This window comes from Pseudomonas sp. GZD-209 (genome assembly GCF_049310485.1).
Classification (GTDB): domain Bacteria; phylum Pseudomonadota; class Gammaproteobacteria; order Pseudomonadales; family Pseudomonadaceae; genus Aquipseudomonas; species Aquipseudomonas sichuanensis.
Map to the genome: position 1 here is coordinate 56,890 of NZ_JBMOWQ010000027.1, position 110,386 is coordinate 167,275.

Annotated in this window: 89 protein-coding genes and 1 pseudogene (1 of these 90 cut by a window edge); 38 read left to right on the top strand and 52 right to left on the bottom strand. The window is 64.1% G+C overall.

The genetic code is table 11. The annotated features are described in order from the left end of the window. The 3 genes in view from ACO6VM_RS05115 to ACO6VM_RS05125 are tightly spaced (at most 9 nt apart) and all read right to left on the bottom strand, a layout consistent with a single transcriptional unit that may run on beyond the window. A protein-coding gene (locus ACO6VM_RS05115; protein WP_422402859.1) for a hypothetical protein crosses the window boundary here: on the bottom strand, positions 1 to 881 show its 5' portion. Its footprint begins 748 nt before the window's first position; the window shows 881 of its 1,629 coding nt (coding positions 1-881); it begins with the start codon at positions 879 to 881; its stop codon lies beyond the left edge, outside the window. Next, positions 865 to 1,959 carry a caspase family protein gene (locus ACO6VM_RS05120; RefSeq protein ID WP_422402860.1) on the bottom strand — a complete coding sequence of 365 codons (1,095 nt, stop codon included), beginning with the start codon at positions 1,957 to 1,959 and terminating at the stop codon, positions 865 to 867. The genes ACO6VM_RS05115 and ACO6VM_RS05120 overlap by 17 nt, the downstream gene beginning before the upstream one ends. Before the next feature lie 9 nt (positions 1,960 to 1,968). Continuing rightward, entirely contained in the window at positions 1,969 to 3,528 is a 1,560-nt protein-coding gene (locus ACO6VM_RS05125) for a hypothetical protein (RefSeq protein WP_401057345.1), read from the bottom strand. Positions 3,529 to 3,937: 409 nt separating this feature from the next. Here ACO6VM_RS05125 and ACO6VM_RS05130 point away from each other — a divergent pair, with 409 nt between their 5' ends. The 3 genes from ACO6VM_RS05130 (at position 3,938) to ACO6VM_RS05140 (ending at position 7,341) form a co-directional block, all read left to right on the top strand. Beyond that, complete coding sequence (locus tag ACO6VM_RS05130; protein ID WP_422402861.1) at positions 3,938 to 5,008, top strand: enoyl-CoA hydratase/isomerase family protein; 1,071 nt, start codon at positions 3,938 to 3,940, stop codon at positions 5,006 to 5,008. Positions 5,009 to 5,024: 16 nt separating this feature from the next. Further along, the gene (locus ACO6VM_RS05135; protein WP_422402862.1) at positions 5,025 to 6,176 is read left to right on the top strand and encodes an acyl-CoA dehydrogenase family protein; all 1,152 of its coding nucleotides are present in this window, start codon (positions 5,025 to 5,027) and stop codon (positions 6,174 to 6,176) included. A gap of 274 nt (positions 6,177 to 6,450) precedes the next feature. Beyond that, positions 6,451 to 7,341 carry a universal stress protein gene (locus tag ACO6VM_RS05140; protein ID WP_401057347.1) on the top strand — a complete coding sequence of 297 codons (891 nt, stop codon included), beginning with the start codon at positions 6,451 to 6,453 and terminating at the stop codon, positions 7,339 to 7,341. 31 nt (positions 7,342 to 7,372) lie between these two features. Here ACO6VM_RS05140 and ACO6VM_RS05145 read toward each other — a convergent pair whose 3' ends face one another. From ACO6VM_RS05145 to ptrR, 4 genes are all read right to left on the bottom strand, one after another. Then, positions 7,373 to 7,894, bottom strand: a complete 522-nt coding sequence (locus ACO6VM_RS05145) for an acyloxyacyl hydrolase (protein WP_401057348.1) — start codon at positions 7,892 to 7,894, stop codon at positions 7,373 to 7,375. 199 nt (positions 7,895 to 8,093) lie between these two features. Continuing rightward, a complete protein-coding gene (locus tag ACO6VM_RS05150) occupies positions 8,094 to 8,825 on the bottom strand; it encodes a phytanoyl-CoA dioxygenase family protein (RefSeq protein ID WP_401057349.1) in 732 nt (243 codons plus the stop codon). A 45-nt stretch (positions 8,826 to 8,870) separates the two neighbouring features. Next, a complete protein-coding gene (locus ACO6VM_RS05155) occupies positions 8,871 to 9,314 on the bottom strand; it encodes a carboxypeptidase regulatory-like domain-containing protein (protein ID WP_390969274.1) in 444 nt (147 codons plus the stop codon). A gap of 280 nt (positions 9,315 to 9,594) precedes the next feature. Beyond that, a complete protein-coding gene (gene ptrR, locus ACO6VM_RS05160) occupies positions 9,595 to 10,473 on the bottom strand; it encodes a putrescine utilization regulator PtrR (RefSeq protein ID WP_125463967.1) in 879 nt (292 codons plus the stop codon). Positions 10,474 to 10,579: 106 nt separating this feature from the next. Between ptrR and ACO6VM_RS05165 the strand changes: the two genes are divergently transcribed. Both ACO6VM_RS05165 and panB read left to right on the top strand, forming a co-directional pair. Then, the gene (locus ACO6VM_RS05165) at positions 10,580 to 11,965 is read left to right on the top strand and encodes an aldehyde dehydrogenase family protein (protein ID WP_401057350.1); all 1,386 of its coding nucleotides are present in this window, start codon (positions 10,580 to 10,582) and stop codon (positions 11,963 to 11,965) included. Between the two features lie 155 nt (positions 11,966 to 12,120). Beyond that, positions 12,121 to 12,936: a 3-methyl-2-oxobutanoate hydroxymethyltransferase gene (gene panB / locus ACO6VM_RS05170; RefSeq protein WP_401057351.1), complete on the top strand. Its 816-nt coding sequence runs from the start codon at positions 12,121 to 12,123 to the stop codon at positions 12,934 to 12,936. Here the strand turns inward: panB and ACO6VM_RS05175 are convergent. Together ACO6VM_RS05175 and ACO6VM_RS05180 are read right to left on the bottom strand one after the other, a co-directional pair. Then, positions 12,924 to 14,321 (bottom strand): aminotransferase class I/II-fold pyridoxal phosphate-dependent enzyme, encoded by a 1,398-nt coding sequence (locus ACO6VM_RS05175; protein WP_401057352.1) that lies wholly within the window; start codon positions 14,319 to 14,321, stop codon positions 12,924 to 12,926. The two genes, panB and ACO6VM_RS05175, sit on opposite strands and share 13 nt — an antisense overlap. A gap of 124 nt (positions 14,322 to 14,445) precedes the next feature. Then, the gene (locus ACO6VM_RS05180) at positions 14,446 to 15,345 is read right to left on the bottom strand and encodes a helix-turn-helix domain-containing protein (protein WP_422402863.1); all 900 of its coding nucleotides are present in this window, start codon (positions 15,343 to 15,345) and stop codon (positions 14,446 to 14,448) included. Between the two features lie 163 nt (positions 15,346 to 15,508). Between ACO6VM_RS05180 and ACO6VM_RS05185 the strand changes: the two genes are divergently transcribed. From ACO6VM_RS05185 to ACO6VM_RS05195, 3 genes are all read left to right on the top strand, one after another. Then, positions 15,509 to 16,867 (top strand): glutamine synthetase family protein, encoded by a 1,359-nt coding sequence (locus ACO6VM_RS05185; RefSeq protein ID WP_125463961.1) that lies wholly within the window; start codon positions 15,509 to 15,511, stop codon positions 16,865 to 16,867. Between the two features lie 207 nt (positions 16,868 to 17,074). Continuing rightward, entirely contained in the window at positions 17,075 to 18,163 is a 1,089-nt protein-coding gene (locus ACO6VM_RS05190) for a polyamine ABC transporter substrate-binding protein (RefSeq protein ID WP_422402864.1), read from the top strand. Positions 18,164 to 18,176: 13 nt separating this feature from the next. Beyond that, positions 18,177 to 19,472, top strand: a complete 1,296-nt coding sequence (locus ACO6VM_RS05195; protein WP_401057355.1) for an NAD(P)/FAD-dependent oxidoreductase — start codon at positions 18,177 to 18,179, stop codon at positions 19,470 to 19,472. Positions 19,473 to 19,482: 10 nt separating this feature from the next. Here ACO6VM_RS05195 and ACO6VM_RS05200 read toward each other — a convergent pair whose 3' ends face one another. Together ACO6VM_RS05200 and ACO6VM_RS05205 are read right to left on the bottom strand one after the other, a co-directional pair. After that, positions 19,483 to 19,788 (bottom strand): helix-turn-helix domain-containing protein, encoded by a 306-nt coding sequence (locus ACO6VM_RS05200; protein WP_125463958.1) that lies wholly within the window; start codon positions 19,786 to 19,788, stop codon positions 19,483 to 19,485. Next, complete coding sequence (locus tag ACO6VM_RS05205) at positions 19,769 to 20,152, bottom strand: type II toxin-antitoxin system RelE/ParE family toxin (RefSeq protein WP_401057356.1); 384 nt, start codon at positions 20,150 to 20,152, stop codon at positions 19,769 to 19,771. The genes ACO6VM_RS05200 and ACO6VM_RS05205 overlap by 20 nt, the downstream gene beginning before the upstream one ends. Before the next feature lie 180 nt (positions 20,153 to 20,332). On the opposite strand from ACO6VM_RS05205, the gene ACO6VM_RS05210 reads away from it, so the two are divergent. From ACO6VM_RS05210 to ACO6VM_RS05220, 3 genes are all read left to right on the top strand, one after another. After that, positions 20,333 to 21,010, top strand: coding sequence for a DUF3313 domain-containing protein (locus tag ACO6VM_RS05210; protein ID WP_401057357.1), 678 nt, complete (start codon positions 20,333 to 20,335; stop codon positions 21,008 to 21,010). A 350-nt stretch (positions 21,011 to 21,360) separates the two neighbouring features. Then, a complete protein-coding gene (locus ACO6VM_RS05215) occupies positions 21,361 to 21,954 on the top strand; it encodes a DUF1842 domain-containing protein (protein ID WP_401057358.1) in 594 nt (197 codons plus the stop codon). 19 nt (positions 21,955 to 21,973) lie between these two features. Further along, positions 21,974 to 22,429, top strand: coding sequence for a DUF1842 domain-containing protein (locus ACO6VM_RS05220; protein WP_401057359.1), 456 nt, complete (start codon positions 21,974 to 21,976; stop codon positions 22,427 to 22,429). A gap of 64 nt (positions 22,430 to 22,493) precedes the next feature. Here the strand turns inward: ACO6VM_RS05220 and ACO6VM_RS05225 are convergent, their stop codons facing one another. Together ACO6VM_RS05225 and ACO6VM_RS05230 are read right to left on the bottom strand one after the other, a co-directional pair. Next, a complete protein-coding gene (locus ACO6VM_RS05225) occupies positions 22,494 to 23,801 on the bottom strand; it encodes a serine/threonine transporter (RefSeq protein ID WP_422402865.1) in 1,308 nt (435 codons plus the stop codon). Positions 23,802 to 24,037: 236 nt separating this feature from the next. Next, a complete protein-coding gene (locus ACO6VM_RS05230) occupies positions 24,038 to 25,414 on the bottom strand; it encodes an L-serine ammonia-lyase (RefSeq protein ID WP_401057361.1) in 1,377 nt (458 codons plus the stop codon). A gap of 146 nt (positions 25,415 to 25,560) precedes the next feature. Between ACO6VM_RS05230 and ACO6VM_RS05235 the strand changes: the two genes are divergently transcribed. The 3 genes from ACO6VM_RS05235 (at position 25,561) to ACO6VM_RS05245 (ending at position 27,857) form a co-directional block, all read left to right on the top strand. Continuing rightward, positions 25,561 to 26,508, top strand: coding sequence for a LysR substrate-binding domain-containing protein (locus ACO6VM_RS05235; protein ID WP_125463953.1), 948 nt, complete (start codon positions 25,561 to 25,563; stop codon positions 26,506 to 26,508). Positions 26,509 to 26,658: 150 nt separating this feature from the next. Further along, on the top strand, positions 26,659 to 26,904 hold the full coding sequence (locus tag ACO6VM_RS05240; protein ID WP_125463952.1) for a hypothetical protein: 246 nt from the start codon (positions 26,659 to 26,661) through the stop codon (positions 26,902 to 26,904). Positions 26,905 to 27,101: 197 nt separating this feature from the next. After that, a complete protein-coding gene (locus tag ACO6VM_RS05245) occupies positions 27,102 to 27,857 on the top strand; it encodes a hypothetical protein (protein ID WP_390969253.1) in 756 nt (251 codons plus the stop codon). Between the two features lie 31 nt (positions 27,858 to 27,888). On the opposite strand, the gene ACO6VM_RS05250 is transcribed toward ACO6VM_RS05245, so the two are convergent. The 14 genes and pseudogenes from ACO6VM_RS05250 to ACO6VM_RS05315 form a co-directional block, all read right to left on the bottom strand. Continuing rightward, the gene (locus ACO6VM_RS05250) at positions 27,889 to 28,641 is read right to left on the bottom strand and encodes a hypothetical protein (protein ID WP_422402866.1); all 753 of its coding nucleotides are present in this window, start codon (positions 28,639 to 28,641) and stop codon (positions 27,889 to 27,891) included. A gap of 209 nt (positions 28,642 to 28,850) precedes the next feature. Then, the gene (locus ACO6VM_RS05255) at positions 28,851 to 30,269 is read right to left on the bottom strand and encodes an undecaprenyl-phosphate glucose phosphotransferase (protein ID WP_125463950.1); all 1,419 of its coding nucleotides are present in this window, start codon (positions 30,267 to 30,269) and stop codon (positions 28,851 to 28,853) included. A 405-nt stretch (positions 30,270 to 30,674) separates the two neighbouring features. Beyond that, positions 30,675 to 31,448 (bottom strand): WecB/TagA/CpsF family glycosyltransferase, encoded by a 774-nt coding sequence (locus tag ACO6VM_RS05260; protein WP_422402867.1) that lies wholly within the window; start codon positions 31,446 to 31,448, stop codon positions 30,675 to 30,677. Then, entirely contained in the window at positions 31,448 to 32,635 is a 1,188-nt protein-coding gene (locus ACO6VM_RS05265; protein ID WP_422402868.1) for a glycosyltransferase family 2 protein, read from the bottom strand. The genes ACO6VM_RS05260 and ACO6VM_RS05265 overlap by 1 nt, the downstream gene beginning before the upstream one ends. Next, a complete protein-coding gene (locus ACO6VM_RS05270; RefSeq protein WP_422402869.1) occupies positions 32,632 to 33,834 on the bottom strand; it encodes a glycosyltransferase in 1,203 nt (400 codons plus the stop codon). Before ACO6VM_RS05270 ends, ACO6VM_RS05265 begins: the two co-directional genes overlap by 4 nt. A gap of 63 nt (positions 33,835 to 33,897) precedes the next feature. Further along, positions 33,898 to 35,580: a glycosyltransferase family 4 protein gene (locus ACO6VM_RS05275; protein WP_422402898.1), complete on the bottom strand. Its 1,683-nt coding sequence runs from the start codon at positions 35,578 to 35,580 to the stop codon at positions 33,898 to 33,900. A 381-nt stretch (positions 35,581 to 35,961) separates the two neighbouring features. Then, positions 35,962 to 36,870: pseudogene (locus ACO6VM_RS05280) on the bottom strand (VirK/YbjX family protein); the annotation flags it as partial. 7 nt (positions 36,871 to 36,877) lie between these two features. Then, positions 36,878 to 37,855, bottom strand: a complete 978-nt coding sequence (locus ACO6VM_RS05285; RefSeq protein WP_422402870.1) for a glycosyltransferase family 2 protein — start codon at positions 37,853 to 37,855, stop codon at positions 36,878 to 36,880. 37 nt (positions 37,856 to 37,892) lie between these two features. After that, positions 37,893 to 38,417: a serine O-acetyltransferase gene (locus tag ACO6VM_RS05290; protein ID WP_422402871.1), complete on the bottom strand. Its 525-nt coding sequence runs from the start codon at positions 38,415 to 38,417 to the stop codon at positions 37,893 to 37,895. An 8-nt stretch (positions 38,418 to 38,425) separates the two neighbouring features. Next, positions 38,426 to 39,382, bottom strand: a complete 957-nt coding sequence (locus ACO6VM_RS05295) for a glycosyltransferase family 2 protein (RefSeq protein WP_422402872.1) — start codon at positions 39,380 to 39,382, stop codon at positions 38,426 to 38,428. After that, positions 39,375 to 39,992, bottom strand: coding sequence for an acyltransferase (locus ACO6VM_RS05300; protein ID WP_422402873.1), 618 nt, complete (start codon positions 39,990 to 39,992; stop codon positions 39,375 to 39,377). Before ACO6VM_RS05300 ends, ACO6VM_RS05295 begins: the two co-directional genes overlap by 8 nt. 132 nt (positions 39,993 to 40,124) lie before the next feature. Beyond that, positions 40,125 to 41,591: an FAD-dependent oxidoreductase gene (locus tag ACO6VM_RS05305; protein WP_401057369.1), complete on the bottom strand. Its 1,467-nt coding sequence runs from the start codon at positions 41,589 to 41,591 to the stop codon at positions 40,125 to 40,127. After that, a complete protein-coding gene (locus ACO6VM_RS05310; RefSeq protein WP_401057370.1) occupies positions 41,588 to 41,926 on the bottom strand; it encodes a hypothetical protein in 339 nt (112 codons plus the stop codon). The genes ACO6VM_RS05305 and ACO6VM_RS05310 overlap by 4 nt, the downstream gene beginning before the upstream one ends. Further along, on the bottom strand, positions 41,892 to 43,268 hold the full coding sequence (locus tag ACO6VM_RS05315) for an oligosaccharide flippase family protein (RefSeq protein WP_422402874.1): 1,377 nt from the start codon (positions 43,266 to 43,268) through the stop codon (positions 41,892 to 41,894). The genes ACO6VM_RS05310 and ACO6VM_RS05315 overlap by 35 nt, the downstream gene beginning before the upstream one ends. Positions 43,269 to 43,363: 95 nt before the next feature. On the opposite strand from ACO6VM_RS05315, the gene ACO6VM_RS05320 reads away from it, so the two are divergent. The 3 genes from ACO6VM_RS05320 (at position 43,364) to galE (ending at position 48,552) form a co-directional block, all read left to right on the top strand. Beyond that, a complete protein-coding gene (locus tag ACO6VM_RS05320) occupies positions 43,364 to 44,890 on the top strand; it encodes an O-antigen ligase family protein (RefSeq protein WP_422402875.1) in 1,527 nt (508 codons plus the stop codon). Positions 44,891 to 44,895: 5 nt separating this feature from the next. Further along, positions 44,896 to 47,496, top strand: coding sequence for a glycosyl hydrolase family 5 (locus tag ACO6VM_RS05325; RefSeq protein WP_422402876.1), 2,601 nt, complete (start codon positions 44,896 to 44,898; stop codon positions 47,494 to 47,496). Between the two features lie 93 nt (positions 47,497 to 47,589). Beyond that, entirely contained in the window at positions 47,590 to 48,552 is a 963-nt protein-coding gene (galE, locus tag ACO6VM_RS05330; protein WP_401057374.1) for a UDP-glucose 4-epimerase GalE, read from the top strand. A 33-nt stretch (positions 48,553 to 48,585) separates the two neighbouring features. Here the strand turns inward: galE and ACO6VM_RS05335 are convergent, their stop codons facing one another. The 7 genes from ACO6VM_RS05335 to ACO6VM_RS05365 all read right to left on the bottom strand — a co-directional run bounded on the left by ACO6VM_RS05335 (position 48,586) and on the right by ACO6VM_RS05365 (position 55,913). Continuing rightward, a complete protein-coding gene (locus ACO6VM_RS05335; RefSeq protein ID WP_401057375.1) occupies positions 48,586 to 49,383 on the bottom strand; it encodes a CpsD/CapB family tyrosine-protein kinase in 798 nt (265 codons plus the stop codon). 11 nt (positions 49,384 to 49,394) lie between these two features. Continuing rightward, positions 49,395 to 50,960, bottom strand: coding sequence for a GumC family protein (locus tag ACO6VM_RS05340; protein ID WP_401057376.1), 1,566 nt, complete (start codon positions 50,958 to 50,960; stop codon positions 49,395 to 49,397). 19 nt (positions 50,961 to 50,979) lie between these two features. Next, positions 50,980 to 52,050, bottom strand: coding sequence for a hypothetical protein (locus ACO6VM_RS05345; RefSeq protein ID WP_401057446.1), 1,071 nt, complete (start codon positions 52,048 to 52,050; stop codon positions 50,980 to 50,982). 74 nt (positions 52,051 to 52,124) lie between these two features. Beyond that, entirely contained in the window at positions 52,125 to 52,682 is a 558-nt protein-coding gene (locus tag ACO6VM_RS05350) for a polysaccharide biosynthesis/export family protein (protein WP_125858487.1), read from the bottom strand. Between the two features lie 322 nt (positions 52,683 to 53,004). Further along, complete coding sequence (gene eppA / locus ACO6VM_RS05355) at positions 53,005 to 53,181, bottom strand: EPS-associated small membrane protein EppA (protein WP_178125794.1); 177 nt, start codon at positions 53,179 to 53,181, stop codon at positions 53,005 to 53,007. Positions 53,182 to 53,577: 396 nt separating this feature from the next. Continuing rightward, complete coding sequence (locus ACO6VM_RS05360; RefSeq protein WP_401057377.1) at positions 53,578 to 54,693, bottom strand: glycosyltransferase 61 family protein; 1,116 nt, start codon at positions 54,691 to 54,693, stop codon at positions 53,578 to 53,580. Between the two features lie 65 nt (positions 54,694 to 54,758). Next, positions 54,759 to 55,913 (bottom strand): hypothetical protein, encoded by a 1,155-nt coding sequence (locus ACO6VM_RS05365; protein WP_422402877.1) that lies wholly within the window; start codon positions 55,911 to 55,913, stop codon positions 54,759 to 54,761. A gap of 324 nt (positions 55,914 to 56,237) precedes the next feature. On the opposite strand from ACO6VM_RS05365, the gene ACO6VM_RS05370 reads away from it, so the two are divergent. Beyond that, complete coding sequence (locus ACO6VM_RS05370) at positions 56,238 to 60,077, top strand: dermonecrotic toxin domain-containing protein (protein WP_422402878.1); 3,840 nt, start codon at positions 56,238 to 56,240, stop codon at positions 60,075 to 60,077. Between the two features lie 21 nt (positions 60,078 to 60,098). Here ACO6VM_RS05370 and ACO6VM_RS05375 read toward each other — a convergent pair whose 3' ends face one another. Further along, positions 60,099 to 62,342 carry a putative bifunctional diguanylate cyclase/phosphodiesterase gene (locus ACO6VM_RS05375; protein WP_401057380.1) on the bottom strand — a complete coding sequence of 748 codons (2,244 nt, stop codon included), beginning with the start codon at positions 62,340 to 62,342 and terminating at the stop codon, positions 60,099 to 60,101. Between the two features lie 139 nt (positions 62,343 to 62,481). Between ACO6VM_RS05375 and ACO6VM_RS05380 the strand changes: the two genes are divergently transcribed. The 10 genes from ACO6VM_RS05380 to ACO6VM_RS05425 all read left to right on the top strand — a co-directional run bounded on the left by ACO6VM_RS05380 (position 62,482) and on the right by ACO6VM_RS05425 (position 73,849). Then, complete coding sequence (locus tag ACO6VM_RS05380) at positions 62,482 to 64,101, top strand: NADP-dependent glyceraldehyde-3-phosphate dehydrogenase (RefSeq protein WP_422402879.1); 1,620 nt, start codon at positions 62,482 to 62,484, stop codon at positions 64,099 to 64,101. Positions 64,102 to 64,262: 161 nt separating this feature from the next. Next, complete coding sequence (locus tag ACO6VM_RS05385; RefSeq protein WP_401057382.1) at positions 64,263 to 64,730, top strand: VOC family protein; 468 nt, start codon at positions 64,263 to 64,265, stop codon at positions 64,728 to 64,730. Between the two features lie 87 nt (positions 64,731 to 64,817). Continuing rightward, positions 64,818 to 66,014 (top strand): hypothetical protein, encoded by a 1,197-nt coding sequence (locus ACO6VM_RS05390; protein WP_401057383.1) that lies wholly within the window; start codon positions 64,818 to 64,820, stop codon positions 66,012 to 66,014. A 386-nt stretch (positions 66,015 to 66,400) separates the two neighbouring features. After that, the gene (locus tag ACO6VM_RS05395) at positions 66,401 to 67,732 is read left to right on the top strand and encodes a hypothetical protein (protein ID WP_401057384.1); all 1,332 of its coding nucleotides are present in this window, start codon (positions 66,401 to 66,403) and stop codon (positions 67,730 to 67,732) included. 20 nt (positions 67,733 to 67,752) lie between these two features. Continuing rightward, positions 67,753 to 69,993 carry an Ig-like domain-containing protein gene (locus ACO6VM_RS05400; RefSeq protein WP_401057385.1) on the top strand — a complete coding sequence of 747 codons (2,241 nt, stop codon included), beginning with the start codon at positions 67,753 to 67,755 and terminating at the stop codon, positions 69,991 to 69,993. A gap of 16 nt (positions 69,994 to 70,009) precedes the next feature. Further along, entirely contained in the window at positions 70,010 to 70,480 is a 471-nt protein-coding gene (locus tag ACO6VM_RS05405; protein ID WP_110992618.1) for a curlin, read from the top strand. Between the two features lie 28 nt (positions 70,481 to 70,508). Further along, positions 70,509 to 71,954, top strand: a complete 1,446-nt coding sequence (locus tag ACO6VM_RS05410) for a curlin (RefSeq protein ID WP_401057386.1) — start codon at positions 70,509 to 70,511, stop codon at positions 71,952 to 71,954. A 118-nt stretch (positions 71,955 to 72,072) separates the two neighbouring features. Further along, positions 72,073 to 72,717 (top strand): DNA oxidative demethylase AlkB, encoded by a 645-nt coding sequence (gene alkB, locus ACO6VM_RS05415; protein ID WP_401057387.1) that lies wholly within the window; start codon positions 72,073 to 72,075, stop codon positions 72,715 to 72,717. Between the two features lie 79 nt (positions 72,718 to 72,796). Further along, entirely contained in the window at positions 72,797 to 73,183 is a 387-nt protein-coding gene (locus ACO6VM_RS05420) for a VOC family protein (protein ID WP_401057388.1), read from the top strand. A gap of 96 nt (positions 73,184 to 73,279) precedes the next feature. Beyond that, a complete protein-coding gene (locus ACO6VM_RS05425; protein WP_401057389.1) occupies positions 73,280 to 73,849 on the top strand; it encodes a hypothetical protein in 570 nt (189 codons plus the stop codon). Between the two features lie 100 nt (positions 73,850 to 73,949). Here ACO6VM_RS05425 and ACO6VM_RS05430 read toward each other — a convergent pair whose 3' ends face one another. The 4 genes from ACO6VM_RS05430 to ACO6VM_RS05445 form a co-directional block, all read right to left on the bottom strand. Continuing rightward, a complete protein-coding gene (locus tag ACO6VM_RS05430; RefSeq protein WP_401057390.1) occupies positions 73,950 to 75,629 on the bottom strand; it encodes an MFS transporter in 1,680 nt (559 codons plus the stop codon). Between the two features lie 228 nt (positions 75,630 to 75,857). Beyond that, positions 75,858 to 76,637: an alpha/beta fold hydrolase gene (locus ACO6VM_RS05435; RefSeq protein ID WP_401057391.1), complete on the bottom strand. Its 780-nt coding sequence runs from the start codon at positions 76,635 to 76,637 to the stop codon at positions 75,858 to 75,860. 91 nt (positions 76,638 to 76,728) lie between these two features. Next, positions 76,729 to 77,151, bottom strand: a complete 423-nt coding sequence (locus tag ACO6VM_RS05440) for a VOC family protein (protein ID WP_401057392.1) — start codon at positions 77,149 to 77,151, stop codon at positions 76,729 to 76,731. Positions 77,152 to 77,199: 48 nt separating this feature from the next. Further along, a complete protein-coding gene (locus ACO6VM_RS05445) occupies positions 77,200 to 78,126 on the bottom strand; it encodes an alpha/beta fold hydrolase (protein ID WP_401057393.1) in 927 nt (308 codons plus the stop codon). A 406-nt stretch (positions 78,127 to 78,532) separates the two neighbouring features. Between ACO6VM_RS05445 and ACO6VM_RS05450 the strand changes: the two genes are divergently transcribed. Beyond that, positions 78,533 to 83,293: a dermonecrotic toxin domain-containing protein gene (locus ACO6VM_RS05450; RefSeq protein ID WP_422402880.1), complete on the top strand. Its 4,761-nt coding sequence runs from the start codon at positions 78,533 to 78,535 to the stop codon at positions 83,291 to 83,293. Positions 83,294 to 83,296: 3 nt separating this feature from the next. Here the strand turns inward: ACO6VM_RS05450 and ACO6VM_RS05455 are convergent, their stop codons facing one another. Next, positions 83,297 to 85,801 (bottom strand): UvrD-helicase domain-containing protein, encoded by a 2,505-nt coding sequence (locus ACO6VM_RS05455; RefSeq protein WP_401057395.1) that lies wholly within the window; start codon positions 85,799 to 85,801, stop codon positions 83,297 to 83,299. 187 nt (positions 85,802 to 85,988) lie between these two features. Here ACO6VM_RS05455 and ACO6VM_RS05460 point away from each other — a divergent pair, with 187 nt between their 5' ends. Then, entirely contained in the window at positions 85,989 to 86,687 is a 699-nt protein-coding gene (locus ACO6VM_RS05460) for a pirin family protein (RefSeq protein ID WP_422402881.1), read from the top strand. A gap of 46 nt (positions 86,688 to 86,733) precedes the next feature. On the opposite strand, the gene ACO6VM_RS05465 is transcribed toward ACO6VM_RS05460, so the two are convergent. From ACO6VM_RS05465 to hisN, 3 genes are all read right to left on the bottom strand, one after another. Further along, positions 86,734 to 87,690, bottom strand: a complete 957-nt coding sequence (locus tag ACO6VM_RS05465; RefSeq protein WP_422402882.1) for an AraC family transcriptional regulator — start codon at positions 87,688 to 87,690, stop codon at positions 86,734 to 86,736. A 238-nt stretch (positions 87,691 to 87,928) separates the two neighbouring features. Next, positions 87,929 to 88,663: a hypothetical protein gene (locus tag ACO6VM_RS05470; protein WP_422402883.1), complete on the bottom strand. Its 735-nt coding sequence runs from the start codon at positions 88,661 to 88,663 to the stop codon at positions 87,929 to 87,931. A 97-nt stretch (positions 88,664 to 88,760) separates the two neighbouring features. Then, the gene (gene hisN, locus ACO6VM_RS05475; protein ID WP_422402884.1) at positions 88,761 to 89,552 is read right to left on the bottom strand and encodes a histidinol-phosphatase; all 792 of its coding nucleotides are present in this window, start codon (positions 89,550 to 89,552) and stop codon (positions 88,761 to 88,763) included. A gap of 112 nt (positions 89,553 to 89,664) precedes the next feature. Here hisN and ACO6VM_RS05480 point away from each other — a divergent pair, with 112 nt between their 5' ends. After that, on the top strand, positions 89,665 to 90,720 hold the full coding sequence (locus tag ACO6VM_RS05480; RefSeq protein ID WP_422402885.1) for a tetratricopeptide repeat protein: 1,056 nt from the start codon (positions 89,665 to 89,667) through the stop codon (positions 90,718 to 90,720). A gap of 108 nt (positions 90,721 to 90,828) precedes the next feature. Then, positions 90,829 to 92,409 carry a response regulator gene (locus ACO6VM_RS05485; protein WP_422402886.1) on the top strand — a complete coding sequence of 527 codons (1,581 nt, stop codon included), beginning with the start codon at positions 90,829 to 90,831 and terminating at the stop codon, positions 92,407 to 92,409. A 6-nt stretch (positions 92,410 to 92,415) separates the two neighbouring features. On the opposite strand, the gene ACO6VM_RS05490 is transcribed toward ACO6VM_RS05485, so the two are convergent. Beyond that, positions 92,416 to 94,431: an ATP-binding protein gene (locus ACO6VM_RS05490; protein ID WP_422402887.1), complete on the bottom strand. Its 2,016-nt coding sequence runs from the start codon at positions 94,429 to 94,431 to the stop codon at positions 92,416 to 92,418. A gap of 25 nt (positions 94,432 to 94,456) precedes the next feature. Further along, positions 94,457 to 94,900, bottom strand: coding sequence for a nucleoside deaminase (locus ACO6VM_RS05495; protein ID WP_422402888.1), 444 nt, complete (start codon positions 94,898 to 94,900; stop codon positions 94,457 to 94,459). A 143-nt stretch (positions 94,901 to 95,043) separates the two neighbouring features. Here ACO6VM_RS05495 and ACO6VM_RS05500 point away from each other — a divergent pair, with 143 nt between their 5' ends. Then, positions 95,044 to 95,739, top strand: a complete 696-nt coding sequence (locus ACO6VM_RS05500) for a type 1 glutamine amidotransferase domain-containing protein (RefSeq protein WP_422402889.1) — start codon at positions 95,044 to 95,046, stop codon at positions 95,737 to 95,739. Between the two features lie 70 nt (positions 95,740 to 95,809). On the opposite strand, the gene hppD is transcribed toward ACO6VM_RS05500, so the two are convergent. Then, positions 95,810 to 96,886, bottom strand: a complete 1,077-nt coding sequence (hppD, locus tag ACO6VM_RS05505) for a 4-hydroxyphenylpyruvate dioxygenase (RefSeq protein ID WP_422402890.1) — start codon at positions 96,884 to 96,886, stop codon at positions 95,810 to 95,812. Between the two features lie 315 nt (positions 96,887 to 97,201). On the opposite strand from hppD, the gene ACO6VM_RS05510 reads away from it, so the two are divergent. Together ACO6VM_RS05510 and rarD are read left to right on the top strand one after the other, a co-directional pair. Then, entirely contained in the window at positions 97,202 to 98,788 is a 1,587-nt protein-coding gene (locus ACO6VM_RS05510) for an EAL domain-containing protein (RefSeq protein ID WP_422402891.1), read from the top strand. Between the two features lie 36 nt (positions 98,789 to 98,824). Further along, the gene (rarD, locus tag ACO6VM_RS05515) at positions 98,825 to 99,712 is read left to right on the top strand and encodes an EamA family transporter RarD (protein ID WP_401057406.1); all 888 of its coding nucleotides are present in this window, start codon (positions 98,825 to 98,827) and stop codon (positions 99,710 to 99,712) included. Here rarD and ACO6VM_RS05520 read toward each other — a convergent pair. Continuing rightward, positions 99,675 to 101,246: a TerC family protein gene (locus tag ACO6VM_RS05520; RefSeq protein WP_422402892.1), complete on the bottom strand. Its 1,572-nt coding sequence runs from the start codon at positions 101,244 to 101,246 to the stop codon at positions 99,675 to 99,677. The genes rarD and ACO6VM_RS05520 overlap by 38 nt on opposite strands. A 260-nt stretch (positions 101,247 to 101,506) precedes the next feature. On the opposite strand from ACO6VM_RS05520, the gene ACO6VM_RS05525 reads away from it, so the two are divergent. Next, complete coding sequence (locus tag ACO6VM_RS05525; protein ID WP_422402893.1) at positions 101,507 to 102,091, top strand: LysE family translocator; 585 nt, start codon at positions 101,507 to 101,509, stop codon at positions 102,089 to 102,091. Positions 102,092 to 102,210: 119 nt separating this feature from the next. Here ACO6VM_RS05525 and ACO6VM_RS05530 read toward each other — a convergent pair whose 3' ends face one another. Together ACO6VM_RS05530 and ACO6VM_RS05535 are read right to left on the bottom strand one after the other, a co-directional pair. Continuing rightward, entirely contained in the window at positions 102,211 to 102,990 is a 780-nt protein-coding gene (locus tag ACO6VM_RS05530; RefSeq protein ID WP_422402894.1) for an AraC family transcriptional regulator, read from the bottom strand. A gap of 10 nt (positions 102,991 to 103,000) precedes the next feature. Next, positions 103,001 to 103,543 (bottom strand): helix-turn-helix domain-containing protein, encoded by a 543-nt coding sequence (locus ACO6VM_RS05535; RefSeq protein WP_110992595.1) that lies wholly within the window; start codon positions 103,541 to 103,543, stop codon positions 103,001 to 103,003. Positions 103,544 to 103,697: 154 nt separating this feature from the next. Between ACO6VM_RS05535 and ACO6VM_RS05540 the strand changes: the two genes are divergently transcribed. Beyond that, on the top strand, positions 103,698 to 104,480 hold the full coding sequence (locus tag ACO6VM_RS05540) for an aldolase (RefSeq protein WP_422402895.1): 783 nt from the start codon (positions 103,698 to 103,700) through the stop codon (positions 104,478 to 104,480). Positions 104,481 to 104,513: 33 nt separating this feature from the next. After that, positions 104,514 to 105,407, top strand: coding sequence for a dihydrodipicolinate synthase family protein (locus tag ACO6VM_RS05545; protein WP_422402896.1), 894 nt, complete (start codon positions 104,514 to 104,516; stop codon positions 105,405 to 105,407). A gap of 72 nt (positions 105,408 to 105,479) precedes the next feature. On the opposite strand, the gene ACO6VM_RS05550 is transcribed toward ACO6VM_RS05545, so the two are convergent. The 3 genes from ACO6VM_RS05550 to ACO6VM_RS05560 all read right to left on the bottom strand — a co-directional run bounded on the left by ACO6VM_RS05550 (position 105,480) and on the right by ACO6VM_RS05560 (position 110,241). Next, positions 105,480 to 106,121 (bottom strand): hypothetical protein, encoded by a 642-nt coding sequence (locus ACO6VM_RS05550; protein ID WP_401057410.1) that lies wholly within the window; start codon positions 106,119 to 106,121, stop codon positions 105,480 to 105,482. Between the two features lie 320 nt (positions 106,122 to 106,441). Further along, on the bottom strand, positions 106,442 to 108,664 hold the full coding sequence (locus tag ACO6VM_RS05555; protein ID WP_422402773.1) for a TonB-dependent siderophore receptor: 2,223 nt from the start codon (positions 108,662 to 108,664) through the stop codon (positions 106,442 to 106,444). Between the two features lie 158 nt (positions 108,665 to 108,822). Beyond that, complete coding sequence (locus ACO6VM_RS05560) at positions 108,823 to 110,241, bottom strand: short-chain fatty acid transporter (RefSeq protein ID WP_125463894.1); 1,419 nt, start codon at positions 110,239 to 110,241, stop codon at positions 108,823 to 108,825. Positions 110,242 to 110,386 lie beyond the last annotated feature (145 nt).

The window sequence follows — 110,386 nt, forward strand, 5'->3', positions numbered from 1 at the left end:
GCACTATCAGGATAAGGCATCGGCGCGAGTTCTAAGTGTTTCACCCCGCCGCCCAATTGCGCATCAAGCAATGCCAACAGGGGGTTTTCAGGCTCATTTTCGTCAGTCCAACTGCTCCAGCCCGACAAGCGACGCCCTAGCCCCAATGTCTTTCGTGCCGCCTCGAGCCGACACAGGCTAGCCTCCACCGCCCCGACCCGTAGCCCAGGGCGCAGCAACGTCATACCAGCATGTTCGAGCTCCACTGGCAGCGGCTTGCCGCTGAGCTGATCGGTCAAAACCAGCAGATAGACCGATGTGACCCATCCCTCGATACACCACAGCGCCAGGCAGCGGCGCTCCCCAGTGGCCAAGCGCTGCACCAATTGATACGGGCCTGCCTCCAGGCAGCCGTGGGCAACGATGGCTTGTGCACTGCAACGCACAGTCAGTTGAACCTGCTCCCCGGTCTGGAAACGTTCGAGTTGCAATTGCTCGTATACCTGTTGAAGTTGCGCTTGCACATCACTGTTCGGTGACCACAGCAACAGCTGAAAGTTACGCCCGCCCTTGGCCACCAGATAACGCCCCAGACCGAGCTTGCGGCCCAATTGGGTGCCACGCAACGGCAACGGCGACGGGAACGAAATGGCCGGGTAAAGGAATTTCGTCTGCTGCATCGGGTTCTGAGATATCTGGATTGTATGAACCCTCTGTTCGTAGCCAACCCGCTGGCGCACGGTATAGCTGCCCGGTGGCAGACTGACCTTGAGCCTGCCTGCACCCTCGGCAATCAACACGGAGCCTTGGATGACCAAGTACAGCTCAGAGGCACCGTCCTCCACCGCAATCTCTATGTCGAACAGCGCTTGGTCAGGATCTGCCTCAAACTTCAATGACATGCTGTTCTCCGGGCGTAAAGGTGAGCGTTGTACCTTCCATCGTCAGCGTGAATTCATCGACGGGCAGACGTAGCTCGAACTGGCGCGAGGGTAGGTGTGCGCCGACCCATTCGCTGCGGTAGGCACGCGTAAGAAACTGGTCGTCCCACTTGATACCGTTGCCATCGACCGAGCCCATGACGTACTGAAACTCCGAGCGTATTCGAAAACGGCTACCGGGCACGCGTTCCTTACCCAGCCGGAACACCTGACTGACCAGGTGTCTGCCCGACTGAAACAGTAAGTCTTCTTCTTCGGGCATGACAAAGCGAGGTGTCGGTGGCGTCTGCTCGGGATACCAATCCGACCATGCATTGAGAATAAACTGCTTGAGCTGACTGGCCGCCACTTTACCGAGCAAGTCGCACTGAGCTTCGCGCAACGCCCTGAGCCAGGCGTTGGTCGCCAGACCAACCACCTTGCCGTTGGCATCCGCCAATTCACGCTCTTGCGCCCTGCCCCGCCGTGGTGCTGCGTAGATCGCCAGGACCTTGACTCCCTCGCTGTCGTCGTCCTCATTCTTGGGGAGCTGCGGAATGGCGTACTCCATCTCGCTCGCCACATCCCTGCAACAGTCCATGATCAGCACGATTTCGCGGAACAGCCCAGCACGTTTGGCGGCTTCGGCATACAAGCTGCCTGGCAGGTTTCTATGGTAGTCGTTGAAGCAGTCGGCGCCGTACAACGCTGCGCGAGTTGCTCTGTCGTCCTGCAGTGAAAAACCGTGCCCTGAGAAGTACAGATACAGGCGGCCATCGCGTCGGCGAAACTTACGCTCCTTATCGTACGCAATCGTGTCGAAGGCGTTGGCGAACTGGCTGTTGCTGGGTTGCCCCATCAGCGCGACCTCAGGTTCAGGCGTCATCAGGCTGGTATGGGTGACCAACTTTTGGATATTGAGTACCGGCAAGTTGTACCCTGGCGAGCGCAACCATTGGAACACCTGTTCCACGTCGTTGATCGGGCCCTCCAGCGGTGGATAGTGGTCAGCGTCCAGGTATCGGGAGATGCCAACCAGGATGGCATGATCGTCTGGCATCATGAACTCCTAGCCCTGGATGAAGGCTTGAACCGATTGCAGGGTTGAAGGGTCGTTGTCGAAATCGCCATGCTTGGCGGAATCGCTATTGAAGCCGACTTGTTGGCCAATGCTGGGCGACCAGACCGTACGGTGGGGGTCGTGGTTCAGGAAGGTGTGTACAGCTTTAACCGGCTCCAATCCGGTAAATCGTGTATCCATCAGGAAGCGCTCCATGCCGACCAAAGGCATGTCGATCACGCTGTCCCATCCGCCATCGACCGCATTACCTTCCAGAAGACCCGATACGAAATACAGCAAGCTGCGGGTATACAACGGTTTGAGCATCTGGTCCTGGCTCTCGCGGCTATCGCGCATGGCGAACATCCTGAACGTCTTGAGCCGATCAGAACCGTGGGCCTGGACCGCTTGAGCAAAGCGCGCGCAAGTGATCGCGGGTGCCAGGAACACCACGCGAATTGGCATTTTGAGCCCCAAGGCCTTGGCCTGATCAAGGAAATTACAGATGTAGATCGCACCGGTGCTGTGCCCCACTAGTGTCAGCTGCGGCAGCGATTGATTGGCATTCTGCGAGGTGATCAGTGCCTGGACCACGGCGCGGCCACATGCCTCAGCGCTGGGACCGAAGCTGTCCTGGGTATCCTTCTTCATCTGATTCCACACCGCCGCACCGATCAAGTCGCCACGTACCGCATGGCGCAGTACCTCTTCGACGACCGTGCAATAGAGGCCATGGTCACTTTTAGCCCGGTAACGTCGGATTACCGCGATCACTACCTTGGCGGCAAAGCGCGCCACCGTCAGCCAAGTGAGCATGCCCCGGGTTTTGATCTGCCCCGATGGCTGCGGCGCAGCGGGCTGGAACATCTCATCGATCGCCGCCTCGCTGAGGAACAGCACCTGTGCTTTAGCACGACTCTCGGCAGCTCCCTTGGTTGCCACCTGCGCTGGCGGGATAGATGCGTTGTAGGCCTCGGCCAATGCCTTCTTGAAGGCCGCATCGTTGGCCAACCCCTGGTTGATCTCCTGGGCCAGATTGCCCTCGCTTGGCAACGCCGCCTTGGTGGCCGGGCTTCCCGTCACATCGGGTTGTACGCTGCTCTGGTCTACTGGCGGGGCCTGATTATTGCCGTTGAACCATTGGTCATAGGCTTGACGGAAAGCATCCAGGCCACCTGGAAAACCGGTCTTGCCATCCGCCGAGAACTTCTTCAACACCCATTCCGAGACCTTTTTGATCAGCTCGCGCAATGCTGGGTCCTGCAACAGATCAGCCTTGTTGTTCCAGATTGCTTCCTTGAACCCCGACTCCCAAACGAAAAACAACGGGTAGGCCTTGCTGGCCTGGTAAACGCTGGTCAACGGCGCGACGATGTTGCTAAGGGCATAGTCACGTGAAACCAATCCACCATGAAAATGCAGTACCAGGCCATGCTTGGGCGCCTGTTTGAGCGCCTCTTGCAGAATGATCTGCACCTGTCCAGGCTCACTCAGTGGTGCGGTACCCAGCAGGCCGTTGGCAGAAATCAGGTAATGGGCCTTGTCAGGCACGGCGGTCGTAGCTCCCATTTCAGCTCCCCTCCCGTTCGAAAAGACGGCAAGAAAATCCTGTCGTCATCGCCTCAGTCTGGGTCGAAAAATTGGATCCGCAATGAATGGCCGCAGATTTTTAACCACATCCAGGCGCTTGTTTTCTGGCGCCGACTTACCACCGCCCGCCGCTCCGCAAACTCGATACTTACGGCGCAATCAAACGCCAAGGCGCAGGGCCAAGGCGCTTTTATCAAACGGCCTCGCACATCGGTTTGTCACAGCGCTAAAGTCACAAGACTCAGCTGGCCGGAGCCCAAGCAAAAATGCAGCCTGACCCTGCAGATTTGCCAATTGTGCAAGGCAAATTCGCATGACAGGATCCTGCGACCCGCCCGCGCATTCCAGGCTTCACTTGGAAAATCAATAACAAAGCAGGGAGAACGCGATGACCGCGCACGCTCACACCTCGGCAACGGATCATGTACTGGCCGAGGACCGTAACCATATCGGCCACCTCACCCTCAACCGCCCCGCCGGCCTCAATGCCCTAACCCTCGACATGGTCCGCAGCCTGCAAAAACACCTGCACCGCTGGGCCCAGGACGCCAACGTGCAGGCCGTGGTGCTGCGCGGCGAAGGGCCGAAGGGCTTCTGCGCCGGTGGCGATATCCGCTCACTGCATGACAGCTACAAGGCCGGCCAGCGCCTGCACCTGGACTTCTTCGAAGAGGAATACGCCCTCGACCTGTGCATCCACCGTTACCGCAAGCCGGTCATGGTGCTGATGGACGGCTTCACCCTGGGCGGAGGCATGGGCCTGGCCCAGGGCTGCGACCTGCGTATCGTCACCGAGCGCAGCCGCCTGGGGATGCCCGAGGTGGGCATCGGCTACTTCCCCGATGTCGGCGGCAGCTACTTCCTGCCGCGCGTGCCCGGCGAGCTGGGTATCTACCTGGGCGTCAGCGGCACCCAGATAAAGGCCGCCGACGCCTTGTACTGCGGCCTCGCCGACTGGTACCTGGACAGCGACAAACTGGCCGCACTGGATGAGGGGCTCGACCGCCTGGCATTCGGCGACCACCCGCTCAAGGACCTGCAAGGCCTGCTCGCACGGCTTGGCACCCAGACCCTGGGCGATGCACCGCTGGCCAAACTGCGCCCGGTGATCGACCACTTCTTCGCCCTGCCCGACCTGCCCAGCATCATCGAGCAACTGCGCGCGGTGCGCATCGGTGACAGCCACCAATGGGCGCTGGACACCGCCGACCTGCTGCAGACCCGCTCGCCGCTGGCCATGGCCGTGACCCTGGAGCTGTTGCGCCGTGGCCGCCACCTGGCGCTGGAAGACTGCTTCGCCATGGAGCTGCACATCGACCGCCAGTGGTTCGACCACGGCGACCTCATCGAGGGCGTGCGCGCCCTGATCATCGACAAGGACAAGCAACCGCGCTGGAACCCGCCGACCCTGGCGGCGCTCAATACCCAGCGGGTCGACCAATTCTTCGAAGGCCTGTAAGGCCGGGAGTACGCAGATGCAAGACCTGGAACTGAGCGAAGAACAGATCATGATCCGCGACATGGCGCGGGATTTCGCCCGTGGCGAGATCGCGCCCCGCGCCCAGGCCTGGGAAAAGGCCGGCTGGATCGATGACGAGGTGGTGCGCAAGATGGGCGAGCTGGGCCTGCTCGGCATGGTCGCACCGGAGCAGTTCGGCGGCAGCTACACCGACTACGTCGCCTATGCCCTGGCGGTGGAGGAAATCTCCGCCGGTGACGGCGCCATCGGGGCGCTGATGAGCATTCACAACTCGGTGGGCTGCGGCCCGCTGCTGGCCTACGGCAACCCTGAGCAACAACAGGCCTGGCTGCCAAAGCTGGCCAGCGGTGAAGTGATCGGCTGCTTCTGCCTGACCGAGCCCCAGGCGGGTTCCGAAGCCCACAACCTGCGCACCCGCGCCGAGCTGGTCGATGGCCAGTGGGTGATCAACGGTGCCAAGCAGTTCGTCAGCAACGCCCGCCGCGCCAAGCTGGCCATCGTGTTTGCGGTGACCGACCCGGAACTGGGCAAGAAAGGCCTGTCGGCGTTCCTGGTACCCACCGACAACCCGGGGTTCAAGGTCGACCGCAGCGAACACAAGATGGGGATCCGCGCCTCCGACACCTGCGCCGTGACCCTGGACAACTGCCGTATCCCTGCCGCCAACCTGCTGGGTGAGCGTGGCAAGGGGCTGGCGATCGCCCTGTCCAACCTCGAAGGCGGGCGCATCGGCATCGCCGCCCAGGCCCTGGGCATCGCCCGTGCGGCGTTCGAGGCGGCGCTGCTGTATTCCCGTGACCGCATCCAGTTCGGCAAGCCGATCAACGAGCACCAGAGCATCGCCAACCTGCTGGCCGACATGCAGGTGCAGATCAACGCTGCGCGCTTGCTGATCCTGCATGCCGCGCGGCTGCGCACGGCCGGCAAGCCGTGTTTGTCGGAGGCCTCCCAGGCCAAGTTGTTCGCCTCGGAAATGGCTGAGCGGGTGTGCTCGATGGCGATCCAGGTGCATGGTGGGTACGGCTACCTGGAGGACTACCCGGTAGAGAAGTACTACCGCGATGCGCGGATTACCCAGATCTACGAAGGGTCGAGCGAGATCCAGCGCATGCTGATTGCGCGGGAGTTGAAGCACTACCCGATTTGATGCCATTGCATCCAGGTTGAAGTCTCTGCCTTGTGTTGCTTGTTCTGGCCTCATCGCCGGCAAGCCGGCTCCCACAGGTACAGCGCATTCCTTGAGTTCATCGCTGTCACTGTGGGAGCCGGCTTGCCGGCGATAAGGCCGATACAAGCAGTGCCAGGCAGTTGCTCCCACCTGCTCATCAACACAACGGCTAGACTAAACGCACTACACCCGCACCGCAGCGCACGGTCCGGGCCAAACCTGAACGGGGGGCTGCCACACGTGGAGGTGTGCGATGAGCCAGTTCAAGCGTTTGTTCGTCATGCTCGGCCCGCAGATGCGCTACAGCCCTGCCCTGCAACGGGCCGCGGCACTGGCCGAGTCCAGCGGGGCCCTGCTGGACATCAATGTATTCGTCGACGACGTCGATACCTTCGGGCTGATGAGCGATGGCCGCGAGCGCGAACGGCTGCTCGCCGATAACCGGCAATGGCTGGCAGACGCGAAGGAACAACTGGCCGACAGCGGGCTGGATGTGTCGACCGAACTGCTGCTGACCCGCGACCCGCTGGGCAGTGCCATCGAACAGATCGAACGCCTGGGCTGCGACCTGCTGGTCAAGGACGTGCAGCACGAACCGGTGCTCAAGCGCCTGCTGGTCACGCCACTGGACTGGCAACTGCTCAAGGACAGCCCGGTGGCCGTGCACCTGGTCAGCGATGTCCGCCTGCCCCTGCCCCGCCAGATCGCCGCAGCGGTCGACCTCAACCTGCACGGCGCCGGCGAGCACCTGGACGATCAGGTGTTCCGCAGCGCCCATGCCCTGGCCCTGCAGTGCAACGCAGAGCTGCACCTGCTGCACGTGTGCGACGCGGCAAAAACCCATATCGCCGACTTCGGCGCCGGCACCGTGACCATGCCTGGCTTCGAGGGCAGCGTGCGCGCCGCTCAGCGCGCGGCTTTCAACCGCCTGGGCGATCACTATGAGATCGCCCTGGAGCGCAGGCATTTCCTCGAAGGGCCGGCGATCAAGGCCATCGCCCAGTACGTCAGCCACAGCCGCATCGACGTGATCGTCATGGGCACTCACCGGCATGATGCGCTGCACACCTTCCTCGGTGGGACGACGTCGCACGTGCTGGAGCACCCGCTGTGCAACGTGCTGGCAATCAAGGCGGTGCGCTGACCGGGGGCAAATTGGCTTGCCCCGCGGTGGTTCAGAAGCCCTTGCTGTAGAACAGCGAGTACGACTCGATGCCGTCGTTGGGCTGCTTGATGCCGGCATTGGAGTAATGCATGGCGCGGATGCCGATCTTCTGATCAGCCGGCAGTTTCAGGCCAAAGCCGATGCGGTCTTCGAAGTTGACCGCGGAGCCCAGGCGCTGGTCGCCGACTTCGGTCTTGGAGAACGCCGCCAGGCCGATGCCGGCCTCGATGAACGGGGTATAGGTGAAGCCGCTGAACTCATAGACGAACACCGGGCTGAATGACAGCGAGTGGGCGCCGCTGTAGTCGCCACCTTGCCAGTAGGTGTAGGCCGCATCCCAATAACCCGTCAGGTGGCCCGCACTGCTTTCCAGCCAACGCTTGTCCCAGTCGAACGACGCACCGATACGGTAGGTCATGTCGCCCTGGCTGGTGGCGCCGACTGCGCCGGACAGCTGTGCGGCCTGGGCCAGGTTGGCGCCGGCGAACGCCAGCACGAAAGCGGCCAGGGAACTGGCAAGACGGGTGTTCATCAATGACTACTCCTGGGGTCTTCACGAACAGGCCCGGCCTGACGTGCGCAGGCCTGCGGCAAATGGGGGCTTGGGCCCCTCGTTATGCACCTGTGAGCTGGCGCATCCAACCAGGTCACAAGTGGTAATAGTTTTCTCGATTATTGTCTGAAGACGCCACAAGTTGAAAGTACTTTGCCACTACTGGCCAACGCCTCGTTCAGTCATAGACCGATTCTTCATGCTCGCCCAGCAACCGCCGCTGCCGCGGCGTGGCCGCAGCGAGCACCTCGGGGTTGAAGCGCCAGGTGAGATAGGGCGAGAACTTCTGCGCCACCATGCGCCGGCCGTAATGCACCTGCAGCATGTCGCGCACCCGCTCGGCACTGCGATTGGCGCCGCCGCTGTGCCAGACATCACTGCGCATCACCAACGCGTCACCCGCCTGGCACAGCACCGGGCGCAGGCCCTGCCCTTGCCAGTTGTCCTCTCCCGCCTGGGGGGCGCGGCCGGCGCTGTGGCTACCGGGGATGATCAGGGTCGGCCCCACTTGCAGGTCGATATCGCACAGGTACAGCTGCGCGGTGAGAATCTGGGCGGGCAGGCGCAAGCGCCCGCGCAGCTCGGCCGGCAGTGCCATGGGCAGATGGTCCAGGTGCAGGCCCATGCCTGGGTAGCCTGGGTGGCTGCGCCAGGCGGTCTGGCCGATGACGTGGCAGTCGCTGCCCAGCACTGCTTCGGCCAATTCGATCAGGGGCGGCAGGTCGAGAAACGGCAACCAGAGCGGGTCACGGTTGAACACACACTTGTAGTGTTCGAGCAGGCCCTGATAGTCCCAATGCAGCGGTTGCAGGGCGTCGATGGCACCGCGCAGCAAAGCGACGCGCGCGGGGTCGAGCACACCGGGTATCAGGGCGAAGCCCTGCTCGTGGAGGGACTCAAGCGGGTTCATCAGTGTCCCTCCACGGGCCATGAGCACATTTGTACTCTTTACTGCTCAGCGCCAGTTCAGGTCCACCCGTGCCGGCGACTTGCCGTCGACATTGACCTGCTGCTGCACGCTCTGGCCGTCGGCATTGCCAGTCACCCGGTAGTGCCCCGGTGGCAGCTGCACGAAGATCAGTGGCCCGACGTCCTGCAAGGCCAGCACCGACTTGCCTTGGGCAGACTGGATGTCCAGCGCGGCGCCGCTCTGGAACTTGCCCTCGGCACCGGTGGACAGGGTGATGTGCAGGTCGTAGCCGGGGGTACGGCGCAAGGCGTTGGCCTCATCCTGGCCAATGCCGCCCTGCAGGTAGCGGATGCCGTTCTGCTCCTGCGGCTGCAGTTGCACGGCTTGTGGGTCGATGGGGGCGTTGAGGTCGGCGGCGGCAGCCAAGGTCCAGGGCATGGCCAGGCTTACCAGCAATGCCGCGCAAAGCCCGTAGTGATGAGTACGCATGGTGCATTCCTCCCTTGGAGGGATGGTCTACACAGTTTTGATGCCTGGCTGCAGCGCGCGTTCGCGTGGTTTCAGACCGTTAGTCTGGGTATGGGGGGCTGCTGCGCAGCCCATCGCGCCGAACTCAAGACGTGTAGGCTGCCTGTGGGAGCGGCGGTTCGCCGCTGCGGTTTACCCGCGAAGATGACACCTCGGTGTCTGGCACGGGCTATGCCCGTGTTCGCGGGTGAACCCGCTCCCACAGTGATCGCGCCAGGTAATTAACGTGTGAGCCATGCACTCAACCCGCCAGCGACTCGGCCCGGCGCTCCTCAAGCAATTTGATGAACATGCTCAGGCTGCGCGACACCGTGCCCCGGCGCCACACCAGCCAGGTCTTGAGGTAGCGGAAGTCCTCGGCCATCGGCCAGGCGCTGACAGTGCTGCAACCGGGCATGTTGTCGAGCATGCTGCGCGGCATCATCGCCAGGCCCGCGCCTGCGCTGACGCAGGCGAGCATGCCGTGGTAGGACTCCATTTCGTGGATCTTGCCCGGCACGGCCTGGTCGTGAACGAACCAGCTCTCGAAATGATGGCGGTACGAGCAGTTGGCGCGGAACGCGTAGATGCTCGCACCATTGACGTCGCGGGCGCGGGTGACCGGCGCATGGTGCAGCGGTGCGATGACCATCATCTCCTCCTCGAACACCGGCATGCCTTCCAGCGTGGGGTGCAGCACCGGGCCATCGACGAAGGCGGCCACCAGGCGCCCGGACAGCACGCCTTCGAGCATGGTGCCGGACGGGCCGGTGGACAGGTCGAGGTCCACCTTGGGATAGCGCTGGTTGTAGGCCGCCAGCAAGGCCGGGATGCGCACCGCCGCAGTACTCTCCAGCGAGCCCAGGGCGAAGGTGCCTTGCGGGTCCTCCCCCGCCACGGTCAGCCGCGCTTCGTGCACCAGGTCGAGGATGCGCCGGGTGTATTCGAGGAAGTTCCAGCCGGCCGGCGACAGGCGCAGGCGGCTCTTCTCGCGGATGAACAGCTCGACACCGAGGTCTTCTTCGAGCTGCTTGATACGGGTGGTCAGGTTCGACGGCACCCGGTGGATGTGCTGGGCGGCAGCGCTGATGCTGCCGTGCTCGGCCACCGCCTTGAAGATCTCCAGTTGCACCAGGTCCACAGGTCATTCTCCAAACGTGAATGTTTCGCTCATTATTATTCAGTTTTCATTAAAGCGCGCCACCACTAGTCTGGGCTCACCCCTTCAAAACAATGAGAGTCCTGCCATGAGCGAGATCAGCAGCCTGACCCACGCCATCTCCGTCGACCCCTACACCGGCGAGCAGATCGGCCACTATGCCTTCGACACCGACGCCGCACTGGAAGCGGCGCTGCAACGCGCCAAGGTTGGCTACAACCAGTGGCGCAAGGTGTCGCTGGGTCAGCGCAGCGAATACCTGATCGCCCTGGCCAACGCTCTGCAGGCCAACGCCGAAGCCTTCGCCCAGATGATCGCCCGCGAGATCGGCAAGCCGATCAGCCAGGCCCGTGGCGAAGTCGCCAAGTGCGTCGGCCTGTGCCAGTGGTACGCCGAACACGGCCCGGCCATGCTCGCCGCCGAACCGACCCAGGTCGAGAAAGCCCGCATCGAATACCGCCCGCTGGGCCCGATCCTCGCCGTGATGCCGTGGAACTTCCCGATCTGGCAGGTACTGCGTGGCGCCGTGCCCGCCCTGCTGGCCGGCAACACCTACGTGCTCAAGCACGCCCCCAACGTGATGGGCAGCGCCTACCTGCTGGCCGACCTGTTCAAGCGCGCCGGCTTGCCTGAAGGCGTGTTCGAAGTGCTCAACGTCACCCCTGAGGGCGTGACCCGCGCCATCAACGACCCGCGCATCGCCGCCATCACCCTCACCGGCAGCGTGCGCGCCGGCATGGCCATCGGTGCACAGGCCGGTGCCGCGCTGAAGAAGTGCGTGCTGGAGCTGGGCGGCTCGGACCCATTCATCGTGCTGGCCGACGCCGACCTGGACGCCGCCGTGAAGGCTGCCGTGATCGGTCGCTACCAGAACACCGGCCAGGTCTGCGCCGCGGCCAAGCGCCTGATCGTCGAAGAAAGCATCGTCGAGGCATTCACCGCCAAGTTCGTCGAGGCCACCCGTGCGCTCAAGGTAGGCAACCCGCTCCAGGACGACACCTACATCGGTCCAATGGCCCGTTATGACCTGCGCGACGAGCTCGACGGCCAAGTGCAGGCCACGCTGGCTGAAGGCGCCACCCTGCTGCTGGGCGGCCACAAGGTCGAAGGCGCGGCCAACTTCTACGCACCGACCGTGTTCGCCAACGTCACCCCGGACATGACCGCGTTCAAGCAGGAGCTGTTCGGCCCGGTAGCGGCAATCATCACTGCCCGTGACGCCGACCATGCAGTGGAACTGGCCAACGACAGCGACTTCGGCCTGGCCGCGACCATCTACACCGCCGACTACGCCCTGGCCGAGCGCATGACCACTGCGCTGGACACCGGCGGCGTGTTCATCAACGGCTACTGCGCTTCCGACCCCCGTGTGGCCTTCGGTGGCGTGAAGAAGAGTGGTTTCGGCCGCGAGCTGTCGCACTTTGGTGTGCGTGAGTTCACCAATGCCCAGACCGTGTGGCTGGATCGCAACTGACCTGACCACGCTGTTCGCCGGCAAGGCAGGCTCCTGTGGGGGTCGACCTTGCCGGCGAATACCTTCTGGGCTGCAAAATCGCCCGATCCTGTGCCTTGAATCAGCCTGCATCGGGTGAATAATCGATGACCTCCTGACCACCCCGGAGGTAACCGATGAGCACGCATATCCCCACCCGCCGCTTGACCATCCCCGACCTGGCCGCCATGAAAGGCCGACAGAAGATCGTCGCCCTGACCGCCTACAGCGCGCCTATCGCCCGCCTGATCGATCCCTTGGTGGATTTCATCCTGGTCGGCGACTCGACCGCCATGGTCGCCTACGGCCGCCGCTCCACCCTGGCCATGCGCCTGGAGGAGACCATCAGCCACACCCGCGCCGTGATGAACAGCACCGAACACGCCTGCGTGATCGCCGACATGCCCTTTGGCAGCTATCAGGCCTCACCTGAACAGGCTTTTCGCAGCTGCGCCCAAGTGCTGGCCGAGACCGGGTGCGACGCGGTGAAACTGGAGAGCAACCTTGCCCTGGCGCCGACCGTGGCGTTCCTGGTAGAGCGCGGGATCCCGGTGATGGCCCACGTTGGCTTGATGCCGCAGTTCGTCAATGTCATGGGCGGCTACAAGGCCCAGGGGCTGACCGAGACCAGCGCAGCAGCGATCGCCGAAGACGCCCGCGCCAACTTCGCCGCTGGCGCCTTTGGCCTGTTGCTCGAGGGCGTGGCCGAGCCGCTGGCACGGCGGATCAGCGAACAGAGCGCACAGCCGTGCATCGGCATTGGCGCCTCCCCCGCCTGCGACGGCCAGATCCTGGTTACCGAGGACCTGCTGGGCCTGGGCGGGCCGCGCAAGCCGCGCTTCGTCAAGCAGTACGCCGACCTGGCTGCGGTGATTCGGGTGGCCAGCGCACGCTACGCCAACGATGTGCGCCAGGGCGAATTCCCGGAGCTTGCGCATTGCTACGGCAGCTGAGGCGCCTGCCGAACGGCCTGGGCCAGGCGCACCAGTGCGCCTTCGATATCCTGGCGCCAATCGACGGTAACGCTCAGGCGCAGGTGGTCGCGCCAATGGCCGGCCTGGCTGAACAGCGAGCCGGGGGCGATGACAATGCCCTCGGCCAGCAGTTTTTCGCACACCGCGTCCATGTCCACCGGGCGCGTGGCGCGCAGCCAGAATGTGGCTCCGGCCTGGGGTATGGCGCCTTGCAGGCAGTCACCGGCATGTTGCTTCAATAGCGCGGCCATGCGCGCCGCGCTGGCGGCGAGTTGTCGACCCAGCAACGTCCGTTGTCGGTCGATGCGCGCGGAGCCGTACAGCCCGGCGATGGCCCGCTGGCGATAGGTTGGCAGGCGAAAGCCACGGGCGAAGAACGCTTCGGCCAGGGGCGCCGACGCGCTGCGGCATAACAGGTAGGCGAATGGGGCCTCGGCGCCGATGCATTTGTCGAAGCTGGCGAACACCAGCAGCCGCTGCGGGTCGGCGTGGTCCCGGTAGGCCGGAAGATCGGCGCACAAGCCTCCGTAGCTGTCATTCTCGAACAGCCATACCCGACGCCGGGCCAGCAAGTCGCACAGGCGGCGTTTGTCGGCTGCCGGCATCGCGTTGCCCTGTGGGGTGTTGACCCGGGATGACAACACCGCCAGGCGCACGGGCGTGGTCTCCAGCATCTGGGCCACGGCATCGAGGTCCATCCGGCCCTCCCCGTCCAGCGGCGCCTCGATGACCAGCAGGCCCGCCGCACGCAGCCGGCCCAGTATCAACCAGGAGCACGGCGACTCGACCAGCGCCACAGAACCTGCCGGGATCAACGCTTGCAGGGCGAGATCGAACACGCTACGCAGGTCCGGGCCGATGAACACCTGGTCGGCCTGCCACGGCTCGGATGAGGCCTGGCTGTAATCGCGCGCCAGCGCCGCCCGCAGCTGCGGCTCGCCCAGCGGCTGGAACGGCGGCAGTTCAGCCGGTGGTGTGCGGCGCAGCAGCTCGCGCTCGAGCAACAGCAGCGGGCCATCGAGGGCGCCCAGCATGGCCGGGGCATCGCTGCTCAAGGCCAGCATCCCCGGCTGCCGGGCGCTGGCGAAGACCCGATCGAGCAGGTTGGCCGTGGCTGGCAGCGGCGCCGTGGACGCCTGGACGACGCTGAAATAGCCGACCTTGGGGCGCGCCTGGATGCGGCCCTGGGACTCGAGCAGGGCAAAGCCTTGCTTGCAGCTGGACAGCGACACCTGCAACTGCCGGGCGACCTCGCGCAGCGATGGCAAGCGGTGCGCTTGCCCCGGCGCACGGGCGTCAAGCCAGCGGCTGAGGTAGCGGTGGACTTTCTGGTAGGTGAAACGCGGGGCTTGTTCGGTATCCATACCTGACCTGGACGAGGGCTGCCGTGGGCACCCCTGTAGGAGCGGCCTTGTGCCGCGAAAGGGCTGCGCAGCAGCCCCGACAATCTATGTGGTAACGCTGGGGCCGCTCCTACAGTTCCAAGCGCTAGGCGCCGCGCGCGCGCCTGAGTGTCTCGCTCGGCAACTCGCGAAACAGCTGCCGATAACTCTCGGAAAACCGCCCCAGGTGCCAGAACGACCAGCGCATGGCCACCTCGGCCACGGTCGCATCCCCCGCCAGAAGATCGCGCCGCGCCCCGTTGAGCCTGCGCAAGCGCAACCATTGCGCTGGCGGCAGGTTGGTAAAGCCCTTGAACGCCTGCTGCAACTGACGCACGGAAACCCCGGCAACCTTGGCCAACTGCACCAGGTTGAGGGTCTCGTCGGGGCAATCGGCCGCCCATTCACTGACCCGGCGCATGATCGCCCGCTCACCGTCGCGCCGCCCCAGGGCATCGCCCTGCAGACGCTGCCCGGCGTTGTCGAGAATGAACAGGCAGTCCTCCAGCAACTGCTCCGCCAGCGCCCTGCCCTCCAGCGGGCAATCGGCCTGGCCCAGGCGGGTCAGCGTGGCGCTCAGCCAGTTGCCGAACAAGGCATTCTGCTGACAGCTCAGCGGCACCATGAACAGCCCGCGCAAGCGCTCCACATCCAACCCGTGGCTGGCCAGGAACGGCTGCTCGAACACCACCGCCACCTCCTGGTAGTTCTCCGGGGTGATCCAGATGTTGCGGCTGTCTTCGTTGAGCAGGTACAGGCTGTTCTCGCTGCGGTCGAAACAGAACGCCAGGGCGCCGCTGGGGGCACGGAAGAACTGTTCGACACGGGTGTTCAGGCGCTCCTCGTAAACCTCCACGCCCTCAAGCCCCAGCCAGCGCAGCTGGCCGTTGAAATGCCCGGGGGACATCTGCCGGTACTGCTGCTGCCAGCCGGGGGTGGCGCGGGTCTGTTCGGTCACGTCGGTGGTGTGGAAATCCTGAACCTGCAAGGCGATTGGCGTTGTCACGCGCTGTCCTAGTTGCACTCTTTTGGTGCATTCATTGACGAAGAAAGTGGATAGATCAGCCCAGGGGGCTGCGCCCAAGATAGTCCTCAGCGTCACCTGTGGGAAGTGCCCTACGCGATGAACGCCATGCTTCCCACCACAACTACCCAACCAAGAGGTTTGTATGAACGCCCCCTTCGATCAGCTGTCCACCTGGCTGAAAGAACACCGGATCACCGAAGTCGAATGCGTGATCAGCGACCTGACCGGCATCGCCCGCGGCAAGATCGCCCCCACCGCCAAGTTCCTCCACGAGCGCGGCATGCGCCTGCCCGAGAGCGTGCTGCTGCAGACCGTGACCGGCGACTACGTCGACGATGACATCTACTACAGCCTGCTCGACGCCGCCGACATCGACATGGTCTGCCGCCCCGACCCCACCGCGGTGTACCAGATCCCGTGGGCCATCGAACCCACCGCGATCGTGATCCACGACACCTTCGACAAGCAGGGCAACCCCATCGAGCTGTCGCCGCGCAACGTGCTGAAGAAGGTGCTCAAGCTTTACGCCGACAAGGGCTGGCAACCAATCGTTGCGCCAGAGATGGAGTTCTACCTCACCCAGCGCTGTGAAGACCCGGACCTGCCACTGCAAGTGCCGCTGGGCCGCTCAGGCCGCGCCGAAAGTGGCCGGCAGTCGTTCTCCATCGACGCCGCCAACGAATTCGACCCGCTGTTCGAGGACGTCTACGACTGGTGCGAACTGCAAGGCCTGGACCTGGACACGCTGATCCACGAAGACGGCCCGGCGCAGATGGAGATCAACTTCCGCCATGGCGACGCACTGGATCTGGCCGACCAGATCACCGTGTTCAAACGCACCATGCGCGAGGCGGCGCTCAAGCACAACGTCACCGCCACCTTCATGGCCAAGCCGATCACCGACGAGCCGGGCAGCGCCATGCACCTGCACCAGAGCGTGGTCGACATCGCCACCGGCAAGCCGATCTTCGCCAACGAAGACGGCAGCATGAGCGAGCTGTTCCTGCACCATATCGGTGGCCTGCAGAAATACATCCCCAAGCTGCTGCCGATGTTCGCGCCCAACGTCAACTCGTTCCGCCGCTTCCTGCCCGACACCTCGGCGCCGGTGAACGTCGAGTGGGGTGAAGAAAACCGCACCGCCGGCCTGCGCGTACCGACCTCCAGCCCCGAGGCGATGCGCGTGGAAAACCGCCTGCCGGGCGCCGATGCCAACCCGTACCTGGCCATCGCCGCGAGCCTGCTGTGCGGCTATATCGGCATGGTCGAAAAACTCGAGCCGAGTGCGCCGGTGCAGGGCCGCGCTTACGAAAGGCGCAACTTGCGCCTGCCGATCACCATCGAGGACGCGTTGCAGCACATGGAAGACTGTGAAGTGGTGCAGCAGTACCTGGGCCAGCAGTTCGTCCAGGGCTACGTGGCGGTCAAGCGCGCCGAGCACGAGAACTTCAAGCGGGTGATCAGTTCGTGGGAGCGTGAGTTCCTGTTGCTCAGTGTCTGATCAATCACACATCTTGTGGGAGCGGGCTAGCCCCGCGACGAGGCCATCAGCCCAATCGCGGGGCAAGCCCGCTCCCACGATGCGGGGGCGTGCCCCCCCGGCGAAGACCCCCACAGCACAGCTGGTCGACACCCCCCCCCCCACGATGCCCCAACACCGAACCATCGTTAATACCACGACCAAGAACAAGACCAACGAGGTGTCGACATGCGTCATCCGCAAGCCCTGATCCCCGCAACCTTTGCCCTGCTGTTCGGCGCTGCCGTCCAGGCCCAACCGACGGTGAGCGTGTACAACTGGACCGATTACATCGGTGATACCACCCTGGCGGGCTTTCAGGCCAGCAGCGGGATCAAGGTGGTCTATGACGTGTTCGATTCCAACGAAACCCTGGAAGGCAAGCTGCTGGCCGGGCGCACCGGCTACGACGTGGTAGTGCCGTCCAACCATTTCCTCGCCCGCCAGGCCCAGGCCGGCGCGTTCCTGCCGCTGGACCGCAGCAAGCTGCCGAACTGGCAGCATCTGGACCCTAAGCTGCTCAAGCAGCTTGAGCAGAACGACCCGGGCAACCAGTACGCCGTGCCTTACCTGTGGGGCACCAACGGCATTGGCTACAACGTCGATAAAGTGAAGGCGGTGCTGGGCATCGACAGGATCGACTCCTGGGCCGTGCTGTTCGAGCCAGAGAACCTGAAGAAGCTCAAGCAGTGCGGCGTGGCGTTCATGGATTCGCCCGACGAACTGTTCCCGGCCATCCTCAACTACATGGGCATGAACCCGCGCAGCGAGAAGGCCGACGACTATAAAAAGGCCGAGGCACGCCTGCTGGAGCTGCGCCCCTACATCACCTACTTCCACTCCTCCAAGTACGTATCCGACCTGGCCAACGGCGATGTCTGCGTGGCCTTCGGTTACTCCGGCGATGTGTTCCAGGCCGCCCACCGTGCCGAGGAGGCCGGCAACGGCGTCAAGGTCGCCTACAGCATCCCCAAGGAAGGCAGCAACCTGTGGTTCGACCTGCTGGCCATCCCCAAGGATGCCAAGAACCCCGAACAAGCCCTGGCGTTCATCAACTACCTGCTCGACCCCAAGGTGATCGCCAAGGTCAGCGCCACGGTCGGCTATGCCAACGCCAACCCGGATGCCAAGGCCGACATGGACCCGGCACTGGTGAACAACCCCGAGATCTACCCGCCCCAGGAGGTGTTGGACAAACTGTATGTCTCCACCATGCCGAGCCCGGCGATCCTGCGGCAGATGACCCGCTCCTGGAGCAAGATCAAGTCCAACCGCTGAGTCGAGCACACCCATGCCTCACATGACTGAACACACCGCTTCCTACTACGCCGCCACGGCGCGCAAGGCAGCCCCCTACCCTGTGCTCGACCAGGACCTGCAAGCCGACGTGTGCGTGGTCGGCGGCGGCCTGACCGGGGTCAACGCCGCCCTGGAGCTGGCCGAGCGCGGCCTCACGGTAATCCTGCTGGAGGCCCGGCGCATCGGCTGGGGCGCCAGCGGGCGCAACGGCGGCCAGCTGATCCGCGGCATCGGCCATGACGTTTCGGGCTTTGCCCGGCACGTCGGCCAGGACGGCGTGCGTTACCTCAAGCAGGCCGGCATCGACTCGGTGGCGCTGGTGGCGCGGCGTATCGAGCAGTACGGCATCGACTGCGACCTGCGCTGGGGCTTCTGCGAGCTGGCCAACACCCCGGCGCAGTTCGCCGCCTTCGAAGACGAGCAGCGCGAACTTGCCGACCTTGGCTACCGCCACCAAACCCGGCTGGTTGGCGCCGACCGCATGCACGAAATCGTCGCCAGCGACCAGTACGCCGGTGGCCTGGTGGACATGGGCTCGGGCCACCTGCACCCGCTCGACCTGGTCCAGGGCGAAGCCCGCGCCGCCCATGGCCTGGGCGTGAAGATCTTCGAGCAAAGCCCGGTGCTGCGCATCGAACATGGCAGCACCGTGACCCTGCACACCGCGCGCGGCAAGGTCCGCGCCCAGAGCCTGGTGCTGGGCTGCAACGCCCACCTCGACGAACTGGAACCGCGCCTGAGCGGAAAAGTGTTGCCTGCCGGCAGCTATGTAGTGGCCAGCGAACCGCTGCCCGAACACCTCGCCCGGACGCTGATCCCGCAGAACATGGCGCTGTGCGACCAGAAAGTCGGCCTGGACTATTACCGCCTCACTGCCGACAACCGGCTGCTGTTCGGCGGCGCCTGCCACTACTCCGGGCGCGACCCGAAGGACATCGGCGCCTACATGCGGCCCAAGGTGCTCAAGGTGTTCCCGCAGTTGGCCGATGTGCGCCTGGACTATCAATGGGGCGGCATGATCGGCATCACCGCCAACCGCTTCCCGCAGGTCGGCAGGCTCAGCCAGCACCCCAATGTGTTCTATGCCCAGGGCTATTCCGGGCACGGCCTGAACACTACGCACTGGACGGCGAAACTGCTGGCCGAGGCCATTGCCACCCAGGCCAGTTACGGGTTTGACGTGTTCAGCTCGGTGCCCCACCTGACCTTCCCCGGCGGCAAGGCATTGCGCTCGCCGCTGCTGGCGCTGGGGATGTTGTGGTACCGGTTGCGTGAGGCGTTGGGCTGACGGGTTTTGCTCAAAGGATGGCTTGCAGGCCTTTGTCAGCGATGACATTGAGCAGTTTCAACGCAGGCCCCGCTGGACGTGTTTCGCCCTGCTCCCACTTGCGCACCGTGGAGGCGCTGGTATGCAGGTGCAGGGCGAACACCGGCTGGCTGAAGTTGAGGGTTTCACGCAGTTGCTTGATGTCCTGGGCGGTGAATGCCCGCACGGGCGCCGGGCAGATCGCTTCGAAATCGCGCAGCGTGACTTTGCCGACCGCGCCCGCCCGCTCCAGGGCACACAGGTCATCACGCAATGATTCAATGAGTTTGCTGGTCACAGTGGACCTCCATCAGTACACCGCAGCCCAGGGCCTTGGCCAACGCCTGCGGTGATAAATCCAGGAATACCTTTCCGGAGAACTGCAACGCTTTCTGCTCGTCGGGCGTTACATTCACCTGGTCGTTCTTTTTGAAGCCATGCAGAAACACATAGCGGCTGCCGATGCGAGCTGACAGCAACGTGCGGTAGCCGCCTCGCTTTCCGGCACCCTGTCCGGCGACGCGCTTTTTGAACAGCAGCCCGCCGAGGCTGGCATCCACCAGGCCGCACTGCATTTCCTCGACAGCCTTGCACAGCACACAATCCGGGAGGTTCTCGCTGAATTGCCAGCGAGCGAACGCCCTTCTTTTATAGACATCCATATCCAACGCTCCAAACCATACCCGTAAAGGGCATACTTTTCCAGCTTTCGTATCCAATGAAAAGTCGGCTGGTTCGGGCATGGATGTCCGAAACGGCTATGAGAATCAAGCGGGATGCTGGCCTTCCGCCAAGCACCTGCTAGCGTTGTTCTGGCCAATTCACTCATGGACACCGCCATCATGATGCAACTGTCTCGCAGCACCCTGTTGTGCGCAGCCCTGCTTGCCCTGGTTGCCTGCTCCAGCAACCGCGTCGACCCCAAGGATTACTCAGGCTTTCTCAAGGACTACAGCCGCCTGAAACCGGCTGAAAGCGTCTCTGGCGCGCCGGTGATGCGCTGGGTCGACCCGAACCTGAAAGCCAGCCAGTACACCAAGGTGTTCATCGAACCGAGCCAGTTCTACCCCAAACCACAACCCACCAACGTGATTTCGGCGCAGACACTTCAGGAGATCACCCGCTACTTCAACGAAGCCCTGCGTCGCGAGCTGGGCAGTGTGCTGACGCTGGTCAAGGAGCCTGGGCCGAACACCATCGTGGTGCGCCCGGCGATTACTGCGGTGGCCACCAGCAACGAAGGCCTCAAGCCCTACGAAGTCATCCCCATCGCCCTGGTGGCAGCAGCGGTCAACACCGCCGCCGGCGGGCGTGACCAGGACGTGGACATCGCGGTAGAGGCGGCCTTCCTCGATGGCGCCAGCCAGAAAGTGCTGGCCCAGGTGGTGCGCAAAGGCAGTGGCAAGGAGCTGGAAAACGACACCCAGAAACTCACCCTGGCCGACGTCAAGCCGGTAATCGATGGCTGGGCCAGCGACATGCGTCGTAGTTTCGTGGCGCTGCAGCACAAAACCAAGTGAGCTGAACAGGTCAAACCCCTTCGCGGCCAAGCCCTCTCCCACAGGTCTATGCATTGACCGTGGGAGTAGGCTCGTCGGCGCCGGCATTACCTAACAAGCCTGTACTGGCACCACTCGTCGGACATGCTGCAAAAAGGCCATCACTGCTGATTTTGCCTGCTTAACTCAAGCGGGCTGCCAGGCAGGCGGCACCGCACACCAGGGATGGCTGCACAAGACGGCTGCTAACAGCCGCTCGCACCGGGCACGCCAGTACTTCGCCCGTCTACCTGCCTTCCCCCCTTCTCCTCCGCCCGCCTGCGCAAGCTTTGGTAACGGTATTTCATTCATTGAATGCAACGGAGGCAATCATGTCTGTATCGCTGCCCGCACCGTCGGAAGGCCTGTTCCCGGTGTCTTACGTCATTGGTACCAATGCTCCGGGCGCCCAGCGTCTGCAGCTGGACCTGCTGGTCTACACCCCCGACAGAAGCCTGCGCGGTAACGCGCTGATCACCCAGACCACCAACCCGCCGCTTGAGCTGCACCTGGACACCTGGGGCACCTACAGCTACCTCACTGTGCAGCCGCCGAGCGAAGGCAAGATCCTGCTCACCCTGCGCGGCAACCAGGGCGGCCCACATGCCAACTCGCCGCTGCAGCTGGACCTGCGGGTGCTGCTCGACCTCGACTGGCAGCACGGGGTGGCCAATTACCGCTACTACAACGGCCAGCGCTGGCAGGAAGTGGACAACGTGCCGGTGGTGCTGCAAACCCAGCACATCCAGACCCTGGCCAATGTCGACCTGCAACGCGACCTGCACAACGCCACCCTGGACGCGGTCATCGCCACCCACGATGTCGCACAGCTCAAGCAGCTGGCCAGTGGTGCCGTGGGCAAGGCGCTGGACCAGGCCCTCGCATCGACCAAGAGCCCGGCCGCCAAGGCCGCCAAGAAAGCCTGAGCAGGCAAGGAGCATCAGCATGGCAATCGGACTTTTCCACACTCGCCTGAACGTCAGCAACGGCTTGCTCGGGGCACCTGTCCTGACCCTCGACCTGTTGGTCAATACCGTGCACAAAAAGGTCACCGGCACGGCGCGCACCTTCCAGGCGACCCATCCGGTGCAGGTGTTCAAGGCCGACGTCTGGGGCAGCTACAGCGAACTGCCGTTCGCCCCGGTCGGTAGCCCCTCGATCATCCTGCAACTGGACGGCAGCCCCAGCGGCCCGCTCAGCCAGATCGCCCAGACCTTCCATCTGCAAGGCCTGCTCGACCAAGGCTGGAACAGCGGCACCGCCAGTTACCGTTTCTACAGCAACGGTCATTGGGTCGACCAGCATGGCCGGGTGCGCAAGGCGCCAGAGATCACCCATCAGGACCAAGCGCAACCTGCGGAGCGCCTGAAGGCGGCGATCAGGCACCTGGAAAGCGCCTGACCTGAAGGCACCGCGGGGCACATTGCAACAGCGAATGCTGCGCCAATGTGCCCCGCGGTCGTTTTCAGGAAATGAAGCTGTAGACGATCGCCGACAGCGTGATCAAGCCAACCAACACGACGAACACATTCGACAGCTTGCCCGAGTACTGACGCAGCGCCGGCACCTTGTGCACCGCATACATCGGCATCAGGAACAGCAGGCAGGCAATCACCGGGCCCCCCAGGCCTTCGATCAGGCCAAGGATGCTCGGGTTGAGTGTGGCCACCGCCCAACAGGTCACCACCATGAACAGCGCCGTGGCACGCTCCAGGCGTTTGGCTGGCCAGGTTTTGCCACGCCCACGCAGGCTCTTGACGATCATGCCCTGGAAGCCTTCGCTGGCGCCGATGTAATGGCCCAGGAACGACTTGGTGATCGCCACCAGCGCGATCAGTGGTGCGACGAAGGCGATCACCGGGGTCTGGAAGTGGTTGGCCAGGTACGACAGGATCGAGATGTTCTGCGCTTTGGCCTCAGCCAGGTTCTCAGGGCTCAGGGCCAGCACGCAGCTGAAGCAGAAGAACATCACCGTCAGCACCATCATCACGTGGGCAGTGGCCAGGGTGCGGCCGCTCTTGCGGTCGGCGTCAACGCCGTAGCGATGTTTCTGGTCGACGGCAAAGGCCGAGATGATCGGTGAGTGGTTGAACGAGAACACCATCACCGGGATCGCCAACCACAGGGTGAGCATCAGGTTCGAGGCGCTGAGGCCTTCATTGGCCTGGGCGAAGAACGCGCCGTTCCAGTTCGGGATCAGGCTCAGCGCCAGCAACAGCAGCGATGCGACGAAGGGGTAGACCAGCAGGCTCATGGCCTTGACGATGAGTTGCTGGCCGCAGCGCACGATGATCATCAGGCCGCAAATCAGCAGCAGCGCCAGCAGTGCACGGGGCGGCGCGTTCAGGTGCAGCTGATGTTCGAAGAAGCTGGTGAGGGTGTTGGTCAGCGCCACGCTGTACACCAGCAGGATCGGGAAGATGGCGAAGAAATACAGCAGGGTGATCAGCTTGCCGGCGCCAACGCCGAAGTGCTCTTCCACCACCTCGGTGATGTCTTCGCTGCCGCCCTTGCGCCCAGATAGCACGAAGCGGGTCAGCGCGCGGTGGGCGAAGAAGGTCATGGGGAACGCCAGCAGCGCCAGGATCAGCAGCGGCCAGAAGCCGCCGACGCCAGCGTTGATCGGCAGGAACAGGGTGCCGGCACCAATGGCGGTGCCATACAGGCCCAGGGCCCAGGTGGTGTCGTGGCGGTTCCAGGTGGTCGAGCCCGAGGCCGTAGCCGGGGCAGCCGAATCCGCACGAAGGGTCGTGGTGTTTTGTACATCAGTCATGGGTATCGCCTTGTAGTTGTTTTTGTCGCAGGTACAGCGGGTGTTGCAGTGTGGAAGCCGGCTTGCCGGCCTCATGGGTTGCATGGCTTCTGTAGGAGCGGCCTGGTGCCGCGCGGGGTGGCACGGGCTTCGCCCGTGTTCGCGGGGCAAGCCCGCTCCCACAGGGATCGCGCTAGCTTCAGCAGTTGAGCTAGACAGTTGCTCCTACAGCGGTCAAGTGCATGCCTGGCGTTGTGTCAGCACTCGACGAACGCCACGGCCAGGCCGCCGCGCGAGGTTTCCTTGTAGTTGGCGTGCATGTCGGCACCGGTATCGCGCATGGTGCGGATCACCTGGTCGAGGGAAATGAAATGCTCACCGTCGCCACGCAAGGCCATCTGCACGGCATTGATCGCCTTGACCGCCGCAATCGCGTTGCGCTCGATGCACGGTACCTGGACCAGGCCACCGACCGGGTCGCAGGTCAGCCCGAGGTTATGTTCCAGGGCAATCTCGGCGGCATTTTCCAGCTGCGGCGGCGTGGCGCCCAACACTTCGGCCAGGCCGGCGGCGGCCATCGAACAGGCCGAACCGACCTCGCCCTGGCAGCCCACTTCGGCGCCGGAAATCGAGGCGTTCTTCTTGCACAGGATGCCCACCGCGGCCGCCGCCAGCAGGAAGGTCACCACGTCGTCGTCGCAGGCGCCGGGGTTGAATTTCATGTAGTAGTGCAGCACCGCCGGGATGATCCCGGCCGCGCCATTGGTGGGCGCGGTGACCATGCGTCCGCCGGCGGCGTTCTCTTCGTTGACCGCCAGGGCGAACAGGTTGACCCACTCCATGGCGCTGAGGGTCGAACCGATCACGTTGGGCTTGCCGATCTCCTGCAGGCTGCGGTGCAGGCGTGCGGCGCGGCGCTTGACCTTGAGCCCGCCAGGCAGGATGCCTTCATTGCGCAGGCCGTTGACCACGCACTCGCGCATGGCGGCCCAGATGTTCAGCAGGCCTTCGCGTATCTCGCCTTCCGAGCGCCAGGCGCGCTCGTTGGCCAGCATCAGCTGGCTGACACTCAGCCCATGCTGCTTGCACAGCGCCAGCAGCTCTTCTGCGCTGGAAAACTCATAGGGCAGCTCGACCTCGGCGCTGCCAACCTGGGGTGCGTCGATTTCGCTTTGCTCGACGATGAAGCCGCCACCCACCGAATAGTAGGTCTGGCTGAACAGGCTGCCCTGGGCGCCGAAGCTTTCCAAGGTCATGGCGTTGGGGTGATACGCCAGGCTCTCGTCGAGCAGGCGCATGTCACGGCTGTACTGGAACTCGATCGGATGGCTGGCATCGAGCATCAGGCACTGCTCCTGCATCAACTGGTCGATGCGTGGCTCGATGCTGTGCGGGTCGATGCGGTCCGGCCATTGGCCCATCAGGCCCAACAAGCAGGCACGGTCAGTGGCATGGCCAACCCCGGTGGCCGACAGCGAGCCGTACAGACGGACCTCGACCCGGCTCACCTGGGCCAGCAGGCCGCGCTCGCGCAGTGCCAGGGCGAAGGTTGCCGCGGCGCGCATGGGGCCGACGGTGTGGGAGCTCGATGGGCCGATGCCAATCTTGAAAAGGTCGAAAACACTGATAGCCATGCTAATGCCTGACCGTGGCAGCCGTACAACGCACACCACGGATCTCTGGAAAAATTGAACGGTATTACAAAGTTGGGCGATACTGACGCGCTCAGATCGGCATGACCAACGAAACTTCCTACACAAGCCTTTAGCAGGACTAAACAATGAAGGGGCCACTCAACGGCCAGGTATACGTCTGGCTGCATGTGTTTGCCTGCGCGGCGCGGCACCTGTCATTCACCCGCTGTGCCGAAGAGCTGCACATCACCCCCGGCGCCGTCAGCCAGCAGATGCGCCAACTGGAGGAGCGCCTGGGCTATCGCCTGTTCCTGCGGCGCGCCCGCGGCGTCGAGCTGTCGGCCGAGGGGCAGCGCCTGGCGCAGACCGTGGCCGAGGCCTACGGCAGCATCGAGGCCGAGCTGCTGCGCCTGGATGCCGGCGAGATCCGTGGCACCTTGCGCCTGCGCTCGATCCCGTCGTTCCTGGCCAAATGGCTCACGCCGCGCCTGCCACGCTTCCAGCAGCGCTACCCCGACATCGAGCTGCGCCTGGTGGCCGAGGACAGCAACCAGGCCCTGCACCCGGATGACTTCGACCTGGCCATCGACCTCAACGACGGCAGCTACCCGGGCATGCTGTCGACCCCGTTGCTGGATGAACAGATCTTCCCGGTCTGCTCCCCTGCACTGCTGCGCGGCCGCCCGCCGCTGCACGGGCCGACGGACCTTGTGCACTATCCGCTGCTGCACGACATCACCGCCTGGCGCGGCAGCTCGGAATATGCCGAATGGGAGTTTTACCTGGACGGTATCGGCGCCGGCGGGCTGGACGTGCGCCGTGGCCACACCTTCAACCGCAACCACCTGACCATCGAGGCGGCGATTGCCGGTGTCGGCGTGGCCATCGCCCGGCGCACCCTGCTCAACGATGAACTGGAGCGCGGCGCGCTGATCGTGCCGTTCGGCGTACCGATCGCCAACCACAAGCGCTACGTGCTGCACTACCCGCCCGGCGGGCTGACCCAGCCCGGCGCCCGGGCAGTGCATGACTGGCTGGTGGAAGAGGCGCAGGGGTTCAGGGCGTTGCACCCGTTGTCACTGCCTGGTGCGTAAGGCCACCCGGGGTATCCACCCTGGCGTTACGCCCTGTTACTTCGCCGCCTGCCTTGTAACTTAAGGCCCTGCCCACCTCGCGCCTACAGTGTGCCCCTCGGCCGGCGCGCCGCGCCGTGCCGAGGTTCAAACCACACAGGAGGTGTAACCATGCATTTCGTAACCGTCGAGAAAAACCAGGCCAGCGCGCCATCCGCGGAAGACCTCAAGAAAGCGATGATCCTGAGCAACGGCCAACCGGGCGAAGTCACAGGCAACAACAGCGCACGCACCTTGACGTTCACCGGCGAGATCAGCCACACGACCTACGAAAACAAGCTCATCGAAGTGGCCAAGGGTAAGCGCACCAGTTGGAACTTCACCTGGGCCGACGCCAACGTGAAAAGCACTGCCTGAGCCTTGCTTGCGTATCTGCACGAGCAACAAGGGCCGCATTGCGGCCCTTGTTCATTTGAGTGGGCGGCATGACAGCCGCTGCCTTGTAACACCGTGATACTTCGCCGGCCCGCCTGCCCCGCCTAGAGTGGACTGGTCGACACGCCGGCACAGGCCGGAACTCGGCAATCATCACTCAACAAGGACAGAGGGACACCATGAGCAATTCGAATGCCGCAAGCAAACAACAGCTCGCCGTCGCCCAGCAGCGCCAGGAACAGGTGCAAACCGCCGTCAAGGCCCTGCTCGGTGAAACCCGCGCCCTGAGCCACGAGCATTACGCCCGGTTGCTTGGCACCGTCACCGCCGCCGCGACCAAGTCAGTGACCATCCAGATTGCCGACGAAGACCTGCGTTCGCTGAAAAGCGCAGGCTACAAACTGTGCTTTGCCAAACGTGTCGGCGACGAAGCCTACAACGTCGTCTGGCAGTCGTATGTGCAGTACCTGAGCAACAACAACTTCAGCTGGACGCCGATGTACCAACTGTTCGGTACCAACACCTTCCAGGCCAACGTCCAGGTAACGGTGGACACCAACAAGGTCGATATCGGCCTTGGCCAGCAGTCGACTCTCGATCAGTCCGGCCTGCTCGGCCCGGTATCCACGGGAGGCCCGGAAACCGCCATCACCATGATCAACCAGTACGGCTCGATCCACCCAGGCGTCAACCAGCTGTCCACCGGTATCGATGGCAAGCAGGTGAGCACGCCGATCTACGTTGCCGCTAACCCTATCGTCCAAGGCAGCACCAACCTTACGCCCAAGGAAACCGTGCTGGTGTGGTTCGAGCAGAACGTGCAGACCAGCACCATGTTCAGCACCTCGCGCTCCAATGCCCAGGAGATCGACCTGACCTTCAGCAACAGCGCAACCTACCTGTATGCCAACCAGAAGTGGGTCATCCCTTCCTGAGCCGTTACCGCCGGGGTACGCCCCGGCGGTTTCAACCCTCTTTGCGGGTGAACTGCACGACCAGGCTGCGGCAGATGGCTTCGGCCAGCTCCTGCTCGGTGTCGATCATCAGCGGGCCGGCCCGGTCGAAGCGGGCCGACCAGAACAGGCTGCCTGCCCCCACATCCACCACCCGTACCGCCACCCGCACCCGGTTTGCCTCGGCCCTGACACTGCCCTCCAGCAAGTAGGTGGGCTCGCCCAAGGGGCCGCTCGCGACCGGCGCTCCACGCGGCAAGCGGACATGCACAGAGGCTCTGCCAAGCGCATGGAACAGCAAGTCGCACAACTCTTCACCCAGGCCCCTGGCAAACACTCCGCCCAGGCCCGTCAGGCAACTGAATGGCCGCACGTAGAGCACCGCCGGCCGGCCATCGGCCAAAGGCCTGCCCTGTTGCACGCAACACAGGCGGTAGCCGCCGGGCGGCACGCTGAGGCGCAGCGCTTCATGCTCCCCGAGGGTGGCGTAATAGGTAGCCAGCTTGCGCCGCAGGCGGCCGATCTGCACCCGCACCACCGGGTCGTCGCCAGTGCAGTACACCGCCGGGTCACGGCGAAACACCGCGATGCCGATATCGTATTCGCTGGGGCTGCCCTCGCCTTCCTGTTGGCTGTGCTGGGCCAGGTAGCTGAGCAGGCTGCCCAGGCGCCGCGACCTGACGAACAACGGGCTGGCCAGCAGCCCATCGACCGCACCCTGCAATTCACCGGCAAGCTTCGCCCGCTCACGCGCAGGGGTAGGCACGCAAGCCTTGCTCGTTCGCTTGATGACCATCGACCTGCGTCTCCTTGCAGGACACGGCCGATTCGCGCTGCAGATCGGCCGTGGTGGGGCTTTCCATCCTTGAAGGGGCGACCTGGCCAATGCAGGCAGGTCGCCATCACCGGGCAAGTGTAGTGCTGCATGCAGGGATGTGTGACCGGCCGTCGGCCCGCCGGTCAGCTCGACTGCATTCAGTAGGCGTGTTTGCCGGTGAACGCATTGAGCGTACGCACCAGAATCACGAAGTCGAGCCACAGCGACCAGTTGTTGATGTACTCGATATCGGAATTGACGCGTTGGACCATCTGCGCGATGTCCTTGGTTTCGCCCCTGAAGCCACGTACTTGGGCCAGGCCAGTCATACCGGGCTTGATGTTGTGACGGGCAAAGTAGTCGACGATGTCCTGGGAGTATTGCGTGTCGTGTTGCAGCGCATGGGGGCGTGGGCCCACCAGCGACATCTCCCCGGTCAGCACGTTGAACAGCTGGGGCAGCTCATCCAGGCTGGTACGGCGGATGAAGGCGCCCACCCGGGTCAACCGCGGGTCGTTCTTCTGGGCCTGCTGGAGCACGCCGGCTTCGGGCTGGTGCACATGCATGCTCCTGAACTTCCAGATACGGAACGATTCGCCGGTCCAGCCCATGCGCTCCTGGCGGAAGAACACCGGCCCAGGGCTATCGAGCTTGATGACCAGGGCGACAACCAGCAGCACCGGCGAAATGCACAGCAGGATCAGCGCCGCCAGCACCCTGTCCTCGACGTTCTTGAGGAACAGGCTCATGCCGGTCAAAGGGGTCTCGGACAAGGTCAATACCGGAATCCCGGCGATTTCGCGAACGCTGTGGTTGATCAGGCGCAGCGAAAAGATATCCGGCACCCAGTTCACGGCTATGCATTTTTCCAGCAGCTTCAAGTAGATATCGTTGATCACTTCGGAACCGCCGAGCGGCGTTACCAGGTACACCGTACGTATGGCGTGCTGCGCGACGATCTCGTCGAGCGCGGATATATGCCCAAGCACGGGCGGCCCCTGCTGCCCCTCGGCCCGCGGCACTGCGTCGGCTTCGTCGAACAACACACAACCCACTACCCGCTCGCCGAACCAGGGGTTGTTGCTGATCTTGCGATAAAGGAAATCGGCCAGTTCACCGTTGCCGATGATCAGCGCGTTTTCCATGCGGTACGCATGGGCCATGAAGCGCTTCTGCACTTCGCGCACGGCAATGTGCAGGAACAGCTGGACGAAATAGCCGATGACGAACAACTCCCCGACCAGCAACCGCGAATACGATTCGCTCTGTTTGGTGAGGAAGGCCATCACCACCAGGAAGCAGAACGTCGCCGACCAGGCCTTGAACAGCCTGAATGCCTTGACCGTCAAGCCGACGTTGGTGCGGTAGATGGCGTAGTGGTCGTAGATGACCGCCAACGCGCCGATCAGCAACAGCAGCATGATCACGTAGTCGGAAGTGATGTAGCCGAACTGTTCGTAGATCAGGTACCAGGCGACACCGGTCACCGCAATACCGTCAAGGCCCGCCTGCACCGCGTTGCTGACGTTGCTTCTGCGCTGGAGTACGGGACGACTGCTTCTGGGTTCCAAAACCATTGTCAGGCCTCATCAATGTGAGCGATCAATGTGAGCGTGGCGAACACCCTTCCATCAGGCTGAACACGATACTTAATCAACGGCTGCAATTGCCCGGGCCACCCAGGGCATCGGCATGGCCACTGGCGATAGCGCTCGCACCCCGGCAAGCCTGCCGGGGTTGTATTTCACTGCTGTGATTGAGGTGCCACGGATGGCGTGAACGCGAGCGCGCATTATCGATCCCTGCATGCGGCAAGACCCCCTGATTCAAAAGCTCGCCTGAGCGTCCGGCCACCAGGATGGCGTTCATTCAGGGGCTGATGCTGCATTTCGCCTGTTTATTGTTTTTGCTGTCTGGCGGCGACTGATATCACTGTAGCAGTACTGCGCCATCGCTGTGGCGCGCGCCAGTATTCAGACGGGTCAGGGCTCGCTGCCCGGCACACCAGAACCGGCTCTGCCACGCGCCTTGCCGCAGGCCAGGGTGCGCAACACAAACAAGGGGTTACCCAGCACATAACGGCCAAACAAACGCCTGGGCTCCTTCAGCAAGCGGTACAGCCACTCCATGCCCAGCCGTCGTACCCAGGCTGGGGCCCGTTCCACCCCTCCCCCCAGAAAGTCCAGGATTGCCCCGCCGCACACGATCAGGCATGGCCCGGCAACGGCCACCAGACGGGCTGCAACCAGCTCCTGCCTGGGCATGCCCATGCCCAGCACGATCAACTCGGGTTGCAGTTCGCGGGCCAGCCGCAGATAGGTCTCCACGTCGGCGAAGCCATCGTGCACCGACACCGGCCGCACCCCGAAGCGGGCTTCGCAGTGCTGCGCCGCCTGGGCCAGGGCAGGCTCCCGGGTGCCCCACAGGGCTACCCGTCGACCTTTGCAAGCCGCCAGCACTCGGGGGATGAAATCGGTGCCGTTCATGTTCAATCCTGGCGCAAGGCCCAGACGGCGGTACAGCAGCCCCATGCCCGAACCGTCGCGCAGCAACACGTCGGAGGCCATCAGCGCCGTGTAGAACTCAGCATTGCCCGCCATCAGGTTCATGGCGTGGGCATTGACGAAACCCAGCACGGTGGGTGCTTGCGGTGCCGACAAGGCGTCGAGCAGCCGTTGCTCATCAGCCGCGTCAGCCACCACCTGCAGTTTGTCGACGACAGTGGCCCAGCGCCGTTGCCATGTACGATCCGTCATCAGCTGCCATCCCGTTTCGAACGTACCCATTCCACCTGGCGTCGCACCAGAAACCCCAGGTACAGGGGGATTTTCTTCGCCGCGTAACAAGGCGCATACAACAACACCGAAAAGGGCATCTGCTCGCGGCAGAAGCGCAGCCAGGCCAGCAGCACCGCGCTACCCAGCAGGACCATGGCCAGCGTGGCCAGCAATGCCGGCAACAACATGCCCAGCAGCGCATACGCCAACCAGGTAATGCCCAGCAATGCCATCAATGTCAGCACCAGCAGGGCCAGCGGCGGTACCAGCAGATCCATGGCCATGGCCAGCAGGCGCCCGTTGCGCCGAGTCAACGCGCTCAGCAGCAGCCGAGGGGCGTCGGCAAGCAGTACGCCGAGGTGGCCGTGTTCCCAGCGAGTGCGCTGTATTGCCAGGCCTTCGTCACTGCTCGGAAACTGGCTGTAGACCTGCGCCTGCGGGCAGAACAGCGGTGGTTTGCCGTTGCGACACAGGTCCAGCCCCATCTTCAGGTCTTCGACGAGGTGGCCGTGGGCCAGGTCGATCAGTGCAAGGTCGCGCCACTGCAACGCCATGCCCGAGCCCATCATTTGGCAAGGCAGGCCCAACCACGCCCAACCGCGCGGGCGCACCAGGTTCTTCACCCGCCAGGCAAACTCGGCGATCTGTACCTTCAGCCCGGCACCTGCAGGCGCATGCATCAGGTAGAGGGCTTGCACGGGCCGCGCAGTCTCGCTGCAGCAACGCGTCAACCGCTCGATAGCGCCCGCGTCCGCCAGGCAGTCGGCGTCGATGATGATCAGCACCTGCGGTGGGTCGTCCGCCAGATGGCGCACACCGAAATCCAGTGCGTAGCCCTTGCCGCGCAATCGATCATCCTGGCGCTCGACCACTTGCGCGCCCGCCTGCCGGGCAAGCGTGGCGGTGTCATCGCTGCAGTTGTCCGCCACCACCAACAGGCGGTCACCTGCGGCCAGTTGCGGGGTGATGCTGGCGAGTGTGGCAGCAATGACCGAGGCCTCGTCGTGCGCCGGCACCAGCACCGCTACCCGTGCCCGCTTGCCTGTGGCCATGGGCAGCGGCCGGGCGGGCAGGCAGCCCAGCAACACCTGGATGAACAGTACCAGTACCGGTAACAGGATCAGCAGCGCCGCGGCGCCCAACAGCCAGCTCAGTAGGATGATCATGCGGATGCCTTGAAGTAGCTGGCCAGCCGGGCCGCTTCGGTATCGATGTCATGGCGTTGCAGCACGCGCTGGTACGCCGCCTCCCCCATGCGCTGCAGCACTTGCGCCGGTTGCGCCAGGCAGTCGGCCATGGCCGTGGCCAGTTCCTCCACGGCCCCCGCCGGGAACAGCCAGCCGTTCTCGCCTGGGGTTACCAGCTCGGGGATACCCGCCACATAGGTGGTCAGCACCGGGCGGCGCAAGGCCATGGCTTCCATGATCACCACCGGCAAGCCCTCGGCGAAGCTTGGCAAGACCAGCGCGCGGGCGGCGAGGATCTCCTCGCGTACCTGTGCGCTGCTGATCCAGCCGGTAATACGCACCTGCGCCTGCAGGCCGTGCCGGGCGATCAGGGCTTCCAGCTGCTCGCGCATTTCGCCGTCCCCTGCCAGTACCAGCTCGAACTCCACCGCCTGCTCCGCCAGCAGCCGTGCGGCTTCCAGCAACAGCAACTGGCCTTTCTGCTCGCACAACCGGCCAACACACACCAGCCGCGGCGCGCTGGGTGCAGCCACGGCGGGCACATCATGGAAGCTGCGTTCCAGGCCACAGTGCACCACCTTGACCTTGCCCCAGTGCTCGTGCGCCACCCAACGGAACAGCTGGCTGCGCCCGTAGGAGCTGACCGCCGCGACGAATGCGGCGCGCCGCACCTTCTCGCCCACATGCAGGAACTGCGGTTTGTCGAATTCCTCGGGGCCATGCACGGTAAAGCTGTAGGCCGGCCCGCCCAAGGCGCGGGCCAGCATCACCACCTCGGTCGAGTTGGTGCCGAAATGCGCATGCACATGCACCGCGCCCGACGCCTGCAGCCACTGCAGCACACGGCATGCCTCGGCCAGGTAGATCAAGTGGTAGGGCCATGCCCGGTCAGCCCGTCGGCCCAGGCGCAGGGCCAGCCAAAGGCTTGCGAAAAAGCGCCTGGGCTGCTGGCGCAACACCTGCAGCGCGGGCTTGAACAGCGCTTTAACGCCGCCTTGCAGTACGTACTGTGTCTTGCCCTGCTCGCTCACATCCTCGTCGTCCTGCAGTTCGGCATCCCAGCCACGCAAGGCAATGCGCTGAATCTCGAAGCCCTGGCGCTCCAACGCGAGGATTTCACGGCGAATGAAACTGTGGCTGACCTTGGGGTACTGATTGATGAAATAAGCAATGCGCATAGGAATCCGAGTCCATACCCGCGTGATGAATGAGCTGGGCCGCCCCCGGCGGCACCCGGCCCTCTACTTCAGGCTTTTCATGGCTGACGGCGCAGGGTCTGCCGTGGCAATGCCCGCGATGACGTCCGCATAGATGCCCTGGAGCTCCAGGGCCTGGTCGCTGCACAGCGTGATGCTGCCTTTGAAAGCGTTGTGTGGGTGCGCAAAGCGCTCCGGATGCTCAAGCGCATCGGCCAGTGCCTCGCGCAGATACCGTGGGTCGGAGCTCAACGGGATGATGGTGCCGTTGACCCCGTCGACGATGTCCTCGACCGTGCCCCCCGCGTCGGTGCTGATCACCCAGACGTCGCGCACCAGCGCTTCGCGCACGGCGAGGCCGAAGGTCTCTTTCCACTGGGTCGGGAACAGCAGCACGTCGATGCCGGAAAAGAACGCGTCGATGTCGTCCTGGGTGTAGCCGGGGATGATGCTGACGCTGCCCGGGATCTTCACGCTGTGCCGGTTGAACGAGCGGAAACCCAGGTGCAGCAGGTTGTCGACCACCTTGAGCTCGTAGTCCGAGCGGGGTAGCCCGGCAAACGCCTGGGTGATCAGGTTGATGCCCTTGATCGCGGTGTTGCCGCCGACGAAACCGAAGCGCAGCAATGCCCCCGGCTGCTTGTGGTAACCCGCACCGGGGGCGAGGATGCCGTTGCGGTTGATGCGGATCTTCGCCGCATCGAAGCCATTGGCCACGTACAGGTCGCGGGCGAAGCGGCTTGGCGCCAGCAGCAGGCTGGCCTTGCGCAGGGCGGCGGCCAGGGCCTGCTGACGGTAGGCGTTCAGCGGCGCATCCTCGACACAGGCGGCACACACTTCGGCGCGAATACGCGTTTGCCCGCAGTATTGCCCGTGGCCGTTGATCATGAACTGGCGCCCGCAGATCCACCACGCATCATGCAAGGTCACCACGAAGGGTATGCCCGCCCGCGCACAGCTTTCGGCCAGCAATGCGCCCAGCCCCTGGATCGAATGCAGGTGCACAAGGTCTGGGGCGACGCGCTCGAGCACGGCGTCGAACAGCGGCAGGGTTGCGCGGTTCTCGAAGTCCTCAAGGGCCGAACGCTGGTCTGGCAGACCGATGCCAAGCACCGCAGCCTGCTGCGCCTGGTACCTGAACAGGCTGTAGGGGGGCGTGTCGGTCGGCGGTAGCGATGTGAACACGAATTGCTGCCAGGGCGAAGTGGCCGCCAGCAGCCGCGCCATCTGCTCGGCGACAACCGTGGCGCCACCGAAACTCCTGGGGGCGAAGAAGATGTTCGCCGACAGCACCCTGCGTGGGCGAACACCAGGTAGGGCCGGGAAGACCTGGCCCAGCTGCTGGCTGCACTCGACCACCGTGACTTGCCGGGCCCCCGCCTCTTGCATCGCCGCCGCCAGTGCCGCACTCGACGCGATCGCGCACTCGCACGCCAGCAGTGCCTGTCGGTGCAGGGCCACGGCCGCCATCAGCTTGCCCACGTCGGTGTCGCTCAAACCGTTCAGGTCGTTACCCTGGCGATACGCCTGCGGGTCGAAGATCAGCGCGTCGGCATCCCAGCAAGAGGTGACCTTGAGGCGGCTGGCCTCTTCGACCAGCCTCGTCAACTGCGCACAGTAAGGTAAGCGGTGCAGGATGACTGCCGCGCAGGTTTGCAAGGCATTCAGGCAGGCTTGTGGATTGCGCCAGTCCACTACCGTGCAGGTGTAGCCAAGCTCGACCAGCATTTGCCGCAGTTGCGCAGGGCGGCCATCGAGCGCTTGTGCCGGGTCAGCCTCGCAAATCAACAGAACGTGCCCGGGGAACAGCGTGCTGGCCGCCACGCCCGGGGCGTCCAGGGGCAGGTCGTGACGCTGCTCGGCGGGTGGTTTCCAAAGCAGCGCCGGGCCATGGCGCAGCAGCTCCCGCCAGGCCTTTCTCAGGGTTGGATACAGCCCGGCCTTGCGCACATACGCCACGAAACGCTGGTCCGCCCGGGGTTCGCGCAGGGCCTGACGGAACAACCCCGCAGCCTTTGCCAACCACGAATGCGCGGCTGTCGGCGCACTGGTCTCCTGCAACAGCAGGGCATAGCCCAGCCGTTGCCGATGTACCTGCAGCTGGCCCGCGCTGGCCGCCAGCGCCGCTTCGAGTTGCGCGAACAACGCCTCGAGCAAGGCCTGGCGCCTGCGGTACATGGCGCGTTTCTTCGGCGCGATATCCTCTGGCGCACGTTGCGCCGCCGCCAGCGGGAGGCTGAAGAAGTCTTCGCGCTCGCTGGGCACGGCGCCATGCTCCAGCCAGATGGCGTCGTAGTTGGCGGCCAGGTCCTGGGACTTTTCGGCGCCAAAGTAAGGATGCCGATGATGCCGACAGGCGTCGCCCACCGCATACAGGCCGTCAGCCCCGACCGCCCTGGCCAGGCATTTGAGCGCCTCGAGCAGCAGGCTGCGCGGGCGCAGCCCTTCGAAGTCCTTGGTCAGGTCGCGGTAGATGGCCAGCGAGCGCTCGCTGTCGATACCTTTGTGGATCCCCTGCACCGCGCCGATGAACAGGCACAGACCTGCCGCCGTGCGCTGCAGGGTGAAAGCCAGTGACGCCACGCGCAGGTCGCCCTGGAACAGGTTCAGCACCAATTCGCCTTCGCGCTTGAACCAGATCGGCCGGTCCAGCACCAGGGTGCAGTCGGCAGAAATGCCTGACAGATCGCACAGTGTCCGCCGCTCGTCCCGGCCCAGCAGCAACAGGGTCGGAAACTGCGCCGTCACCAGCTGGTAGTGCGAAGCCACGGCGTCGAGGCGTTCACGCACCGACCAGCACTTGCTGATATAGGGCCACTGCACCATGCCGATGCAGTCGACCCCGAGCTTGTCGAAGCCTTGCTTGCCCAGCGCAGCCTCCATGTGCCGCAGGAACGGCTGCAGGTCAGTCCACTGGGTGATGATCAGCACCAGCAATTTGAACTTGTTGTTCAACGCCCGCAATGAATAGCCGGGTTGCAAAGTGAGCACACTCTTGAGTAATGATCTGAACGCCATGGGCCTCTCACTTGTACTCGATCAACACCGTCTTGCCGGCCGTGAGCCGGTTCAACAGAAACCGTACCTGCCCGACCATCTCCGGGAACTTCCCCAGCACCAGGAACACCGCCTGCAGCCAGTTCTCGCGAACCGAGCGGCCACCACGGCGGGCCAGGCGCACGGCCTGCAGCGGGTAGAGCAGCAACAACAGCAGCCCCCAACCGCCCAGCAGTGCCCACGCAGCCACGATCGCCAGCGGTATGCCCAGCCCCCAGAGCCACGCACGACGCGACTCACGCTGCCAATGCCGCTCAGGCGGCGCGCCATGCAGGAAGGCGCCCTCGGCGAACGCGTAGCCTGCGCGCAGGCTACGCCGCCACCACTGGCTGAAACGGGTCATGGCGGCATCGTGCAAGGTCATTTCGGCGGGCAGGCGCCAGATCTTCCAGCCGCGCCCCCGCAGGCGAATACAGAGTTCGGGCTCTTCCCCGGCGATCAGCCCCGCGCGAAAGCCGCCCACGGCCCTGAACGCCTCGGCACGCATCAACGCATCCCCGCCACAGGCCCGGGCCTCGCCCACCGGGGTGTCCCATTCCAGATCACACAGCAGGTTGTAGACCGAATGCTGCGGGAAGCGCTCGCGGCGCCGACCGCACACCACCGCCACTTCCGGCCGTGCATCGAGAAATTCGCAGGCCTGCTGCAGCCAGCCGTCCATGACTTCGCAATCACCGTCGACGAACTGCACGTAGCCTAGTGTCGGCAACAAAGATTGCAGGCAGGCGAAGCCTTCGTTACGTGCCCGTGCGGCGGTAAAAGGCTGGGTCATGTCCAGCGCCAACACCTCAACGCCCAGGCCCTGGGCCAGGGCCTGCGAACCATCGGTCGAGCCCGAATCGACATACACCACCTGCTGCGCGCAACCGGCCAGTGACGCCAGGCAGCGCTGCAGGCGCTGGCCTTCGTTACGGCCGATCACTACAACGCCAATCCCTGTCAGCATGGCGCCCTCCTGTTGGCGCTGGGCAGTGTTGCCTGCCTCATGAACACGGCACTGCTTCGACGGGCTTGCGCGCCTTGACGGTCGCAGGCACCCCCACCGCCAGGCAGTCGTCCGGCACGTCAACCAGCACCACGGCGTTGGAGCCGATCACTACGTTGTTGCCAATGCGGATGTTGCCCAGCACCTTGGCGCCGGCGCCGATATCGACGTTGTTGCCGAACACCGGCGCGGTTGGCTCGCTGACATTCTTCAACCCCACCACCACGCCGTTGCGGATCCGGCAATCATCGCCGAAACGCGCATAGCCGCTGATGATGATGCCGCCGAAGTGGTCGATGACGAAGTTACGGCCGATCTGCACCTCGCAGGGCAGCTCGACGCCGGTCAGTATCTGCACCCACTTGAACAGCACTTTGTAGACCAGCGACAGCGGCTTGCGCAGCAAGGCCGGGCGCACCCCGTAACGCCAGCGCCCGAAGCGATAGACCAGCAATACCCAGAAGCCCTGGGCGCCCCAGTCACCGCCATGGGCCCGCAGATCGGCACGAATATTCTCGAACATGGCGTCACCTACCGTGTGGGTTGGCTTGCAAAACGGGTATCGAACAACAGCGCCCAGGTGGCCCGGCAATGCCGCCAGCAAGCCGTGATGGCTGCCCGCCCCCGCCCCTTCAACAAGGCTTTCAGGGCCAGCACCAGATCGCCGAGGGTCACCAGCGCCATATGCAAGACCAACCCTGCCAGCCCATGATGCTTGCGGAAATACAGCAGTTCGCTTTCGATCTGGTAGGCCGATATCTGGCGGCTGGCCGCCTCAAGCTCAGCGACCGACTTGGAGCTTTCGCCGCCGATATGCACCACCGTGGTGTGGGGATAGAACACCACCTTCCAGCCGGCCTCCTTGACCCGTTTGCAGTGGTCGACTTCCTCGTAGTAAAGGAAGTAGCGCGGGTCGAACAGGCCCACCTGGTCGAGCACCTCGCGCCGTACCAGGTAGAAGCAGCCGGGCAACCAGTCGCACTCGCGCACCGAGCCGTGGTCCCAGTTCATCTCGTCGACCATCTTCAACCCCGGGAAGAAGCGCCCGAGCCCGGTGCGCGCCACGAACACGTTCAAGGGGGTCGGGAAGTAGCGACAACTGGGTTGCAGGTCACCGTCGCGCCCCTCCAGGCGTACGCCCAGCACCCCGCATTCCGGGTGCGCGTCCATGTACTCGAGGGTCTTGTCCAGGGAGTCCCTGGCGACGAACGCATCGGTATTGAGCAGCAATGCGTACTTGCCGTTCAGGTGCGCCAGCAGTTGGTTGTTGGCCCGGCCGAAACCGACGTTCTTCTGGTTGCTGACCAGTACGGCCTCGGGGCAGACCTTGGCCAGGCGCTCGACCGAATCGTCGACCGAGGCGTTGTCCACCACCAGATAACTCGCCAGCTTGTCGCCGTCGGCCTGGCGCAGGGCGTCGAACATCGGCTGGAGCAGGCCGGCGGTATTGAAGTTGACCACCATCACATCGACAGGTTTGCTAGCCATTGCTGCCATCCCCAAAGAAGTACTGGCCTCGCGCAGCGGCCAGCGTCGGCTCCAATGCCGGGTCATAGGCACCCTGGCGCTGCTTGACCAGGTCTATCCAGGGGTAGGCGGCGCAGCGTTCCTCGACGCGCCGGATCAACGCCTCGGTGGTGCAGATGAACTTCGCCGGGTTGCCACCGACCACGGTACCGGGCGGCACATCCTTGGTGACCACGGAGCCGGCGGCAACCACCGAGTCCGGGCCGATGGTCACGCGCGGCATCACGATTGCGCCGTGGCCGATGAAACAGTTGTCACGGATGTCGATGAAGCCGACCGAATCGAGTTGCTTGCCGTAACAGATCTCGATCAGCGCAACCACGCCGTCGTGGCCGATCAGCGTGCAGTCCGATAGCCCAACGTTGCTGCCAAGGCGCACCAGGCGTGGGTCGGTGACGTTGCACCCAGGGTTGATATGAACGTTGCTGCCAACGGAGTAGAACTGGCCCCAGCGGGTCAGGTAAGCGCCCCAGTCGCGGGCATTCGGATTGCAGAACTTCTTGTAGGTCGCGCCGGCGCGCCCGGTCGAGTTGGCGTAGTTGGCCAATGCTTTGCGTATCCATCCATACATGCTGCTAGCCTCGCAAGTGAAGCGATCCTGGACTGTCCCTGAGGCGAATACGGTCTCGTTCTTGTTGATGCTGACCGCCCCGCGCTCACTCCCTTACCCACTGTGCTGTTGCCCTGACACCGCGCCGGTTGCTCAGGTGAGCGCACCGCGCGCCGATTTCAGCCTTTCATCGAGGTGATCCGCCAACCGCAGGGCGAACTGCAGCAGCGGCATGGTCGGGTTGGAGGCGCCGCCGGTGGCGAAGATGCTGCTGCCGGCAACATAAAGATTGTCGGTGCCGAATACCTTGCAGTCGCGGTCGACCACACCGTACTGCGCCGAGGCAGCCATCCGCGTGGTGCCCATATGGTGCGCGTGAGGCTCCATCTTCAGCGGTATCGCGGCGTCGTAGACGTACTCGTTCAGCCTGACGAAACCAAGACCGGTGTCGACGAACTGTTTGGCCAGCTCGCTGCCGATGCACTGGATGGTATGGCGGTCGTTTGCGGTAAGTGCCCAGTGGACGTTGGCCTTGGACACACCCAGCTCGTCCTTCTCGTTCAGCAGCGAGAGCCGGCTTTGCGCATTGGGGTACTGTTCGATCATGGTGCTGAGCACCCCTTCGCCCGGGCAGCTGAAGTTGGCGATGAAGTTGACCTTGTGTGCGAGGTCCATCTCACAGAGCAGGTTTTCCAGGAAATGCTTGACCTCGGCGGTCCGGCCGAAGGTGCGCACTTCATCGAGCACCGTGGCCGAGACATTGCCCTTGCCGGCCTTGTATTCGCTGACGAAGGCATCGCTGGTGTAGTACTGGCGCGGTTCGCCAGTCTGGCCGTCCTCGAGGATGAAGGTGCCCATCTCGACGTTGAGGTGCTCCATCAGGCAGCGCCCCACCAGCCCATCCTGGGTGACCACGCCGGCCTTGCGCAGGGACGCGCTGTTGAGCAGTTGCCGGGCGTTCTCCAGTGCCCCCGTCGCCAGGATGAAGTGCCTGGCCACCAGCCGCTGGCGCTGCAGGTCATAGTCGGACACCACCGCTGCCGCCAGGCTTCCTGTGGCCTGGTCAAACTCGAGGTCGACGCAGTTGCAGTTGATGAAGACGTCCAGCCCGGCGGTATCGTTGAGCGCAGCGGCGTATTTCTGCGCAAAGCGCGTCGGCGGGCTGAGCAGAAACTTGTCCGGCTCGAAGTCACCGCCCTTGAGCCCGGCGTTCTCGGCCTGGAATTGTGCGCCTTGCGGCAGGTCGACAATCTCCATGGCCGCTGCCAGGTAAGGTTCCACTTCGGCATAGGCAATGGGCCAGCCAGGGAGCTCACCTGGGGGCGGGACCGCGAAGTCGGAGGGGGTGAACGGACGGCAACGGCCTGCCCAGTGATTGGACGTGCCGCCAAGGTAGCGCAGGCGGGTTTCATGGGGGTACAGCTCAAGGCCGGTAGAAGTGCACTGGTACAGGGCCTGGGAGCGCGGCGTGTAGTCGTGCCCGCCCCCCTCGGCCAGCACCACCTTCCAGCCAGCCTGCGCCAGGCGCAGCGCCAGCGTGATGCCGGCGGGCCCGGCACCGATGATGCAGACGTCATAATCCTCGCGCAGGGTCTTCTGCGCCTGGTAGTCGCGGATCATGCCTGCCCGTCCCGAAAATAGCCCGAAGGCAGGACCCAGCCGTTGATGACCACGAACCCGCCCGGGGCACTGCTGGCGACAGGATCAGCGGGAGGGGTGGCAGGCCCTTCGGCCACCGTCTTGCCGAATACCGCCGCGCCGATGCCCAGCACGGCGCAGTTACGCAGGAACACCCTGCGCCCCGACAGCTGCGTAAGAAACAGAAGCTTCCCCATGATCCCCAGCCCCCACCATTGTTGTGCCAAAACCAGGTAAACCGCTGTCGCCGACGCCTGGGCACCGCGCGTTGTTGCAAGGGGTTCAAAGCCAGTTGAAGAAACGCGTTGCCAACTCACCGAACAGCGCACCGACGGCGATCATCGGTAACACCATGAGTTCGCGCCTGACACTGAAGATACCGAGCTTGAGATTGACATACACAATCAGTACCAAGGTCGGGAACGTGTGCAGGGCAACCCCCCAGATTGCCCATTGCACGCCACCGATGGCCAGCAACAACGGCAACCCCACCCACAGCGCAACGAGGCGGATGATGTTGTCCATGGCCTGGTACTTGGTCAGCCCCTGGGCGATCCAGATCTGATGCGCCAGGGTGTAGCGCAGCGTAAAGAACGACAGCGACAGAATGCTGAGCATAGTGCCTGCGGCAGCATAGCGCTCGTCGTACATCCAGCCGATCAGCAGTGGGCTGGCGGTGATGAACACGCCACAGGTGAACAGCATGGCCAGGTCCACCAGCAACCTGAAACGGTAATACAGCGCTTTGAGCCGCTCATGATCACCGGCCCTGGCGGCCTCGCTGAACGCTGGCAGCGCCACCGTGCCGACCAGTTTCAACAAGCCGGTCTGCAGCGAGCCCAGAATCAGCACGGCGATCGAATACACCCCAAGCTCCGCAGCGCTCATGCTGGCGCCGAACCACATGCGGTCGCCGTACATGGCCAGCACGCCTACGATCGAGGACAACAGGATCCAACGGCCGAACACCACCAGCTCATTGAGTGCGCTGCGGTCCCATTCCAGGCGGTTTTTCGGCCCCTGGAACACCAGGTGGCCCAGCACCGTACCGGTCAGGGCGCCCGCCAGGCCGGCAATCACCAGCGACCAGATGGAACGGGTGAAGTAGCCGATCACCAGCATGACGACCAGCCCGACAATCTGCGATGCCAGCTCCACCAGGACCACGCGCTTCTGCTGGAAAGTGCGCACCGCCACATCTATGTTGGTTGACTGGAAACCGTAGATCACCGCAGAAATACCGGTCACCGCCAGCACCAGTGGCAGCTCGGGCGCAGCATAGGTGGAGTCTGCCGGCCACAGGTTGCCCAACTGGGCGAACCAGGCCGCCAGGGCCAGCAGCAGGGTCAGTGCGAAGAGCACGAAACCACGGACGATCTGCACGCTCCAGGCAGTATTGAGAAACAGCGGGTCGTCACCACGGTGGCTCTGGATGATGTTCTGCCGCAGGCCGACATCGGAGAGCAAGTGCAGGAGTACCGAAACGGTGGTGGCGATGACCATCACCCCGAACATCTCCGGTAACAGCAAACGGGCCATGATCAGGTTGCCGCCCAGGCGCATCACCTGCGACGCGATCAACGACACCAGGTTCCAGGCCCCGGCCCCTAGTGCACGCTTGCGAAGACTCACCGATGCAGACACTTCAACAGACGGCATGGCTTCAATCCCTGACTGGATGTCTAAGAAGTCACTATAGTTTCAATTAGCCATGATGCTAGCTGTCCTCTACCAGCGGATAGGTGCCGTTGCCAATGCCTGAACATTTTCGTGCACTGATCGTCATTCTGTTCCTCGCCACCGTGGTGTTCGTGCTCGCACGCGGCCCCGCCAGCGACCTGATTCCCGAGCGCGATTTCAAGCGGCGGCGCAACCTGTGGTTCGCCCTGACACTGCTGGCCTTCGTCTCCTACAGCTTCTGGGTATACGCCGGGGCTGCGGCGGTCATCATGTACCTGGCGGGACGGCGCGAGCGCAACATCATGGCGCTGTTCTTCATGCTGCTGTTCGTGATGCCCCCCGCCACGGTGCCGATACCCGGCTTCGGGGTGATCAACTACCTGTTCGACCTGAACCACGTGCGCCTGCTGACTCTGTGCGTGTTGCTGCCCGCAGCCCTGGCCTTGCGCGGGCAGGCCGACACACCGGGTTTTGGGCGTCTCTGGCCTGACCGCCTGCTGGCCGCCAGCATTGTCCTGATAGGCGCGCTGTACCTGCGCGAAACCACCCTCACCGACACCCTGCGCCAGGCGCTGTACCTGTATATCGACGTGTTCCTGCCGTACTACGTGGCCAGCCGTGCCCTGCGCCAGCTCAGCGACTTCAAGGACGCCATGCTGGCCTTCGTGCTGGCCGGCTTCGTCCTGGCGCTGATCGGCGTGGCCGAGTTCGTCCGTCATTGGCTGCTGTACAACGCCCTGCTCGAGGCCATGGGCGTGCAGTGGAGCATGGCCAGCTACCTGAGCCGCGGCGGCTCGCTGCGCGCCAGCGTCACCACCGGCCAGGCCATCGCCCTGGGCTATGTCATCAGCGTTGCGATCGGCCTGTTCCTGTTCGTCCAGGGCTATGTGCGCAGCCCCTTGCAACGGGCCATGGGCGCGCTGTTGCTGGCGGCCGGGCTGGTCGCCCCCCTGTCGCGCGGCCCGTGGATCGGCGCGGCGATCATCGTCGCCGTGTTCATCGCCACCGGCAAGGGCGCGGTCAAGCGCCTCAGCCTGCTGGCCGTCGCCGGCGTGCTGGCCATCCCGCTGCTGACCGTGGTGCCGGGGGGCGAGAAGGTGCTCGACATGCTGCCGTTCATCGGCAACCTGGAAAAAGAGAACATCACCTACCGCGAGCGCCTGCTCGACAACTCGTGGATCGTCATCCAGCGCAACCCGCTGTTCGGCTCGTTCGATTTTCGCAATACCCCGGAAATGCAGTCGATGATCCAGGGCGACGGCATCATCGACATCGTCAACACCTACCTCAACCTTGCGCTAAGGGTTGGCCTGGTAGGCCTTGGACTGTTCGTGGCGTTCTTCGTCTGCGTGCTGCGGGGGGTTCGCAAGGCCATGCTGGCATTCCCGGACAAGGATGACGAACAACGCCAACTGGGGCGGGCGCTGCTGGCCACCCTGGTGGGCATCCTGGTGATCATCTTCACCGTCAGCAGCATCACGGTGATCCCCGTGGTGTACTGGTCCGTTGCCGGGCTGAGCGTGGCCTACATGCAGATGGTCCGCAGGCTTCATGCAGCCCAGCCCGCAAGCATTGCCCAACGTGGCCTCCAACCCAGGTAACGACAATGAAGTCATCTGCACTGCGCCCGTTGCTGCGGGCTTCGCTCCTTGCTGGCCTGATGATTCTGCCGTTTGCAGCCCAGGCTGCGGCCTGGGCTGTCAAGGTCGAGGAACAGAACGGCTTGCCGACCGTGACCCGCGGCGGAGGGCCGGCGATGATCGCCAAGTTCGATTTCTGGGGCGCTGACTGGGACTGGACTGGTTTCTACGCCGCGCTCAAGGTCAACGCGCCTTACCAGTACACCCTGCTGGGCAAGAACAAGGACCTGGACTTCGACCTCAAGGCGGACATCAGCAGGCCCGGCGAACGCACCCTGGCCTGGAACTTCGACCTGGATGCCCATAGCCGAAAGACCAAGGTGATGGGCGGTGGCATTGTCTTCCAGTTCGACCCGGCACTGGTCGCCGGGGAGATGGGCGCCCCGCAACTGTTGCCCGGCAATCGCGGCTGGTCATGGGGCAATGATGCGCAGGGGCGTCGGCTGGAGATGCGCTTCGAGCCGGCGTTGGCCAGGGTGTACTTCGAACGCGGCAACCCCAGCGAAGTCCGGGCGTTCTTCTACAGCGAGGCGATCGAGCCCGGTCGCCAGCAGGTCAAGGCGCAACTGCAGGTGAGTGGCGACATCGCCATCGGCCCGACGCCCACCGAACGCTTCGGCATGGCCGACCCTGCCAGCTGGCCCGACGACCAACTCGACTGGCGCAAGTCACCGGTCGACCTGTCGTTTCTCAACGCGCCGGAAATACCGGCGGGCAAGCGTGGCTTCGTCAAGGCTGTAGGCGAGCAATTGCAGTTTGCCGATGGTACGCCAGCGCGCTTCTGGGGTACCAACCTGACGGCCTACGCCTTGTTCGGCACCCCGGACGAGGAGATCAAGGTGCAGGCCGAGCGCCTCTCGGCCCTGGGCTTCAACCTGGTGCGCCTGCATCATCACGACTCGCCCTGGGTCAGCCCGAACATCTTCGGCGACATGACCACCCTGCGCGACACGCGCCAGCTCAATGCCGAGTCGCAGCGCAAGCTGGACCTGTGGATCAAGAGCCTGAAAGACCAAGGGATCTATGTGTGGCTGGACCTGCACGTGGAGCGTCCGGTCACCCCGGCGGATGACATCTACGGCTTCGATGAACTGCCCAAAACCCACGGCGCCGCAGGGCTCAAGGGCTACGCCTATGTCAACATCACCCTGCAGCAGGCCATGAAAAGTTTCGCCGAGCAGTACCTGACCCATGTCAACCCGTATACCGGCCTGGCCTACAAGGACGACCCGGCGGTCGCCGCGGTACTGATCACCAACGAGAACGACATTACCCAGCACTTCGGCAATGCCCTGTTGAAAGACAAGAACGTGCCCAGGCACTACAAATTGTTCGAGGATCAGGCCAAGGCCTTCGCCCAGCGCCAACATCTGAATGTCGACGAAATCCAGCGGACCTGGCTGCATGGCCCATCGAAGCTGTTCCTCAACGACCTGGAACACCGCTTCGACGCCGACATGATCCAGCACCTGCGCAGGCTTGGCGTAAAGGTGCCGATCGTCACCACCAGCACCTGGGGTGGCAATGGCCTGAGCGCGCTGCCGGCGCTGACCACGGGTGATGTGATCGACGCCCACAGTTATGGCGGCGGCGGGCAGCTGGAGCGCAACCCGTTGACCAGCGACGGCATGCTCGACTGGCTGGCGGCGGCCCAGGTGGTCGGCAAGCCCATGACGGTGACCGAATGGAACGCCGAGCCCTTCCCCACCCCCGATCGCCACTCATTGCCGCTGTACATCGCCGGGACCGCCAGCCACCAGGGCTGGGACGGGCTGATGCAGTACGCCTACAGCCAGCAGAAATTCATCGAAGGTTGGCGCACCGCCGACAACTGGCACGCCTACAACGACCCGGCGCTGCTTGCCACCCTCCCCGCCGCTGCCCTGCTCTACCGACGCGGGGATGTGCGCAAGGCCACCACCCGCTACGTGTTCGCGCCCACGCCCGAGACCCTCTACAACCGTGCTATCAGCCCTAACAGCTCGGCCCTGCTGCGCACGGCCTGGGAGAAAGGCCGGCTGCAGATCGCCATGCCCGGCACGCCCCAGCTGCCGTGGTTGCAGCCCAGCGTTATCCCGGCTGATGCGAAAGTACTGCACGACCCAGACCAGTCGCTGTTGCTTGCCACCGCCAGCGAGTCCACCAGCGACACCGGCGAGCTCAGGCGCAACTGGAAAAAAGGGCTATACACCATCGATACCGCCCTGACCCAGGTCGCCACCGGCTGGCTGGGTGGCCAGTCGATCCAACTGAGCAACATCCAGGTCCAGTTGCAGACCCCCTATGCCAGCGTTGCGGTGCAAAGCCTCGATGCCAAGCAATTGAGTCAGTCGCGGGCGTTGCTGATCTCGCTGGGCACCCGCGCTGTACCTCGCGAGGATGACAAGACACCCTTCCATGTCGAACCCCTCGCCGGCACCCTCAGTATCAAGGCTTCGCCTGGCTTGAAACTGTTCGCGCGCAATGCCGATGGGGAAGAAACGCTGGTGCCTGCAGACTACGAAAATGGGCACTACAACATCCGCTTCGATGGCCAGCGCATGTCCAATTGGCTGTTCCTCAAATAGCCATCTAGAGTCTGCAAAGGCCTGTTGCGGTAACCGGCGCGCCCGGTTGCCGTAAGGGACGTCCGAACGGGCAGCAGCTTCCAGGAGGTTTGCATGAAGTTCTTGGTGGTCGGTGGTGCAGGCTATATCGGTTCACACATGGTCAAGCATTTGCTGGCCGAGGGGCATGACGTGGTGGTGGCTGACCTTGCACCCACACGGCCCCAGGTCAAATGGGTGGAACTCGACATCGCCGATGCACCTGCACTGGATGCCCTGTTCGCCGAATACACCTTCGATGCGGTGTTCCATTTCGCTTCGTTCATCCAGGTGGGCGAGTCGGTCACAGAGCCTGGCAGGTACTATCAGAACAATGTGGCGGCGACCCTGGTGCTGTTGCAGGCCATGGTTCGCGCCGGGGTAAGGCGGCTGATCTTCTCTTCCACCGCTGCCGTTTATGGCGACCCGCAGTATGTCCCGATCGACGAGCAACACCCCAAGGCGCCGATCAACCCCTATGGCTGCAGCAAATGGATGGTGGAACAGGTTCTCCAGGACTTCGACCGCGCCTACGGGTTGCGCTCGGTGTGCCTGCGTTACTTCAATGCCGCCGGGGCGGACCCCGAAGGTGAATGTGGCGAGCGCCACGAGCCGGAAACCCACCTGATCCCGCTGATCCTGCAAGCGGCCTCGGGGCGTCGCCCCGCCATCACCGTGTTCGGCCGCGACTACGACACCCCGGACGGCACCTGCATTCGCGACTATATCCACGTGGCCGACCTGGCCTCGGCCCATGCGCTGGCAGTGAACTACCTGGTTGCCGGTGGCGCCAGCACCGCGCTCAACCTGGGTAACGGCCTCGGCTTCTCCGTGCAGCAGGTGATCGACACCGTACGCGATGTGACGGGGCGCGAGGTCCGCGTCGAGGACGCGCCACGCCGCGCAGGCGACCCACCGCGACTGGTGGCCGATGCCGGCAAGGCCAGGCAACTGCTCGGCTGGCAACCGGTCTACAGCTCGCTTGACGCAATCGTGCGCCACGCCTGGAACTGGGAAAAAAAATACCCCTGGGCTTGACCCAGGGGTACGTTTCACAGCTCACCGCTTTGCTCAGTAATAGTCGCGGGTCTCGGGCTCGGCCTTGTTCAACACGGCGCCGATCATGTTCGCGGTGGCCAGGTGGTACAGGCAGTCTTCGATATCCTTCTTGCTGTTCACGCCATTGGCGACCACCAGCAGCACACAGTCGATCTTGGGCAGCACGGTGATCGCGTCATCCGAGCTGAGCAAAGGCGGCAGGTCGAAGATGCAGATACGCGATTCGTAGCGATCGCGCAGGTCGTTGATCAGGTTGCCCACCTTGGCCGAGGACAACATCTCGGTGGACATCGGGATCGGCTCCCGGGTCGGCAGCACCACGAAGCGTGGCAACGTCGGGTTGACCAGCACCTCCTCAAGCCCCGCCTTGTCGGCCAGCAGGTCATTGAGCGCCCGGTCCATCGGCAGGCCAAGGGTACTGCCGACCCGTGGCCGGCGCAGGTCGAAATCGACCAGCAGTGCAGTCTTGTTGGTGTGGTGGGCAATGCTCATGGCCAGGTTGATCGCCAGCACCGTCTTGCCCGCTGCGGGCGTCGGCGAGGTGATCGCCAGGGTGCGCCAGCCGTTCTCTTCCATGGCCTGCAGGACCTGGGTGCGCAGCAGGTCGAACGCCCAGTTCATGTTCGAGTTCTTGTTGTAGGCCACGATCCGGTGGCGCTCAAGGTGCTCGGCGCGCAGCGGCACCACCTTGGTTTGCACATAGTCGAACGGGCCTAGCACATCGGTTCGCTGAACCAGCGGTGCCGGCAGTTTTTCGGTAGGTGGAACCTGATGAAGGCCTTTGCCTATTGCTGGCGTATTCCTGTCCATTGCTGCGCTCCCTAGCCAAACCGCGCCATAGTTTTAAACAGTAGTAGATCCAGCGGCATATAGAACAGATGCACAAGCAGCAGCAGGACCAATGCCATTACCAGCGCGCCAATGATCGCCCACACTCGCAACTTCTTGCGTCGCGCCTGCTCAGCCTGGGTGGAGATGAACGGAACGGCTACCAGCACGCGCCGGCCTAGCACGCTCTCCAGGGCGCCGACACCACGCACCCGCTGATTGAGCAACTCAAGCAGCATCACCAACGCCCCGCCACCGGCAGGTGCCAGCACCAGGCCCAGTGCGACGATTTTCTTGCGGTTGGGTTTTACCGGTTTCTCCGGCATCAGCGGCGGCTCCAGCAACACGAAGCGCTCGGCCTTGTTTTCCTGCTCCAGGCTTTCGGTGATCTTCGCCCCCATTTCCTTGGCGCGGATCTCTTCGTATTTCTTGCGTGCGTTGTCATGGTCACGCATCAGGGTGACCAGGCCGCGCTCGACTTGCGGGGCCTGAAGGATCTCCGCTTCGTAACCTTCGATCTTGCTGCTCAGCTGACGCTTCTGTTCGGCCAGCGAGGCAATCCGGTCCTGGGCCGCCACCAGCTTGGCCCGGGCCCGGGCAACATCCAGACTCACACCCGAGGCGGCGCTGGCTTTGCTGCCGCTGGCCTGCAGCGCATCGATCTTGCGCTTGACCGCCTGCACATCCGGGTGGGCTGGCGTGTAGCGGGTCAGCAGCCGGGCGTACTCGGCCTTCAGGCTGGGCAGGTCCTGCATCTGGTCGGATGCACTCGAACGCGCGCCATCGGTCTTGGTCGCAAGCCCCGCATTCGCCGCCGACAGCTCCAGTTCCATATAGCGCAGCTCTTCCTGGGCGCTCTTGTAGTCACGATCGACTTCACGGAACTCCAGCTCCGAGCGCGACAGCATGCTCATGCGCAATGCCTGGTTTTCGGGCAAGGCATTGGCATTGGCCTGTTTGAAATCGGCGAGCTGGTTCTCCAGGGTGGCCAGCTCGGCGCCGAGTTTGTTGGCTTCCTGGGTGAGGAACTCGGTGGTTTCACTGGCCCGCTCGGTGCGTTGCTTCATGTTCTCGTTGAGGAACAAGGTGACCAGTTCGGTGGCAACCTCCTTGGCCACTTCCGGGCGTTTGTGCTCGAACGAAACGTTGAACGCCACCGTAGTTTCGCCGCGCCCCTTGACGAAAGTGCTGAGGGTGGTGACAAGGATGGCGTTGCGCATCTGGTCGATCTTGTCCGACTCACTGAGCTGGCCGCCCTTGTCGTTGAACAAGCCGTACTTGTCCATGATCTGCAGCAGGTTCTCGCGGGTCATCACGCGCTGGCGAATGACCTCGATGCGCTCATCGGCAAAGCTGTTGTTGTTCGCCGAAACCAGCTCTGGCGAGATCTGCTGCGATTCCACCAGGATGGTGCCGGTCGACTGAAAGGTGGGCGGTACCGTCAGGGCAACCCCGACCGTCACCGCCAGGATGACGATCATGCTCAACCCCAACAGCAGGGCCCGGTCCTTGATGATGGCGAGGTAATCTTTGACGGACATCTCGTATTCAGTCTTCATGGCGGGCCCACGCTGAAAGTCAAAGGTCAGGGAGTCTGTAGGTCAGGGTCAATCCGATGATCGTAGCTACTGCATCCGGCACGTTGTCCTGCTGACGTTCCTTGTACATCATCGACAGGCGCAGGTCCCAGAACGGCGAGAACTCATGGCTGGCCCAGGCGCTGTAGGTTTGCAGGGTGTTCGGCGTCTGGCCCTTGCTGTCCTGCCAGGACGCTTCAAGGCCCACACGGTTGGTCTCGCTCACGGCATAGCTCCACAGCCCGCGCACCATGTCGAGTTCGGCGAAACCACCCTCGGCGCTGGCGACGGTACTGCGCTCGGCGCTGAAGCTGGCATCGGCACGCTCACCGTTGTAGTTGAGCGACACCCCGCCCTCGCCACGGCGCCCGCCCCCGGATCCGGAGACCTGGTTGACGCCAGCGTGCACGGTGCCTTCAAGCCGGTCGGTCAGCTGGTACTTCACGCCGACTGTCGGGGTATAGCTGTTGGTGGCCCGCGCCGTGTCGGTTTGCTCGGGTTCGTAACGGCGCACCAGCAGGCCGGTGAACACATCGGTGCGGGCGTTCCAGGCGTAGGTCAGGGTAGTGGCGTTGGCATACTCGTCGTAGCCCGTCAGCGTGGTGATGTCATAACGGGCGTGGGAGTAGGTGGTCTGGTTGTCCAGGGTGGTGCGATCGGTGAGGGCGTGGTTCCAGGTGCCCGTCAGCAGGGTCATCTTCTGGGTGCCGTCGGTGGTCACCACACCGGTGTCCAGAACGCTGCCGGACAACGTCGAGCTTTCGACATACTGCCCCTTGAGCCCGAAGCGCCCCTTGTCGGTATCGCGTTGCCATCCAAGGCTGACATCGGGGTCTTCACGGTTGCCCATCACATTGGTGTCGGACGAGCGCAGTACATGCACGCCGAGCCCCAGGTTCACCTGGTCGCGGCCGTAGGTGCCGACAAGGTTGTAAGTGGGCTCGATGAGTGTGCGCATAACACCCTTCTCGTCAGACGTCAGCAACAGCGGGTTGCTGTCGTACTCGACGGTCGTGGGGACCACGACCGAAGACTGCCAGTTGGCGGCCTGTACCAGGCCGGAAAACGGCATCATCATGATTGCCGTTGCAACGCTTGTTGTTCGAATAATTGGCACTATGCGGTCTTAATGTTGAGTCAGACAGATCAGGGAACGACCAGTGTGTCGCCCGCCTGGAGTTGGAAGTTGGTGGACAGGTCGCGCCCGGAAACCAGATCCTTGTAACGCACCGGCAGAACCTTTTGTGTCGCGCCCGTACCGCGAATGACCTTGATGGCGCTTTCGTCAGCGAATTTGTCCAGGCCGCCCGACATGCTCAACGCCTGCAACACGGCGGTGGGGCCTGCCATGGGCACCGGGCCCGGCTTGATCACCTTGCCCTGCACATAGACGAGGTTGCCGGCAGTACCGGTCACCACGACGCTGACATTAGGCTCGGCGAGGTATGCCTTCAAACCGGCGCTGATCTTTTGCGCGGCAGCGGTTGGGTCGAGCCCGGCCACATTGACCCGCCCCGCCAACGGGAAGGTGATGCTGCCATCAGGCAGGACAGTGGTTTCCTGGCGCAGGGTTTCTTCCTGCCAGACCGAGATCATCACCCGGTCGCCAGGGCTCAGCAGATAGGGGGTAGCGGATGGGTCAGCACGGCCGGCACCAGACCACAGCATCAGCACGCACAGCACAGCAGACATTAGACGTACCATGGGGTCCCTCCGGCCTGATGGCCTGCAAAGAGCACTGATTGAGAACAACGCACTACATCTCGCTCTGGTCGCGGCGACAACTACCGCCGCGATGGCCCCGATCATCCTGGAAGCCAGTACCGTCTTGCGCCTGAACGCTGACACCTGAGCGTCAGGCTCGCCGGCTACTGGAATATAGCAATGGTAGGAAAATTGACAAGCTTCTGTAGGATGCCAGGGCCGCCAAAAACAGATTTCACCTGTCAATTTACTGGCTTATTACTAAAAAGCATTGCAACTTTTCAGACAACTACAGAGGGCACATACAACTCATTGACACACTTCAAATTTTACTTCTGTTGGCAACAGCAACAAAACCGATCACCGCAAAAGCGAACAGCCAACCCGCCGTCGCCAAAGGAATAACGCTGGCATGGCTCATATAGGAATCGGCTGCCCGTGCGGCGCCGCTCAAAAGGACCAACAGGAAAATCGATTTGATGAAGAGTGTCGAGCGCATAATCCCCTCCTGCACAAGAGGATGAACGTTATTGTTGGGGAACAAAGACTGTATCGCTGTTGAATTTGAGCTTATGGGCACAATGATATTACGTCAACGATCCGACACCATAATAAATCTCAATCGAAGGCCTCTGTGCATGTCAATTTCTCGCCAGATGAAATATGCAGAGATTTGGCATTAATACAGCCCAGGCGAATGGCTGCGAAAGGTGTTTAACTTCGGCTATTTTCGGATTATCACAAGAGTGCTTGAAGGGCCCATCAAGTCCCTGAAGCGACCAGGCAGCGGCTAAGGTGTTTCATCGATGAGAAGCCTAATGCTAATGGTTCGGCTTACAGTCAAAACATCAACGCCCCCGCTTCCATAGCCACCGACATCAGCGCAAGGCCATGCTCACAATGGCATCAAGTCCAGCGTACGCTCCACTTCTGCCACATCGATCCGAAAGCCATCACCTTCGGGCACCCCGACCACAAAACCGAAATGCTGGTGATCGCGATCAGTCAGGTACTTGTAGTAACTGACAAACCGATTCGGCGGCTGCAAGGTCAGCACGCAACCACCTGGCTGCAGCACGTTGACGCCATGCACCAGCTGGCTGCCCTCGACGCCGATCACCACCTGCGCCCCCGCGCAGGCGGCGACGATACTCGGCACATCGGCCCGCAGCGGGTCGATGATGCGAAAGCCTCGGGTCTTGGCCAGGTGCTCGGCAACCGCGATTTCATTGCGCAACAAGCGCAAATCGCCATCGCCACCACGCAAGATGAACACCCCCGGATGGGGCGCTGCATCCACATGTGCCAGCAGCTTCTGGCCCATCGCGCGGTAGCGGGCATGTCGGCTGCGGTTGTTGCAGTGGTCGTCGAACAAAACCAGTTCGCGGAAAAACGCACTGTGCAGGCGCAACGGTCGCATATCCAGCCAGTCTTCATAGGCCGGGGCCTGGGTAAACAGCGGGAATCGAGCCGACGGCGCGGTGGTCACCGGCACCCCCTCGTCACAGGCCAGGGCATACGTCACGCAGTCTTCCATCAGCCAGGTACCAAACCACGAATTGCCGTTCTGCGTGCAGTAAACGGCGCCACGCTCGATCTCGTGGTCCACGCTGATCCGTGGGAAGGTGCTGGGCTTTCGCGATAACCAATGGCTGGCATTGCCCTTGTAGAGCGCGCCGTCGATCAGCCAGGCGTCCTTGATCAGGTAGCCACGGGTTGCGCCCTGCTCGATGCACACCCCGCCCTCCATGGTCTGTGCGGGGTGGACGTAAGGGTAGAAACGCTTGCCCTCCCAGCCGGTCACCCGCTCCAGCTGGCCTGGCAGAAAGAAGGCCGCTGGCGAGACCGTGGACTCCCCGGGCGCAATGTCCCAGCTTTTGTCCGCAACACTTTTAAGGTCGATGTCTGGCTTGCGCCCAAGGCGCTTCCTGGCCATGTTCTTGTAAGCGGCCAACGTCCAGGTGTTATGTCGGGTGGGCGGTGCGCTGAAATTCGAAATACCACTTCCCATGATGTCCCCCGTGCTTGAGCACAGCGTCACTGGTTTGGCGCAACATGCGCTCGAAATCCTCAACCTTAGCTGGACACTACCCGCTCCATGGTCGGCGGTGTCTGCACGCTGGCGTAACGGCCGCGCAGGTTTTCCAGAAACTGCTCACCCGCGTCTTTGGCGCCATACAGGTAGATCTTGTGCAGGCCGCCGAACACCATTTCATGGTACCGACTGGCGACTTCCTCATCGCTTGGCCCGTCAGGCACACCCAGGTGCAGGGTCAGCTTGTTGCCTTCGACGGCGAACAGCGGTGTGTCCCAGAGAAACTGGGCAACCCCCGCCTTGGGCAGCCGGACAAACATGTACGCGTGGTTGTTCAAGCCATCGATATCCCCACCGCGCCGTCTTTTCCATTTCAGCAGCCCGTCATCCGGCCGCGCCACGCACAGGCCGATGTCGTAATAGTCGTAGCCCTGCTCCAGGGCCCATTCGAGGGCCATGTAGGTGGTAATCGAGTTGACCTCACGCAGGCGTTTCGCGTCCGCGAACACCGCTTCGCAATAACCGAAGCGCAGGGTGCTCCAGTAACGTTTGCCGCCACGGGTGATCTCGCAACCCAGGTGGCAGGCAACCACCTCGCCCTCCAGCGTGATCAAGTCAAGCCGGCCGACCCCTTTGGCCAGGCGGAACACATCGTCGGTGGGAAACTGCGCGGCATGAATACCCTGCCGCGCCGAGGCGTACGGGCGCAGCAGTTCGCGATCGGCCATGGCGATTTCGTCATCGTCCAGGGTCTGGCGCATCTGATAGAGCGGCCGGTTCTTGCGGATGCTGCGGCGCAGCTCACTGTCGTAACGCGCGGTGATCTCCTCCAGCGGGCGCCCCAACGGCACCACGGCGCTCAGGTAATGCGGTACGTTCAAGGCGCCTGTGGTCGGCATCTCGCTCACCACCACCACGTGCCCCGATGCTGCCGGTTGCACTGGCTCGTTGGCGGCGGGCGCATTGCCCTGCCCCTTGCCGCCGATGAGCAATTTGGCCATCTCCCGGCCCTGCTTACGGCCGATGTACAGGATTTCGTAGGGGCTTTCCTGTTGCAGACGAAACCTGGCTATTTCCCAGCGCCAGAAACAGGCGCGCCCGAGAAAATCGCGTAACTTGTTTGATACATTCCTGAGTTCATAGCGCATGGAGGGCGATATGAATTTACGGGCAACAGCCGTCAAGTATTGTTTCATCGCGCGTCAACGTCCCTTGCTGTTATCGGATGGACACACCTGAATAAAACCGCCTAAGTGCTTGAAGCGCCAACCTAACCATCTGATATTCAACACTTATAAAGTCATTAACTGCACTCACATTCAGAAACAATTAAAGGTGCAAGAAAATCACTTTGCAAGCGGCACATTGATATCAAGGCCAGGTATTCCTTGGCGCCAATTTAATAGCCAAGCACAGTGTCTTCAGGTCCGCCTGCCTATCGTCCCCGTCATTAGCTATCTACCGCACCCGCTGAATCTTTTCGGTGCCTGCTGTTCGTTCGATCGAACAGGAGTCACCGCATGCCCTACCCGGATATCAACCCGCATCAACAGCTACTAGAACAGCAGCTTCCTGGCTGGACCCAGCCACTACCAACCGAACACTGGCAAGCCCTGCGCAGTGCACTGGAACCCGCCCAAGGCCTGCCCGGGGCAGAGGCCGACTGGTTCAGCAATGCCGCCCCCGACCTGCGCGAAGCCCTGCTCGCCAGCCAGGACCGCCTGGCACGCTCGCAACAGGCCTTGTCCCGCGCACTCAAGGGGCTGCAGCAAATAAGCGAATTCTGCGAGCCTCTGCTGCAGGCACACCTTGCGCAAGACAGCATGCTCGCACCTGTACGTGACACCCAGCTGCTGCATGTGCAACGCGAGTGGTCCTGGCTCGGCACCCGCTTCCTGTACAGCAGCGAACGGCACAGCCTGCTGCAGGCGGCATTGCTCAACTTTGCCGGCGATGAGTCGTTCGACAGCCACAGCGCCATTGCTGCGGCAGCCGACATCAGCGTGCAGCCGATCACCGTCGAAGGTTTCGCGCCAATCGGTTTCGACACCCAAGGCGCTGCCTTTCAGATGACATCCGAGGCCTATCAGGTCAACGCCCTGCCCCTCACGCCCCAGGCCTTTGCCAGCAGCTGCAGGCAACTTGACCTTGGCCAACGTTACCAGGAGCACCTGCAGCACATCTTCGACGGCAGCGACCAGGCACGGTTGCGTTCCCTGGCCATGGCGGTGCAGCGCGACCGTCTGCGAGTGGCGGCCGATGTCGGCTACCTGCGCCACGCCCTCAGCGGCACCGCCCGCGATGAAGTGGAGCGCCTGCTCAACGGTGCCCCCGGCAACTGCTGGACGCTCGCGCTGTTCGGCATGCCCTTGCATGAGGTGCTGCTGATCGACGCTGCCAAGGCCGGCCTGCTGCTGTACCTGCCCGGGCACAGCGCGGCATTGCAACTGTGCAAGGACCAGCAAGCAGTGGAGGCCGCGCTGGCGCAACGGTTGCTCGACCCGCAAGCCCGCCAGCGCTTCCTGGCCTACCTGTCACTTGACCAGCGCGCACAGTTCCTCGACCTGCTGCGCCAGAACCTCGACGCCAGCGGCCTCGGCCTCAGTGACCAGACCTGGGTCAGTGCCAGCCCGGCGAACTTGTACCTGACCCTCGCCCCGGTGCCTGGCGAAGTATTCGGTTTCCTTCAGGATCGGCACCTGGCCCGGCTCAAAGCCGAAGCGCGCCTGCTGGCAGTCCCGACCGCCGATGCCGACGAGCAGGCGCGCAAGCGCCGTCGCGACGAGTGGCGGAGCCTTGGCATGGATGTACTGACCGTTGCCGGCTTTTTTGTCCCCGGGGTCGGCACCCTGCTGCTTGCCGTCATCGCCTGCCAACTGCTGGACGAGGCCTACGAGGGCTATGAGGCATGGAACATCGGCGATCGCCAGCTGGCTTTGCGTCACCTTGAGGCCGTCGGGCTTAACCTGGCCTTGATCGGTGGCCTGCATGCGGCCGGCAAGGTGTTGCCGAAGCTGTTCAACAGCCCGCTGATGGAAAGCCTCGATCAGGTGCGAGTGGCCGACGGCAGCCGACGGCTGTGGCACCCGGAGCTTGCCCCCTACCGCAGCCCGATGGCCCTGCCTGACACGCTGCAAGCCAACCTCAGCGGGCAGTTCGAACACGGCGACAGGTATTTCATCCGCATCGACGGGCATCTGTATGAACAGCGCCTCGACCCACAGCTCAAGCGCTGGCGCATCGTTCACCCAGAGCGCAACGACGCCTATCAGCCGCTGCTTGAGCACAATGGCGAAGGCGCCTGGCATGCCGAGCACGAACAGCCCCAGGACTGGGACCTGGTCTACCTGATTCGGCGCTTGGGGCCGGAGTTCGCGGGTTTCACTGACGATGAACTGCGCCGGGCCACGCAGGTGTGCGGCCTGGGCGAAGACGCCCTGCGCCAGGTGCACCTGCGGTCCAGGCCCGCCCCGCCGCTGCTGGCCGATACCCTGGCACGCCTGCGTGCCGAGCAGCAGGCCCAGGCCCGGATGGCGCAGGACGCCAGCCTCGCCCACGCCCCACTGTTCGAGGGTTACTACAACCCGGCCAGCCCAGCCGACCCGCTGGTCGATCAACTGCTGCTCGCCCATCCACGTCTGACCCGGCCGCTGGCCACACGCCTGGTCGCCAGGCTGGCGGCCAGCGAGCGCAGCGCCGGCCAACTACCGACCTGGCTCGACAATGCTGCCCGCCAGGTGGCAAGCGACTTGCCCCTCACTCGTGCCCTGGAAGGCGTGTGGCTACCACGCCTGGCCTCAACCGACAGCGAGCGCCTGGTGCTCATGTACGTCGAACGGATGTCCGGCCGCTCGACGCTGCGCCTGGAACTGCGCGCTGGCAGCCCCCAAGGGCAAGTGCTGCGCGCCATCGGCGACAGCCAGGCAAGCGAACGCTACACCCTGATCAAGTCCGCCGAGGGCTATGAGGCCTACCACGGCGAGCGCCCGGTAGCCGGCACGATCGATCAAGACCTGTGCCGCGCACTGGTCGAGGTTTTTTCCAGCGCCCGGTTACAGGCGTTGGGGCTGCGCATCGAGGGCGCCGAAGGTTTGCGCGAGCAGGTGCTGGCCCAGAATGATCGGCAGGGCCTGGCCAGACGGCTCTGGGGCGGCGCTCCCGCGCGGTGGCGACAGCTCTGGCTGCGCGGCGGCGATGTAGGCGGCGGCTACCCGCCGCCGTTGCTGCGTGACGCCACCCGTGGACGCTACCGGCGTCTGTACCCCAGCAGCGATAACCGACAGTTCCGTGCCGACCTGTCGCGCTGGCACCGCCAGGGCATTACCCCGGAGTTCGCGCTGGCCAGGCTGGAAGCGCGCCTGCAAAGCCTGCGCGACGAACTGGCCGAATGGTCGGCCGGCTCACCCCGGCGCCAGCGGGCCGTGCGCCCGATCATCGATGCCTGGCACCGCGACTCACCCAGCCCGATAGTCCCGGCGCAGGGCATCCAGGCGCTGGACCTGGCGGGCCTCGAACTGACCAACGAGGATATCGCCAGCCTCGCCCTGCCGGATGACTTCAGGCACGTCGAGGAGCTCGAGCTCAGTGGCAACCCGCAGTTGAGCTGGCTGCACCCGGAGTTCCTCGAGCGCTTCCCACTGCTGGAGCGCCTGCACCTGCGGGACAACCGATTCGCCACCTTGCCAGAGCTGGCCGTGCCACTGCGGTTAATCTCGCTCGACTTGCAAGGCAACCGCATCACCTGGGACGACCTGGCCCAGGCGCGCCTGGAGCGTTCGCCCAATCTGCTGCACCTTGACCTCTCCGAGAACCCGCTGCTGCGCGCTCCCGACCTTGGCAACCTGCGTGAACTGCAACTGGTAAGCCTCGACAACACCAGCCTCACGCAATTGCCACAGGGGCTGGACAGCCTGCCAAGGCCTAGCGAAGCCAGCAACGGCATCGGTCTGTCGGTGCTGGACCTCTCCGACAACCAATTCATCGCCCTGCCGCAGGGGATAGTGTTTCCAGGGCACGTCGCCCGGGCCATGGAGCTGGAGAGCGATTGGCTGACGCCCGCGATACGGGGCCAGATCGATGGGTATTACCAGACGCATGGCATCGACCTGCTGGTGGCCGACTACCAGTACGAAGAACTCCTCGAGGGCACCACTGTCGCACAACAGGCGATCTGGCAGCGGCTGCCCATTGCCTATCGCCGCGGGCTGCGCGCCGTGCTGGTCAGCGACGCCTATCTGGATGACCCCGGTACAGCGCTGAGGGAACTCTGGCGGCGCCTGCAGCGCATCGACGCAGAACCGCTGATGCATGACTATGCGATGAGCCAGGCCGCCTGGCGAATACTAGAGCTGCCCATGTAGCGCAACCGCCAGCGGCGACGCTCACTCCCTGGCCGGGCGCCGCCGCTCGCGGTGCTCGGCCAGCCAGTGCTGCAAGGCCGCCGCCGGCATAGGCCGGCCAAGCAAGAAGCCCTGCCCCTGGTCGCACCCGGCGTTGCGCAGAAAGTCGTACTGCTCCTGAGTCTCGATCCCTTCGGCGGTAATCCTGAAACCCAGGGCATGCCCCAGGTCGATGATCGCCCGGGCGATAGCCACCGCGTCGTCGTCGCCAGGCAGGTCCTTGATGAAGGCGCGGTCGATCTTCAAATGGTCGATCGGCAGCGCGCGCAGGTAGGCCAGCGACGAATAACCCGTGCCGAAGTCGTCCACCGCAGTGGCCACGCCCATCGCCTGCAACTGCGCCAGCACCGCGCAGGCCTGTTGCTGGCTCTCCATCAGCAGGCTCTCGGTGATCTCCACTTCCAGCAGGTTGGCCGGCAGCCCATGCAGCTCCAGGGCACAGGCCAGGGCGCTGACATAGTCACTGCGCTCGATCTGCAGCGCCGCCACGTTGATCGCCAGCGGCCCGGGCAGCAGGTCCTGTGCTCGCCACTGCGCCAACTGCGCGCAGGCCAGTTCCAGCACGCGCTCGCCCAACGGAATGATCAACCCGGTGCGCTCGGCCAACGGAATGAATTCTCCCGGAGACACCAGGCCGTGCTGCGGATCGCGCCAGCGCAACAACGCCTCGACCCCTTCCAGGCCACCACTGAACAGGTCGAGCTTGGGCTGGTACCACAGCTCGAACTCGTTGTATTCCAGGGCCCGGCGCAGGTTGCGCTCCAACTCCAGGCGCTGCTGCAGGCGTTCGGTCATGTCCGGGTGGTACGGGCGCCAGGCGTTGCGGCCGCTCTCCTTGGCTGCATACATGGCGGTATCGGCGTGGCGCAGCAGGCTGTCGGCGTCCTCGCCATGCTGCGGGCACCAGGCCAGGCCAATGCTGCCGGTGACCAGGCTGGCATTGCCGTTGAGGTCGAACGGGCGCTGCAGGCAACGCAGCACGGCGCGGATCTGGTGGCTGACCTGGCCCTGTGTGCCCTGCAGCATGAACACGAACTCGTCGCCGCCCAACCGGCAAACCCGGTCCTGGGTGTCCAGTTCCTGCAGGAAACGCGCGGTGGCCTGTTGCAGCAACAGGTCGCCCATGGGGTGGCCGAGGCTGTCGTTCACCTGCTTGAAGCCGTCGATATCGAGCATCAGCACCGCCAGGCCATGGCCCTGTTCGATGGCCGCACTCAACTGCTGCAGGAACAGCACGCGGTTGGGCAGCCCGGTGATGGTGTCGTAGTGGGCCAGCCGTTCCAGCTGGGCCTGGTATTGGCGCAGCTCGCGGTTACGCAGCGCCAGCAGGCGCTGCTTGCGGTTGAGCTGGGCGACGAACAGGCTGAACAGGCCGGTGGTGGTCAAGGCAAACAGGAACAGCGGCGAGGCAAACAGATTGAGCGCCGACCAGCCGCCACGCGGCGCGGCCACCAGCTGCCAGAGGCCGCCCGGCACGTCCACGCTGACCTTCACCTGGGGCGCCTCGAACAACTGCGCATCCCCCCAGATCACCTCGCCATCGGCGCCCTTGCCATCACTGCCACGCACTGCCAGTTCGAAGCCCGCCTCCGGGCGCAGGCCGGCGGTGAGCAGCAGGCGATCGATGTCGGCGACGACCGAGAGATTGCCCCAGTACAACTTCACCCCGCGCTTGCCGGTGACGAAGATCGGCCGCCGGTAGATCAGCCCCCGGCCACCCTGCAGCAGTTGCAGGGGGCCTGCCAGCACCGGAGCCTGCCGGTCACGCGCCGACACCAGCAGCGGAAACTGCAGCGGCAAAAGCCGGTAATCGAGGCCAAGCAGTTGCTCGTTGCCCTCCAGCGGGTAGACATCGCTCACCACATCACCCGGCGCCAGGGCGATATGGCGCATGTAAGGCACCGAAGCCAAGGCATCCCGGGCCATGCCGTGAAAATGCTCGACACTGATGCTGCCGTCGGCGCTGATCAGCTGGGCGATGCCCTCGGCCTCGCTGAACGCCGCGCGCAACTGCGCCTCCAGCGCCCCGCGCACACCAGACAGGCGCGCGGCAAGGTTGGCCACCTGCTCGGCCTGCTCGCGCTGGGCATCGAGGTGGCCGAGCACCATGGACAGGCCGATCCCGACCACGGCGAAACCTACCGGCAGCATGCGATTGAGGGTACGGCGCAGGGCGCCCTTTTCGGGCAAGGGGTCATCGAGTGCGGGGCGATTGTTGCTGGTCATAGGCCTGACATCGGAGTCGATTCATCCTGTATCGGCGCACCCCAGGCAATGTTGAGCCAGACTGGTTTTTTTCCTGCGCGGGGTGCATGCTCGGATGCTGAAGCGTTTCACCCAGCCAAATACAAGAGGTGCTAGCCCCATGGAACGTCTGCTCGACTCGCTGTTTCCCACCCCTGACGACATCCCCGCGCAATGGCGCCTGGGCGAGCCTCTGGAGCAACGCGACTACCTGGTGGCCGGTGAACTCAGGCACTGGGATGGCCCGCTGGCCACGGTGCACAGCCCGGTGTGGCTCAAGCACAGTGACGGCGAGCGCCAGGTGACCCTCGGCAGCGCGCCGCTGCTCGACGCCGACACCGCCCTCACTGCCCTGGACGCCGCGGTCCAGGCCTATGACAAGGGCCGCGGCGCCTGGCCGACGATGCGCGTGGCCGAGCGCATCCAGCATGTCGAAACCTTCCTGGCGCGCATGCGCGAACAGCGCACGGCGGTGGTCAAGCTGCTGATGTGGGAGATCGGCAAGAACCTCAAGGACTCCGAGAAAGAGTTCGACCGCACCTGCGACTACATCGTCGATACCATCAATGCGCTCAAGGACCTCGACCGCCGCTCCAGCCGCTTCGAGCTGGAACAAGGCACCCTCGGCCAGATCCGCCGCGCGCCATTGGGCGTGGCGCTGTGCATGGGGCCCTACAACTACCCGCTCAACGAGACCTTCACCACGCTCATCCCGGCGCTGATCATGGGCAACACCGTGGTGTTCAAGCCGGCCAAGTTTGGCGTGCTGCTGATCCGCCCGCTGCTCGAAGCCTTCCGCGACAGCTTCCCGGCCGGGGTGATCAACGTCATCTATGGCCGTGGCCGCGAAACCGTGAGCGCCCTGATGGCCAGCGGCAAGATCGACGTATTCGCCTTCATCGGCACCCACAAGGCTGCCGCCGACCTGAAAAAGCTGCACCCACGCCCGCACCGCCTGCGCGCAGCACTTGGCCTGGACGCCAAGAACCCCGGCATCGTGCTGCCCCAGGTCGACCTGGACAACGCCGTTGAAGAGGCCGTCACCGGCGCCCTGTCGTTCAACGGCCAGCGCTGCACCGCGCTGAAGATCCTGTTCGTCCATGAAGACGTGGTCGAGCCGTTCCTCGACAAGTTCCAGCGCAAGCTCGCCGCGCTCAAGCCCGGCATGCCCTGGGAGCCCGGCGTGGCGCTGACGCCACTGCCTGAGTCGGGCAAGCTCGACTACCTCGACGGCCTGCTGGCCGATGCCACCGGCAAGGGCGCGCGGGTGCTCAACGAAGGCGGTGGCCTCAGCCGTGGTTCGTTCTTCTACCCCGCCCTGCTCTACCCGGTCAGCCAGGACATGCGTGTCTACCACGAGGAGCAGTTCGGCCCGCTGGTGCCAGTGGTGCCCTATCGTGACCTGCAGACCGTGATCGACTACGTGCTCGATTCGGACTACGGCCAGCAACTGAGCCTGTTCGGCAACGACCCCGCCACCATCGGCGCGCTGGTCGACACCTTCGCCAACCAGGTTGGCCGCATCAATATCAATGCCCAGTGCCAGCGCGGGCCGGACACCTACCCATTCAATGGCCGCAAGAACAGCGCCGAGGGCACGCTGTCGGTGCATGACGCACTGCGGGTGTTCTCCATCCGCACGCTGGTGGCGACCCGCTTCCAGGAGGCGAACAAGGAACTGATCAGCGAGATCATCCGCAATCGGCAGTCGAGTTTCCTGACCACCGACTACATCTTCTGATCGACGCCGCCGCCCCCGTGTTCGCAAACCCGGGGGCGGCGCGTTTTTTATAGGCAATCGATCTAAACCTCAGGTCGATTTCCTGCCCGCCTGTACGACTCTAAGTCACCACCGTGGCGCAACGCGCACATGGCCCACCCAGGTGAAAGGAGAGTACGCAAATGGCAGTCAAGCCCATCCCCGAAGGCCAGCACAGCATCACCCCCTACCTCGGCATCAAGGACGCCGCCAAGGCCATCGAGTTCTACAAGAAGGCCTTTGGCGCGGTCGAGATGTTCCGCCTTGAAGACCCCCAAGGCCGCGTCGGCCATGCCGAACTGAAAATCGGCGATTCCTCGCTGATGCTCGGCGACCCCTGCGACATGCCGAACACCCTCAAGCCGAGCCAGACCATCGAGCATCCCGCCGTCGGCCTGCACCTGTACGTCGAGGACTGCGACAAAGTCTTCGCCCAGGCGATCGCCGCTGGCGCTCAGCAGTTGAGCGAGGTGAAGGACCAGTTCTACGGCGACCGCAGCGGCACCTTGAAGGATCCGTTCAACAACATGTGGTTCATCTCTACCCACAAGGAAGACCTGAGCGTCGAGGAAATCCGCGATCGCGCGGCGAAAATGTTCGGCGGCAATTAAGCTGCAAGCCGCAAGCTGCACGCTTCAAGTTGAAACCCACGCGGCTTTGCTTGAAGCTTGCAGCTCGTAGCTTGGAGCTGCCCCTCAATGCGAATCATCGAAAAATCCGCCGCGCAGGTGCGCAGCCTGACCCCGGCCGAAGAAGAGCTGCTGGTCGGCTTCGTCAACGGCACCCTCGCCGGCCCCCGATTGCTGCAGGCCAACCAATGGCTGATGAAAGTGCGCGGCGCCAACCAGTGGCTGGCCTGCGACTGCCGCAAGGACGCCTTGCCGGTGCTCAACATCTCGTTGAACGGCAGCACCGGCACGCTGTTCCTGCGCAACAACCCCGACACCCCCGAGCACGCCCCCGGCTGCCCGTTCAGCAAGGATGAACGCGAAGCCGCCGAGCGCAGCGAAGAAATCAACCAACCTGCCGCCTGGTTGCCCCCGGATACCCCCTTGCGGCTGATCGGCGACTACCGCCGTGCCGATGAGCGCGAAGCGAGCGAAACCAGCCCGCGCACACCCGGCGAGCGCCGTGAACAGCAGCGCCTGCTGTCGCTGCTGCTGACCTGGATCGAGGCCAGCGGCCTGAACGTCTACGCCACCCACCTGAAGAAGGACCTCACCGCCCAGTTCGCCGAGCTGCGTGGCGTGGCCGCTCGCTACCCGTTGCTGGAGCGGGTGCCGGCCAGCAACTACCTGGAAACCCGCCTGGACATGAAGCACATGATGATGCTCAAGGCCCGCCTGCGCGAGGCGACGGTGTTCGGCAACCACCGCCGCCATGGCCTGCTGCTCGACTGCGTGGAGCAGATCAAGGGGCGCAAGGTGATCAATGCGCGCAGCGAGGACGGCTTCGACTTCCAGGGCCACCACCAGTACTGGGGCGGCAACCGCACCAGCGGCCCACTGCTGGCCCTGGCGCTGTATTCGCCGGCCACTGCCGGCAGCCACTTCTACGAAATGATCCACGTGGCCAGCGTGCCGGTGCTGTCGCGCGCGCAGCTGTTCCCGGTGTACCGCGATGAAGAGCGCGAACCGCTCAAGGCGCTGGTCTCGTTGATCGACTGGATGGCCGGCAAAGGCGTGAAGGTGCTGATGCGCCGCCCGGTGATCGGCGGCCAGGTAATGGACGAGCTGGTGCTCACCTCGGACCAGGACCGGGTGCTGTCGGTGTCGTTGCTGGAGCAGCCGGTCGGCCCGGAGCCGGACACCGAGCATTTCAAGCGCTACGCCGACTTCAAGAGCCTGGAGACCTTCCGCAAGTACGTGGCCGGGTTCTTCATGCGCGAGCGCTGAAAGGCGCAGTAACAACGCCCACCTCGATGTAGCGCCATGCCAACAAGGCGGACAGCGATGAAGCCCCAGAAGTAACTGGCCCGATACAAATGTGGGAGCTGGCTTGCCAGCTCCCACATCTGTTTCGGGCGATGTAGTCCTGTGAAAGAGGCGGCGCCCGCCTTGGTGCATGTCTAAAGACCAGCGAAGCATCGCCAGTGCACACCCCGATTCCCCAAAGCTGGGGCCACCTGCCCACCCGAATTTTTCAATTTGTAGATGGCTATCCAGGCTGCAGACCCCGCAATTAAAGGCCTGCAGAGCATCCTGAGCAACCTGGCACAACACTTGCCGACTCCTCCCCAGACGCCCCAACCCATGGGCCCGTTTGCAGGAGGAATCGACTCATGCACCGACCGACACCCCGTCCGCTGGCCATCGCGATCGTCGCCGGCCTGCTCCAGCTACCGGCACAGGCTGCGTTGTATGCGGTCGACCCCGGTCCCTACCCACCCGCTCCCGCAAGCGGCTTCCCCGCCTGGTACCAGGACAGCCATGGCCGCACCCTCGACCTGTGCCTGACCAAGGCCGTGAGTTCTCGGGTTGCCGGTGCGCCCGGCGCGCCAGCCTACATGTGCACGCTGCTGCCCACCCCCGGCGTGTTCGATGACACCCAACCCATCGTGTTCCCCACCAACTTCCCCGACGAAGCCTTCTGGTTCACCGCCGATGCCGCGATCGTCGACGCCGCCCGCGGTATCGACCTGAGCTTTGGCACGGCCATCGAAGCGGCATTCGCCGCCGAAGAGCCGATCGCCGGCGATCAGGTCAGCTTCGCCCGGGTGCGCATTCGCGTCGATGTCCCGGTGGCAGGCACCTATACCGTCACCCACCCCTATGGCGTCGAAGTGTTCGACGTGCCGGCCGGCGGGCGCCGGGCGATCAACATGACCCGCGACATCGGTATCGCCGGTGCGGGCGACTTCAGTGGCGCACTCAAGGGCGATGTCGGGCCGTTCCTGCGCAGCGTCAACGGCCCGTACACCGAAGGCAACGAACGTTTCATCGGCGACCCCAACCTCGACGAGCCGGTCACCGGTAGCCCGTTCAACACCAACTTTGTGCGCATCGAAGGCCCCAACGGCATCGACCTGCGCACCACGGTCTTCAGCGTGTCCGGCAAGCTGTCCGAGGTCAACCGGCCAACCCCGCTGATCCCGCAGCGCAGCACCTACTCCCGGCATACCGAAAACGGCAACCTGCGCGCCCAGCAGGATGTGTTCGTCATGGCGCCGCCGGCACCGGCCACCGTCACCCTCAGCAGCCAGACCCCGGCACTGGCCCTGGGCGAAGCCAACGGCACCGGCAGCTGGTATGCCCAATCCGTGCTCAACCCCGCCCTGCCACTGACCCTGCAGGTCACCGCCGACAACAGCCTGGCCATCGCCACCAGCACCCCGACCACCACGCCGATGCCCCTGACCGACCTGGTGGTGATCAGCCGTGCCGAATACAGCCTGGGCAGCGGCCAGCTGACCCTGGTGGCCAGCAGCAGCGACGAGACCAGCCCGCCGGCCCTGACCGCCCGTACCGGCAACGGCACGCTGATCGGCAACCTGTCCGGCAACGGCGCGGTTAAGGCGCTGACCACCGGCCTGTCGCCGATTCCACCGGCCACGGTGCAAGTCAGCAGTAGCAATGGCGGCAGCGACAGCGAACCCGTGGTGCTGGTGCCATGAACAGACTTCCAGGAGGCAGCATGAATACTTGGTCACGCCGGGCGCTGTGCGCCGCCGGTTTCAGCCTCAGCGTGAGCAGCGCGGCCTGGGCCGTGCTGACCGAGGTCGACCCGGGCCCCTACACCTTCGCCACCGGGGGCTACCCCATGTGGTACAAGGACGCCACCAACCTGTCGCTGGAGCTGTGCCAGTCGCGTGCCACCAGTACCCGCTTCCCCGGCGGGCCAGGCGCCCCGGCCTACATGTGCACCCTGCTGCCGGAGCCTGGGGTCTATGACGACACCTTGCCGCTGGTGTTCCCCGACAACTGGCCGCCCGAGATGTTCTGGTTCCTCGCCGAGACCTCGATCCCTGCCGCAGGCAACAGTGGCTACGAGCTGGAAGTCTATGTGGCCGGCATAGAGGCGGCGTTCGCCGCCGAGAACCCGGTCGACGGCGACCAGCAGAGCTTCGCCCGCATCCGCATCCGCGCCTCGATACCCACCGCAGGCACCTACACCATCACCCACCCCTACGGCGTGGAAACTGTCACCGTCGCCGCCAACCAGGTGGGCCGCCGCGCGGTCAACATCACCCGCGACATCGGCATCGGCGCCCCGGGCAACTTCAGCGGTGCGCTAAACGGCAACATCGGCCCGTTCCTGCGCGGTGTCGGCGGCCCGTACACCGAAGTCAATCCGGACACCGGCGCCACCGAAACCTTCGTCGGCGACCCCAACACCACCGAAGCGGTGACCGGCAGCCCGAACAACACCAACTTCGTGCGCATCCAAGGCCCGGCGGGCACGATCCAGACCAACGCCTTCACGGTCTCTGGCAAGGTCCTCGACCAACGCGCCCAGACCCCGGTCACCCTCGAACGCGCCACCTACTCGCGCAGCGGCGTCGGCACCCGCGTCGAAGTCTTCGCCAAGGCGCCGAACACCGCCAGCCTGTGCCTGCGCAACGGCCTGGCGCTGGTCGGCACGCCACCCTCACCCTGCCAGTTCAGCCTGCTGCCAGACAACAACGGGCTGTTCTTCAGCCAGCAGCTGAGCCAGGCCGCGCCACCGCCGGTGGTGGTGGTCACCGCCAGCAGCAGCGCCGGCACCACCAAACCCACCGCCGTGTCGAGCAAGCTCAGCGACGTGGTACGGGTCACCAACGCCCGCTACGACTGGGTCACCAAGCGCCTGCTGGTCGAGGCCCGCTCCAGCGACGAGGTGGTAGTGCCTGACCTGGTGGTGCAAGGCTACGGGCGCATGTCCAAGGCCGGCGTGCTGCAAAGCCTGACGGTCAACGACCTGAGCCAGCCACCCGCCAGCATCACCGTCAAGTCCGCCCATGGCGGCAGCGACGTCGAGCCGGTGGTGGTGGTCGGCAACGCACCGATCTCGGCCGGCAACCAGCCACCGCTGGCCCAGGCCGACAGCGGCAGCACCAGTGTCGGCGTCCCGGTCACCCTCAACCTGCTGGCCAACGACAGCGACCCGGACGGCAACCTGCCGCTGACCATCAGCGACCTCACGCAACCCGGCACCGGCCTGGGCGGCGTGGTGATGAACGGCACCACCGCCGTCACCTACACCCCACCGGCCGGCGCCACCAGCCCATTGGTGGCGACCTTCAGCTACCGCGCCATGGATGCCAAGGGGCTGAAGTCGGAACCGGCCACGGTCACCGTCAACGTCGCGCCCAACCGGGCCCCCACGGCAGTGGCCGACAGCGTCGCCACCCTGGGCGTCCCCCTGACCATCAACGCCCTGGCCAACGACACCGATCCGGAGGGCAACCTGCCGCTGACCATCGCCAGCGTCACCCAGCCGATCCCGGCCGGGCGCGGCACGGTGAGCACCAACGGCAGCACCATCACCTACACGCCACCGGCCACGGTCACCACAGCGTTCAGCACCACCTTCACCTACATCGTGCGTGACTCGATCGGCGCCCTGTCCACCCCTGGCACGGTCACCGTGCAGGTGTCGCCACGGCCACCCCAGGAGACCTTCGCGGTCACCGCGGCAACGGTCACGGCACGCTCCAACAACCGCTACAACTGGGACATCAGCGGCACCTCATCGGTGACCACCGGCAACACCATCACCGTACGGGTGACCACCACCACCGGCGTGCAGACCCTGGGTACCACCACCGTGCCGGTCACCGGCCGCTGGCGCCTGGCCGTCAGCAACAGCACCACGGTGGTACCGACGGCGGCGCCTACGGCAACCGTGACCAGCAGCCAGGGCACCACGCGCACCGTCAACGTGGTGGTGCAGTAAGCCCAAGGAGCGCGCCATGAAACGCCTGTCCCCGCTGCTGCTGTGCCTGGCCCTGAGTGGCCAGGCCTGGGCCGACGACCTGATGGACAACGCCGACCTTGCGGCCGGCAACGACCTGGGCGAGCCGCTGGTGCTGCGGCTGCTGCCCAGCGCTGCCGGCCAGCTGGCGGTGATCGAGCAGCAGGGCAACGGCAACCGCGCCGCCCTCGACCAGAACGGCGTGGCCCTGCTGGGCCAGATCGTCCAGGCCGGGGGCGCGCAGGAGGCGTACATCCTGCAGCAAGGCAGCGACCTGATGGCCTCGATCAACCAGCAGGGCTACGGCAACAACGCGTCGATCCGCCAGAACGGCAGCGGTAACACCGCCGCCATCGAGCAGATCGGCAACCACAACAACGCCACCATCGAGCAGAGCGGCACGGGGCTGACCAGCGCCGTGACCCAGGCCGGCAATGGCCAGCAAGTGCACATCACCCAATACCGTTAACGCCATCGACACAGCAGGAGGCTTCACCATGTACAAGCTCGCCCCCCTGAGCGCCGCCATTGTCCTGGCGCTGGCCGGCCAGGCCATGGCCGACGACAGCACTTCGACCCAGAACCAACAAGGCAACAGGAACATCGCCGAAGTGAAACAGACCCAGGCCTCGTACGCCTCGGCCAGCCAGAGCCAGACCGGCCGCGACCACAACCACATGGCCGTGCAGGACAACAGCACCAGCGATATCCAGCAGATCGCCACCGGCTCGCTCAACGCCGGCTACGCCGAGCAGCTGTTCGAAAACGGCAGCCAGATCACCCAGCTGTCCGGCGGTACCCTCAACGACGCCTTCGCCAGCCAGTCGGTGGGCGAGAACAACCAGGCCCTGCAGATGCAGGAAGGCACCGGCAACCGCTCGGTGATCTGGCAGGACACTCAACTTGGCAGCCAGGCCACCACCCAGCAATCGGGGCAGCGCAACGACGCCACCATCGAGCAACTGTTCGGCGGCAGCAACAACCGCAGCCTGATCAACCAGAGCGGCAGCGACAACCAGGCCGCCGCCGAGCACCTCACCCACCAGGACGGCGACATCGCCATCTACCAGCAAGGCCGGGAAAACTGGGCCTACGGTGACCAGCGCAACGGCTTCGGCGGCACCATCGGCATCGACCAGTACGGCACCGGCCATTCCGTGGAGGTGTGGCAGGACAACCAGACCGCCAGCCAGGCCAGCGTCTACCAGACCGGCCAGCTCAACGAAGGCTACATCGACCAGAGTTTCGGCGAGGGCAACAGTGCCACCCTGAGCCAGAACGGCCGCGCCAACGCCAGCTGGTCGGACCAGTTCGAGACCAACCAGTCGGTGACCAGCATCTCGCAGACCGGCAACAACAACCTGCACTTCACCTACCAGACCGGTGACAACCACAGCCTGACCATCACCACCCAGGGCAACGGCAACAAGATCCTGGCCAGCAACTGGAAGGGCGAGAAGTCCGGTGGGCAGTTCGGCAGCGACCAGCGCGCCGAGATCAGCCAGGTGGGCAATCAGAACAGCGTCAACCTCAACCAGAACGACACCGGCCAGTACGCCAAGCTGAGCCAGAACGGCAACCGCAACACCATGGAAACCAAACAGGCCGATACCAACAACGAGCTGTATTTCGAGCAGAACGGCAGCGACAACCTGCTGATTGCCGACCAGCGCGGTACCGCCAACTACGCCGAAGGCATTTCCGCCGGCAACGGCGGCATCGTCAACATCGACCAGTCCGGCAGCGGCAACCAGAGCTACACCTACCAGCTGTACGGCAGCGGCAACCAGGCCACCATCAAGCAGACCGACGGCGTCAACGTCGCCTACGTGACCCAGGGCGGCAACGGCAACCAGGCCTTCGTCGACCAGAGCGGTGCCAGCCAGACCGCCAGCATCACCCAGTTCGGCAACACCAACATGGCCACCGTTACCCAGCACTGACCCGCTCCCCCCTTTGAATCGCGGTGTCCGCTCTCCCTGGCGCCGCGGTTCCTTTTTTCTTCTCACCGAGCAACAGCGCTACACTGGCCGCCTGTCTTGCCTGCTCGGCCGCCACCTGATGATCCAGTCCGACCTCGACCTGTTCGGCCCCCAGCCACAACGCCTGGCCAGCCATACCGTGCTGCTGCCCGGCTTCGCCCTGGGCGAGATCGAAGCCCTGCTCGATGCCTTGCGCCCGGTGCTGCGCGCCGCACCCTGGCGGCACATGCACACCCCCGGCGGCCAGCGCATGGCGGTGGCGCTGAGCAACTGCGGGGCGCTGGGCTGGGTCAGCGATGAACGCGGCTACCGCTACAGCCCACTCGACCCCTTAAGCGGCCAGCCCTGGCCGGCCCTGCCAGCGGTATTGCTGGCACTGGCCGGGCGCGCTGCCGCGCTGGCCGGGTTCGAAGGCTTCGTGCCGGACGCCTGCCTGATCAACCACTACCTGCCCGGCACCCGGCTGAGCCTGCACCAGGACCGTGACGAGCGCGACTTCGGCCAGCCGATCGTGTCGATTTCACTGGGGTTGCCCGCGGTGTTCCTGTTCGGCGGGCTGCAACGCGCCGACCGCACGCAGCGAATCGCGCTGAAGCATGGTGATGTGCTGGTCTGGGGCGGTGAGGACCGCCTGCGCTTTCACGGCGTGCTGCCGGTCAAGCCCGGCGTGCATCCACGGCTGGGGGAGCGGCGTATCAACCTGACCTTGCGCAAGGCGGGGTGAGGACTTTACGGCCCACGCTGGTCAAAGCCCAGCGACCGTCTTTACTTGCTGTAACACCCACCCACAACGGTGTGCGCCTATGAAGATCGTGGTCACCAGCATTCTCGTCGACGACCAGGCCAAGGCCTTGGCGTTCTACCACTACGTGCTCGGCTTCGAGCCCAAACATGATGTTCCCATGGGCAAGCATCGCTGGCTCACCCTCACCTCCCCCAACGATCCCAACGGCGTCGAGCTGCTGCTCGAACCCGATGCCCATCCGGCAGCCAAGGCCTACAAGACTGCGCTGAAGCAGGATGGAATCCCGGCCACCTCGTTCAGCGTGCGCGATATCCAGGGCGAATACACCCGGCTGTGCAAGGCCGGCGTGCAGTTCACCCAGCCCCCCACGGATGTGGGGCCAGTCACCGTGGCGGTATTCGACGATACCTGCGGCAACCTCATCCAGATCGCGCAACGTCACTGACCCCGACGCTATCGGGCAACGCCGCGGTGGCGTCGCCCTTGCTCGCTCCGCTACATTGCTCGATCCCGCTCAGCGCAGCCACAACAAGGAATAACCATGCGCTATGAATTCAGCGAGGTCCTCAACGACCTGGTCGATTATTTCCTGCTCGGCGACATTCAACTGCTGGAGCACTTCAAGCACGAACACGATCTGCCCGATGACCTGGCGCGCGCCTTCACCAGCGGAGACAGTGGCGACCTGGCGGTGCACGAGGGCGTGATCCTGCCTTTGGCCGGTATCGACAACCTGCCTTACCGCATCCTGTTCACCCTCGACCAGGGCACCCCGGCCCTGCTCGAACCAGGCAGCCGCCTCAAACACCGCCGTCGCGGCCATGTGCTGCGGGTGGAGAACCGCGCACTGATGCTGTTCACCTGGCGCGTGCTGCAGCATTTCACCAACAAGACCCTCGGCGACCTGCTGGCCCGCTACCAGGAGCCAGGGCGGCCGATCATCGAGCTGGCCAACGGCTTGTATGAGGTGGAGGTGCTGGCGGGGGCGCTGGTGCGCGATGGGCTGTACGAGCCGGCGTTCGAGTTCGTCTTGAAGAAGACTTACAGCCACGCCGGCAACGCCGAGGTCGATACCGGCTATCGCTACAGCCTGCGCGGGTACTTCGACTAAGTGGACGCCATCGCGGGGCAAGCCCGCTCCCACGTTTCATCCGGACTTGGGGGGAGTCCACAACGTGGGAGCGGGCTTGCCCCGCGATGATATTGGCCCATCACGTGTTGGTGATATCCCGGTCCTTGGTTTCCGGCAGGAAGAAGGTGCCCAGCACCGCCGTCATCACCGCGATCACGATCGGGTACCAGAGCCCGTAGTAGATATCCCCGGTGGCCGCCACCATGGCGAAGGCCACGGTCGGCAGGAAACCGCCGAACCAGCCATTGCCGATGTGGTACGGCAGCGACATCGAGGTGTAGCGGATGTGCGCCGGGAACAGCTCCACCAGCCAGGCGGCGATCGGCCCGTAGACCATGGTCACGTAGATCACCAGGATGGTCAGTAGCAGCAACACCATCGGGTAGTGGATCTTCGCAGGGTCGGCTTTTTCCGGGTAACCGGCCTCTTTCAACGCCGTGCCCAGGGTGCCGGTGAAGGCGTCGTTCTGCGCCTTGAAGTCCGCCGCCGCCAGGCTGCGCCCATCGAAGCTGGGCAACACCCGCTCGCCAATGCGCACCTGGGCCACGCTGCCGGGCTCGGCGGCCTGGTTTTCGTAGGGGATGGCGCGCTTGGCCAACAGGCTCTTGGCGATGTCGCACGAGCTGGTGAAACGGGCCTTGCCCACCGGGTCGAACTGGAACGAACACTGCGCAGGGTCGGCGACCACCACCACCGGGTTCTGCTCCTGGGCGACGAACACGTCCGGGTTGCCGTACTCGGTAAGGCCCTTGAAGATCGGGAAGTAAGTCAATGCGGCCAGGATGCAGCCCACCATGATGATCGGCTTGCGGCCGATGCGATCGGACAGGCTGCCGAACAGAATGAAGAACGGCGTGCCGATCAAAAGCGACCCGGCAATCAGCAGGTTGGCGGTCTGCGGGTCGATCTTGAGCATCTGCAACAGGAAGAACAGCGCGTAGAACTGCCCGGTGTACCACACCACCGCCTGCCCGGCGGTGCCGCCGAGCAGCGACATGATCACCACCTTGAGGTTGTCCCAACGGGCGAACGACTCGGTCAGCGGCGCCTTGCTCGCCTTGCCCTCGGCCTTGATCTTGAGGAACACCGGTGACTCGTTGAGCTGCAGGCGGATATACACCGAGATCGCCAGCAGCAGGATCGACAACAGGAACGGCACCCGCCAGCCCCAGTCCTCGAACACCTCGCTGCCCATCAGGGTGCGGCAGCTGAGGATCACCAGCAACGACAGGAACAGCCCGAGGGTAGCGGTGGTCTGGATCCACGCGGTGAAGAAGCCGCGCCGTCCTTTCGGTGCATGTTCCGCCACGTAGGTGGCCGCGCCACCGTACTCACCGCCCAGCGCCAGCCCCTGCAGCAGGCGCAGGGTGATCAAAATGACCGGCGCCGCCACGCCGATGGTGGCGTAGTTGGGCAGCAAACCGACGATCGCGGTGGACAGCCCCATGATCACGATGGTGATGAGGAACGTGTGCTTGCGCCCGATCATGTCACCCAGGCGGCCGAACACGATCGCGCCGAACGGCCGCACGGCAAAGCCGGCAGCGAACGCCAGCAGGGCGAAGATGAACGCAGTGGTTTCGTTTACCCCGGCAAAGAAGTGCTTGGCAATGATCGCCGCCAGCGAGCCATAGAGGTAGAAGTCGTACCATTCGAACACGGTGCCCAGCGAAGAGGCGAAGATAACCTTGCGCTCCTCCCGGGTGATGCCACGTTGGGGCGCGCTACTGCCCGTGGATGCGCTGTCGAGGACCGCCATGGGTCGCCTCCGTGAAGATCAGGTAGGCCAGGTTGCTCAACAAGTTGCAAGGCGCGCACCCAGGCCATAGGGCTTACAGGTTGCGGCGAAGCACGACGGGGCGTTGCCCCAGATCGCGGCAAGGTAATCAGAAGCATAATCGGCTTTGCCGGGATATCCATTCGCCTGCGTGGCGCGCAGCTGAGCGGGCCACACAGGCGGATAGGCGCGACGCCTGGGCGGCGAGGTTCAGCCGAGAAAACGCAGCACTTCTTCGAGCACCTGGTCGGCCTGCTCACGGTGGGGCACATGCCCGCAATCGGCCAGCACCCGCATTCGGCTCGGGCCGCCTGCCAGGCGTGTAAAGCGTTCGGGGTGGGCCAGGCTGCCGAACTCGTCGTTGTCGCCGTGCAGGCTGAGCAGCGGGCAACGCAGCTGCGCGAGCAGGCCGTCGAGGTGCCAGTCGGCGAAATCGGCCGACAACCAGTTGTCGACCCAGGCACGCAGCACCCATTCGGCCTTGTCGCCGTGGTAACGCGCCAGGCGTTCGAGCTGCCCTGGCTCGGCGAACTGGCGATCGGCGGCGCGGATACCTTCGAGGGTACGGGCTTCAACGAAGGCCTGGGCCGATTCGGTCACCAGCCCCCGGCAATGCTCGGCGAAGGCTGCCGCGCAGCCGACCGCCATGCCACCGCCGACGCTGTGGCCAAAGACGATGAAGTCATCGATGGCCAGTTGCCTGCGCAGCACAGCAAAACCCTCGTGCGCCTCGGCCTCGACGAAGCCCCGGCGCAACTGCCCCGGATGCGCGGCGGAACGCCCGAAGCCCAGGCGGTCATAGGCGATCACCCGGTGCCCGGTGGCCTGCGCCAACTGCGCGGGGAAATCGCGCCAGAGCGCCACGCAGCCCAGCGAGTCATGCAGCAGCACAATAGGTACGCCCTGCGCATTCACAGGCAACCAGCTTTCGGCATGGAGCGTGCCCGCCGGCGTGTCGATCGAATGTTGCGTGTGAGTGATGTCGGTCATTGTCCAGGTGCCAGGCTGTTCAGCGAAGCTGAGCATGCTAAGCCAGGTAACGGCGTGGCGCGAGGGTGAAATCGGCTGAACGCCGGGCCATTCAGGCCGACGCGCTCACGCACGGGCCCTTGAGCTCGACCCGGTTGCCGTCGGGGTCGAAGCAGTACAGCGACAACCCCTCGCCTTCAGCGCCATAACGCTTTTCGGCCGGTTCCACGCGCACCCCTGCCCCGTGCAGGTAATCAATGAGCGCCTGTTCATCGAAGGGTTCGACCCGCAGGCACAGGTGGTCCAGATTGTGCCCTTGGCGGCCAGGGGCCGGGCCGCCCTTGAGCCCCAGCGGGCCATCGACCGCCACCAGGTCGATCATGCTGCTGCCGGCGGCCAGGTGGATCATCCCCAGCGACTCGCGCACACGGCTGACCGGGCAGCCGAGCACGTCACGATAGAAGACCAGGCTGCGCGGCAGGTCGCTGACACGCAGCACGATGTGATCGATATGCAGGATGCGCGAAGGCAACATGGCGGCACTCCATGAACGGGCGTCTGTGCACCTTAGCAGGGCCAGCGCTCATTCGTTGACCATGCGCAGCAATCCGCCTTTTTCGTGCCGCGCCAGGGTACCCAGGATCTGCTGCGCCAGCGCCTGGCCCTGCGCCTGCAGATGGAAGTGGTGCCCCCCTGGGTGCCAGGTCACCCGCGTCTGCCCAGGCAGCGCCGCCTGGCGCCGGTCAAAGCCATCACCGGCGAAAGCGCCCTGCTGCCCCAGCAGCAGATACAACGGGCAACGGATCTGCTGCAGCAGCTCGCAGGCCTCGCGCTCGGTCAGCGGCATGGGCTCGGGCAGGTCCAGGCGCGGGTCGTGGCGCCAGCAATAGCCGTCGCCCACCTGCAACAGGTCGCGCAGCGCCATCAGCCGCGCGGCATCGGCCGGCAGGTCGCAGGCGAAGCGTTTGCGGCACTGGCCAAGGGCTTGCTCAAGGTTGTCGAAACACAGCGCCTCGGGTTCGGTGAAGCCCTGCTGGCGGCTGCGCAGCAGCATGCGCTTGAGGCGAAAAGCGCGGGCCATGTGCTCGACCCGGTCGCCCTCGGCCACGGTGAACGGAACGCCCATGCCATCGAGGAACTGCAGGCTGGCAATGGCGCTGGTCAACGCCGCGAGAATCGAGGCGACACCGGTGCCCATGCCGTGGGCAAGGACGTGAAAGCGCGACCAGCCAAGCCGCTCGACCACCGCCAGCATGTCCTCGGCGTGCTCCCAGAGGTAATAGCCACTGTCGTCGCGGCGGTGGTCGCTGCGGCCGTGGCCGACCAGATCGGGCGCCACGACGAAACACCCCTCCAGCAAGGGCGCCAGGCGCTCGAACGAGGCGGCGTTGTCCAGCCAGCCATGTAGCGCCAGCACTGGGATGCCGCCTTCCGGGCCCCAGGTGCGCACGGCGATCTCGATGCCGTTGAGGTCGAGCAAATGGTCTTTTGCAGTCGTCGATACAGCCATCACTTCACTCCATGGCAGGGCCCAGGGCCAGATCCTCCGGCACCGCAGGGTGCCCCACACCCACCTTCGCGCACACCGAAGCACAGGATTGGCCTGCTGACGACCGTGACGTGCGAGTCAACGACTGCACCTGCCCGGCAACGACATATCGACCCTGTGCACTATGTACCGCCTGACTTGCAGCCATGCGGTGTTGGATGGAGCCCCCAAGAAACCTCAGGAATGAACATGGAAACCCCTGCCACCCCTTACCACCAGCAACAAATCCTGAACGGCATACCGGACTGGACCCGTCAACTGCACCCAACGCACATCAACCGCCTGATGCGCCACGCTCACAACGAGCACATCCAGGAAAACGGGCAACCCAGCGCATGGTTCATGCACGGCATCAGCGAAACACCAATTGCAACTGCGCGAGGCCATCCGCCGGCGTACCACCAATCGTCAGCGCCTGGCACAAGCGCTGAGCGAACTGCAGACATTGCCGCAGTTCTGCGAGCCCCTGCTCAAGACGGCGCTGCCCAGCAGTGTGCCGGTGACCGTCGCGCAGTATTGCTACCAGCCGTTCGAACTGGTTCCCACAGGCGACCTGGAGAACGTGCCGGGATTGGAGGAGCTGGGCCTGCCAGGTGGCGCCTACCAACCGCAATGGACCGCCGAGCCAGTCGGCACGCCGATTCCGCGCAGCCTGCTCGAAGCAGCCATGCACAATTTCGAAGGAATGACCGAAGTCGGCCCGTTCAGTACCTTGCAAGTCAGCCCCCGCGACCCTGCCAGCGTACTCGGTCTGAGCGTCACCAGCTTCGTCACGCGCTGCCGCAAGCTAGACCTGGGCAAGCGCTACCAGACGCATCTGGACAGCGTGTTCAAAGGCACGCGCGAGGAGCAGGTGCGAGCAGCATGGGTCAGCGCACACCGCGCCGAACTGACCGTACAAGCAGTGATCGCGGTCATCCGCAACCGCGTCACGCAGCTGGGCTACGAGGCGCTGCGCTACTTCTGTACCGAAGGGGCGACGCCCCGCTATGGCAGACATCCCATCACCGTGCGTAGCCTCAGGGTGCTCGGGATGCAGGTAAATGATGCAATGCTGCTCGGGCCGGCCACCACGACCGATCAGGACGTGATCGCCTATCTGCCCTTTGACGATGATTGCCCGCTCCAGGAATTCACCAGCCTGGAAGAAATGACCAGCTACTTGATCGATCGTCTGCGCAACACTGATTATCGCCAGCGGTTTCTGGAACACATCCGGCAAGGCGATCGCCCCAAAATGAGCCTTGAGCTCGACAAGGCGTTGCTCAACACTGCCGTCGTGGTTTCGCCGCCGCCGGGACGCTTGCCTACCGGCATTCGCCCCGTGAACCCACCAGACTTGAGTATCCGCGAGCGGCAAATCACCGCCCCGTACTGGGACAATCTGTACGACGCTCATGTTCTCGCTCTCAAGGACAATGCCCGGGCTATCGCGGTACCCACCGCCGAGGCCGACGCCAAGGCCCGCCAGGCGCGCCTGGCTTCGTGGGAAGAACTTGGCCTGAACGTGCTCAATGTCGCCGCCCTGTTCGTGCCGGGGCTCGATGTCGTCATGCTGGGTGTGTTTGCCGTACAGCTGATGGGTAACATCTTTCATGCCTTCGAGGCCTGGCAAGAGGGTGACTACGCCGAGGCAGTGGCACAGGTCGAATCATTGGCCCTCACAGCGGCCAGCGTCGTGGTGATCGGAACCGCCGCCAAGTTGGTCAAGGCCTCAGGCTTCGTCGACTGGCTGGAAAGGATCACTATCGAGGGCAAGGAACAGTTGTGGCACCCGCAACTGACCGCATACCGTACCCAGGTGGCGATACCCGCCGAACTGAAGCCGAACGATCAAGGCCTGTACAAGCTCGGCGATCAGGACTTCATCCGTCTCGACGGTGAAACCTTCGAAGTGCAAAAGAACACGAATGGGCATTGGGAATTGCTCCACCCGCAAGACCCGACCGCCTACCGGCCAGCCCTGCACGGCAATGGCAAGGGTGCCTGGCGCCTGGCGCACGAACGCGTCACGGACTGGCCAACGCCGAAATTGCTGCGTCGCCTGGGGCCCTCCACCGACCTGTTGAGCGACGCCGACCTGCTCGCCGTGCTCGACAGCACAGGCCTTGGCCGTGGAGCACTGGAGTCCGTGCTCGCCGACGGCGAGCCGCTGCCGACACGCCTTGAAGATGCCCTGCTGCGCCTGAGCAAGGATATTGAGGCCGACGACATCATCGCCCGCACTCGGGACGGTCGACCACTGGCCGCCTACAAGAGCTTTGCCGCATCCGCCCTCAGCAGCCTGCCCGGCTGGCCCGAAGACGTTCTGATCAAAGTATTCGATGGCCCCGAACCCTGGGGCAACGCCACCCGATATGGGCGTGACCGCTGGGGCGACCGGGAAATTCCGTTGACCCGCAACGATCTGGACAGGGGCGACCTGGCGCGCATTGTCCTCGACCACCTCGACGAGGCCAGCATTGCCAGGCTGCTGCCCGAAGGCACGCAAGCCGCGCAACGCCAGCAGGCGCTACAGGACCTGTTGGCCGATCACCTCCTTGCCCAGCGTCAACACCTGTTCGACAGCCTCTACCTTGGCCAGCGCTCACCACTGAGCCCGGCCGCCCAGGTAGTGGGCAAGCAATTCCCAACGTTGCCACAGAACACCCTCGAGCAAATCGTCGGCGCAGCCCGCAGCACCGAACGCGCCCGCTTGCTCGCCGAACGAGTGCCGCTACGAGTCGCAGAACAGGCACGCGGCCTGCAGGCGCGCGTACGCATGGACCGTGCGCTGTTGGGCCTCCATCGGCCAACCCTGGAGAATGCCGATGGCAGGCTAATCCGCAAAAGCCTGCTGACCCAGCATCCCGAGTGGACCGCCGAGCAGGTGCTCAAGGCTGCGCTGGCCGACCGCCCCGGCATGTCGCGATTGATCGGCCAGCAGGCCATCCGACCGAATTTCCGCCCGCCCATGCGCCTGAGCGACGGACGCCTGGGTTACCCGCTGAGCCCCTGGGCCTCCGACTCCAAGCTGAAAAGCGAACTCAAAGGGCTTTTTCCGGCGCTGGACGATAGGCAAATGGCCGAGCTGCTGGCCACCCTGCGCAAACGAGGGGACGTCCCCAGCCAGATAAAAGCCATGACTCAGGAAATCAGCACACTGCGCTCGGAACTGGCGCAGTGGGTGGAGCAGACGCCTGACATCGGGCAGCGAAATGCTCAGCAAATAGCCAGCGAACTGATCCGTTGCTGGCATCGCCTCGGGGCCGATACGCTCGAGCTGGCCAACCTGGACGCCGCTGTTATCGAGCTGCCATCCGTGTCCGCTCGCTTTGACCACATCACCACGTTCAGCCTGGACAACGTCGACATCATCAATATCCCCGCAGACTTCCTGCAGTCGTTCCCCACCCTCGAGCGGCTGCATATCCGCAGCAGTCAAAACCTGCACGCCTCGTCGCTATTCGAGGCCCTGCAACATGCACCGAAGCTTCGCGAACTGCATGTTGAAGGCTGCCTGCTGCTGGAACTGTCAGACCCCGCGCACCAGGTGTTGCCAACGCTCACCGAGCTCGAAACGCTTTCGCTAAGGCGCAACGCGCTGACCCTGAGCGTCGCGGATCTGCAGGCTCTGGGCAGGCTGCCGAAGCTCTCCAAGCTGGACCTGTACCGCAACGACATCACCCTGGATGCCACAAAGGCCTCCCTCTTCGCTGACATACGGCGGCTACGCGAGTTGAATCTGGGTGGCAATCCACTGCGGGTCAGCCCTGACCTGTCGAGCATGAGCAACTTGCAGACCCTGAACCTGGAGCACTGCGAGCTGGACGCCTGGCCGACCGGGCTGAACAACTTGATGGAGAACGAAATAGGCGTGTTGCGCCAGGTAAATCTAGGCAACAACCGAATCGCGACAGTCCCCGACCCAGATGCGCTGCTGCGCACGCACTTCATGCACAACCTGCGTTTCCACCTGGATGGTCGACAGTTGCTGCTCAACTACAACCCGCTGAACACTCAGTTGCGAGGGCGCTTGACCAGGGCTGGCGTTGCGGCAGAGACAGATTTGGAGGAGACCGCCGCGCAACAGGTAAATTGGCGGGAAAGCGCCAGCGCGCAGCAGCAGGAAAGCTGGGACAACCTGTTCGGCGATGACGAACACGCCGACTTGCGCCTGGCCATCGAACAGGTCGGCATGTCCCGTGCTGCGCAGGAAGACACCTTGGCGCTTTCCGAACAGATCTGGCAACTGCTGGCGCGTGCCGCCGAAGATACGCAATTGCGCGAGCGCCTGAACGAGGTGGCCGGGGCCTTTCCGGTGACCTGTGGCGATGCCGGTGCCGATGCCTTCGGCACATTGCAGATCGAAGTCATGGCCTACGACCAGGCCGATGGCCAGCCGAATGCGACCCCGAAACTGTTCGACTTCTTCCGTAGCCTCTACCGACGGGACCAGGTCAACGAACTGGCCATGGACATCTGCAACGCGCGGGTGAACAGGCGCACCGGCCTGCTTGAGCGACGCGGCTGGGAAGCACTGCCAGCTGACGAGCGCGGCAAGGCACCGACGCTGCCAGCACTGTATGACTCCGACACCATCACCGATGCCTTGTTGCTGGATGAGCGCGGACTTGGCCTGGACCTGATCGAGATCCGCCTGGCCTTGCGCACCGAACTGGCAAAAGAACTCGACTTCCCTGAGCTGCAGCCGAAAATGCTGTACCGCGACATAGCGAAAATCGATGGCCCCTTGTCCATCAGGGTGGAAGAGACCGTCCGCGAGCGCGACGCCGACCTGCAAGCCCGCCGTCATGCGGTGTCGCGCCACTCCAGCTGGCGCAGGCTGCTGCGCGCAGAGTATCAGGCTCGTTTCGATGGGTTGCGAGAGCGCTGGGACGTAGGTCTGGAGTACCTCGATTCGTGCTTGGGCAACAGCGACCCGCAAGGCACTCTGGAGCAACCAGTGGTCGAGGCTTTGACCAGCGCCCTGGGCCAGAACCCGCTCGATGCACAAGGGCAACCCAGGCGCCTGGAGATCAACGAAGGCCAGTATGTAACGGGCATGCAGCGCATGGCCCTGGGCTTGGAGAACAACGAGGACGACCTGTACCTGGAGCTGACCATACCGCTGGACAAAGGCAACTGACCCTCACTGACCGCGCAGGTCCTCGAAGAAGGCCTGCCGCCCCTGCACCTGGCTCGACGCGCGAGGCTGATTCACAGCCTCGCCGTTGGGCTTTTCCACATGCCAGTAGCAATGGCTGATTGCCCGCGTGACGGCAACGTAGGCCAGGCGCTGTACTTCTTCCTGCTGCGCCGTATCGAACGCCTGAGCGTCGCCCGGCTTGCCCAACCCGGCGAGCCGGTACACCTGGTTCTTGTATGGCGAACTGGTCAGGTACTGGCAGTCGCCGAGCATGAACACTGCGTCGGCCTGCAGGCCTTTGGCGCTGTGGTAGGTCAGCTGCTTGAGCCGGCGCTGCCCGGCAGGCAAACTAGAATCAGCTTTAAGTACAGGCAATAAATGCTGCTCAATCAATAACTTATCGCTACTTTTTCGAAACAACATCATCACTGTTTCACCCTGTTCATAATGCTCGATCAAGGTCTGCGCCAGCGCGGCCTCGTCACGCTCGAACACCCGTACGGGCGCCAATGGCAGCGCGGCCGCCTGCCCGCTGGCCTTGGCTTTCTTGCCGCTGATGGTCGGCGTCCCCTTCACCAGATGCTCGGCGGCGTCGATGATGGACTGCTGGCTGCGGTAGTTTTCCACCAGCATCACCCGGGTGTTGGCGGGTGACGGGAACACCTTGGTGAACTCCATGAAGTACTTGGGCGAACTGCCGCGCCAGCCGTAGATCGACTGCCAGTCGTCACCCACGCACATCAGCGACGAATGCTGCGCCACCCGACCAGGGTTCATGGCCGGCCCACGTCGGCGGATTTCCGCAAGGCAGGCGCGCAGCCAACTGACGATCTGCGGTGAGACATCCTGGAACTCGTCGATCATCAGGTGTGCCAGCGGCCGCAACAATGGGTCGGGCAACAGCTGCAGGTTTTCCGGGTTGTTCTCGCCGAACAGGGCGAACATGCGGTTGTAGGTCATCACCGGCGGTGACTGGGCCATCAGGTGGGCTTCAAACGCCTTCCAGTACAGGGCCAGTGCCTCGAAAAACGGCCCATCGCTGTCACCCGGCGGGAAGCTCATGGCGGCCACTGCGGCGCTCACGTCGAGGCCCAGGTTCTCGATGAAACTGGCCGCGGTGACGAAGGCGTCGAGCAGCGGCGCCGGGGCCAGTTCACCCTTGACCTTGTATTCGAAGCCGGGGCCGGCCACGGCATCCCCTGCCAGCGAGGCCGCCAGGCGCCTGGCCGAGGCGTAGTTGTCCAACCAGATCACGGGTTTGTCGCTGAACGCCTGGAACAGGGTGCGCTTGACCGCCCATTCCGCGCGCACCGCAAGCTTTGCTCCAGGGCGCTGGTACTGGGCGCTCTCGCTGGGGTCAAAGCCCAATACCACCCAGGCATCCAGCCCCTCGAGGCGACCGTGCACATGGAAACGGCTGCCACGGATCTGCACCGTGTCGCGGCACGGCTCGATGCCTTTGATCGGCCAGGCGCCGGCCGCGAACCACAGGTCCTCGATCACGTCGCATAGTTCTTCGTCGCGCTGCGCGGCCAGCTGGGTGACCTGCACACGTTTCTGCACATCCGGGTGATCCGGGTCCAGTGGCTTGAGCAGCAGCGCCTCCTGCCGCAACTGGCCGATCAAGGCGGCGAAACGCGGGCTCTGTGCCAGCAGGTCCCGGTAGGCCAGGTTCAACTGCTGACGCTGGGCGTCATTCAGGCGCAGGTCGAAGGGGTTGCTGTCGGCATTCGCCTCCGCGCCCGCAGGCATCTCGTTGCCGAGGGTTTCGAAGGCACGCACCTGAGCGAACCCCGGCAGGCTGCGTACCAACGGCAGGATGCGCGAATGGAAGGTGCGTACCAGCTCACGGCCCTGTGCCGGCGACAGCGGCACCTGCCACAACGCGAACACCTGCAGCAGGCGCTGGATGAAGTCCTTGCGCGACTCGCGGGTGAAGGTCACCACGGTCATGGCATCGAGCTCGAAGCCCAGGTAGTGGCGCAGCAACAGGATGCGCAGCACCAGCGAGGTCGACTTGCCGGCACCGGCACCGGCGACCACGCAGGTCGACGGTGTGTCGCTGAGGATCAGCTTCCACTGCGCGGCGCTGGGCTGTGCCTCGGCCGGCAGGCGCTGGGCGACGTCGGCCTTGAAGCGCTTTTTCAGCTCGGCACTCAGCGGCAGGCGCCAGTCGTCGAACAGCTTGTCGTCCTGGCCAGGCACCGCAGCGGTGTCCGGGCGGGTATCACGAATCACCAGGACCTGACGCCCCGCTTCGTAACCGTCAGAGCGCCCACGCTCGTACCCGTCACGCAAACCGTCGGCATGGCCATTGCGCTGGCCGATGGCGTGGCCAAGGAACCACGAATCGCGGTGCTGCGCCTGCAGACGGCTAAGGCCACGGCCAAGCAGGCGCGCGGCCAGGCGGCGCAGCCAGGGCAACTGGGCGGGCGGGGTCAGGTTGGCCGGGGCCTGGGGCTGCTCGTGGGGCACGGTCACTCCATTGAAAATCGAAACAGCGGGCATGTTCGCCTCATCCGCCCAAAAGCGCCAGCGAATGCTTTTGTATCAGTGGATTAGGCGATGAATCGCATGTTGTATCGCAAAATAAATATCTACTTACTTGATAATAACAAGCCGATATTTACGCTTTTTTTCGATATTTAAAACGCAGATCATGGCTCCATTCCAGCGAATTCAGAGGAGCACCATCATGCTGCAACTGCGACCCTTCGAAAGCCTTGGGCACGCCAATCACGGCTGGCTCGACGCCCACCACCACTTCTCGTTCGCCGAGTACTACGACCCGGCGCGCATGCACTGGGGCAACCTGCGGGTCTGGAACGACGACCTGATCGCCGCCGGCAGCGGCTTCCCGTCGCACCCGCACCGCGACATGGAAATCATCACCTATGTCCGCGAAGGCGCGATCACCCACCAGGACAGCCTGGGCAACAAGGGCCGCACCGAAGCGGGCGACGTGCAGGTAATGAGTGCCGGCAGCGGCATCGTGCACAGCGAATACAACCAGGAGAAGGTCGATACGCGGATCTTCCAGATCTGGATCATTCCGGAAAAAGTCGGTGACGCGCCGTCCTGGGGCATCCGCCCGTTCCCCAAGGGTGAACGTGGCGAAGGCTTCGTGACCCTGGCCAGTGGCCGCGAAGGCGATGGCGACAGCCTGCAGATCCGCACCGACGCCCGCCTGGTGGCCGCCACCCTGCGCGCCGGGGAAAGCGCCGAGTACCGCTTCGACCAAGGCCGACGCGGCTACCTGGTGCCGGCCAAGGGCCGGGTCGAGGTCAACGGGTTGCAGGCCAAGGCCCGCGATGGCGTGGCCATCGAAGAGGAATCGGTGCTGACGGTGACGGCGCTGGAGGACAGCGAAATCGTCCTGGTTGACGTGGCGTGAACTGAAGATCGCAAGGGGCTGCCATGCAGCCCTTTGCCTGTTCGGATCACGCCCGGCGCCTGAAGGTCTCCGACGGCAGCTCGCCAAACCGCTGCCGGTAACTCTCGGCAAACCGCCCCAGGTGCAGGAAGCCGTAATCCAGTGCCAGTTCGGTCACGCTGCGTACCGTGCAGCGTGGGTCGCTCAGGCAGGCGTTGACCCGCTCCAGCTTGCGCTGGCGGATGTACTGCTTTGGCGTGGTGCCCAGTTGTCGGTCGAACAGGCCGTACAACGAACGCAGGCTCATGTTGGCCTGCTCGGCCAGGGTTTCAGCTGCCAACTCAAGTTTCAGGTTGCCCTCGATATGTTCAAGGATTCGCTCCAGGCTGGCCTGCGTGCCACCCAGGGTGTCCTTGCGCACATTGGTATTCATCAGCGTCAGCAGCTTGCTGGCGACGATCTGGCTGTAGTGGCCCTGCACCCTGGGCAGCGAATCGCTGACCTCGGCTTCGTTGCAGACCATCCCCAGCAGATTCAGGAAACCGTCCAGTTCCTCCAGGCGGTAGTGGTTGCGTACAAAGCGCACGCCGCCGCTGGGGCGCTGCCAGCGCTGTTCGTCGCAGATCGAGTCGAGCAGGTGCACCGGCACCTTGAGAATGAACTTCTCGCAGTCATCGGAATAGGTGAGATCGACCGGGTCGTCCGGGTTGATCAGCAGCAGTTCGCCCGGCACCAGGTGGTGCTCACGCTGGTGGCCGCGCCACAGGCAATTGCCGTTGAGCAGCACCTGCAGGTGGAAGATGGTTTCCAGCGCCGGCGAGGTAACCCGCACACTGCCGCCATAGCTGATGCGGCACAGGTCCAGTTCGGCGAACTTGCGATGGCTCAAGCTGGCTTGGGGATGGGTGGTGCGGGACAGGCCAATGTGGTGCTGGCCCACATGCTGGTTGACGTAGTCGGACACCGCGTAAGGGTCGGCGCGGTGGAACACGCAGCTTTGCTCGCTCAACAGGCGGCTTTCCATGGGCAAGGCACTCGCCATCATTATTGTTATGGGCGCCGCGGCCTACCGCCTTGTGGGCATGTGGCTGCGGTCGTTCACGGTCATTCTAACCAACCGTCATCGGGGTGCTGGGGCAGGCGACGGTCGGGTGCTGAGCGTCACACTAAGCAAAAAGCAGGATCGAGGGCAATGCGACCAAGGCAAACGGCGGGCGGACAGCGGACACCGACACAGGCCCGGCGTTCGATTACCGCACAACTCACTGCACCGGCAGGAAGTTCAACAGCAGCAGGCTCTGCGCATAGTTGAGCCCGATGCGCCGGTAGCGCTCGTCGAGCATCTGCGCCAGCAGGTCGAGGCGCGCGACCACCTTGCCGAACTCTACGGCAAAGCTCAGGTTGCTGCCCTGCTCGGAGATCTCGTTGGAGAACAGCAGCAGCACGCCGTTGGCGTCCTGGCGCTGGCTGAGCATCCAGGTGGCTTTCTCGATATTGCGCGCGGCGTTGTTGATGAACCGCGGGTCGAGGGTGTCGGTCATGTAGAACTCGGTGCGCCCGCCGTGGGCGGTGACCAGCATGCTGCCGATGGCGTAGATGAAGGCACCGACCCGATCGCCCCTGAACTCCGGGCTCAGGGCATAGCTGAGCGCTGCCAGGTCACGCCGCTCACCGAGTTGCGCCAAGGGCTGGCGCTGCTCGATGGCGATGCGGATCTGCCGGGCGGCGGTGGTGGCGTCGAGGTAGCCAGACTGCTTCCACTGGCTGGGGTTGCGCAGGTACAGCTTGTCCATCAGCAGGTACAGGCTTTGCAGGTTGTCGCGCATGGACAGCGTGGCCATGCGGTCGACACTGGTCTGGAACAGCTCGTCGGGCTTGCCGTTGCCGATCTGCGTGAGCATGTCGCGGCCCTGCTGCTGGGTGCAGGCCCCCAGGCAGATCAGGGCGCCTGCCAACAGCAGGCGGCGCGGGAGAATATCGAGTCGTTTTGCGGCCATCGGCACCGGGGGCTGGTCAATGGCTACACCGGGATTCGGCTTAGCCTGGCCAAGCATAGAGCCCGCAAAAGCAAAAAAGTGCGATGGCCGCTGCCCGTCACATGGCGTGGCGCAGCATCTCCACCACCTGCGCATGCAGCGCCGGGTCGCCACAGGCCACCACGCAGCCGCCGTGCTGTGCGGTACTGCCATCCCAGGCAGTGATCACCCCACCGGCACCTTCGATGATCGGCATCAGCGCCTGCACGTCGTAGGGTTGCAGGCTGGCCTCGACGATCACGTCGACAAAGCCCGAAGCGAGCATGCAGTAGGCGTAGCAGTCGCCGCCATAACGCATCAGCCTGGCCTGGCCGGCCACGTGCTCGAAGGCGGCCTTGCGCGCGGCGTTGTCGAACATGTCTGGCGTGGTGCACATCAGCGTGGCCGCCGACAGGTCGGCGCAGGCCCGAGTTTTCAGGGGCGTGCCGCTGCGCCATGCGCCTTCGGGGGTACCGACGAAACGCTCGCCGGTGAACGGCTGATTCATCACCCCGATGACCGGGCGGGTGCCATCGTTGAGCGCAATCAGCGTGCCCCACAGCGGCAGGCCGGTGATGAAGGCGCGGGTACCGTCGATCGGGTCGAGCACCCAGGTCAGTGGGCTGCTGCCAACGGCTGCACCATGCTCCTCGCCGAGGATGCCATGTGCCGGGTATCGCGCCTGGATCAGCTCACGCATGGCATCTTCGGCGGCCTTGTCGGCCACGGTCACCGGGTCGTACAGGCGCCCGCCCTTGTCTTCGACGTCAAGGCTGGCACGAAAGTACGGCTGGATCGCCACGGCTGCGGCATCGGCCAACTGCTCGGCGAAGGCGCGAAATTCGCCGGTCTGTTCAGCGCTCAGGGACATCGATCAGGCCTCAATGCTTGGGAAAGGCACGCATCATACCCGACTCCTCGCCCGTTGCATTTACTGGCTGGCTGTCCCAAGCTCTGGCCTTCCCGCCGCCACGGACTGCCCGATGCCACGCCGCCCGCTTATCCTGATCGCCCTGTTGCTGCTGATCCTGGTGCCAGGCGTGCTCGCTTACCTGTGGCGGACCCCGCAATCCACCCCGCCGACGCTGCCGCCGCACAGTTACGCCAAGGCCCTGCGCCAGGCCCACGAAGGCCAGCCGGGCGCCGCGCGGGTGCTGTACCAGCAGTTGCAGCGTAACGACCTGCCGGCGATCCGCCGCGCCGCCCTGTACGCCGAGCTGCCCAACTACCCGTCACCCCAGGCGCTGAAACTGGCAAAGCAGGATCTGGAGCAGAGCGACCCGCTGGTGCGTCGCGCCGCCATTGCCAGCATCCGCCGGCTGTTGCCGGCCGCCCAACGCAGCCTGGTACTGGGGCCGTTGCTTGACGATGACGAGCAGAGCGTGCGCTTTGCCGCGGTGGACGCGTTGCTCGGCCTCGACCCGGATGCCATCGGCCTGTATTTCGGCCCGCTGCAGCAAGCGCTGGAGCAGTACCAGCAAACCCTCGAACAACAACCCGACGACGCCGACGCACAGGTTCACCTGGCGCGCCTGTACATGCACGAGCAGGCCTATGACGCCGCAGGCGCAGCGCTCGCCCGCGCCCTGGCGCTGGCCCCCGAAAACCTCGACGCCCTGGCGACCCAGGTGCGCCTGCTGGAACGCCAGGGCCACCACGACACCTCTCGTGAGGTGCTGCGCAAGGCCTTGGCGCTCAGCCCGGATTCGGCCTTCCTGCAGTACCAGCTGGGTTTGTGGCTGACCCGCCACGACCAGCACGAATACGCCCTGCTGGCACTGTCGCGCGCGGTCGAGCTGGAGCCGGAGAACAGCGACTACCGCTACACCCTTGCCGTCACCCTGCACCATTTGGAGCAGGTCCAGGCCGCGCAGCAACAACTGCAGACGCTGCTCAGCCGCCAGCCCGCCAACCGCCGGGCGCGGGTACTGCTGATCGAGTACTGGAAGGAGACCGGGCAACTGCAGAACGTCCAGGTACTGCTGGCCGAGCTCGAGCGGCAGAACCCGGACGACCCGCTGCTGCAACAAGGCCTGTGACAGCTTCCACAATCCGGTTGAACCCCTGGCCCGCGACGAAGGTCCAGTGATAGGAGAAGGAAGGCGGTAACGCCATCACGGCGTGCCCATCGTCACAGGAGAATACTCTTGGCCGCATGCCTGGCTGTGGAAGAACGCGCTCTGGTCCTGGCGCCTGCCCAGGTGGGGTCAAGCACCTGCCGATTACTCCGGCAAGCCGGTATCCATAGCCGCCGCACCGCCGATGTGCGGCGCCTTGGCCGCTGGCTCAGTGAGGGTGCCGGGCTGCTGGTGGTGATCGAACAGGCGCTGCCGCGCAACCAGCAATCGCCCCTGCACCGCTACCTCGAACAGCAGCCTGGCTGGTCCGACCTGCCCGTGGTGCTGCTCACCAGCCACGCCGAGGCCGACACCAGCGTAGTGCCAGGCAACCTGCTGCCCCTTGCCCCACCCTACCCTGACGAGCAACTGCTGAGGCTGGCACTGTGGGCACTGCGGGCCCGCCGCCGGCAATATCAGGCGCGCGACCTGTGCGAACAGCTCGAAGCCCTGGCGCAGCAACAACAGGCCGACGACCAGGCGCTGCAGCAAACACGCAAGATGGAAGCCATCGGCCAACTGGCCGGCGGCGTGGCCCATGACTTCAACAATCTGCTGACCAGCATCGGCGGCAGCCTGGAGCTGATCGACAAACGCCTGCGTCAAGGCCGCAGCGAGGGCCTGGAGCCCCCCTTGCGCCTGGGCCAGCAAGCCGTGGCCCGCGCTGCGCTGTTGACCCATCGTCTTTTGGCGTTCTCCGCTCGCCAATCATTGCAGAGCCAGGCAATCGACCTGCGCCCGCTGCTGGCACCCGATGCCCTGGCCGCCAAGTTGGGTACAGGCATCGAGCTGCAAGTGCGCCTGGCCACACAACTGTGGCAAGCCAGCGCCGATGGCGAGCAACTGCAGGCGTCCCTGGACAACCTCTTGCTCAACGCCTGCGAGGCGATGCCCAGCGGCGGAGTGCTGAACGTCGAGGCGGACAACGTCCAGGTCGCCAACGGGCAGTTCGCCAACGTCGGCCTGGCCCACGGTGACTATCTGTGCCTGAGCATCCGCGACAGTGGCCAGGGGATGTCGCAAGCCACCCTGGAGCATGCGATCGAGCCGTTCTTCACCACCAAGCCGACTGGCCAGGGTGTCGGGCTCGGGCTGTCGATGGTCTACGGCTTCTGCAGGCAGTCACGGGGTTACCTGGCGCTCGACAGCCAGATCGGCAAAGGGACCCGGGTGCGCCTGTATTTGCCACGCCATACCGACAGCCCGCCACCGCTAAAAGCCGCTGCCGTGCGGGCTGCCGGTGATTGCCAGGGCATCCTGCTGGTGGAAGACGACCCGGATGTGCGCGAACTGGTTGAACGGACCCTGCTCGAAGAAGGCTACCCCTGTCGTTCGGCGCAAAATGCCAGTGAAGCGCTGCGCTGGCTGCATTCGGCCCAGCCGTTCGGCTTGCTGGTCAGCGACGTCGGGCTACCGGGCATGAACGGCCGGCAACTGGCGGAAATCGCCCGTCGCCTGCGCCCCGGGCTGCCGGTACTGTTCATCACCGGTTTCGCGCAAACCGCGATGGCTCGCGATGCGTTTCTGGCCACAGGGATGCAGTTGTTGCGCAAGCCTTTTGCCCTGGAACAGTTGCGCAACCAGGTCGCGCGGATGCTGGTGGCGCCCTGAGCAGGATCAGGCCAGCAGCATGCGGTCGACTTGCATGACCAGGCTCTCCAGCGAGAACGGTTTGAGCAGCAAGGCAGTACCGGGCTCGTCGAGCAGTTGCTGCTCCACCGGATCCTCGGTGTAGCCGGTGATGAACAGGATTTTCTGTTCGGGATTGATCATGCGCATCGCCCTGGCCACCTGACGCCCGTTGAAGCCGCCCGGCAAGCCGATGTCGGTAATCACCAGATCGAATGGGCCGGCATGACGGTACTGCCCCAGCGCGCTGTTGGCATCGGTCACATCGCACACCTCGAAACCGCGGTCGACCAGTATCTCCTTGATCAACCCGCGCAAGTTGAGCTCGTCATCGATCAGCAGCACACGCTCGCCCTGCCTTGCCTGCCTTGTGATCGTCGGGGGTTCGAGTATCGGTTGGCTGCCCGAATAACGAGGAAACATCAGCACAATCTGCGTGCCGTGCTGCAACCTCGACTCTATCCACACCTGGCCGCCGGACTGGCGCACGAAGCCATGGATCATGGGCAACCCCAAGCCCGAGCCCTGCCCGAGGGGCTTGGTGGTGAAAAACGGCTCGAATGCACGCGCCACATCTTCAGCCGACATGCCATGGCCATCGTCCTCGACCTGGAGCATCACATAGTCGCCCGCCGGCAGCCCGGCAGTCGCGCCGGCCAGGCGCTCATTGCCGGTACGGATCGACAGGCTGCCCCGGCCAAGGCAGGCGTCGCGGGCGTTGGCACACAGGTGCAGCAAGGCGTTGCGCAGTTGGTCGGGGTCGAGCTGGACGGGCCAGGGCGCGATGTCCAGCTCCCAGTGCAGGTGCATCTCGGCGCCGGCGCACTGCTCGAGCATCGGCTGCGCCTCGCGTATCAGCTGGTTGATGTCCAGTGGATTGGGCGACAGCGGCTGGCTGCGGGCGAAAGCCAGCAAGTTCTGGGTCAGGCCGATGGCCCGCTGGGCGCATTCACGGGCCACCTGCACGTAGCTGTCCAAGCGCTCAAGGCGCCCCTGGGTCAGGCGCCGCTCAAGCAGCTCCAGGCTGCTGCCGACCCCGGACAGCACGTTGTTCATTTCATGGGCCAGGCCGCCCGCCACCTTGATCACCGACTCCATGCGCTGGCTCTCGCGCACCGCTGCCTCGGCCATGCGCTGGACGGACTGGCGCTCCTCGGTGATGTTGCGGCCAATCAGGATCGGCAGCGCCTGGCCCGCCACAGCATGCCAGCGTAGCCAGCAATAATGCCCTTCACCCTGGCGCACGCGGGCCTCGAAGGCCGGGGTGTCATGCCCCTGCATCAGCGCCATCAGGGCCAGCCTGGTTTCGGTACGCTCGGCTGGGTGGATCAGCTCCAGCAGCGGGACCGGCGTTTGCTGCTCATCCGTGCAACCCGACAACCGAAGCCAGGCCGGATTGGCCAAGCGCACGCGCAACTCGGTGTCGAGCATCAACATCACGTCGGGCGACAACTGCCAGGTATGCTCACTCTCGGCCATATAGCGCGAGAGTTGTGCCTCGAAAGATTGCGCCAGTTCGCGCCATTCGCGGGTGCACTCGACACTGGCGGTGGTTTCGATCAGCGCGTGCAGGAAACCCACCACCGCGCCTTGGTCGTCGCGGATAGGCGAATAGCTGCAGGTGAACCAGGCTTGGACGGGGCGCCCGTCGCGGTTGACCGTCAGCAGGTTGTTCTCGGCCAGGCTGCCCTGCCCTTCCAGCGCCTGGAACACAGCAGCCCCCATGTCGTCCCAGGCCGTTGCCCAGAGCGCGTCGAAACTGTCGCCCTGGGCATGGAGGCGCTCACCCAGGGGGATGGGATAGGCCTCGTTGTGAATCACCGTCAGCGCCGGGCCCCAGACCAGGGCACAGGGGTAGGCGCAAAGCAGCAGCATGTCGACCGCGATGCGCAAGGCTGGCGGCCATCGTGTCAGGGGCCCCAATGGCGTTGCCCCCCAGTTGAAGCTATTGATCTGGGCGCTTGCCACGGTCTCAGCGCTCGAAATGGGCGCCAGGTGAATCATCTGCGCGACTCCTTGCACAGAGTGGTCAGCGGCCAATGTCTTCATTCCACAGTTGCGGCTTGGCCTCGATGAAATCACGCATCATCTTTTTGCAGCCCTCATCGTGGCGCACGTCCAGCTCTACGCCCCGGCTGGCCAGCAACTGTTCTTCGCCAAGGAACGTGGTGTTTTCGCCGATGATCACCTGTTTTATGCCATACAGCAGGATCGCGCCGCTGCACATGGCACAGGGCGACAGGGTGGTATAGAGCGTGGCTTCCTTATAGACACTGGCCGGCTGTCGACCGGCGTTTTCCAGGGCATCCATTTCACCATGCAGGATGGCGCTGCCTTGCTGTACCCGGCGGTTGTGCCCACGGCCAATGATCTTGCCGTCGTGCACCAGCACCGAGCCGATTGGAATACCGCCTTCCGCCAGCCCCTTGCGGGCTTCGTCGATGGCCGCTTGCATGAACTTGTCCGTTGTCATGGTGACTTCCTGGCTGCACATGATTGGCTCGAGACTAGCACAACGCCAGCCGGTCATGGCGCCACGCCCAGCGACGGCTATGCTCAGAGGGTTTTTCCCTCCGCCGGGCAACCGGCCCCCTTGGGTTGGATGGGCATGCGCACATGAACAAGAAGATCCTGGTCGTGCTGACCAATACCGCCAAGTACCCCAACATCAAACGCGCCACAGGCCTGTGGCTGGGTGAAGCCGTGCATTTCGTCGACCCCGTGCAACGGGCTGGCTTCACGGTCGACTATGTCAGCCCGGCGGGCGGCTACGTACCGATCGACCCGCACAGCCTGCAAATGGCCCCGGATCTGGACTGGCAGTGGTACGACGACAAGGCCTTCATGAAGCGCCTGGGCGCCACCCTCAGCCCTGGCGAGGTCAAGGCAGAGCAGTACAGCGCCATCTATTACACCGGTGGCCATGGCGTGATGTGGGACTTCCCCGACAACCAGCCGCTGCAGGACTTGGCGCGGCGCATTCACGAACGTGGCGGGGTTGTGGCATCGGTCTGCCACGGTGCCGTGGGGCTGCTGAATGTGAAACTCAGCGATAACACCCTGTTGCTCAGAGGTCGGGCGGTGACCGGTTTCTCCAATATCGAAGAGAAACTGGCAGAGCTGGACAAGGAAGTGCCTTTCCTGACCGAGAACGAACTCGGCGCACGAGGTGGTGAATACCAGAAAGCCGAGGACCCGTGGGCACCCTTCGTGGTTGAAGACAAAGGCCTGATCACCGGGCAAAACCCGGCGTCCACTGCGGGCGTGGCGCAGGCGACGCTCAAGTTCCTGGCCAAGGCAAAGATTGGCTGAAACGCATCGCGGGGCAAGCCGCATCGGCGTACCGATGCATCTTGCCCCGCGATGGATAGCGTTGAGTCGATTACTCGACGTTCAGCACGCCACGACGAACCTGGTCACGCTCGATCGACTCGAACAGCGCCTTGAAGTTACCTTCACCAAAGCCATCGTCACCCTTGCGCTGGATGAACTCGAAGAACACCGGGCCCAGCAGGGTTTCCGAGAAGATCTGCAGCAGCAGGCGCTTGTCGCCCGACTCGGAAGCACCGTCCAGCAGGATGCCACGCGACTGCAACTGGTCGACCGGCTCGCCGTGACCCGGCAGGCGCTCTTCGAGCATTTCGTAGTAGGTCTGCGGCGGCGCGGTCATGAAACGCATGCCGAAGCCTTTGAGGGCATCCCAGGTCTTGAGCAGGTCGTCGGTGAGGAAGGCTACGTGCTGGATGCCCTCGCCATTGAACTGCATCAGGAATTCTTCGATCTGCCCCGCGCCCTTGGACGACTCTTCGTTGAGCGGAATGCGGATCATGCCGTCGGGCGCGGTCATGGCCTTGGAGGTCAGGCCGGTGTACTCGCCCTTGATGTCGAAGTAGCGGATCTCGCGGAAGTTGAACAGCTTCTCGTAGAAGCCGGCCCAGTAGGCCATGCGCCCGCGATAGACGTTATGGGTGAGGTGGTCGATGATCTTCAGGCCGGCACCGACCGGGTTGCGATCCACGCCTTCGATGAATTTGAAGTCGATGTCGTAGATCGAGCTGCCTTCTTCATAACGGTCGATCAGGTACAGCGGCGCGCCGCCAATACCCTTGATCGCCGGCAGACGCAGTTCCATCGGGCCAGTCTCGATTTCCACCGGCTGGGCACCCAGCTCCAGGGCGCGGGCATAGGCTTCATGGGCGTTGCGCACGCGGAAGGCCATGCCGCACACCGACGGGCCATGCTCGGCGGCGAAGTACGAGGCGGCGCTTTTCGGTTCGTTGTTGAGGATCAGGTTGATGCCACCCTGGCGGTACAGGTGCACATTCTTGGAGCGGTGGGTCGCCACCTTGGTGAAACCGAGGATCTGGAAGACCGGCTCCAGCACGCCAGGGGTCGGCGAGGCGAGTTCGATGAATTCAAAGCCTTCAAGGCCCATCGGGTTTTCGAAGATATCTGCCATGTTCGTGTCCTCATCTGCAGCAAAAAACGGTTGGATTACTGGCTTGCGATGGCGAACGGAACAGGAGGCGAACAGGGGATGCCGCGCACGCTGCGGGCCAGATAGGCACCAATGATCAGCTTGAATGCAGGGTTTTTCATGGGGACCCATTCTCGGCGGGCTTGATCCTCCGGTTGGCGGAGAACCTTATTGTTGTATTCGTAACGCAATTCTACATTGCGTAAATTTGTTTGTCGCGTTTTAGTTCGTAGGCTACACCGACAAACGGCTATCCTTCGCACTGACACGCCCGTCCGCCACTGGATTCACCTGCGCATGCCCCTGACCACCAAACGCCCTGCCCGCTGGAGCTGGCGCACCCTGCTGCCCTGGGTCGTCGGGGTGCTGCCGCTGGTCTGCGGGCTGGCCGTGACCCGCTGGCAGACCGAGCGCGAACTGCAGGCCAACAGCCTGGCCACCGCACGCGAAGTGGTCGGGCACATGGAGATGATTCTAGACAGCCTGTCCAGCGCCGCGAACCACCTGCTGCCCAAGGCCGGCCAGCCCTGCGAACAGGTGCAGCTGGCGCTGCGCATAGAAGTCACGCGCAATGCGTTCGTGCGCTCCACCAGCCTGTTCGACCGCGACAACCTGTATTGCACTTCGCTGTTCGGCAATTTCGACGAGCCGGTGGATGCGCGCGACTATACCGACGGGCAGCTCTGGCTGATGGACGGCAACTCCGTCACGCCGCGCCATCCACTGCTGGTTTACCGGGTCAGCCAGGGTGATCGCGGGGCGATCGCCACGGTGGACGGCAGCCACCTGCTGACGGCCCTGCGCCTGATCGCGCAGGATGACGAGCTGCTGGTGCGGGTGGGCAACCACTGGATGGGCCAGCAAGGCCTGGTGCAGCAAGGCACACCGCCGGTCGCGGCCAGCGCCCCCGTCAGCGTCTCCTCGGCACGCTACCCGTTCAGCGTGCAGGGCGGCTTCGCCGAGGGCAAGCTGGGCGAGTTGATGCGCTCGCGCTACCCGGCCCTGCTCAGCCTGCTGCTGATACTCGGCGTGGTGGCCGGCAGCGTCTGCCGCTGGCAGGTACGCCGCGCCACCTCGCCCCGCGCCGAACTCGACCGTGCGCTCGAAGCCGGCGAGTTCCTGCCGTACTTCCAGCCAGTGGTGCGCAAAGGCGACTACCACTGGGCCGGGGTCGAAGTGCTGATGCGCTGGCAGCATCCGCGCGAGGGCCTGGTACGCCCGGACCTGTTCATCCCCTACGCCGAACACAGCGGGCAGATTGTCGCCATGACCCGCGCCCTGATGCTCAACACCGCACAAGCCCTGGCACCCCATGTATCGCTGCTGGACGACGGCTTTCACGTCGGCATCAACATCACCGCCGATCATTGTCGCAACCTTGGCCTGCTCGACGATTGCCGCACCTTCCTCCAGCACTTCCCACCCGGGCGTGTGGTACTCACCCTCGAGCTGACCGAGCGCAAACTGATCGAACCCACCCCGGTGACCCTGGAGCTGTTCGAAAAGCTGCACGAAATGGGGGTCATGATCGCTCTCGACGACTTCGGCACGGGCCAGTCCAGCCTCAACTACCTGCGTCAGTTCAAGGTCGACTACCTGAAAATCGACCAGAGCTTCGTCGCCATGATCGGTGGCGATGCGCTGTCGCAACATATCCTCGACACCATCATCGAACTCTCGGCCAAGCTTGGGCTGGGCATCGTCGCCGAAGGGGTCGAGACCGCGGTGCAGCGCGACTACCTGGAGCGCCACGGGGTGGACTTCCAGCAAGGTTATCTGTACGCCCGGCCAATGCCCGCCAACGAGCTGCTCATGGCATTGGCCACGCGCCCGGGCAGGCTGCGGTTGCCGCAAGACGCGCCCCCTGAGATCATGCGCGGCTGATCCGCCCGCTCACCCTTCCCGTTCTTCGAGGCATTCGTGTCAAAAGGCATCGTTTCATCGGTCATGGCGTCCTGTCTGTTCGCCGTGATGTATTTCTATACCTCCTTCCTCGCACCGCTCGACGGCGAGGAAATCTTCGGTTGGCGCACCCTGCTGACGCTGCCCTGCCTGACGTTGTTCATGCTGATTTCCAAAGACTGGAAGCGGGTTGGCGAGCTGTTCGCGCGGGTACGCCGCACGCCCCTGCTGCTGCTGGGCATGGTCGGCACCTCATGGCTGATGGGGGTGCAATTGTGGCTGTTCCTCTGGGCGCCGCTGCACGGGCGCAGCCTGGAGGTATCGATGGGCTATTTCCTGCTGCCACTGGCGATGGTGCTGACTGGCCGCCTGGTCTACGGCGAGCGCCTGTCGCGCCTGCAAAAGGTAGCGGTGAGCTGCGCAGCCCTGGGCGTGGGCCACGAGCTGTACCAGAACGGCAGCTTCGCCTGGGAGACGCTGCTGGTGACGATCGGCTACCCGATCTATTTCGTCTTGCGCCGCCGCTGCCGCACCGACCACCTGGGCGGCCTGTGGTGCGACATGTGCCTGCTGCTGCCGTGGGCCCTGTACTTCGTGGTCCAGGGCCCGTTGTCAGGCGCGGACCTGGCGCAACACCAGAACCTCTACTGGCTGATCCCGCTGCTCGGGGCGATCAGCGCCAGCGCCCTGATCGCCTATGTACTGGCCAGCCGCATGCTGCCGTTCAGCCTGTTCGGCCTGCTCAGCTACGTCGAGCCGGTGCTGCTGGTGGGCGTCGCCCTGCTGCTGGGCGAAACCATCGGCCCGGATCAGTGGCTGACTTACCTGCCGATCTGGGCCGCGGTGCTGGTGCTGGTGCTCGAAGGCTTCAAGCACCTGCTGCGTCAGCGTCGGCGCTCGGTGTAAGGCGCACCTGGCGCACGCGCCGCTCCTCCACCGCCACCACGGTCATGCTCCAGCCGTTCCACTGCAGGCGGTCACCGACAACCGGCAGGCGGTCGAGCAGGCTCATCACCAGGCCCGCGAGGGTCTGGTAGTCCTCGGTGGCACGGGCCACGAAGCCGGTACGCGCCTGCACCTGGGCCAGGTTCAGGGCGCCGCTGACGACGAAACCACCCGCCTCCTCCACCACACCCGGCCCTTCGACCTCGCTGGCGTCCGGCAGCTCGCCGGCGATCGATTCGAGGATGTCGGTCATGGTCAGCACGCCGGTGAAATCACCGAACTCGTTGACCACGAAGGCAATGTGCGTCGACTGCCCACGCATCTGCTCCAGGGCATTGAGGATGCTGAAGCTCTCCAGCAGGTTCAGCGGCGCCCGAGCCAGGGCCTCGAGGTCTGGCTCGTTGCCGGCCAGAAGCTCCTTGAGCAGTTCCTTCTTGTGCACGAAGCCCAGCGGTTCCTCGATGCGACCGCCGCGGATCAGCGGCAGGCGCGAGTACGAGGAGTTGATCAACGCCTGGGTGATCACCTCGGCCGGTTGCGCCAGGTCGATGGCATCGACCTTGGCACGCACCGTCATCACCGTGCGGATCGGCCGCTCGGCCAGGTTCAGCACGCCGCTGATCATCACCCGCTCGCGACGGTCGAAGACCACTTGCTCGCTACCGTCCTCTACCAGGTCGGCGATCTCCTCGCCCACCTCGTCAGCCTCCACCCGGCGTCCGCCCATCAGGCGCAGCACGGCATGGGCGGTACGCTCACGCAGCGGTCGGTGCTGTTGCACGCTGCGTTTGCGACCGGCGCGGGCCAGCTGGTTGAACAGCTCGATCAGCAGCGAGAAGCCAATGGCCGCGTACAGGTAGCCTTTGGGGATATGGAAGCCCAGGCCTTCGGCGGTCAGGCTGAAGCCGATCATCATCAAAAAGCCCAGGCACAGCATGATCACTGTCGGGTGGGCGTTGACGAAACGGGTCAGCGGCTTGCTGGCGACGATCATGATGCCGATCGAGAAGATCACCGCGATCATCATCACCGACAGATGCTCGACCATACCCACCGCGGTAATCACCGCATCCAGCGAGAACACCGCATCGAGCACCACGATCTGCGCGACGATCGGCCAGAACGCCGCATGCCGCGTCACGCCGCCCGACTGGGCGACATGGCCCTCCAGCCTTTCGTGCAGCTCCATGGTGGCCTTGAACAGCAGGAACACACCACCGAACAGCATGATCAGGTCACGGCCGGAGAAGGTCTTGCCGAACACCTCGATCAGCGGGGCGGTCAGGGTGACCATCCACGAGATACTGGCCAGAAGGCCAAGGCGCATGATCAGCGCCAACGACAGGCCGATCACCCGCGCGCGGTCACGCTGATGGGGCGGCAATTTGTCGGCGAGGATGGCGATGAACACCAGGTTGTCGATACCCAGCACCAGCTCGAGGACGATAAGCGTCAGCAGGCCCAGCCAGGCCGTGGGGTCGGCTAGCCATTCCATTAGCGGGTACTCACAAGGGCGGCGTCACGGGGACGGGGGAAGGATGGCCGGGACGGCCAGAAACTGGGGGGCTCCGCGAAGGTGCTCATATAGACCTTGATCAAAAAAAGGGATGACGATCCTACAATCGAAGCAGCTTTTCCCTACAGTGCGAAACTATTACAAAATCTGTAACAGGGGCCTTGAGCATTTTTGTTCAATACCAGCGCCGTGCCTGTCGTCGAGTATGGCGGCACTCCATTGTTGCAAGGAATCTGCGCATGAGCTTGTCCCTGTCGATGGCCGCCTTCGCCTTGGCGGCTTCCATTTCCCCAGGCCCGGTCAATATCGTGGCGCTGGGCAGCGGCGCCCGTCACGGCCTGCGCGCCAGCCTCGGGCACGCCGCCGGCGCCACCCTGGGTTTCTGCCTGCTGTTGGTGCTCACCGGCCTGGGCCTGCATGAGCTGCTGCTGCGCTGGCCGTGGCTGCAGCACTTGTTGCTGTGGGGTGGCGTGCTGTTTTTGCTGTACATGGCCTGGAAGCTGGCCAGTGACGATGGCCAATTGCAGGCCGACGCTGAACAACAGGCACCGACTGCCTGGCACGGCGCGGCCATGCAGTGGCTGAGCCCCAAGGCCTGGTTGGCGGCAGTGGCCGGGGTGGGTGCCTATACCGCTGGCGAGCAGCAACTGTTGTGGCTGTTCACCTGGATCTATGGGCCAATCTGTTTTGTCTCGGTGGCCAGTTGGGCGTGGGCCGGAAGTGTGATTCGGCAGTATCTGGGGGAGCCAAGGCGGTTGCGCTTGTTCAATCGCGGGTTGGCGCTGTTGTTGGTGGCGAGTGCGGGGTATCTGCTGGCAGGTTGAATACCCGTCACGACCGCATCGCGGGGCAAGCCCGCTCCCACGCAAGCCCGCCCCCCACTCTGCGGTCTTGCGTGGGAGCGGGCTTGCCCCGCGATTGGGTTGCCATTGAGCGCCCTGCCTCACCCCGCCCGATAATGCCCCGGCGTCGCCGCCAGGTGGCGCTTGAACGCCCGTTGCAGATGCGCCTGGTCGGCAAACCCGGCCTCCAGCGCCACCTCGGCAATCGGCCGGCCCAGGCGCAGTTGGGCACGGGCGTGCTGCACCCGCTGGTCGAGCAGATAGCCGTGGGGTGTCAGCCCGAAACGCTTGCCGAAAGCGCGAATCAGGTAGGCCCGGGAAAGCCCCACGGCACTGCAGATGTCTTCGAGGGTCAGCGGATCCAGACGATGGGCGCGGATGAACGCGGCAGCCATTTCCAGCCGCGGATGCTCCGCCCTGCGCTGGCCTGTTCGCTCATCGAAAAAGCCAGGCAGCGCTGCGAAGAATGCAACCAGCAGCGCCTCCTTGGCAGAGGCCGGTTGGTCGTCGAACAGGCCGGCAAACACTTCAAGCAACCGACCGTATAACCCCGACGAGGTGCTGAGCGTCACCTCCGGCAGGGTAAAGCCATGCTGCTGCAGCCACGGCAGGTCGACGAACAGCATCAGGTACGACCAGGGCTCCCCCTGGATCGGGTTGCAGGTATGGACCACGCCAGGGTTCATCAACACGGTGCTGCCAGCGCTGATCTCATGCCGGGCATCCCCCGTGAGGTAGCTGCTGCGCCCGCCCGTGATCACACCGATCGAAAAGCTCTCATGGGAATGCGCGGCATAGCACACCTGGCGCCCATCCCCCACGCGCCGGGCCTCGACAAACGGCAAGGCAGGGTCACGCCAAAACCGCGAGGCCTCGATCATCGCCCTGCCCTCACCCTTCCCCGCCCTGCACCACCACCAGCAACTGGGCCTGGCGTTCGCCCACGGAGCGCAGGCGGTGTGGGGTCTGGGCGTTGAAATGCAGGGCGTCGCCCGCCTCCAGCAGCACCCGCTCGCTCATGAAGTCCACCTCCACCTGGCCCTCGTGGACGAACAAGAACTCCTCGCCCTCGTGCTCCTTGAAGGTCGGATCAGTGAACTCGGTGGGGGGCTGGATCAAGAACGGCAACAGGCTGCGCTGGCCAACCTGGGAGGTGAGCACCGCGTAACCCGGCCCCTGGCCGTTGCCGACCAGCGCCTGGCGCTCGCCGCGACGTACCAGGCTATAGCGCGCCTGGCCTTCCTGCTCGCCGTCGAACAGCTCCTCGACATTGACGTTCAGCGCCCGCGCCAGTTTCAGCGCGGCGGCGATCGACGGCGTATTCAGGCCACGCTCGACCTTGGACAGGTAGCTCTTGGTCATGCCGGATTTTTCAGCCAGCACCTCAAGGGTGATCCCCAGTTTCTTGCGCAGCAATTTCAGTCGGATAGACATGTGAAGCGGCTTTCCCGGACAAACGCACTTGCTAATGACACTTTGTGTCATATAGGATTATTTGTGTCATCTGATGGACCGCCCCTCCACCGTCGAAAGCAAGGGGGCGGGCCAGCCGAGACATCCACCATCACGCCACAGAGGATCACTCCCCATGGCCAACACCCTGACACACAGCAAAGACCAACTGGTGCAAAAGGCACTGACGCAGATGCAAGGCTCGCTCGCGGATAATACGTGGACTGTGCGCGAAAAGCTGGCCCTGACCTGCCGAATTCTGTTCGACAATGGCCACGACTCGGGCCTGGCCGGGCAGATCAGCGCCCGTGGCCCGCAACCTGGCACCTTCTACACCCAGCAGTTGGGTCTGGGCTTCGACGAGATCACCGCCAGCAACCTGCTGCTGGTCAACGAAGACCTCGAGGTGCTGGAAGGCCAGGGCATGCCCAACCCGGCCAACCGTTTCCACAGCTGGGTGTACCGCGCCCGCCCGGATGTGAACTGCATCATCCACACCCACCCCACCCACGTCGCCGCGCTGTCGATGCTCGAAGTGCCGTTGGTGGTGTCGCACATGGACCTGTGCCCGTTGTACGAAGACTGCGCGTTCCTCGAAGCCTGGCCCGGCGTGCCGGTGGGCAACGAAGAAGGCGAAATCATCAGCGCCGCCCTGGGCGACAAGCGCGCCATCCTGCTCTCGCACCACGGCCAGTTGTCCACCGGCGCCAGCATCGAGCAGGCCTGTGTCTACGCCCAGCTGATCGAGCGCGCCGCGCGCCTGCAACTGCTGGCCATGGCTGCCGGCGCCATCAAACCGATCGCCCCCGAGCTTGGCCGCGACGCCCACGACTGGATCGACCGGCCCAAGCGCCATGGCGCCGCGTTCAACTACTACGCCCGGCAGGCCCTGCGCCAGCACGCCGATTGCCTCGCCTGACCCTACACTGCCTTGCTTGCGGAGCTATTTAGAATGACCACTCAATTCCACGGCATCATCGGCTACACCATCACCCCCTTCAGCCACGACGGCGAGCAGCTCGACCTGCCCGCCCTGGGCCAATCCATCGACCGCCTGATCGACGGCGGCGTGCAAGTGATCGCCCCGCTGGGCAGCACCGGCGAAGGCGCTTACCTCAGCGACAGCGAATGGCAACAGGTCGCCCAGTACAGCCTGGAGCGCATCGGCAAGCGCGTGCCGAGCATCGTCAGCGTCTCTGACCTGACCACCGCGGGTGCCGTGCGCCGTGCGCGCTTCGCCCAGCAACACGGCGCCGATGCGGTGATGGTGCTGCCAGCGGCGTACTGGAAGCTCAGCGAAGCCGAGATCCTCCAGCACTACCGCGCCATCGGCGCGGCCATCGATATCCCGATCATGCTCTACAACAACCCCGCCACCAGCGGCACCGACATGCCGGTGGAGCTGATCCTGCGCATCGTGCGCGAGGTGGACAACGTCACCATGGTCAAGGAGAGCACCGGGGACATCCAGCGCATGCACAAGCTGCAGCTGCTCGGCGAGGGCCAGGTGCCGTTCTACAACGGCTGCAACCCGTTGGCGCTGGAGGCCTTCGTTGCCGGAGCCAAGGGCTGGTGCACGGCCGCGGCCAACCTGATCCCCGCGCTGAACCAGCAGCTGTACCAGGCGGTGCTGGCCGGCGATCTTGCCCAGGCCCGGGCGCTGTTCTACCGCCAGTTGCCGTTGCTGGATTTCATCCTCAAGGGTGGCTTGCCGGCGACCATCAAGGCCGGGCTGGGCATGACCGGGCTGCCGGTGGGCGAGCCACGGCGGCCGGTGTTCGGCCTGGATGAACCGAACCGGGTGAAACTGCAAGGGTTGCTGGATGAGCTGCGACAGCTGAAATGATCGTGGCCGGGTGCGCTCCACCCATGCGGTGAAGCGTACCCCGCTCCTGCTCGCATCACCTCGGCGCAGGCTTCAGTCGCACAGTTTCCTCGGCGGGGCGCTGCCCGTCAGCGGCACCGGCATCATCATTTCACCCTGGCCGATCGAGGTCAGCTCGCGCACATCGAAACGGCAGGCCAGGCGGGCATTGTCGCCCTGGCCGATGGCGCCCATACCGATGGTTACCTCGTAGTCGCGCCCCGCCTGCAGGTTGTAGACCCTGGCCTCTTCGTCGCAGTAGATCCCCCTGCCCAACGGCGTACCCGCACCGGCTCCCAAGGTCGCAAGCTGGAACGGCGCCGAGGTTGGTACCCGGTACTCGGCCACCACTTCTTCAAGCCGGCCTTCGGCCATGCGCACGGTCGGCGTCAGGCTGAGCAACGGCGGCGACAGCCGCTTGGGCATACCCAGCTGGGCCGGAGCCTTTGGAAACTGCGGATAGTTTTCCAGTGCTCGCCCCGCCGAGAAGCGCCCGGCCTGGACCATCTGGTGGCGCAAGTTGGGTGCACAGCGGCCGGTGACGCTGTCACCGAAGACATCCGAGTTGCTGATCACCCGCATGCGTGCGGTAGGTACCAAACCCGACGGTTCCTGATAGGGCTGCGAAGGGATGCCGGAGCAGCCCGCCAACAAGAGCACGAGCAGAGAGCTCAGGCACGCCGAAACCTTGTTCATTGAAGCTCCTTCATAGCGAATCCCACCAGCGGCCGGTTGCTCGGTGAGCAAATAGTAGAAGGTCAAAGCACTCGATGCTGCAAATACAACATGCCGGATCACCCTCGCATCAAAAGAACGCTAACACGCAAGGTAAAGCCCACTTACTAGGCTCTGTACGAAAAGTTTTGTGGGAGCGGGCTTGTCCCGCGATGGAGCGCGAAGCGCTCCTGTACTCGATATCGAATAGTGTCAAAGACGCCGCGAATTCAGGCGTTGCTGCAGATCGCGGGGCAAGCCCGCTCCCACAACGATGGATGACCATACTTTTCGTACAGAGCCTAGAGTTTCCAGTCCAGGCTGACCATCATCGTCCGTGGCTCGCCGTGATACACCCCGTTATAGAAGCCCAGGTTGTTGTAATAGTGCTCGTCGAACAGGTTCTTCACGTTCAGCGAAGCCGACAGGTGTTCGTCGAACTGATACCGCGCCATCAGCCCCACCACCGAGAAGGCCTTCTGGCTGATCTCGTCGCGCACCGTGATGATCGAACCGTTCGCCGCCCGACCCACTGGCCGGTTGGCCTGCTTGTGGGTATCGCTCTGCCAGTCCAGGGTGCCACCCACGGTCAACGCCGGCGTCAACTTGTAGGTGGTCGAGAAGCGCACCAGGTTCAGCGGCTGCTCGGGGTTCTTGCGCTGCTTGTCGGCGTTGGCCGCGTGGGTGTAGCTGTAGCCCAGGCTCATTTGCCAGTCGGGGCGCACTTCGCCGGCAATCTCGGCCTCGAAGCCTTCGACGACGTTGCCCTTGCCGCCGGATTTGTAGAACACCTCGTTGCCGTTGGGCGGTACCGAATCGTCCTGCTCGGCGACGTTGTCCTGTTTGCTGCGGTACACCGCGCTGCTGAGGTTGAGCCGGTCGTCCATCAGGCTGCCTTTGACGCCCACTTCGTAGACCTTGCCGACGATGGGTTCGAGGTACTGGCGGTTTTTGTCACGTACCGACTGCGGGTTGAAGATGTCGGTGTAGCTGGCATAGACGGTGTACTGCTCGGTAAGGTCGTACAGCACCCCGGCATACGGCGTCCACTGATCGTTCTGGGTCTGCTTGCTGGGCGTCAGTTCGGTGCCATTCTGCGCCTCGTCGTACGACCACTCGCGGCTTTCTGTCTGCCAGCTGCCATAGCGGCTGCCGAGCACAAAGTGTAGGCGGTCGGTGGGGTTGAGCCGGGTGGCGATGTAGCCGGCCTTCTGTTTGGTGGAGTCACGCGATTCATCGAGCCCGGTATCGATATCCTGGAACTTGGCGATGCTGCTCATGTACTTCCAGTCCAGGATCTTCTGGTAACCGTCGGGCAGTGGCCCTCTGATGAAGTAAGGCGACGTGTTGCGCCGCTCGGATTCACCATAACCGACCATGAAGTCGTGGCTACGGCCGAACAGCTGGTAAGGGCCTGCCAGGTTGAAGTCGATGGCGTCCATCTGCTCTTCGCCGCTGAAATGCTGATACCAGGCATTCATGCCGCTGCGGTCGGCGGCGGGGAAACCGTTGCCGCCGTAGTACACCTTGCCATCGCTGTCGGACTCGCGATGGGTATAGGCGAGCTTGAGCAGCCAGTCGTTGGCCAGGCGTTGGTCGAGGGTGGCGAACACCGTCTGGTCTTTCAACGGCCAGGACGACCAGGGCGCGGCCAGGTTGGTCGAGCGCGGCAGGTCGGCCTTGCCGCCAGTGGCGTTCCAGTACGGCACGGTGCCCCAGGAGGCCCCTTGTACGTGCTTGTTCTGGTAGTCGTAGCCCACTGCAAGCACGGTGCTGTCAGTCAGGTCGGCTTCGAGGATGCCGTAGGCCACCTCACGCTGGCTGGCATATTTGTCCATGAACGACTGGCTGTCACGGTAGGCCAGCACCGTGCGCCCGCGCAGGCGCCCTTCAAGGCCCAGCGGTCCGCCGACGTCGAGGTAGCCGTGGTAGTTGTCGTAGCTGCCGGCACTGGCACCAGTGCTGATCGCCAGCTGCGAGGTCGGGCGCTTGCGCACCATGGCGATGGTCCCGGACGGGTCGCCCGCCCCGGTGGTCAAGCCGGTGGCACCACGCACCACCTCGATACGGTCGTAGATGATGGTGTCCGAATCGGACTTGAGGCTCGAGAAGGTATTGAGCATCCCATCGATCTGGAAGTTGTTGATCGAATAGCCCCGCGAATAATAAATCGGCCGCTCGGAGTCGTTGCGCTGCACGGTGACACCGGTGACATGGGTCATGGCTTCGGAGAGCGTGTCGAGCTGGAAGTCGTCGAGCTGCTGACGGGTCAGCACCGAGACCGATTGCGGGGTTTCCTTGATCGACAGGTTCAGGCGCGTCGCTGCGCTCATGCTGCCGGTGGTGTAGGAGCCGCTGTGCTCGGTGGTGCTGCCCAGGCCCTGGGCGAGAATCTCGGTGGTGCCGAGTTCCAGCACGTTGTCGTCGGACCGCTGTTCGGTCTCTTCTGCCTGCGCAAACGGGCTGACGGCGGTGGCACACAGGCCCAGGGTAAGGGCCATGGAACGGCTGATGGGCGCGAACATCGCTGCCTGTCTCCTTGTTCGTTTCGATGAAAGTCCTTGGCTGCCGACCGGGCGGCATTCACATGAAAACGAATCGCACATGCGAATCGTTATCGATATGTCATCGAAACGTAAAAAAGGGCGGTACCTGACCGCCCTTCCCTGGCACTACCCGAGCCTTACGGCATCACGGGCGGCACGTACTGCAAGGTCGTACCCAGCGCCCACAGCAGCACCAGCACCAGCGGCACATGCACCAGCAGCTGGACGAACGAGAAGCCAATCAGGTCGCGCGCTTTCAGGCCCAGCACGCCCAGCAGCGGCAGCATGTAGAACGGGTTGATCAGGTTCGGCAGCGCCTCGGCGGCGTTGTAGATCTGCACCGCCCAGCCCAGGTGGTACTGCAGGTCGTTGGCCACCAGCATCACGTAGGGCGCCTCGATGATCCACTTGCCACCGCCGGACGGGATGAAGAAGCCCAGCACCGCCGAGTACACCCCCATCAACAACGCGTAGGTGTCATGGGTGGCGATCTGGGTGAAGAACACCGAGATGTGGTGGGCCAGAGTCGCACCGTCGACACCCTTGACCTGGGTGAGGATGGCGGCGATCGAACCGTACAGCGGGAACTGGATCAGCACCCCGGTAGTGGTCGGCACCGCGCGGGCCACGGCATCGAGGAAGCTGCGCGGGCGCCAGTGCAGCAAGGCGCCGAGCATGATGAACAGCAGGTTGTAGGTGTTCAGCCCGGAAATCGCGGTGATCGCAGGCTTGGTGGCGAACTCCTGGTACAGCCAGCCGCCGGCCAGGGCCACCAGCAGCAGGATCAGGATCGGGCTGTACTCCAGCCACTCGCCCGGGCGCGTGCGCTGCGGCGCCGGCGGTGCGCTGAAGCTGGGGTCGACGCCGCAGTCTTGCGCACTGCGCGCGCTGTTCGGCCCCGGTGCGGTGGCATAGGCGATCACCAGCGAGACGATCACCAGCGCCGCCAGCATGACCCCGGACTGCCAGAGGAAGATGGTTTCGGTGAACGGGATCACCCCGGTGATGGACAGGATCGACGGCGGCAGGCTGGCCGGGTTGGCCTGCAACTGCGCCGCCGACGACGACAGCCCCAGTGCCCATACTGCGCCGAGCCCCAGGTAGGCAGCGGCACCGGCGGCGCGATAATCCATCTTCAAGTCGGTGCGACGAGCCAGGGCGCGCACCAGCAGGCCGCCGAACACCAGCGACAGGCCCCAGTTGAGCAACGAGGCGAGCATCGAGATCAGCGCCACCCAGCAAACGGCCGAACGGCCGTTTTTCGGCAGCCGCGCCAGGCGGTCGATCAGCCGCGCGGCAGGTGGCGAGCTGGCCACCACATAACCGCCGATGACCACGAAGGCCATCTGCATGGTGAACGGGATCAGGCTCCAGAAGCCATCGCCGAAGGCCTTGGCGGTGTCGGTGGGCTTGCCGCCCATCACCAGCGCGCCCAGGCACACCAGCATCACGGCCAGGGCGGCGAACACCCAGGAGTCGGGGAACCAGCGTTCGGCCCAGTTGGAGCAGCGCAGGGCAAAGCGAGCGGAGCGGCTGTCTTGGATATCAGCGGCCACGGGGTTTTCCTTTTATTTGTTTTTTTGATTTTCAACACTGAAGCAACGCAAAAGCCCTGTGGGAGCGAAGTCGTGGGAGCGGGCTTGCCCCGCGATAGCGCCCTACCAGGCGATCGTGGCACCTGGTCTGACGCTATCGCGGGGC

Coding starts and splice junctions, on each gene's coding strand:
- ACO6VM_RS05395 (WP_401057384.1), top strand. CDS start 66,401: ATGCACCGACCGACACCCCGTCCGCTGGCCATCGCGATCGTCGCCGGC.
- ACO6VM_RS05375 (WP_401057380.1), bottom strand. CDS start 62,342: ATGACCAGCAACAATCGCCCCGCACTCGATGACCCCTTGCCCGAAAAG.
- ACO6VM_RS05270 (WP_422402869.1), bottom strand. CDS start 33,834: ATGCGCATTGCTTATTTCATCAATCAGTACCCCAAGGTCAGCCACAGT.
- ACO6VM_RS05215 (WP_401057358.1), top strand. CDS start 21,361: ATGTCTGTATCGCTGCCCGCACCGTCGGAAGGCCTGTTCCCGGTGTCT.
- ACO6VM_RS05365 (WP_422402877.1), bottom strand. CDS start 55,913: ATGAAACAATACTTGACGGCTGTTGCCCGTAAATTCATATCGCCCTCC.
- ACO6VM_RS05460 (WP_422402881.1), top strand. CDS start 85,989: ATGCTGCAACTGCGACCCTTCGAAAGCCTTGGGCACGCCAATCACGGC.
- ACO6VM_RS05435 (WP_401057391.1), bottom strand. CDS start 76,637: ATGACCGACATCACTCACACGCAACATTCGATCGACACGCCGGCGGGC.
- ACO6VM_RS05345 (WP_401057446.1), bottom strand. CDS start 52,050: ATGCCGTTTTCCGGCCTGGTACAGGCCGCCAACTGGCAGTCTTCGGTC.
- ACO6VM_RS05350 (WP_125858487.1), bottom strand. CDS start 52,682: ATGGTACGTCTAATGTCTGCTGTGCTGTGCGTGCTGATGCTGTGGTCT.
- ACO6VM_RS05265 (WP_422402868.1), bottom strand. CDS start 32,635: ATGATCATCCTACTGAGCTGGCTGTTGGGCGCCGCGGCGCTGCTGATC.
- ACO6VM_RS05495 (WP_422402888.1), bottom strand. CDS start 94,900: ATGACAACGGACAAGTTCATGCAAGCGGCCATCGACGAAGCCCGCAAG.
- ACO6VM_RS05120 (WP_422402860.1), bottom strand. CDS start 1,959: ATGCCAGACGATCATGCCATCCTGGTTGGCATCTCCCGATACCTGGAC.
- ACO6VM_RS05325 (WP_422402876.1), top strand. CDS start 44,896: ATGAAGTCATCTGCACTGCGCCCGTTGCTGCGGGCTTCGCTCCTTGCT.
- hppD (WP_422402890.1), bottom strand. CDS start 96,886: ATGGCAGATATCTTCGAAAACCCGATGGGCCTTGAAGGCTTTGAATTC.
- ACO6VM_RS05540 (WP_422402895.1), top strand. CDS start 103,698: ATGGCCAACACCCTGACACACAGCAAAGACCAACTGGTGCAAAAGGCA.
- ACO6VM_RS05555 (WP_422402773.1), bottom strand. CDS start 108,664: ATGTTCGCGCCCATCAGCCGTTCCATGGCCCTTACCCTGGGCCTGTGT.
- ACO6VM_RS05465 (WP_422402882.1), bottom strand. CDS start 87,690: ATGGAAAGCCGCCTGTTGAGCGAGCAAAGCTGCGTGTTCCACCGCGCC.
- ACO6VM_RS05335 (WP_401057375.1), bottom strand. CDS start 49,383: ATGGACAGGAATACGCCAGCAATAGGCAAAGGCCTTCATCAGGTTCCA.
- ACO6VM_RS05145 (WP_401057348.1), bottom strand. CDS start 7,894: ATGAACACCCGTCTTGCCAGTTCCCTGGCCGCTTTCGTGCTGGCGTTC.
- ACO6VM_RS05275 (WP_422402898.1), bottom strand. CDS start 35,580: ATGCTGGTCGAGCTTGGCTACACCTGCACGGTAGTGGACTGGCGCAAT.
- ACO6VM_RS05550 (WP_401057410.1), bottom strand. CDS start 106,121: ATGAACAAGGTTTCGGCGTGCCTGAGCTCTCTGCTCGTGCTCTTGTTG.
- eppA (WP_178125794.1), bottom strand. CDS start 53,181: ATGCGCTCGACACTCTTCATCAAATCGATTTTCCTGTTGGTCCTTTTG.
- ACO6VM_RS05370 (WP_422402878.1), top strand. CDS start 56,238: ATGCCCTACCCGGATATCAACCCGCATCAACAGCTACTAGAACAGCAG.
- ACO6VM_RS05400 (WP_401057385.1), top strand. CDS start 67,753: ATGAATACTTGGTCACGCCGGGCGCTGTGCGCCGCCGGTTTCAGCCTC.
- ACO6VM_RS05535 (WP_110992595.1), bottom strand. CDS start 103,543: ATGTCTATCCGACTGAAATTGCTGCGCAAGAAACTGGGGATCACCCTT.
- ACO6VM_RS05240 (WP_125463952.1), top strand. CDS start 26,659: ATGCATTTCGTAACCGTCGAGAAAAACCAGGCCAGCGCGCCATCCGCG.
- ACO6VM_RS05125 (WP_401057345.1), bottom strand. CDS start 3,528: ATGGGAGCTACGACCGCCGTGCCTGACAAGGCCCATTACCTGATTTCT.
- ACO6VM_RS05245 (WP_390969253.1), top strand. CDS start 27,102: ATGAGCAATTCGAATGCCGCAAGCAAACAACAGCTCGCCGTCGCCCAG.
- ACO6VM_RS05165 (WP_401057350.1), top strand. CDS start 10,580: ATGAGCGAGATCAGCAGCCTGACCCACGCCATCTCCGTCGACCCCTAC.
- ACO6VM_RS05300 (WP_422402873.1), bottom strand. CDS start 39,992: ATGTATGGATGGATACGCAAAGCATTGGCCAACTACGCCAACTCGACC.
- ACO6VM_RS05320 (WP_422402875.1), top strand. CDS start 43,364: ATGCCTGAACATTTTCGTGCACTGATCGTCATTCTGTTCCTCGCCACC.
- ACO6VM_RS05455 (WP_401057395.1), bottom strand. CDS start 85,801: ATGCCCGCTGTTTCGATTTTCAATGGAGTGACCGTGCCCCACGAGCAG.
- panB (WP_401057351.1), top strand. CDS start 12,121: ATGAGCACGCATATCCCCACCCGCCGCTTGACCATCCCCGACCTGGCC.
- ACO6VM_RS05520 (WP_422402892.1), bottom strand. CDS start 101,246: ATGGAATGGCTAGCCGACCCCACGGCCTGGCTGGGCCTGCTGACGCTT.
- ACO6VM_RS05305 (WP_401057369.1), bottom strand. CDS start 41,591: ATGATCCGCGACTACCAGGCGCAGAAGACCCTGCGCGAGGATTATGAC.
- ACO6VM_RS05225 (WP_422402865.1), bottom strand. CDS start 23,801: ATGACTGATGTACAAAACACCACGACCCTTCGTGCGGATTCGGCTGCC.
- ACO6VM_RS05260 (WP_422402867.1), bottom strand. CDS start 31,448: ATGACGGATCGTACATGGCAACGGCGCTGGGCCACTGTCGTCGACAAA.
- ACO6VM_RS05195 (WP_401057355.1), top strand. CDS start 18,177: ATGCCTCACATGACTGAACACACCGCTTCCTACTACGCCGCCACGGCG.
- ACO6VM_RS05150 (WP_401057349.1), bottom strand. CDS start 8,825: ATGAACCCGCTTGAGTCCCTCCACGAGCAGGGCTTCGCCCTGATACCC.
- ACO6VM_RS05510 (WP_422402891.1), top strand. CDS start 97,202: ATGCCCCTGACCACCAAACGCCCTGCCCGCTGGAGCTGGCGCACCCTG.
- ACO6VM_RS05230 (WP_401057361.1), bottom strand. CDS start 25,414: ATGGCTATCAGTGTTTTCGACCTTTTCAAGATTGGCATCGGCCCATCG.
- ACO6VM_RS05470 (WP_422402883.1), bottom strand. CDS start 88,663: ATGGCCGCAAAACGACTCGATATTCTCCCGCGCCGCCTGCTGTTGGCA.
- ACO6VM_RS05130 (WP_422402861.1), top strand. CDS start 3,938: ATGACCGCGCACGCTCACACCTCGGCAACGGATCATGTACTGGCCGAG.
- ACO6VM_RS05315 (WP_422402874.1), bottom strand. CDS start 43,268: ATGCCGTCTGTTGAAGTGTCTGCATCGGTGAGTCTTCGCAAGCGTGCA.
- ACO6VM_RS05410 (WP_401057386.1), top strand. CDS start 70,509: ATGTACAAGCTCGCCCCCCTGAGCGCCGCCATTGTCCTGGCGCTGGCC.
- ACO6VM_RS05155 (WP_390969274.1), bottom strand. CDS start 9,314: ATGCGTACTCATCACTACGGGCTTTGCGCGGCATTGCTGGTAAGCCTG.
- ACO6VM_RS05425 (WP_401057389.1), top strand. CDS start 73,280: ATGCGCTATGAATTCAGCGAGGTCCTCAACGACCTGGTCGATTATTTC.
- ACO6VM_RS05340 (WP_401057376.1), bottom strand. CDS start 50,960: ATGAAGACTGAATACGAGATGTCCGTCAAAGATTACCTCGCCATCATC.
- ACO6VM_RS05480 (WP_422402885.1), top strand. CDS start 89,665: ATGCCACGCCGCCCGCTTATCCTGATCGCCCTGTTGCTGCTGATCCTG.
- ACO6VM_RS05295 (WP_422402872.1), bottom strand. CDS start 39,382: ATGGCTAGCAAACCTGTCGATGTGATGGTGGTCAACTTCAATACCGCC.
- ACO6VM_RS05135 (WP_422402862.1), top strand. CDS start 5,025: ATGCAAGACCTGGAACTGAGCGAAGAACAGATCATGATCCGCGACATG.
- hisN (WP_422402884.1), bottom strand. CDS start 89,552: ATGTCCCTGAGCGCTGAACAGACCGGCGAATTTCGCGCCTTCGCCGAG.
- ACO6VM_RS05385 (WP_401057382.1), top strand. CDS start 64,263: ATGGCAGTCAAGCCCATCCCCGAAGGCCAGCACAGCATCACCCCCTAC.
- ACO6VM_RS05445 (WP_401057393.1), bottom strand. CDS start 78,126: ATGGCTGTATCGACGACTGCAAAAGACCATTTGCTCGACCTCAACGGC.
- ACO6VM_RS05175 (WP_401057352.1), bottom strand. CDS start 14,321: ATGGATACCGAACAAGCCCCGCGTTTCACCTACCAGAAAGTCCACCGC.
- ACO6VM_RS05440 (WP_401057392.1), bottom strand. CDS start 77,151: ATGTTGCCTTCGCGCATCCTGCATATCGATCACATCGTGCTGCGTGTC.
- ACO6VM_RS05545 (WP_422402896.1), top strand. CDS start 104,514: ATGACCACTCAATTCCACGGCATCATCGGCTACACCATCACCCCCTTC.
- ACO6VM_RS05420 (WP_401057388.1), top strand. CDS start 72,797: ATGAAGATCGTGGTCACCAGCATTCTCGTCGACGACCAGGCCAAGGCC.
- ACO6VM_RS05360 (WP_401057377.1), bottom strand. CDS start 54,693: ATGGGAAGTGGTATTTCGAATTTCAGCGCACCGCCCACCCGACATAAC.
- ACO6VM_RS05290 (WP_422402871.1), bottom strand. CDS start 38,417: ATGTTCGAGAATATTCGTGCCGATCTGCGGGCCCATGGCGGTGACTGG.
- ACO6VM_RS05190 (WP_422402864.1), top strand. CDS start 17,075: ATGCGTCATCCGCAAGCCCTGATCCCCGCAACCTTTGCCCTGCTGTTC.
- ACO6VM_RS05405 (WP_110992618.1), top strand. CDS start 70,010: ATGAAACGCCTGTCCCCGCTGCTGCTGTGCCTGGCCCTGAGTGGCCAG.
- ACO6VM_RS05390 (WP_401057383.1), top strand. CDS start 64,818: ATGCGAATCATCGAAAAATCCGCCGCGCAGGTGCGCAGCCTGACCCCG.
- ACO6VM_RS05235 (WP_125463953.1), top strand. CDS start 25,561: ATGAAGGGGCCACTCAACGGCCAGGTATACGTCTGGCTGCATGTGTTT.
- ACO6VM_RS05205 (WP_401057356.1), bottom strand. CDS start 20,152: ATGGATGTCTATAAAAGAAGGGCGTTCGCTCGCTGGCAATTCAGCGAG.
- ACO6VM_RS05185 (WP_125463961.1), top strand. CDS start 15,509: ATGAACGCCCCCTTCGATCAGCTGTCCACCTGGCTGAAAGAACACCGG.
- ACO6VM_RS05500 (WP_422402889.1), top strand. CDS start 95,044: ATGAACAAGAAGATCCTGGTCGTGCTGACCAATACCGCCAAGTACCCC.
- ACO6VM_RS05140 (WP_401057347.1), top strand. CDS start 6,451: ATGAGCCAGTTCAAGCGTTTGTTCGTCATGCTCGGCCCGCAGATGCGC.
- ACO6VM_RS05380 (WP_422402879.1), top strand. CDS start 62,482: ATGGAACGTCTGCTCGACTCGCTGTTTCCCACCCCTGACGACATCCCC.
- ACO6VM_RS05285 (WP_422402870.1), bottom strand. CDS start 37,855: ATGCTGACAGGGATTGGCGTTGTAGTGATCGGCCGTAACGAAGGCCAG.
- ACO6VM_RS05530 (WP_422402894.1), bottom strand. CDS start 102,990: ATGATCGAGGCCTCGCGGTTTTGGCGTGACCCTGCCTTGCCGTTTGTC.
- ACO6VM_RS05490 (WP_422402887.1), bottom strand. CDS start 94,431: ATGATTCACCTGGCGCCCATTTCGAGCGCTGAGACCGTGGCAAGCGCC.
- ACO6VM_RS05255 (WP_125463950.1), bottom strand. CDS start 30,269: ATGGTTTTGGAACCCAGAAGCAGTCGTCCCGTACTCCAGCGCAGAAGC.
- ACO6VM_RS05220 (WP_401057359.1), top strand. CDS start 21,974: ATGGCAATCGGACTTTTCCACACTCGCCTGAACGTCAGCAACGGCTTG.
- galE (WP_401057374.1), top strand. CDS start 47,590: ATGAAGTTCTTGGTGGTCGGTGGTGCAGGCTATATCGGTTCACACATG.
- ACO6VM_RS05210 (WP_401057357.1), top strand. CDS start 20,333: ATGATGCAACTGTCTCGCAGCACCCTGTTGTGCGCAGCCCTGCTTGCC.
- ACO6VM_RS05430 (WP_401057390.1), bottom strand. CDS start 75,629: ATGGCGGTCCTCGACAGCGCATCCACGGGCAGTAGCGCGCCCCAACGT.
- alkB (WP_401057387.1), top strand. CDS start 72,073: ATGATCCAGTCCGACCTCGACCTGTTCGGCCCCCAGCCACAACGCCTG.
- ACO6VM_RS05525 (WP_422402893.1), top strand. CDS start 101,507: ATGAGCTTGTCCCTGTCGATGGCCGCCTTCGCCTTGGCGGCTTCCATT.